Source organism: Pseudomonas sp. BMW13 (assembly GCF_013357275.1).
GTDB lineage: Bacteria > Pseudomonadota > Gammaproteobacteria > Pseudomonadales > Pseudomonadaceae > Aquipseudomonas > Aquipseudomonas khazarica.
The window spans coordinates 112319-225821 of sequence record NZ_SUKD01000004.1; the positions used below are offsets into that span (position 1 = coordinate 112319).

Annotated in this window: 101 protein-coding genes (2 of these 101 cut by a window edge); 57 read left to right on the forward strand and 44 right to left on the reverse strand. The window is 66.2% G+C overall.

What is annotated here, in order from left to right; genetic code table 11:
• The 11 genes from E4487_RS04255 to recJ all read left to right on the forward strand — a co-directional run.
• A protein-coding gene (locus E4487_RS04255) for a PspA/IM30 family protein (protein WP_037049412.1) crosses the window boundary here: on the forward strand, positions 1–277 show its 3' portion. 419 nt of this gene lie to the left of the window's left edge; 277 of the gene's 696 nt are visible here — the last part of the coding sequence; the start codon falls outside the window, past its left edge; it ends in the stop codon at positions 275–277.
• A 68-nt stretch (positions 278–345) separates the two neighbouring features.
• Positions 346–987: an OB-fold-containig protein gene (locus E4487_RS04260; RefSeq protein ID WP_134677060.1), complete on the forward strand. Its 642-nt coding sequence runs from the start codon at positions 346–348 to the stop codon at positions 985–987.
• A 90-nt stretch (positions 988–1077) separates the two neighbouring features.
• Positions 1078–3123 (forward strand): flotillin family protein, encoded by a 2046-nt coding sequence (locus E4487_RS04265; RefSeq protein ID WP_037049406.1) that lies wholly within the window; start codon positions 1078–1080, stop codon positions 3121–3123.
• 180 nt (positions 3124–3303) lie between these two features.
• On the forward strand, positions 3304–3543 hold the full coding sequence (locus E4487_RS04270) for a hypothetical protein (protein WP_037049404.1): 240 nt from the start codon (positions 3304–3306) through the stop codon (positions 3541–3543).
• A gap of 120 nt (positions 3544–3663) precedes the next feature.
• Entirely contained in the window at positions 3664–8901 is a 5238-nt protein-coding gene (locus E4487_RS04275) for a DNA repair ATPase (protein WP_175252775.1), read from the forward strand.
• Complete coding sequence (locus E4487_RS04280; protein WP_037049400.1) at positions 8898–9449, forward strand: rhomboid family intramembrane serine protease; 552 nt, start codon at positions 8898–8900, stop codon at positions 9447–9449. Before E4487_RS04275 ends, E4487_RS04280 begins: the two co-directional genes overlap by 4 nt.
• 177 nt (positions 9450–9626) lie before the next feature.
• Complete coding sequence (locus E4487_RS04285) at positions 9627–10316, forward strand: phospholipase D-like domain-containing protein (protein WP_037049398.1); 690 nt, start codon at positions 9627–9629, stop codon at positions 10314–10316.
• Complete coding sequence (locus E4487_RS04290; RefSeq protein WP_257229334.1) at positions 10316–13027, forward strand: DEAD/DEAH box helicase; 2712 nt, start codon at positions 10316–10318, stop codon at positions 13025–13027. Before E4487_RS04285 ends, E4487_RS04290 begins: the two co-directional genes overlap by 1 nt.
• A 96-nt stretch (positions 13028–13123) precedes the next feature.
• Positions 13124–14563, forward strand: coding sequence for a sucrose phosphorylase (gene gtfA / locus E4487_RS04295; protein ID WP_175252776.1), 1440 nt, complete (start codon positions 13124–13126; stop codon positions 14561–14563).
• Positions 14564–14627: 64 nt separating this feature from the next.
• Positions 14628–15167, forward strand: coding sequence for a YaeQ family protein (locus E4487_RS04300; protein ID WP_037049391.1), 540 nt, complete (start codon positions 14628–14630; stop codon positions 15165–15167).
• Between the two features lie 187 nt (positions 15168–15354).
• A complete protein-coding gene (gene recJ / locus E4487_RS04305; protein WP_175252777.1) occupies positions 15355–17064 on the forward strand; it encodes a single-stranded-DNA-specific exonuclease RecJ in 1710 nt (569 codons plus the stop codon).
• Between the two features lie 18 nt (positions 17065–17082).
• Here the strand turns inward: recJ and dapA are convergent, their stop codons facing one another.
• Positions 17083–17949, reverse strand: coding sequence for a 4-hydroxy-tetrahydrodipicolinate synthase (dapA, locus tag E4487_RS04310; RefSeq protein ID WP_175252778.1), 867 nt, complete (start codon positions 17947–17949; stop codon positions 17083–17085).
• A 381-nt stretch (positions 17950–18330) separates the two neighbouring features.
• Between dapA and E4487_RS04315 the strand changes: the two genes are divergently transcribed.
• Complete coding sequence (locus E4487_RS04315; protein ID WP_150606090.1) at positions 18331–19074, forward strand: tellurite resistance TerB family protein; 744 nt, start codon at positions 18331–18333, stop codon at positions 19072–19074.
• A gap of 13 nt (positions 19075–19087) precedes the next feature.
• Here E4487_RS04315 and E4487_RS04320 read toward each other — a convergent pair whose 3' ends face one another.
• Positions 19088–20863, reverse strand: coding sequence for a SulP family inorganic anion transporter (locus E4487_RS04320; protein ID WP_175252779.1), 1776 nt, complete (start codon positions 20861–20863; stop codon positions 19088–19090).
• A 206-nt stretch (positions 20864–21069) separates the two neighbouring features.
• Between E4487_RS04320 and E4487_RS04325 the strand changes: the two genes are divergently transcribed.
• Positions 21070–22722, forward strand: coding sequence for a GMC family oxidoreductase (locus E4487_RS04325; protein WP_373921502.1), 1653 nt, complete (start codon positions 21070–21072; stop codon positions 22720–22722).
• On the opposite strand, the gene E4487_RS04330 is transcribed toward E4487_RS04325, so the two are convergent.
• A complete protein-coding gene (locus E4487_RS04330; protein ID WP_150606086.1) occupies positions 22715–24358 on the reverse strand; it encodes a diguanylate cyclase domain-containing protein in 1644 nt (547 codons plus the stop codon). The two genes, E4487_RS04325 and E4487_RS04330, sit on opposite strands and share 8 nt — an antisense overlap.
• Positions 24359–24508: 150 nt before the next feature.
• Between E4487_RS04330 and prfB the strand changes: the two genes are divergently transcribed.
• From prfB to E4487_RS04375, 9 genes are all read left to right on the forward strand, one after another.
• Positions 24509–25604, forward strand: a protein-coding gene (prfB, locus tag E4487_RS04335) for a peptide chain release factor 2 (protein WP_134677070.1) whose coding sequence is annotated in 2 segments (ribosomal slippage) — positions 24509–24580 and positions 24582–25604 — 1095 coding nt in all. Because the reading frame shifts where the segments join, the coding sequence is not laid out codon by codon here.
• Positions 25605–25718: 114 nt separating this feature from the next.
• Complete coding sequence (lysS, locus tag E4487_RS04340; RefSeq protein ID WP_037049380.1) at positions 25719–27221, forward strand: lysine--tRNA ligase; 1503 nt, start codon at positions 25719–25721, stop codon at positions 27219–27221.
• A gap of 156 nt (positions 27222–27377) precedes the next feature.
• The gene (locus tag E4487_RS04345) at positions 27378–28091 is read left to right on the forward strand and encodes a TetR/AcrR family transcriptional regulator (RefSeq protein WP_037049378.1); all 714 of its coding nucleotides are present in this window, start codon (positions 27378–27380) and stop codon (positions 28089–28091) included.
• Positions 28092–28134: 43 nt separating this feature from the next.
• Positions 28135–28686: a hypothetical protein gene (locus E4487_RS04350; protein ID WP_037049376.1), complete on the forward strand. Its 552-nt coding sequence runs from the start codon at positions 28135–28137 to the stop codon at positions 28684–28686.
• A gap of 8 nt (positions 28687–28694) precedes the next feature.
• Positions 28695–29984, forward strand: a complete 1290-nt coding sequence (locus E4487_RS04355; RefSeq protein ID WP_150606082.1) for a flavohemoglobin expression-modulating QEGLA motif protein — start codon at positions 28695–28697, stop codon at positions 29982–29984.
• A gap of 42 nt (positions 29985–30026) precedes the next feature.
• Positions 30027–30686 (forward strand): Bax inhibitor-1 family protein, encoded by a 660-nt coding sequence (locus tag E4487_RS04360; RefSeq protein ID WP_047588423.1) that lies wholly within the window; start codon positions 30027–30029, stop codon positions 30684–30686.
• A gap of 70 nt (positions 30687–30756) precedes the next feature.
• Positions 30757–31503 carry a TIGR00266 family protein gene (locus tag E4487_RS04365; RefSeq protein WP_037049368.1) on the forward strand — a complete coding sequence of 249 codons (747 nt, stop codon included), beginning with the start codon at positions 30757–30759 and terminating at the stop codon, positions 31501–31503.
• A 19-nt stretch (positions 31504–31522) separates the two neighbouring features.
• Positions 31523–32386: an alpha/beta hydrolase gene (locus E4487_RS04370; protein WP_156049209.1), complete on the forward strand. Its 864-nt coding sequence runs from the start codon at positions 31523–31525 to the stop codon at positions 32384–32386.
• Complete coding sequence (locus tag E4487_RS04375; RefSeq protein WP_037049362.1) at positions 32383–32706, forward strand: hypothetical protein; 324 nt, start codon at positions 32383–32385, stop codon at positions 32704–32706. Before E4487_RS04370 ends, E4487_RS04375 begins: the two co-directional genes overlap by 4 nt.
• 82 nt (positions 32707–32788) lie before the next feature.
• Here E4487_RS04375 and E4487_RS04380 read toward each other — a convergent pair whose 3' ends face one another.
• The 3 genes from E4487_RS04380 to E4487_RS04390 form a co-directional block, all read right to left on the reverse strand.
• Positions 32789–33574: an OmpA family protein gene (locus tag E4487_RS04380; RefSeq protein ID WP_134677072.1), complete on the reverse strand. Its 786-nt coding sequence runs from the start codon at positions 33572–33574 to the stop codon at positions 32789–32791.
• A gap of 47 nt (positions 33575–33621) precedes the next feature.
• On the reverse strand, positions 33622–34035 hold the full coding sequence (locus tag E4487_RS04385; protein WP_134677073.1) for a DUF4398 domain-containing protein: 414 nt from the start codon (positions 34033–34035) through the stop codon (positions 33622–33624).
• A gap of 387 nt (positions 34036–34422) precedes the next feature.
• Positions 34423–34782: a hypothetical protein gene (locus tag E4487_RS04390; protein ID WP_037049353.1), complete on the reverse strand. Its 360-nt coding sequence runs from the start codon at positions 34780–34782 to the stop codon at positions 34423–34425.
• Positions 34783–34928: 146 nt separating this feature from the next.
• On the opposite strand from E4487_RS04390, the gene ppc reads away from it, so the two are divergent.
• The 7 genes from ppc (at position 34929) to E4487_RS04425 (ending at position 42280) form a co-directional block, all read left to right on the forward strand.
• Positions 34929–37565 (forward strand): phosphoenolpyruvate carboxylase, encoded by a 2637-nt coding sequence (ppc, locus tag E4487_RS04395; RefSeq protein ID WP_037049351.1) that lies wholly within the window; start codon positions 34929–34931, stop codon positions 37563–37565.
• A gap of 223 nt (positions 37566–37788) precedes the next feature.
• Positions 37789–38436 (forward strand): adenylate kinase, encoded by a 648-nt coding sequence (gene adk, locus E4487_RS04400; RefSeq protein WP_047588432.1) that lies wholly within the window; start codon positions 37789–37791, stop codon positions 38434–38436.
• Positions 38437–38622: 186 nt separating this feature from the next.
• Complete coding sequence (locus E4487_RS04405) at positions 38623–39396, forward strand: 5'-nucleotidase, lipoprotein e(P4) family (protein ID WP_175252780.1); 774 nt, start codon at positions 38623–38625, stop codon at positions 39394–39396.
• A 107-nt stretch (positions 39397–39503) separates the two neighbouring features.
• On the forward strand, positions 39504–40187 hold the full coding sequence (gene tsaB / locus E4487_RS04410; RefSeq protein WP_037049346.1) for a tRNA (adenosine(37)-N6)-threonylcarbamoyltransferase complex dimerization subunit type 1 TsaB: 684 nt from the start codon (positions 39504–39506) through the stop codon (positions 40185–40187).
• A 113-nt stretch (positions 40188–40300) separates the two neighbouring features.
• Positions 40301–40645 (forward strand): hypothetical protein, encoded by a 345-nt coding sequence (locus E4487_RS04415; RefSeq protein WP_037049343.1) that lies wholly within the window; start codon positions 40301–40303, stop codon positions 40643–40645.
• 51 nt (positions 40646–40696) lie between these two features.
• A complete protein-coding gene (locus tag E4487_RS04420; protein WP_175252781.1) occupies positions 40697–41566 on the forward strand; it encodes a DUF72 domain-containing protein in 870 nt (289 codons plus the stop codon).
• A gap of 12 nt (positions 41567–41578) precedes the next feature.
• The gene (locus E4487_RS04425; RefSeq protein WP_175252782.1) at positions 41579–42280 is read left to right on the forward strand and encodes an extensin family protein; all 702 of its coding nucleotides are present in this window, start codon (positions 41579–41581) and stop codon (positions 42278–42280) included.
• Between the two features lie 39 nt (positions 42281–42319).
• On the opposite strand, the gene E4487_RS04430 is transcribed toward E4487_RS04425, so the two are convergent.
• On the reverse strand, positions 42320–43087 hold the full coding sequence (locus tag E4487_RS04430; protein ID WP_257229335.1) for a hypothetical protein: 768 nt from the start codon (positions 43085–43087) through the stop codon (positions 42320–42322).
• A 106-nt stretch (positions 43088–43193) separates the two neighbouring features.
• Between E4487_RS04430 and E4487_RS04435 the strand changes: the two genes are divergently transcribed.
• Complete coding sequence (locus tag E4487_RS04435) at positions 43194–43973, forward strand: class I SAM-dependent methyltransferase (protein WP_175252783.1); 780 nt, start codon at positions 43194–43196, stop codon at positions 43971–43973.
• A 13-nt stretch (positions 43974–43986) separates the two neighbouring features.
• On the opposite strand, the gene E4487_RS04440 is transcribed toward E4487_RS04435, so the two are convergent.
• Positions 43987–44628, reverse strand: a complete 642-nt coding sequence (locus E4487_RS04440; RefSeq protein WP_175252784.1) for a TetR/AcrR family transcriptional regulator — start codon at positions 44626–44628, stop codon at positions 43987–43989.
• 224 nt (positions 44629–44852) lie between these two features.
• Here E4487_RS04440 and E4487_RS04445 point away from each other — a divergent pair, with 224 nt between their 5' ends.
• Positions 44853–45956, forward strand: a complete 1104-nt coding sequence (locus E4487_RS04445; protein ID WP_037049332.1) for an efflux RND transporter periplasmic adaptor subunit — start codon at positions 44853–44855, stop codon at positions 45954–45956.
• A 5-nt stretch (positions 45957–45961) separates the two neighbouring features.
• On the forward strand, positions 45962–49036 hold the full coding sequence (locus E4487_RS04450; protein WP_150606070.1) for an efflux RND transporter permease subunit: 3075 nt from the start codon (positions 45962–45964) through the stop codon (positions 49034–49036).
• Positions 49037–49139: 103 nt separating this feature from the next.
• Here the strand turns inward: E4487_RS04450 and bfr are convergent, their stop codons facing one another.
• The 3 genes from bfr to E4487_RS04465 form a co-directional block, all read right to left on the reverse strand.
• Positions 49140–49610: a bacterioferritin gene (bfr, locus tag E4487_RS04455; RefSeq protein WP_037049325.1), complete on the reverse strand. Its 471-nt coding sequence runs from the start codon at positions 49608–49610 to the stop codon at positions 49140–49142.
• A gap of 269 nt (positions 49611–49879) precedes the next feature.
• The gene (glpD, locus tag E4487_RS04460; RefSeq protein ID WP_175252785.1) at positions 49880–51409 is read right to left on the reverse strand and encodes a glycerol-3-phosphate dehydrogenase; all 1530 of its coding nucleotides are present in this window, start codon (positions 51407–51409) and stop codon (positions 49880–49882) included.
• Positions 51410–51573: 164 nt separating this feature from the next.
• Positions 51574–52332, reverse strand: coding sequence for a DeoR family transcriptional regulator (locus tag E4487_RS04465; protein WP_047588448.1), 759 nt, complete (start codon positions 52330–52332; stop codon positions 51574–51576).
• Between the two features lie 99 nt (positions 52333–52431).
• On the opposite strand from E4487_RS04465, the gene ybaK reads away from it, so the two are divergent.
• From ybaK to E4487_RS04480, 3 genes are all read left to right on the forward strand, one after another.
• The gene (gene ybaK / locus E4487_RS04470) at positions 52432–52902 is read left to right on the forward strand and encodes a Cys-tRNA(Pro) deacylase (protein ID WP_175252786.1); all 471 of its coding nucleotides are present in this window, start codon (positions 52432–52434) and stop codon (positions 52900–52902) included.
• A 65-nt stretch (positions 52903–52967) separates the two neighbouring features.
• Positions 52968–54455, forward strand: coding sequence for a glycerol kinase GlpK (gene glpK, locus E4487_RS04475; RefSeq protein ID WP_175252787.1), 1488 nt, complete (start codon positions 52968–52970; stop codon positions 54453–54455).
• Between the two features lie 169 nt (positions 54456–54624).
• A complete protein-coding gene (locus tag E4487_RS04480) occupies positions 54625–55431 on the forward strand; it encodes a PhzF family phenazine biosynthesis protein (protein ID WP_175252788.1) in 807 nt (268 codons plus the stop codon).
• Between the two features lies 1 nt (position 55432).
• Here E4487_RS04480 and E4487_RS04485 read toward each other — a convergent pair whose 3' ends face one another.
• Together E4487_RS04485 and argF are read right to left on the reverse strand one after the other, a co-directional pair.
• On the reverse strand, positions 55433–56539 hold the full coding sequence (locus E4487_RS04485) for an ABC transporter ATP-binding protein (RefSeq protein WP_037049312.1): 1107 nt from the start codon (positions 56537–56539) through the stop codon (positions 55433–55435).
• Complete coding sequence (gene argF, locus E4487_RS04490; protein ID WP_037049310.1) at positions 56536–57456, reverse strand: ornithine carbamoyltransferase; 921 nt, start codon at positions 57454–57456, stop codon at positions 56536–56538. Before argF ends, E4487_RS04485 begins: the two co-directional genes overlap by 4 nt.
• A 336-nt stretch (positions 57457–57792) precedes the next feature.
• On the opposite strand from argF, the gene E4487_RS04495 reads away from it, so the two are divergent.
• The 3 genes from E4487_RS04495 to grxD all read left to right on the forward strand — a co-directional run bounded on the left by E4487_RS04495 (position 57793) and on the right by grxD (position 60951).
• On the forward strand, positions 57793–58224 hold the full coding sequence (locus E4487_RS04495) for a hypothetical protein (protein ID WP_047588458.1): 432 nt from the start codon (positions 57793–57795) through the stop codon (positions 58222–58224).
• Positions 58225–58367: 143 nt separating this feature from the next.
• Complete coding sequence (locus E4487_RS04500) at positions 58368–60473, forward strand: molybdopterin oxidoreductase family protein (protein WP_175252789.1); 2106 nt, start codon at positions 58368–58370, stop codon at positions 60471–60473.
• Positions 60474–60624: 151 nt separating this feature from the next.
• Positions 60625–60951, forward strand: coding sequence for a Grx4 family monothiol glutaredoxin (gene grxD, locus E4487_RS04505; protein ID WP_037049304.1), 327 nt, complete (start codon positions 60625–60627; stop codon positions 60949–60951).
• A 71-nt stretch (positions 60952–61022) separates the two neighbouring features.
• On the opposite strand, the gene E4487_RS04510 is transcribed toward grxD, so the two are convergent.
• The 3 genes from E4487_RS04510 to E4487_RS04520 all read right to left on the reverse strand — a co-directional run bounded on the left by E4487_RS04510 (position 61023) and on the right by E4487_RS04520 (position 64200).
• Positions 61023–61361: a YdbL family protein gene (locus E4487_RS04510; RefSeq protein WP_037049301.1), complete on the reverse strand. Its 339-nt coding sequence runs from the start codon at positions 61359–61361 to the stop codon at positions 61023–61025.
• A gap of 81 nt (positions 61362–61442) precedes the next feature.
• Positions 61443–61634: a YnbE family lipoprotein gene (locus tag E4487_RS04515; protein WP_037049298.1), complete on the reverse strand. Its 192-nt coding sequence runs from the start codon at positions 61632–61634 to the stop codon at positions 61443–61445.
• Between the two features lie 4 nt (positions 61635–61638).
• Positions 61639–64200 (reverse strand): YdbH domain-containing protein, encoded by a 2562-nt coding sequence (locus tag E4487_RS04520; RefSeq protein ID WP_175252790.1) that lies wholly within the window; start codon positions 64198–64200, stop codon positions 61639–61641.
• 134 nt (positions 64201–64334) lie between these two features.
• Between E4487_RS04520 and E4487_RS04525 the strand changes: the two genes are divergently transcribed.
• Together E4487_RS04525 and E4487_RS04530 are read left to right on the forward strand one after the other, a co-directional pair.
• Positions 64335–64706, forward strand: coding sequence for an XRE family transcriptional regulator (locus E4487_RS04525; RefSeq protein ID WP_037049292.1), 372 nt, complete (start codon positions 64335–64337; stop codon positions 64704–64706).
• 73 nt (positions 64707–64779) lie between these two features.
• A complete protein-coding gene (locus E4487_RS04530) occupies positions 64780–65532 on the forward strand; it encodes an RES family NAD+ phosphorylase (protein ID WP_037049289.1) in 753 nt (250 codons plus the stop codon).
• 143 nt (positions 65533–65675) lie between these two features.
• On the opposite strand, the gene E4487_RS04535 is transcribed toward E4487_RS04530, so the two are convergent.
• Complete coding sequence (locus tag E4487_RS04535; RefSeq protein WP_152489372.1) at positions 65676–65972, reverse strand: hypothetical protein; 297 nt, start codon at positions 65970–65972, stop codon at positions 65676–65678.
• Here E4487_RS04535 and E4487_RS04540 point away from each other — a divergent pair.
• Positions 65971–66222 (forward strand): hypothetical protein, encoded by a 252-nt coding sequence (locus E4487_RS04540; RefSeq protein ID WP_037049286.1) that lies wholly within the window; start codon positions 65971–65973, stop codon positions 66220–66222. The two genes, E4487_RS04535 and E4487_RS04540, sit on opposite strands and share 2 nt — an antisense overlap.
• A 180-nt stretch (positions 66223–66402) precedes the next feature.
• Positions 66403–67764: a DNA recombination protein RmuC gene (rmuC, locus tag E4487_RS04545; RefSeq protein WP_167494366.1), complete on the forward strand. Its 1362-nt coding sequence runs from the start codon at positions 66403–66405 to the stop codon at positions 67762–67764.
• A gap of 57 nt (positions 67765–67821) precedes the next feature.
• On the opposite strand, the gene E4487_RS04550 is transcribed toward rmuC, so the two are convergent.
• Together E4487_RS04550 and E4487_RS04555 are read right to left on the reverse strand one after the other, a co-directional pair.
• The gene (locus E4487_RS04550; RefSeq protein ID WP_134677091.1) at positions 67822–68712 is read right to left on the reverse strand and encodes a metal-dependent hydrolase; all 891 of its coding nucleotides are present in this window, start codon (positions 68710–68712) and stop codon (positions 67822–67824) included.
• Positions 68709–69626 carry an alpha/beta fold hydrolase gene (locus E4487_RS04555; RefSeq protein ID WP_175252791.1) on the reverse strand — a complete coding sequence of 306 codons (918 nt, stop codon included), beginning with the start codon at positions 69624–69626 and terminating at the stop codon, positions 68709–68711. Before E4487_RS04555 ends, E4487_RS04550 begins: the two co-directional genes overlap by 4 nt.
• 293 nt (positions 69627–69919) lie before the next feature.
• On the opposite strand from E4487_RS04555, the gene E4487_RS04560 reads away from it, so the two are divergent.
• Complete coding sequence (locus tag E4487_RS04560; protein ID WP_134677093.1) at positions 69920–70732, forward strand: MerR family transcriptional regulator; 813 nt, start codon at positions 69920–69922, stop codon at positions 70730–70732.
• Positions 70733–70751: 19 nt separating this feature from the next.
• Here the strand turns inward: E4487_RS04560 and E4487_RS04565 are convergent, their stop codons facing one another.
• Positions 70752–74240 carry a PAS domain-containing hybrid sensor histidine kinase/response regulator gene (locus tag E4487_RS04565; protein WP_037049261.1) on the reverse strand — a complete coding sequence of 1163 codons (3489 nt, stop codon included), beginning with the start codon at positions 74238–74240 and terminating at the stop codon, positions 70752–70754.
• A 205-nt stretch (positions 74241–74445) separates the two neighbouring features.
• Here E4487_RS04565 and E4487_RS04570 point away from each other — a divergent pair, with 205 nt between their 5' ends.
• Both E4487_RS04570 and E4487_RS04575 read left to right on the forward strand, forming a co-directional pair.
• A complete protein-coding gene (locus E4487_RS04570) occupies positions 74446–75015 on the forward strand; it encodes a GNAT family N-acetyltransferase (protein ID WP_175252792.1) in 570 nt (189 codons plus the stop codon).
• A 6-nt stretch (positions 75016–75021) separates the two neighbouring features.
• Entirely contained in the window at positions 75022–75846 is an 825-nt protein-coding gene (locus E4487_RS04575; protein ID WP_150606047.1) for an AraC family transcriptional regulator, read from the forward strand.
• 109 nt (positions 75847–75955) lie between these two features.
• On the opposite strand, the gene E4487_RS04580 is transcribed toward E4487_RS04575, so the two are convergent.
• A complete protein-coding gene (locus E4487_RS04580) occupies positions 75956–77293 on the reverse strand; it encodes an imelysin family protein (RefSeq protein WP_037049254.1) in 1338 nt (445 codons plus the stop codon).
• Between the two features lie 190 nt (positions 77294–77483).
• Between E4487_RS04580 and E4487_RS04585 the strand changes: the two genes are divergently transcribed.
• Both E4487_RS04585 and E4487_RS04590 read left to right on the forward strand, forming a co-directional pair.
• Complete coding sequence (locus E4487_RS04585; RefSeq protein ID WP_037049251.1) at positions 77484–78056, forward strand: LemA family protein; 573 nt, start codon at positions 77484–77486, stop codon at positions 78054–78056.
• 10 nt (positions 78057–78066) lie between these two features.
• Positions 78067–78972: a GIDE domain-containing protein gene (locus E4487_RS04590; RefSeq protein WP_175252793.1), complete on the forward strand. Its 906-nt coding sequence runs from the start codon at positions 78067–78069 to the stop codon at positions 78970–78972.
• Between the two features lie 84 nt (positions 78973–79056).
• Here the strand turns inward: E4487_RS04590 and E4487_RS04595 are convergent, their stop codons facing one another.
• Positions 79057–81111: a bifunctional diguanylate cyclase/phosphodiesterase gene (locus E4487_RS04595; RefSeq protein ID WP_037049246.1), complete on the reverse strand. Its 2055-nt coding sequence runs from the start codon at positions 81109–81111 to the stop codon at positions 79057–79059.
• A 303-nt stretch (positions 81112–81414) separates the two neighbouring features.
• Here E4487_RS04595 and E4487_RS04600 point away from each other — a divergent pair, with 303 nt between their 5' ends.
• Genes E4487_RS04600 through E4487_RS04605 form a run of 3 tightly spaced genes read left to right on the forward strand, consistent with a single transcriptional unit; the run spans position 81415 to position 83357 of the window.
• The gene (locus tag E4487_RS04600; protein WP_175252794.1) at positions 81415–82710 is read left to right on the forward strand and encodes an ammonium transporter; all 1296 of its coding nucleotides are present in this window, start codon (positions 81415–81417) and stop codon (positions 82708–82710) included.
• 2 nt (positions 82711–82712) lie between these two features.
• The gene (locus E4487_RS24475) at positions 82713–82901 is read left to right on the forward strand and encodes a hypothetical protein (RefSeq protein ID WP_257229336.1); all 189 of its coding nucleotides are present in this window, start codon (positions 82713–82715) and stop codon (positions 82899–82901) included.
• Positions 82902–82919: 18 nt separating this feature from the next.
• Entirely contained in the window at positions 82920–83357 is a 438-nt protein-coding gene (locus E4487_RS04605; RefSeq protein WP_257229337.1) for a hypothetical protein, read from the forward strand.
• 66 nt (positions 83358–83423) lie between these two features.
• Here E4487_RS04605 and sodB read toward each other — a convergent pair whose 3' ends face one another.
• The 8 genes from sodB to E4487_RS04645 all read right to left on the reverse strand — a co-directional run bounded on the left by sodB (position 83424) and on the right by E4487_RS04645 (position 91873).
• A complete protein-coding gene (gene sodB / locus E4487_RS04610; RefSeq protein WP_037049239.1) occupies positions 83424–84005 on the reverse strand; it encodes a superoxide dismutase [Fe] in 582 nt (193 codons plus the stop codon).
• Between the two features lie 196 nt (positions 84006–84201).
• Positions 84202–85533, reverse strand: coding sequence for a DUF58 domain-containing protein (locus E4487_RS04615; RefSeq protein ID WP_175252795.1), 1332 nt, complete (start codon positions 85531–85533; stop codon positions 84202–84204).
• Positions 85530–86579, reverse strand: coding sequence for a MoxR family ATPase (locus E4487_RS04620; protein WP_037049236.1), 1050 nt, complete (start codon positions 86577–86579; stop codon positions 85530–85532). Before E4487_RS04620 ends, E4487_RS04615 begins: the two co-directional genes overlap by 4 nt.
• On the reverse strand, positions 86576–87763 hold the full coding sequence (locus tag E4487_RS04625; RefSeq protein ID WP_037049233.1) for a DUF4350 domain-containing protein: 1188 nt from the start codon (positions 87761–87763) through the stop codon (positions 86576–86578). Before E4487_RS04625 ends, E4487_RS04620 begins: the two co-directional genes overlap by 4 nt.
• Entirely contained in the window at positions 87760–89337 is a 1578-nt protein-coding gene (locus tag E4487_RS04630) for a DUF4129 domain-containing protein (protein WP_175252796.1), read from the reverse strand. Before E4487_RS04630 ends, E4487_RS04625 begins: the two co-directional genes overlap by 4 nt.
• Positions 89324–90304 (reverse strand): stage II sporulation protein M, encoded by a 981-nt coding sequence (locus E4487_RS04635; RefSeq protein WP_175252797.1) that lies wholly within the window; start codon positions 90302–90304, stop codon positions 89324–89326. The genes E4487_RS04630 and E4487_RS04635 overlap by 14 nt, the downstream gene beginning before the upstream one ends.
• Positions 90301–91026, reverse strand: a complete 726-nt coding sequence (locus tag E4487_RS04640; protein ID WP_175252798.1) for an RDD family protein — start codon at positions 91024–91026, stop codon at positions 90301–90303. The genes E4487_RS04635 and E4487_RS04640 overlap by 4 nt, the downstream gene beginning before the upstream one ends.
• 88 nt (positions 91027–91114) lie before the next feature.
• Positions 91115–91873, reverse strand: a complete 759-nt coding sequence (locus E4487_RS04645) for a hypothetical protein (protein ID WP_134677100.1) — start codon at positions 91871–91873, stop codon at positions 91115–91117.
• 182 nt (positions 91874–92055) lie between these two features.
• Here E4487_RS04645 and sbcB point away from each other — a divergent pair, with 182 nt between their 5' ends.
• Positions 92056–93483 (forward strand): exodeoxyribonuclease I, encoded by a 1428-nt coding sequence (gene sbcB / locus E4487_RS04650; RefSeq protein ID WP_175252799.1) that lies wholly within the window; start codon positions 92056–92058, stop codon positions 93481–93483.
• Between the two features lie 227 nt (positions 93484–93710).
• Here the strand turns inward: sbcB and mvaT are convergent, their stop codons facing one another.
• Positions 93711–94085 (reverse strand): histone-like nucleoid-structuring protein MvaT, encoded by a 375-nt coding sequence (mvaT, locus tag E4487_RS04655; protein WP_037049221.1) that lies wholly within the window; start codon positions 94083–94085, stop codon positions 93711–93713.
• Between the two features lie 301 nt (positions 94086–94386).
• On the opposite strand from mvaT, the gene purU reads away from it, so the two are divergent.
• Genes purU through E4487_RS04670 form a run of 3 tightly spaced genes read left to right on the forward strand, consistent with a single transcriptional unit; the run spans position 94387 to position 95887 of the window.
• The gene (purU, locus tag E4487_RS04660; RefSeq protein ID WP_134677102.1) at positions 94387–95238 is read left to right on the forward strand and encodes a formyltetrahydrofolate deformylase; all 852 of its coding nucleotides are present in this window, start codon (positions 94387–94389) and stop codon (positions 95236–95238) included.
• A gap of 45 nt (positions 95239–95283) precedes the next feature.
• Positions 95284–95730 carry a CBS domain-containing protein gene (locus tag E4487_RS04665; protein WP_037049210.1) on the forward strand — a complete coding sequence of 149 codons (447 nt, stop codon included), beginning with the start codon at positions 95284–95286 and terminating at the stop codon, positions 95728–95730.
• A complete protein-coding gene (locus E4487_RS04670) occupies positions 95711–95887 on the forward strand; it encodes a hypothetical protein (protein ID WP_167519182.1) in 177 nt (58 codons plus the stop codon). Before E4487_RS04665 ends, E4487_RS04670 begins: the two co-directional genes overlap by 20 nt.
• A gap of 43 nt (positions 95888–95930) precedes the next feature.
• Here E4487_RS04670 and E4487_RS04675 read toward each other — a convergent pair whose 3' ends face one another.
• A complete protein-coding gene (locus tag E4487_RS04675) occupies positions 95931–97808 on the reverse strand; it encodes a methyl-accepting chemotaxis protein (RefSeq protein WP_175252800.1) in 1878 nt (625 codons plus the stop codon).
• A 156-nt stretch (positions 97809–97964) separates the two neighbouring features.
• Here E4487_RS04675 and E4487_RS04680 point away from each other — a divergent pair, with 156 nt between their 5' ends.
• Positions 97965–99440, forward strand: coding sequence for a helicase HerA-like domain-containing protein (locus E4487_RS04680; RefSeq protein ID WP_150606035.1), 1476 nt, complete (start codon positions 97965–97967; stop codon positions 99438–99440).
• Positions 99441–99451: 11 nt separating this feature from the next.
• Here the strand turns inward: E4487_RS04680 and E4487_RS04685 are convergent, their stop codons facing one another.
• Positions 99452–99673, reverse strand: coding sequence for a hypothetical protein (locus tag E4487_RS04685; protein WP_037049204.1), 222 nt, complete (start codon positions 99671–99673; stop codon positions 99452–99454).
• A 240-nt stretch (positions 99674–99913) separates the two neighbouring features.
• A complete protein-coding gene (locus E4487_RS04690; protein WP_175252801.1) occupies positions 99914–100789 on the reverse strand; it encodes an aldose 1-epimerase in 876 nt (291 codons plus the stop codon).
• 100 nt (positions 100790–100889) lie between these two features.
• Here E4487_RS04690 and E4487_RS04695 point away from each other — a divergent pair, with 100 nt between their 5' ends.
• The gene (locus tag E4487_RS04695; protein WP_047585788.1) at positions 100890–101645 is read left to right on the forward strand and encodes a FadR/GntR family transcriptional regulator; all 756 of its coding nucleotides are present in this window, start codon (positions 100890–100892) and stop codon (positions 101643–101645) included.
• A gap of 36 nt (positions 101646–101681) precedes the next feature.
• Here E4487_RS04695 and E4487_RS04700 read toward each other — a convergent pair whose 3' ends face one another.
• From E4487_RS04700 to E4487_RS04725, 6 genes are all read right to left on the reverse strand, one after another.
• Positions 101682–102584 carry a DMT family transporter gene (locus tag E4487_RS04700; RefSeq protein ID WP_037049197.1) on the reverse strand — a complete coding sequence of 301 codons (903 nt, stop codon included), beginning with the start codon at positions 102582–102584 and terminating at the stop codon, positions 101682–101684.
• An 80-nt stretch (positions 102585–102664) separates the two neighbouring features.
• Positions 102665–103945 carry a TRAP transporter large permease gene (locus E4487_RS04705; protein WP_037049195.1) on the reverse strand — a complete coding sequence of 427 codons (1281 nt, stop codon included), beginning with the start codon at positions 103943–103945 and terminating at the stop codon, positions 102665–102667.
• Entirely contained in the window at positions 103945–104472 is a 528-nt protein-coding gene (locus E4487_RS04710) for a TRAP transporter small permease (protein WP_037049193.1), read from the reverse strand. Before E4487_RS04710 ends, E4487_RS04705 begins: the two co-directional genes overlap by 1 nt.
• Positions 104473–104528: 56 nt before the next feature.
• A complete protein-coding gene (locus E4487_RS04715) occupies positions 104529–105503 on the reverse strand; it encodes a TRAP transporter substrate-binding protein (protein ID WP_175252802.1) in 975 nt (324 codons plus the stop codon).
• 78 nt (positions 105504–105581) lie between these two features.
• Entirely contained in the window at positions 105582–106457 is an 876-nt protein-coding gene (locus tag E4487_RS04720) for an SMP-30/gluconolactonase/LRE family protein (protein WP_175252803.1), read from the reverse strand.
• A 51-nt stretch (positions 106458–106508) separates the two neighbouring features.
• A complete protein-coding gene (locus E4487_RS04725; protein WP_175252804.1) occupies positions 106509–107336 on the reverse strand; it encodes an NAD(P)-dependent oxidoreductase in 828 nt (275 codons plus the stop codon).
• Positions 107337–107692: 356 nt separating this feature from the next.
• Here E4487_RS04725 and E4487_RS04730 point away from each other — a divergent pair, with 356 nt between their 5' ends.
• Positions 107693–108718, forward strand: coding sequence for a LacI family DNA-binding transcriptional regulator (locus E4487_RS04730; RefSeq protein ID WP_175252805.1), 1026 nt, complete (start codon positions 107693–107695; stop codon positions 108716–108718).
• A gap of 35 nt (positions 108719–108753) precedes the next feature.
• Here E4487_RS04730 and E4487_RS04735 read toward each other — a convergent pair whose 3' ends face one another.
• From E4487_RS04735 to E4487_RS24790, 4 genes are all read right to left on the reverse strand, one after another.
• On the reverse strand, positions 108754–109857 hold the full coding sequence (locus E4487_RS04735; protein WP_175252806.1) for a DUF1513 domain-containing protein: 1104 nt from the start codon (positions 109855–109857) through the stop codon (positions 108754–108756).
• Between the two features lie 2 nt (positions 109858–109859).
• Positions 109860–110921: an imelysin family protein gene (locus E4487_RS04740; protein WP_037049179.1), complete on the reverse strand. Its 1062-nt coding sequence runs from the start codon at positions 110919–110921 to the stop codon at positions 109860–109862.
• 148 nt (positions 110922–111069) lie between these two features.
• Positions 111070–112482, reverse strand: a complete 1413-nt coding sequence (locus E4487_RS04745) for a di-heme oxidoredictase family protein (protein WP_175252807.1) — start codon at positions 112480–112482, stop codon at positions 111070–111072.
• Positions 112483–112662: 180 nt separating this feature from the next.
• Positions 112663–113503: the 3' portion of a methyl-accepting chemotaxis protein gene (locus E4487_RS24790; RefSeq protein WP_373921503.1), read on the reverse strand. It continues 44 nt past the right edge of the window; 841 of the gene's 885 nt are visible here — the last part of the coding sequence; its start codon lies off the right edge, out of view — the gene reads right to left on this strand; the stop codon is at positions 112663–112665.

The following is a 113503-nucleotide window of genomic DNA, read 5'->3' on the forward strand; positions in this document are numbered from 1 at the left end:
GGTCAAGGCCACCGAAAGCGTGCAGAAGGCGCAGATGGCTGTGGCCCAGCGCTACGGCGGTTCCCAGGCCAAGCTGCAGACGGCGGTCGAGTCGCTCGAGCGCATCAAGCAGAAGCAGGCCGAGCGTGGTGCGAAGATGGAAGCCTCGGCGGAACTCGCTGCCACCAGCGCACCGGACGACTCGCTGGAGGCCAAGCTGCGAGCTGCGGGCATCAAGGCCGACAGCGCCAGTGCCGACAGTGTGCTGGCGCGCCTGAAGGACAAGTCCAAGGCCTGATCGAGGCTGCATGAACCGGCAGGGGCGAGTGATCGTCCCTGTCGTATGGATTCAGGACAAGGAAAACCATGGAACTCTTCCTGCAGACCGCGCTGTCGTTTCCCACTGCCATCTACAGCTTCCTGCTGTGCGTGGCGGTCATCTATTGGCTGGTGGTCGCGGCCGGCCTGCTCGATATCGACCTGCTCGACATCGAGGCCGACTCGGTGATGGAGGGCGGCGCACAGACCGAAGGCCTGGCGGGGCTGCTGTACAAACTCAAGCTCGACGGCGTACCGGCCACGCTGGTGCTGACCCTGCTGTTCTTTTTCGCCTGGTTCGCCTGCTACTTCATCGAACTGTGGCTGCTGCGTCACCTGCCGCTGGGCATCCTGCGCTATCCGCTCGGCCTGGTGGTGATCGTCGCCTCCTTCCTCCTGGCTGCGCCGCTCTGCGCGGCCATCTGCCGGCCGCTGCGCCCGCTGTTCCAGAAAGTCGAGGCGATCAGCAGCAAGTCGGTGCTGGGTCAGGTGGCGGTGGTCCGCAGCGGCAAGGTCACCGAGCGCCACGGCGAGGCGGTGCTGGAAGACGGCGGCGCGGGGCTGATCCTGCGTGTGCGCGCCGACGAGGCACTGGGCTTCAAGCGCGGCGACCGCGTGGTGCTGCTGGAGTACCTGGCTGCCGAACATGCCTACCGGGTCATCACCGAAGAAGAGTTTCGAGGCGTATAGCGTCTGCCGACAATCCGTACGTCACACAGGGCTGGCAGGGTAGGGCATCGCCGAACCTGTCTGCACAATTAGCAAAGGAGTACAGCTGTAATGGAAAACCTCATTCCCTTCATCGTCGGGGCGGGGCTGGTCGTTCTCTTCGTGATCGCCCTGATCGCGCTGTTCAAGGCGTTCTACATCAAGGTTCCGCAGGGCACCGCGCTGATCGTCAACGACATGAGCTCGACGCCCAAGGTGCACTTCACCGGTTCCCTGGTGTACCCGGTGATCCACCTCAAGGAGTTCATGAAGATCTCCCTGATCACCCTGGAAGTGGACCGTCGTGCCAAGGACGGTCTGATCTGCCGTGACAACCTGCGTGCCGACATCACCGTGGCCTTCTACCTGCGCGTCAACGAGACCCAGGAAGACGTGCTCAAGGTGGCCAAGGCCATCGGTGTCGATCGTGCCTCCGATCGTGGCGCGGTCAACGAGCTGTTCAATGCCAAGTTCTCCGAGGCGCTGAAAACCGTCGGCAAGCAGTTCGACTTCGTCCAGCTGTTCGAGAACCGCCAGGATTTCCGCGACCGCATCGTCGAGGTGATCGGCAACGACCTCAACGGTTACGTGCTGGAAGACGTGGCCATCGACTACCTGGAGCAGACCTCCAAGGTGTCGCTGGACCCGAGCAACATCCTCGACGCCGAGGGTATCCGCAAGATCACCGAGCTGACCGCTGCGCAGAACGTCATCACCAACGAGCTCGAGCGCAACGAAGAACTGGCGATCAAGAAGAAGAACGTCGAAACCCGCGAAGCGACCCTGTCGCTCGAGCGTCAGCAGGCCGATGCCGAGGCGCGGCAGAAGCGCGAGATCGAAACCATCCGCGCCCGTGAGGAAGCCGAGACCCTCAAGGTCCGTGAAGAAGAGCGCCTGAAGGCCGAGCAGGCGCGCATCCAGACCCAGCAGGAGCTGGACATCCGCGCCGAGAACCATCAGCGCGAAGTGGAAGTGGCGCAGCAGAACCGCCAGCGTGCCGTGGTCATCGAGGTGGAGAAAGTCACCCGTGCCAAGGACCTGGAAGTGGTGGCCCGCGAGCGCGAAGTCGAGCTGCAGCGCATCGAGAAGGAAAAGGCGCTGGAAGAAGAGCGCAAGAACATCGCCGGTGTGATCCGCGAGCGCGTGGCGGTCGAGAAGACCGTGGCCCAGGAAGAAGAACGCATCAAGGAAGTGCGCGAAGTGTCCGAGGCCGAGCGCCTCAAGCAGGTCACCGTACTCAATGCCCAGGCCGAGGCCGAGCAGGAGCTGGTGCGTCAGGTCAAGCAGGCCGAAGCCGACGAGGCGCGTTCCAAGCACAAGGCGGTCGAGATCAACACCCTGGCCCAGGCCGAGCTGGAAGCGGCCTCCAAGAGCGCCGAGGCCAAGAAGAAGCTGGCCGAAGGGATCGAAGCCGAGCGTGCCGCGCCTGGCCTGGCCGATGCCAAGGTGCGCGAAGTCACCGCTGCGGCGAAAGAGAAGGAAGGCCTGGCCGAGGCTCGCGTGCAGGCTGAGCGCCTGATCGCCGATGCCAAGGGCGAGCAGGAAAAAGGTCTGGCCGAAGCCCGTGTGCTGGAAGCACAAGCCTCGGCGAAGGAGAAGGACGGTCTGGCCGAAGCCAAGGTGCTGGAGGAGAAACTCTCCGCCCAGGCACGCGGCGAGGAGCAACTGGGTCTGGCCAAGGCCAAGGCGACCAAGGAACAGGGTTCGGCCGAAGCCGCGATCCTGCTGGAGCGCCTCAGCGCCGAAGCCGAGGGTCTGGGCAAGAAGTTCGGTGCGCTGGATTCGCTCAGCGACGCGGCACGCGCTCACGAAGAGTTCCGCATGCAGCTGGAGAAGAGCTTCGAAGAGGCCATGGCCGCCATCGACGCCAACAAGGACATCGCCAAGGACCAGGCCGAAGTGCTGGCCGCTGCCATGGCCAAGGCGAAGATCGAGATCGTCGGCGGCGAGGGCGACTTCTTCAACTCCTTCGCCAAGTCGCTGTCGGTGGGCAAGGCCATCGAAGGCGTGGTCGGCAAGAGCCCGGTGGTGCAGGACGTGATTTCCCGCCTGCTGGCCGGCAAGGCCGCATCCGCCGCGCCGGTCGTCGCCCCGAGCGCTGGTTCGGAGCAGGCCTGATAGCAGGGTGGGCGACGCGCAGCATGTCCACCGCTTGCATCGCCAAAGGTGGACAGAAAGCGTTGTCCACCCTGCCGACCATCCATTCATTGCTAGGTCCGGTGGGAGGTGCTTGAGCGGCGATTTTCGCGGCTCCAGCCATCCCGCGGCCCTATCGTTCGACCAATCAGGGACTACGCAATGTCAGAATCAAGAGACTATCTGGAGATGACCTTTCGCTCGATCCAGTGCTTCAGTAACGACGGCCGCCTGGATGCGCAGGAGCTCAAGAGTCTGCTGGAGATCGCCGAGCGCGATGGCGTGATCGACGACAACGAAGTACGGGTGCTGCGCAAGATCATCGCCCAGGTACGCCCCGAGGAAATCGACGCGGCGCTGCGCGACAAGATCGCCATCGTCGAGCAGAAGATCGGCGCGTAACCCACCGGGTGGCTTGCCCACCCGCAGAGTGGCCCTCACCGGCGCACTACGCATTTCTCAGCAGCCTCAGCGCACTGCGCAGGTGAGGCTGCTCGATGCCGCATATCCAGGAAGAACACGATGTCGGACGTACAGACACAGGACGTATTGGACAAGGCCGTCGCCGAGGGCGGCGCCTACGAGGTGCTGCACAAGCGCCTGCAGGAGCAGGGGCAGCGCCTGCGCGGGTTGACCGAGGCGCTCAATGGCCAGCGCCTGGCCGAGTTCGGCAGCAGTGCGATGGAGGCCATCGGCCGGGTCCGCATCCGCACCGAGAACAACTGCATCGCCCGCGATATCGTCCAGGTCGGCGAGTGCCTGCTGTTCGGCTACAACGTGTTCCTCGGCCTGAAGAAGGAAACCACGATCTCCGACGTGTTCTCCCTCTACCGACTGGTGCAGGGCGCGGAAGGCTTCGATGCCGAGCCGGTGTCCCTGGAGGGTTCCTTCCTGGCGCAGGCCAGCTTCGTTGCCGACTTCAACGAGCTGTACACCTATTACAAGAACACCCGTCTGCTGCAACTGGCGATTCGCGATGGCAAGCTGCTGGCGAGCTTCCAGATCGGCGAACGGGTCAGCGACATCCGTGTGTTCCGCTGGTCGATCTCCACCGACGCCAAGGAAGTTCGCTACATCGATAACCGTGGCGAGCGCGATATCGCCCTGCCGGCGCCGTTCGATTTCGAATGGCAGAAGACGTCCCGCGAGATGGCGGTCACCGGCCGCCATCCGCACATGAACATCCTCGACACGGTGTTCGTCGAAACTGTCGGTGGCGACCTCACGATCAAGGTCGAGAACAACACCCAGGACGGCCTGGGCATCTACCGCGAAGCCGTGGTGGACAAGACCCAGTCGCTCGACGACGCGCAGATCGAATACGCCCGCCTGGGCAGCCTGATCCTGCTCAAGGTGCTGCCTTACCGCGAGGAGCAGTGGCGCTACCTGGTGTTCAACAGCCTGACCAACCAGGTCGAGCGCATCGACGCCATCGGCCTGGCCTGCGTACAGTTGCCGGAAGATCACGGCATCATCTTCCCCGGCGGCTACTACCTGCAGAGCGGCGAGTACAAGACCTTCGAACAGCCCATGGACGGCATGCGCTTCAAGCGCTCGGTCCGCTCGCCCAACGGCGAGGACGTGCAGTACATCTTCTACCACCCGGAGGAAGGTCGTTCGGCGCTGTTCACCTACAACATGATCAAGCGTCAGCTGCACAACCCGATCTTCGGCCACGGCTACGCGCGCCTGGAGGACGGGCGCATGGTGATCTTCTCCGCCGAGGGCAGCGAGCCGACCCGCATCCATCCGATGCAGATCTGGCAGACGCCGTTCGAGAGCGACGACTACGCGGCTCGCCAGCCGGCGCGCAGCGGTTTCTTCGGTCGTATCGGCAATGCCGAGCTGGTGCGCGGCGTGTCCGACCTGCTCAACCTGAGCCGCGAGATCGACAGCCGCGAAGTGTCGGTGGCGCGCTACACCCAGCTGTGCCAGAACACCCGTCGCCTGTTCGACGTCTACCACTGGCTGGGTGACGCCCAGTGCGCCGAGCTGGCGCCGCTGCTGCGCGAGGTGGCCGCCACCTCCGAGCTGGTGCTCGACGAGTTCGAGAAGGTCGAGAGCATTCGCCAGCAATCGGCCCGTGCCATGACCGAGGCCGAGACGCGACAGAAGAGCCTGCTCGCCGGCCTGCTGGTCGACAGCTGGGACGAGGTGCAGCATTTCGTCGAGGCGCTGAATGCCATCACCGCGCAGCGCGGCCAGCTGCTGACCATCCGTGACTACCGCTACATCGACGTGGCGCGCATCGACGCCATGGAAGCCGAGTTGCTCGAAGCGCAGGAGCGCGTGGCGGCGGCCACTTCGAACTTCCTCGCCAGCGACGCGGCCCTGCAACCCTATGTGCAGCGCCTGGGTGAACTCGATGGCCAGGCGCAGAAGGCCGAGAGCGTCACCCAGCTGAACGAGCCGCTGGTCGAGATGCAGGCCATGGCCGGCAACCTGGACATGCTGTCGAGCCTGATGGCGTCGCTGAAGATCGACGATGCCACCCAGCGCACCCGCATCGTCGAGTCGATTTCCGAGGTCTATGCCCACCTCAACCAGGCCAAGGCGCGCGCCGAACAGCGGCGCAAGGGGCTGGGCTCGGCCGAGACCGTGGCGCAGTTCGGCGCCCAGTTCAAACTGTTCAGCCAGGGCATCACCAACGCCCTGGCGCTGGCGCAGGACCCGGAGAAGTGCGACGAGCAGCTGTCCCGCCTGCTGGTGCAGCTGGAAGAGCTGGAAAGCCAGTTCGGCGATCACGAGGAATTCCTCAGCGACATCCTGGGCAAGCGCGAAGAACTGCTGGAAACCTTCGAGTCGCACAAGCAGAGCCTGCTCGACGACCGTCAGCGCCGTGCCCAGGGCGTGCTCGACGCCGCCCAGCGCATCCTCGACAGCCTGGGCCGGCGCACCGCGCGCCTGACCCAGATGGAGGAGCTCAACGCCTTCTTCGCTGCCGACCCGCTGATTCTCAAGCTGCGCGAGATGGCCGAGCGCCTGCGCGAGCTCAAGGACAGCGTCAAGGCCGATGACGTCGAGGCGCGCCTCAAGGGCGCCCGCGACCAGGCCGTGCGTGCCCTGCGCGACAAGAGCGAGCTGTTCGAAGAGGGCGGCAACGTTATCAAGCTCGGCCCGCGCCACCGTTTCAGCGTCAACACCCAGGAACTCGACCTGACCCTGATGCCGCGTGGCGATGGCCTGTACCTGCATCTGACCGGCACCGATTTTCTCGAGCCGCTGCGCGACGAGACGCTGGAAGGCCTGCGTGACTACTGGCAAGTGTCGCTGGAGTCCGAGTCGCCGTCGCTGTACCGCGCCGAATACCTCGCCGGGCTGGTGCTCGACGCCGCCGTGGCTGGCCGTGAAGGGCTCAGCCTGGACCTGCTCAAGACTCACCTGGCGCAGCCGCAGAGCCTGACCCGGGTGATCCGCGACTTCGCCGCCCCGCGCTACAAGGATGCCTACGAGAAGGGCATCCACGACCACGATGCGGCGCTGATCCTCAGCCAACTGCTGCCGCTGCGCGAAAGCGCCGGCCTGCTGCGCTTCGCGCCCACCGCGCGCGGGTTCGCCGCGCTGTTCTGGAACCGCTGGGGGGCGGACATCGAGGCCGAACTGTGGCCGGAGCGTGCACGCAGCAGCCTGCACTTGCGTCAGCTGTTCGGCAGCAGCGATGGTGTCCGCCGCCTGCAGGACGAAATCGATGCGGCGATGCAGCGCTTTCTCGCCCAGCATCCGCTGCCGGTCGATGCCGCGCAGCGTCAGCAGGCTGCGGCCTATCTGATCGAGGAACTGGCGGCCAAGCCCATCGAGTTCACCTTCAGCAAATACGCCCGCCAGCTGCTCGACACCCTGCAGCAGCGCATGCAGGCCAGCCACGTGTGGGACGACTACCGCGCTGCCCTCGACAACCTGCGCGGCCGCCCGCAGCAGCGCTGGTCGCTGGTGCAGACCTGGCTCGATGGCCTGTGCGCGCAGGACGAGGCCCTGCGCGAGCTGCTCGACTACGTGCCCGAGGCGATCGCCATCAGCCTGCTCGATGACGACTTCCCCCGGCGTTTCACCGAGGTCGACCTGCGCTTCAGCGTCAGCGGCCTGCTCGGTGACCATCCGCGTCTGCAGGATGCGACCCTGGTGCTGGCCATCGACGATTACTTCGCCCGCCTGCGGCAGCACCTGGAGCACTTCGTGCCGCAGCTGCAGCGCTACCAGACGCTGCGTCAGGAAGTCATCAACCGCGAGCGTGAGGCGCTGCGCCTGGCTGAGTTCAAGCCGCGGCCGCTGTCGTCGTTCGTGCGCAACAAGCTGATCAACGACGTCTACCTGGGCTTCATCGGCGACAACCTGGCCAAGCAGATGGGCACCGCCGGCGAGAACAAGCGGACCGACCTGATGGGCCTGCTGATGCTCATCTCGCCGCCGGGTTACGGCAAGACCACCTTGATGGAGTACGTGGCGCATCGCCTGGGGCTGATCTTCATGAAGGTCAACGGCCCGGCGCTGGGCCATGAGGTGCGCTCCATCGATCCGGCGCAGGCGCCGGATGCCACCTCGCGCCAGGAGCTGGAGAAGCTCAACCTGGCGCTGGAGATGGGCAACAACGTCATGCTCTACGTCGACGACATCCAGCACACCCACCCCGAGTTCCTGCAGAAGTTCATCTCGCTGTGCGACGGCACCCGGCGCATCGAGGGCGTGTGGAAGGGCAAGACCAAGACCTACGACATGCGCGGCAAGAAGTTCTGCGTGGTGATGAGCGGCAACCCCTACACCGAGTCCGGCGAAGTCTTCAAGATTCCGGACATGCTCGCCAACCGTGCCGACATCTACAACCTGGGCGACACCCTGGGCGGCATGCAGGAGGCCTTCGCGCTGTCCTACATCGAGAACAGCCTGACCTCCAACCCGGTGCTGGCGCCGCTGGCCACCCGCGACATGGCCGACGTCTACCGTTTCGTCGCCAAGGCCGAGGGCAAGCCGTTCTCTGCCAATGAACTGAGCCACACCTACAGCGCCGCCGAGATCAACGAGATTTCCTCGACTCTGCAACGCCTGATGCAGGTGCGCGACGTGGTCGGCCGGGTCAACCAGCAGTACATCGTCAGCGCCGCGCAGGCCGACCAGTACCGTACCGAACCGCCGTTCAAGCTGCAGGGCAGCTACCGCAACATGAACAAGATGGCGGAGAAGATCAGCTCGGTGATGAACGATGGCGAGCTGCTGCAGCTGATCGCCGACCACTACCAGGGCGAGTCGCAACTGCTCACCACCGGTGCCGAAGAGAACCTGCTCAAGCTCGCCGAGCTGCGTGGCAATCAGACGCCCGAGCAGGCCGAGCGCTGGGCGCAGATCAAACGCGACTTCATGCGCAACAAGGCCATGGGCGGCAGCGACAGCGATGTCGGTGGCCGCGTGGTGGCGCAGCTCAACGACCTGGTGGAAAGCGTGCGTGGCCTGGGCGCCGGCAAGCCGGCGGCCGAGGCGCCCAGCGTGCCCTGGGAGCAGCTGCTGGCGGGGTTGGACAACCTCGGCAAGCTGCGGCCACAGGTGGAAGTGGTTGCACCTGCGCAGCCGGGCACGCAAAAATTGCTCGAGAACCTGGCCGACAGCCTGGAAAACAGCTTCCTGCCGCTGATCAAGGCGATGGACAAGAAGATCGACATCGATTTGCGCACGCACAACCGCATGCTGGAAATATCCACCCAACTGCGCGACCTCGGCACGCTGCTCGGACACGAGCAGCGCAGCGACGCCGCGGATGACGAGGCGCCGTGAGGCGAGGCTGGCTGGTTGAGCTGCGTCCGCTGCTGCTGATCAGTGGTGCGATGCTGCTGCTGCAACTGGCCAACAGCGCCCTTGGCGGCGCCCTGAACGTCTGGGGCCTGGTGCCCCGGCATGTCGAGGCATTGCCGGGTATTCTCTTCGCGCCCTGGCTGCACGGCAGCTGGGCGCACCTGCTCAGCAACCTCAGCGGTTTGCTGGTGCTGGGCAGCCTGGTGCTGTTGCGCTCACGGCGCGACTTCCTGTTCTCTAGCGCCTTCATCATCATCGGCAGCGGCCTGCTGGTCTGGGTGTTCGGCCGTACCGGCCTGCACATCGGTGCCAGCGGCTGGCTGTTCGGCTTCTGGGGCCTGTTGCTGGCGCGCGCCTGGTTCGAGCGCAGCCTGCTCGACCTGCTGCTGGCGGTACTGGTGTTCTTTCTCTATGGCGGCTGGTTCTTCGGCTTGTTGCCGCGTGCCGGCGTTTCTTTCGAATATCACCTGGCGGGAGCGTTCTGCGGTGTGTGTTACGCCGCCCTGAGCCGCCGCCGAAAAGGTCATTGAAAACTACCTGCGTTGCCATCGCGGCGTTAAAAAACAGGCTCGGAATGCTCATTTACAGCTGTAAACTCCGCTTCCTCGCCGTTTTGACCAGCCGGAGGCTGTTACTAACGTAGCGCCTTGCGCTGGCTGCCTCGCCTACGTTTTCAACGGCTTTTCAATTATGAAAAAGGACTTTGCATGGACTTCAACCATCTCGATCAGCAACTGCGTGACAGCCTCGCCGACCTGCGTCTGAGCAACGAGGAGCGCGACGAACTGCGCCAGCTGGGCAGCGAGCTGAGCAGCGACCAGGTGCGCTTCATGCGCAACCGCGCCTTCGCCCTGGCCCGTGAGCTGATGCGCGAGCCGACCAATGTCGAGCCGGTGCTGAAGTGGCTGGAGCAGGTGATCAAGACCCTCGACAGCGTCGGCAGCGCTCCGCGCGTGGAGCATGCTACGGCGCACTTCAGTCCGGGCGAGAGCTGCCGGCGCAAGATCCGCGACCTCTGCCGCCAGGCGCGCAAGAGCGTGGAGATCTGCGTCTACACCATCTCCGACGATCAGCTCAGCGAAGAGGTGCTCGCCTGCCATGAGCGCGGCATCGCGGTGCGGGTGATCAGCGACAACGAAAAGCAGTTCGATGCCGGCAGCGACATCCAGCGCCTGCGTGACAAGGGCGTGCCGCTGCGCATCGATGCCGGTCCCTTCCACATGCACCACAAGTTCGCCCTGTTCGACGGTCGCCTGCTGCTCAACGGCAGTTTCAACTGGACCCGCAGCGCCAGTACCAGCAACGAGGAAAATCTGCTGGTGATCGACCATCCGCAACTGGTGGCGGCCTACAGCCGCGAGTTCGAGATGCTCTGGACGCGTTACGCAGACAACTGATGACTCAGCCTCACGCCCAACGGCTTCTCGGTTTCTACCGCAGCTGCTACCTGGCCGACAGCCGCGACCTGGACCTGGACAACGTTGCCCGGCTGCCCGGCAAGCGCTGGGCCTGGCTCGACGGGGACGAGGAACTGGCCAGCGGCGGTGTGCCGCTGCTGCCGCTGTCGGCCGAGCTGGGCCGGGAGCTGGCCGAGGCGCAGACGCTGTACCAGCGTGAGCTGCAACTGATCTACGGCGTGCTGCCGATCTGTGGTCGCCAGCAGCTGGACGGCGGCGCATCGCGGGCCATCTGCGGCCCCCTGATGTATTACGAGGCCAGCCTGCAGCCGACTGCCGATGGCCAGGCCCAGTTGCTGGTCATCGATCCGCAGCAGGTGCGTGGCAACTGGCGTCTGCTGCGCAGCCTGTTCGACGAAAGTGGCGCGGACAGCCTGGACGGCCTGCCGTTGCCCAGCGGGGTGCTGGACGCCTCGGCACTGGGTCAGTTGCTCGCCTGGGTGGCGCGCCATACGCAGGTGCGTGAGGTCAGCGAGGCGGCGGGCTTTCCCCGGCTGGTCGACGGCGAGGCGCTGGGCAAGGCCCAGCGCCGGCGCAGCCTGTCGCTGCAGGCGGGCGCCTTCGTCGCCCTGGTGCCGCGTGGCAGTGGCAGCCGTGGCATCGCCCATGAGCTGCAGTTGCTGCAGGAGGCGCAGCAGCTGTCGCCGGCCCTGTTGCAACTGCTCGGCGAGGCGTCGGACGCGCCGTTGTCCGTGGTCGCGAGCACGCCGCAGCGCCTGCCGGCCCAGCTCAGCCTGGCGCAATGCCGCGCGCTGGACAATGCCGCGCGCCATTGCCTGAGCCAGATATCCGGTCCGCCCGGCACCGGCAAGAGCTACAGCCTGGCGGCGCTGGCGCTGGATCGTTACCTGCAGGGCGAGAGCGTGCTGCTGGTCAGCCGCAGCGCCCAGGCCGTGCGGGTCATCGCGCAGAAGCTGCGTGAGGACTTCGGCCTGCGCGAGGGTATCCTGGAGGGCGATGGGCAGAGCCTGCGCCAGGCCTTGCGCGACCGCCTGCAGCGCATGCTGCAGGGCGAGATTTCCGATGTCAGCGACCAGCTCGAGGCGCGCCAGCGCAGTGAGCTGGAGGTGCTGACCCTGGCCGAGCGCCGCCTTTCCGGCGACTTCGTGGCCCGCTGCGAGCAGGCCGTGCGCTGGAGCCGTCTGCTGCTGCGCGCCGAGCGCGGCAGCCTGGCCTTCTGGCGCCGCTGGCTGCAGGTGCCCTGGGTACGCAGGCGGGTCGGCAGCAGCGTGCGTCCCTGGGCGTTGCTGGACGAGCTGCGTGAATGCCAGCGGCGTCGCCAGCAGCTCAGCCGCGAGCACCTCAACAGCCATCACAGCCTGGCGCTCAAGCGTCTGCTGATGACCGACCGCAGCCTGTTCGTGCGCTACAACCAGGCCATCCGTGCGCGCAATTCGCAGCGCCAGCTGGCGCTGTTCGAGGACATCGATCCGGCGCGCCTGCTGGCCGCGTTCCCGATCTGGGTGGTGACGCTGGACGAGCTGCACCGCCTGCTGCCGTTGCGCGCCGGGTTGTTCGACGTGATGGTGATGGACGAGGCGACCCAGTGCGACATCGCCTCGGCGCTACCGGCCTTCCAGCGCTGCAAGCGCGCGGTGGTGACCGGCGACGCACGCCAGTTGCGGCATATCTCCTTTCTCTCCCGCGTGCGCGAGGCGCAGCTGCTGCAGCGTGCCGGGCTGCAGGCCGACGAGCGCGAGGCCTGGAGCTACCGCGACAACAGCGTGCTGGACCTGGTCGGCCTGCAACTGGCCAGCCAGGACGCGGTGGTGTTCCTCGACGAGCACTTCCGCAGCCGCCCGGCGCTGATCCGTTTCAGCAACGAGCTGTTCTACGACCAGCGCCTGCGGGTGATGAAGGAACGTCCCGGTGGCGACACCTGCGACAGCCTGCAACTGCTGCGCGTCGAGGGCGCACGCGGTCGCAACGGGGTCAACGAGGCGGAGGTCGAGCGGGTGCTGGAGTTGCTGCGCGAGCACTTCGACACCTACCGGGACAGCCCGCTCAAGCCCAGCGTTGGCGTGCTGTCGCCGTTTCGCGACCAGGTCGAGCGTATCCGCGAGCGCATTGGCGAGAGCATGCCGCTGGAGCAGTTGCGCGCGTTTCGCCTGCTGGTGGACACGCCCTACGGCTTCCAGGGCGAGGAGCGCGACCTGATGATTCTCAGCTTCGCCATCGACGTCGAGTCCACCCAGGCGGCCCACTACCTGAACCGCGCCGACCTGTTCAACGTGGCCATCACCCGCGCCCGCGAGCGCCAGGTGCTGCTGTTCAGTGGTGACGAACGCCAGTTGCCGGCCACCCATCTGCTGCGCCGTTACCTGGAATTTCAGCAGCAACCGGCGGTCAGTTTGCAGGCAGGGGCCATCGATGTCGCCCGCCAGGATCTGTGCCAGGCGCTCGAAGTGCAGGGCGTCGGAGTGTGGAGCCACTACCCGCTGGCCGGGCAGGTGCTGGATCTGTTCTGCCGACGCGGTGACAGATGCCTGGCCATCGACCTGATCGGTTTCCCTGGCGAAGGCGAAGGCTTTCTCGAACTGGAGCGCTACCTGGTGCTGGCCCGCGCCGGTCTGGAAACCCTGCCGCTGAGCTACGGTCTCTGGCAGGAGGCGCCGGAGCAGGCCGTGCAGGCGGTGCTGGCGCGGCTCTGAGGCGCCGCTTCGCGGATGCGCCGTCGCGGCGTCGCTTGACGCGTGCGGCGATCGTGGCCTAGGCCTTTGGTAGACCAACACTGTGCCGGGGGGCTCATGACACTGCGCAATGCTGTTCAACTGATCACCTATCCCGACCGCCTGGGGCGCAACCTGGGCGAGCTCTACCAGTTGCTCGACCGGCACCTGGGCGATGCCCTGGGCGGTGTGCATATCCTGCCGCTGTATCCGTCCAATGCCGACGGTGGCTTCTCGCCGCTCACCCACATGGAGGTGGACCCGCGCTACGGCGACTGGGCGGATGTCGAACGCATCTCCGCGCGTTTCGACCTGTGCGTCGACCTGGTGATCAGCCATATCGCCGACGAGTCACCGGAGTTCCTCGATTTCGTCGCGCGCGGCCAGGACTCACCCTACGCGGAGCTGTTCGTGCAGGTCGACAGCCTGGGCGAGATCAGCCATGACGACCTGGCCAAGATCCATATCCGCAAGGAGAAGGAGCCGTTTCGCGACGTGCGGCTGGCCAACGGCGGGACCTGCCGGGTCTGGTGCACCTTCACCGAACGGCAGATCGACCTGAACTACGATTCGCCACAGACCTACCAGCTGATGGAGCAGTACATGGCCTTCCTCGCTGCGCGCGGGGTCAAGCTGTTCCGTCTGGACGCCTTCGGCTACACCACCAAGCGCATCGGCACCAGCTGCTTCCTGGTGGAGCCGAACGTCTATCGTATCCTCGAATGGTTTCGCGAAACCGGGGCCAAGTACGAGACCGAGATGCTCCCGGAGGTGCACGACCATATCAGCTACCAGTACGCCATCTCGCGCCGGCAGATGCGCCCCTATGCCTTCGCCTTGCCGCCGCTGGTGCTGCATGCCTTGCTCACGGGGAGCAGCCGCTACCTCAAACACTGGCTGCGCATGTGTCCACGCAACCAGATCACCGTGCTCGATACCCATGACGGCATCTGCATTCCCGATGTCGAGGGCATGTTGCCCGAGGCGCAGATCCAGTACCTGGTCGACGAGATCTCGACGCGCAGCGCCGACCCGATCCTGCGCCGCTCGGCGGTGAACGTGCACAGCGTGGGCGCCATCTATCAGCTGACCTGCACCTTCTACGAGGCGCTGATGCGCAACGACGAGGCCTACATTGCCGCACGGGCCATGCAGTTCTTCACCCCCGGCATCCCGCAGGTGTACTACGTCGGCCTGCTCGCCGGCTGCAACGATTTCGATCTGCTCGAGCGAACCGGCGAGGCCCGCGACGTCAACCGCCACTACTACAGCGTCGAAGAGGCCGAGCAGGCCTTGCAGCAACCGCTGGTGCAGCGCCTGCTGGCGTTGATGCGTTTCCGCTGCCGGCACCCGGCCTTCGAGGGGCGTTTCGAACAGAACTATTCGGCGGATGACCAACTGCTGCTGGCCTGGCGCCATGGCGAGCATTACTGCCGCCTGCACCTGGACCTGAGCAGCCTGCAGGCGAACATCGAGTACAGCGACGAGCAGCGGGGGATCTGCCACATGACCTGCTGAAGGTCGGCGGGGGCCATGCTTTCGCGGTAGACTTGCGCTCTTTCGACCAGCCAAGAAGCCCGCCATGGCCCTGCCATCGACCACCTACAAGATCGACCTGAACCTCACCGACATGGATCGCAGCGTCTACCAGACCCTGCGTTTCACCGTCGCCCGCCATCCTTCGGAGACCGAGGAGCGCCTGGCCGCGCGGTTGATCGCCTATGCGCTGTTCTACGACGAGCAACTGGCCTTCGGTCGTGGTCTGTCGGACGTCGACGAGCCGGCGCTGTGGGAGAAGAGCCTGGATGATCGCGTGCTGCACTGGATCGAAGTGGGGCAACCGGACAGCGAGCGCATCACCTGGTGCTCGCGGCGTACCGAGAAGTTCAGCCTGGTGGCCTACGGCAACCTGCGCGTGTGGCAGGGCAAGTGCCTCGACCCGGTGCGCAGCCTGAAGAACATCAACGTCGTGGCCCTGGGGCAGGAGGCGCTGGCCGAGCTGTCACTGGACCTGCCGCGCTCGCTCAGCTGGAGCGTGATGATCAGCGATGGCGAGCTGTTCGTCACCGACGAGCGCGGCCAGCACGAGATTCCGCTGGAGTGGTTGGCCGGCCAGCGCTGAGCTTTGCAGGGTGGACGACGCCCTTTTCGTCCAGCACAACGCGTGTGCGGGGTGGATGGATGCCGTGTCGCCCACCCTGCGCATCAGCCCGGCGAGTGTCGAGCCGTAGCCCGGATGCGATCCGGGGCCGCCCCTACCCAATGTCCGGACTGCATCCGGGCCACATCTGAAAAGCGACCTTTTGTTCATGCGTATCGAAGCCCGTCCCTTGCCTGCTCAGTTGCCCGACCTGGGCAACCTGCCGCCCTTGCTGACCCGCCTGTACGCCGCCCGTGGCGTGCAGTCCGCCGAGGAGCTGGACAAGGGCCTGGCGCGGCTGATTCCGTATCAGCAGCTCAAGGGCATGACGGCGGCGGTGGAGCTGCTGGTCGAGGCGCTCGAGCAGCGCCAGCGCATCCTCATCGTCGGTGACTTCGATGCCGACGGCGCCACCGCCAGCAGCGTCGGCGTGCTCGGCCTGCGTCTGCTCGGCGCGGCGCATGTCGACTACCTGGTGCCCAACCGTTTCGAATACGGCTACGGCCTGACCCCGGAGATCGTCGCCGTGGCGCTGCAGCGCCAGCCCGACCTGCTGCTGACCGTGGACAACGGCATTTCCAGCGTCGAAGGCGTGGCTGCGGCCAAGGAGGCCGGGCTCAAGGTGCTGGTGACCGACCACCACCTGCCGGGGCCCGAATTGCCGCAGGCCGACGCCATCGTCAACCCCAACCAGCCCGGCTGCGAGTTCCCGAGCAAGGCCATGGCCGGGGTCGGGGTGATGTTCTACGTGTTGCTGGCGCTGCGTGCACGCCTGCGTGAAAGCGGCTGGTTCGCCACTCGCCAGGAGCCGAACCTGGGCGAGCTGCTCGACCTGGTGGCGCTCGGCAGCGTGGCCGACGTGGTGCCGCTGGATGCCAACAACCGCATCCTGGTCCACCAGGGGCTGGCGCGTATCCGTGCCGGCCGTGCGCGGCCCGGGCTGCGGGCGATTCTCGAAGTGGCCGGGCGCGATCATCGGCGCATCACCTCCACCGACCTGGGGTTCATCCTCGGCCCGCGACTGAATGCGGCGGGGCGCCTGGACGACATGAGCCTGGGGATCGAGTGCCTGCTCAGCGACGACGAAGCGCTGGCCCGCGACATGGCGGTGCAGCTCGACCAGCTCAACCAGGACCGCAAGGCCATCGAGCAGGGCATGCAGCGCGAGGCGCTGGCCCAGCTCAAGGACCTGCCCGTGGCGGACATGCCGTTCGGCCTGTGCCTGTTCGAGCCGGACTGGCACCAGGGGGTGATCGGCATCCTCGCCTCGCGCCTGAAAGAGCGCTACCACCGTCCGGCCATCGCCTTCGCCGATGCTGGCGATGGCATGCTCAAGGGCTCGGCGCGCTCGGTGCCAGGGTTGCATATCCGCGACGCGCTGGACGCGGTGGCGGCGCGACATCCGGGGCTGATCAGCAAGTTCGGCGGACACGCCATGGCCGCCGGGCTGTCCCTGCGGCAAGAACATTTCGGTGCCTTCGCCGCGGCCTTCGATGCCGAGGTGCGCCGTCAGCTCAGCGAGGATGACCTCACCGGCAGGCTGCTTTCCGACGGCCAGCTCGACGCCACCGAGTTTCACCTCGAACTGGCCCGTGCACTGCGCAATGCCGGGCCCTGGGGCCAGCATTTCCCAGAGCCGCTGTTCCACGGCGTGTTCCAGATCGTGGGCCAGCGCATCGTCGGCGAACGTCACCTGAAGCTGGTGCTCAAGACCGAGTGCGGCAGCGTGCAGCTCGACGGCATCGCCTTCAACATCGACCGCGACATCTGGCCCAACCCCACGCTGCGCTGGGCCGAGGTGGCCTACAAGCTCGACCTCAACGAGTTTCGCGGCAACGAGAGCGTGCAGCTGATGGTGGCGCATATCGCCCCGCGCTGAGGCGGGGCAGCGCGCGAGCTAATTCGCCAGGCCTTCGAGTACCTGGCGCAGCTGTTCGCGGTTGGCCGGCGAGCAGGGCAGGATCGGTGCGCGCACCTCGTCGCTGCTCAGCCCCAGCAGGGCCAGGGCCGCTTTCAGCGCAGCCGGGTTGGCTTCGCAGAAGGCCGCCTGCATCCAGGGCAACAGGCGATAGTGCAACTGCCGGGCGCCGCGCAGATCACCCTGCATGACGCACGCGTGCATGCGCGCATAGAGGTCGGTGCGGACATGCGCCGAGGCCGAGATGGCGCCATGGCCGCCCAGGCACAGGGTGCTGAATATCTGCGTATCCTCACCGGCAAGCACCTGCACCTGTGCGTCCGCGATCAGGGCCATGGTGGTTTCCGCATCGCCTGCACAGTCCTTGATGGCGGCGATATTGGCGTGGCGCACGATGCGGCGCAGCGTGTCGCGTTCGATCCGCACGCCGGTCCGGTAGGGGATGTCGTAGAGCACCAGCGGGACGCTGGCGGCATCGGCCAGGGTGGTGAAGAAGTGCTCCAGCCCGGCCTGGGAGGGGCGAATGTAGTAAGGCGCCGGTACCAGCAGCCCGGCCAGCGGGCGGCGCTGGATATCCCGCTGTCGATCGAGCAGGGCAGTCAGCTGGTTGCCGGCCAGGCCCATGATCACCTGGTGCGGCGCGGCCTGGCGCAACACGGCGTCGAGCACGGCGAGCTGTTCGTCCTCGCTCAAGGCCGCGGCTTCGCCCGTGGTGCCGCACACCACCAGGCCGGCCGCGCCATCGGCGAGCAACCGCTGCACCAGCCGATCGAGGCTGGCGAAGTCGATCTCACCGTTGCGCAACGGGGTGGCCAGGGCGACCCAGATACCACTGAAACTGGACATGTGAAACTCTCCTTGCGACTGACCGTCTGGTCGCCGTCAGGGAGGGTACGGGAGAGGTGCTGGAGGGTATGAACCTGGCGCCTGGTGTCCTGTCAGCCCATCTGACGGGACAGCGCGCCCCGGTCAAATGAGCGACTGTTTCTTGGATTTCTTGGCAACGACGACGCACGCGCACTGGCAGGCACGGAAGCCTGGGAGCAGTGAGCTGTGGTCGAAGGTGGCGTACATGGGAGGCCCGTTGCATGAATCGTTCGCCGATGGTGCTTGGCCCGGCGCGCGGCTGTCAAGCGCGAGCGACGGTAATATCTGGAAGCATTCCGCAGGCTGCCCGGCCAGGGGACGAGGCCTACACTCGAGCGGATTTCCTCAGGAGGATGCTCAATGAATACCCGTGGCTTGCTCGATCAACTGCTCAAATCCGGTCAGGACCTGCTGCAACAGAAAGGGGCGGGCGGTGCGTCGTCGGGGCTGGGCGGCGCGCTCGGTGGGTTGCTCGGTGGTGGCGCAGGTTCCGGCAGCAAGGGCGGCAGCGATCTCGGCGCCATGCTCAAGGGCGCTGGCGGCGGTGCGGCGCTGGCCATGCTGCTGGGCAACAAGCGGGTGCGCAAGGTGGGCGGCAAGGTGGCGGTCTACGGTGGCCTGGCTGCGCTTGGCGTACTGGCCTACAAGGCTTACGGCAACTGGCAGGCGCAGCAGGCCCAGCAGGGTGGCGCGCAGCCGCTCGAGCCGCAGACGCTGGACCGTCTGCCGGCGCCGCAGGCCGAGCAGCACAGCCGGGCGATTCTCAAGGCGCTGGTGGCAGCGGCGAAGGCCGACGGCCATGTGGACGCCCGCGAGCGTCAGTTGATCGAGGAGGAACTCGGCAAGCTGGCGCAGGACGCCGAGCTGCAGGGCTGGCTGCACACCGAGCTGAACAAGCCGCTCGACCCCGCCGATGTCGCCCGCGCCGCGACCACGCCGGAAATGGCCGCCGAGATGTACCTGGCCAGCGTGCTGATGGTGGATGAGGAGCACTTCATGGAGCGTGCCTACCTCGAGGAGCTGGCGCGCCAGCTGCAGCTGGCGCCGGCGCTGAAGGCCGAGCTGGAGGCGCAGGTGCGTCAGGAGCTGTCCGGCGTCCGCTGATGCGGCGTGCGCATCAGTCCCTGTGCCAGGCGCGGCCCGGCACTGCGTTCTCGGCCTGCCAGTCGACGTCATGATCGGCCAGGTAGGCGTCGACTGCGGCGCCTACCGTCGGCTGGATACGCTGTTCGCGGTTTTCCCGCAGGAGCCCGAAGCGCCTGAATTTGTCCTTGACCGGCCCCTTGACCTCGGCGAAATGCAGTTCGATGCCGGCTTCGGCCAGCATCTGCTCCAGTTCGGCGAGCATGTCGGCGGAGGTGACGTCGATGCTGGTCACCGGCTCGGCGGCGATGACCAGGCGACGCACCGGCGTCGGCGAGCGGGTGATCGCCTGCAGCACGCACTGCTGGAACTGTTCGGCATTGGCGAAGAACAGCGGCGCATCCCAGCGCAACAGCAGCAGGCCGGGTATCAGGCGGGCTTCCGGGTGGCGCTGGATATCGTGAAAGCCCCGTACGCCGTCGACCTGGCCCAGCACCGCGTAGTGCGGACGCCAGCCATCCCAGAGAAACTCGATCACCGCCAGCAGCACGGCAATGCCGATGCCGGGGATGGCGCCGAAGGTGGCGACGCCGGCGAAGCAGGCCATCGACAGCCAGAACTCCCACTGTTGCACGCGATAGATGCGCATGAGGTCTCGCACCTCGAACAGGCCGATCACGGCAGCGATCACCACCGCCGCCAGGGCGCTGGTGGGCAGGTGCTGCATCAGGTTGGGGGCGGCGACCAGCAGCAGGGCGACCGCCAGGGCGCCGACCACGCCGGCCATCTGCGTCTGTGCCCCGGCGGCCTCGGCTACCGGTGTGCGTGACGAGCTGCTGCTGATCGGGAACCCCTGGAAGAAACCGCCGATCAGGTTGGCGGCCCCCAGGCCGACCATCTCCTGGTTGGGGTCGACATGGCGGCCACTGCGCGCGGCATAGGTGCGCGACAGCACGCTGGTGTCGGCGAAGGCGACCAGCGCCGCCGCCACACCGCCGAGCACGACGGCGGACAGATCGATGCCGCTGAGCCAGGGCAGGGTGAAGCCCGGCAGCCCCTGCGGCAGTTCGCCGAGGACGCTGGCGCCATGGCGGGCGAGGTCCAGCAGCTCCACCGCCAGGGTGGCGAGGGTGACGGCGATGAGGATGCCGGGCAGGCGCTTGAAGCGCCGCAGCAGCAGGATCAGCGCCAGCGTGCTGCCACCGATGGCCAGGCTGGCCCAGTTAAATTGCGCGTCCAGTACGCCGCCGACGATGGCCCAGATGTCCTGCACCGGTCCCTGGCTGTCGATGGAGAAGCCGAGCAGCTTGGGCGTCTGGCTGATCACCACGCTCAGGGCGATGCCGTTCATGTAGCCGTAGCGAATCGGCTTGGACAGCAACTCGGTGATGAAGCCCAGGCGCAGCAGGCCGGCGACGATGCAGGTCAGGCCGGCTACCACGGCCATCATGCTGGCCAGGGTGATCGCCCGCAGCGGGTCACCTCCCGACAGCGGCAGGACCACGGCGAGAATCACTGCGGTCAGGGCCGAGTCGGGGCCGAGCACCAGGATGCGGCTGGGGCCGAACAGGGCGTAGGCCAGCAGTGGCACGATGGTGGCGTACAGGCCGTAGATGCCGGCGACGCCCGAGGCTTCGGCATAGGCGATGCCCACCGGCACCAGCATGCTGGTCAGCACCAGGCCGGCGGCGATGTCCCTGGGCAGCCAGCTCAGGCGATAGTGGAGCAGCGTGTGCAGACCAGGGAGCCAGCGTCGCCAGCCGCGTTGCTGCACGATGACGGGAAGCGATTTGTAGTGAGGGGCGGGCATCGCGTGGCGCTCGGGAGACATCTGCCTAGTAAAGCGCAGAGTAGGGGCGCCTCACCAGCCTGGCGGCGTTGCACTGTCTTGCCGGTGTTTCCGCAGAGGTTCTGCAGGGATATTCACGCGCTGCATGTCAGACCAAAAGATCATACTGTTGCGACGCGATGCCCGTTAGGCTCGAGGTTTCGATCCGCCGCCTCGCGAGGATGCTCATGGCGCATTTGCCCCTGGAGAGTTACGACTACCTGATCGTCGGTGCCGGCCCGGCCGGTTGCCTGCTGGCCAATCGTCTGTCCGCAGACCCCTCCGTCAGCGTGTTGCTGATCGAGGCCGGCGGCCCGGACAACTACCCCTGGATCCACATCCCGGTCGGTTACCTCTACTGCATCGGCAATCCGCGTACCGACTGGTGCTACAGCACCGAGGCGGACCCCGGCCTGCACGGTCGTTCGCTGAAGTACCCGCGTGGGCGGGTGCTCGGCGGCAGCTCCTCGATCAACGGCATGATCTACATGCGCGGGCAGGCTGCCGACTATGACGGCTGGGCGGCGGCGGGCAACCCGGGTTGGGCCTGGCGCGACGTGCTGCCCCTGTTCAAGCGCTCGGAGAACCATTTTGCCGGAGCCAGCGAACTGCATGGCGCTGATGGCGAGTGGCGGGTCGAGCGCCAGCGCCTGTCCTGGGAGATTCTCGAGGCCTTCCGCCACGCGGCGGCGCAGCGCGGCATCGCCAGCATCGACGACTTCAATGGCGGCGACAACGAAGGGTGCGGTTACTTCCAGGTCAATCAGCGACACGGCGTGCGCTGGAACGCCTCGAAAGCCTTTCTGCGCGATATCGGCCAGCGCCCTAATCTGCAGGTGCTGACCGGTGCCGAGGCCGAGCGCCTGGAGCTGGAGCAGGGCCGCGCCAACGCCGTGCAGCTGCGCTGGCAGGGGCGGGCGCTGCGCATCGCCGCGCGCCGCGAAGTGCTTCTGTGCGCCGGCGCCATTGGCTCGCCGGCCTTGCTGCAGCGCTCGGGTATCGGCCCGCGACCGCTGCTGGAACGGCTGGGGATCGGCGTGCGCCACGAACTGCCAGGGGTGGGTGCGAACCTGCAGGATCACCTGCAACTGCGCCTGATCTACCGCATCGAGGGGGTGAAGACGCTGAACCGCATTGCCGCCACGCCCTGGGGCAAGCTGGGCATGGGGCTGGAGTACCTGCTCAAGCGCAGCGGGCCGCTGTCGATGGCGCCCAGCCAGCTCGGCGCCTTCGCCAAATCCGACCCCGGTCAGGCGCGCGCCAACCTGCAATATCACGTGCAGCCGTTGTCGCTGGAACGCTTTGGCGAGCCATTGCATGACTTCCCCGCGTTCACCGCGTCGGTCTGCAACCTGCGCCCGGAGAGCCGTGGCTGCGTCGAAATCCGCTCGGCGGATGCCAGTGTCGCGCCGGCGATCCGCCCCAACTACCTGAGTGACGAGCGCGATCTGCAGGTGGCCGCCGATGCGATTCGCCTGACCCGCGAGATTGCCGCGGCCCCGGCACTGGTCCCCTACCACCCGCAGGAATACAAGCCGGGGCCGGACTATCGCAGCGACGCGGACTTGCGGCAGGCGGCGGGGGAGATCGGCACCACCATCTTCCACCCCGTCGGCACCTGTGCGATGGGCCAGGGGCGCGACGCCGTGGTCGATGCGCGTCTGCGCGTGCACGGCATTGCCGGTCTGCGCGTGGTCGACGCGTCGATCATGCCGAGCATCACCTCCGGCAACACCTGCTCGCCGGTACTGATGATCGCCGAGAAGGCCGCGCAGATGATCGCCGAGGATGCGCAGCGCCCGGCGAGCGTCGTTGCGCCCCAGGCCGTCGCGCTCAGCTGAGGTCAGCCGCTGGCTGATGAAAGCGGGCGCAGTTGCGCCCCCCGTGCTTGGCCTGGTAGAGCGCCAGGTCGGCCAGTTGCAGGACGTTGCCCAGGTTGTCGTGATCCTGTGGCCAGATCGCGCCGCCGACACTGCAGCCGATGTTGACCTGTCCCGCCTCCAGCGTGATGGGCATGCCGAGCGCGGCGATGGTGCGTTCGGCCACCAGCTGAGCATGACGCTGGGCGTCCTGCTCGGGCACCAGCAGCACCATCACGAACTCGTCGCCACCCAGGCGCGCGACCATGTCGCCCTCGCGCAGGCAGTGGCGCAGGCGCTGTGCGACTTCGGCCAGCAGTTGGTCGCCAGCCGCGTGGCCATGGGTGTCGTTGATCGGTTTGAAACCGTCCAGGTCGAGGTACAGCAGGGCCAGGCAGCCCTGCAGCAGGCGGCTGCGCTGCTGTGCCAGGGGCAGGAATTTCTCCAGGGCGATGCGGTTGGGCAACCCGGTGAGCGCATCGTGGTGAGCCAGGCTTTCCATCACGCCGAGGGCCGTCTGCTGCTGGGTCAGGCTTTCCACCAGGTGGCGGATCGAATGGCTCAGCTGGCGTACTTCGCGGCTGCCCTGCAATTCGGGGATTTCCGTCGCCTCGCCGGCGCTGAGGCGATCCGCTGCGCTGGCGATGTCCTGCAGCGGGCGGGTGAAGTAGCCGCTGATCAGCCAGCCGAGAAAGGCGAAGATCAGCGCCAGTCCGCCACCGATGAACAGGATGTTGGTGCGCAGCTCATGGGCCGGGGCATAGGCCTGCTCCAGCGACTGGCGCGCGACCACCGTCCAGCCCAGGCCGGGGTAGTCCTGATAACCCTGGCTCAGGGTGAGGCCAGTCAGGTATTCCTTGCCATCGGGCCAGCGCTGAATCCTCCAGCGGCTCTGGCCAGGCTGCAGTTCGCCGAGAACGGGCAACTCCAGCTTCTGGCCGATCATGGCGCGCGGGCCGAGAAGGATGCTGTGATCCTGGCCGATCACGAAGAACTCGACCAGGTGGCGGTCCTGGCTCGGCGCCAGGATCGACCGGCGCACCTCATCGGCCCAGGCCCAGGACAGGTGGCTGGCCAGCACGCCGACCAGATTACCGTCGCTCCCGTGAATCGGCAGGCTGATATCGACGAATTTCATCGCCTCGCCCGTCGGGTTGGGCAGCAGGTTGGCGAGCAGCACCGCGTCATGCACATCGCCGATGAATAGGCCATTACGGCCCTGGAGGTAGACCGGCCGCTGGGCGATGCTGACACCCTCGAGCACGCCGTTGCTGGAGGCCAGGACCAGGCCTTGCGGATCGGTGAAGCCGATCCAGGACATGCTCGGCATTTCCTGCTGCAGGCTGTCCAGCAGGCGGCGTATCTCGCGCGAGTCGTTCGGCGCGAGCAGCGCCTGCTGGCTGCCAAGGAGGCGCAGTACGGAGGCCCGCGAGGCCATGTCGCGGTCGAGACGACCGACCATGGCGAACGACACCTCCGCCAGGTCGCCGCCGACGTTCTGGCGAATCTGCTGGCTGCTGTGCTGGCTGATCAACGACCCCAGCAGGGCGCAGAGCAGGCTGACCAGGACGGCGATGAACAGGGCGATATGGCTGCGCATGCTGTGTGATGGGAGCATGGGGTGGGGCTCGTCTGAAGTCGTCAGCTCAGTATATGCACCGTTGATCCAGAGAGTTGCGATTGACTGCCGATAGTGGGCTGCCAGCCTGGGCCGGCTCGGGTATAATCGCCTGCTTTTCCGTCCGATTTGCCGCGAGCGCCGACCACCATGGAAATCAATCCGATCCTCAACGCCATCAAGGACCTGTCCGAGCGAACCCAGTCGATTCGGGGGTATCTTTGACTACGATCACAAGCATGATCGCCTGGTCGAAGTAAACCGCGAGCTGGAAGACGCCAGCGTCTGGAACAAGCCCGAGTACGCGCAGAGCCTGGGCCGTGAGCGCGCCATGCTGGCGCAGATCGTCGAAACCATCGATGACCTCACCGGCAGCCTGGCCGATTCCAGGGACCTGCTGGAAATGGCCGCCGAAGAGAACGACGAAGGCGCGGTGAGCGATATCGCCGCCGAAGTCGAGCGCCTGCGCGAGATTCTCGAGAAGCTGGAATTCCGCCGCATGTTCAGCGGCGAGATGGACCCGAACAACTGCTACCTGGACATCCAGGCCGGCTCCGGCGGCACCGAGGCCCAGGACTGGGCCAACATCCTCCTGCGCATGTACCTGCGCTGGGCCGACAAGCGCGGCTTCAGTGCCGAGATCGTCGAGCTGTCCGAGGGTGAAGTCGCCGGTATCAAGGGCGCCACCGTGCACATCAAGGGCGAGTACGCCTTCGGCTGGCTGCGCACCGAGATCGGCGTGCACCGTCTGGTGCGCAAGAGCCCGTTCGACTCCGGCGCGCGCCGCCACACCTCGTTCTCGGCGGTGTTCGTCTCGCCGGAGATCGACGACAAGGTGGACATCGAGATCAACCCGTCCGACCTGCGCATCGACACCTACCGCTCCTCCGGGGCCGGTGGTCAGCACGTCAACACCACCGACTCGGCGGTGCGGATCACCCACGTGCCGACCAACACCGTGGTGGCCTGCCAGAACGAACGTTCGCAGCACGCCAACAAGGACACCGCCATGAAAATGCTGCGGGCCAAGTTGTACGAGCTGGAGATGCAGAAGCGCAACGCCGCTTCGCAGGCACTGGAAGACAGCAAGTCGGACATCGGCTGGGGGCACCAGATCCGCTCCTACGTGCTCGACGATTCGCGGATCAAGGACCTGCGTACCGGCGTCGAGCGTAGCGACTGCCAGAAGGTGCTCGATGGCGATCTCGACGGTTACCTCGAGGCCAGCCTCAAGCAGGGCCTTTAAGAGCAGGCGCAAGCTTCAAGCTGCAAGTCGGAGCGGGTGAACCTCTGCCGGAGGCATCCGTTTCAGCTTGGTAGCGATCTTTCAAGAATGATGATTTGACCGGGACGACCCGCAATGAGCGACCAACAACTCGACCAGAACGAACTGCAACAGGAAGAAAACAAGCTGATTGCCCAGCGCAAGGAAAAGCTTGCTGCCGTCCGTGAGCAGGGCATTGCCTTCCCCAACGACTTCCGCCGCGACAGCCTGTGCGCCGAGCTGCAGAAACAGTACGAGGGCAAGAGCAAGGAAGAGTTGGAGGCCGCTGCCATCCCGGTGAAGATCGCCGGGCGCATCATGCTCAACCGTGGCGCCTTCATGGTGCTGCAGGACACCTCCGGTCGCCTGCAGGTCTACGTCGACCGCAAGGGCCTGCCGGCCGAAACCCTGGAAGCGATCAAGAGCTGGGACCTGGGCGACATCATCGCCGCCGAAGGCACCCTGGCGCGCTCCGGCAAGGGTGACCTGTACGTGCACATGACCGACGTGCGCCTGCTGACCAAGTCGCTGCGCCCGCTGCCGGACAAGCACCACGGCCTGACCGACACCGAGCAGCGCTACCGCCAGCGCTACGTCGACCTGATCGTCAACGAGGAAACCCGCCACACCTTCCGCGTGCGTTCGCAGGTGATCGCGCACATCCGTCGCTTCCTCAACGAGCGCGGCTTCCTCGAAGTCGAAACCCCGATGCTGCAGACCATTCCCGGTGGCGCCGCGGCCAAGCCGTTCGAGACCCATCACAACGCGCTGGACATGGCCATGTTCCTGCGTATCGCCCCGGAGCTGTACCTCAAGCGCCTTGTTGTTGGCGGCTTCGAGAAAGTGTTCGAGATCAACCGCAACTTCCGTAACGAGGGCGTGTCGACCCGGCACAACCCCGAGTTCACCATGCTCGAGTTCTACCAGGCCTACGCCGACTACCGCGACAACATGGACCTCACCGAGGAACTGTTCCGCGAGCTGGCCCTGGCCGTGCTGGGCAGCACCGACGTGCCGTACGGCGACAAGGTGTTCCACTTCGGCGAGCCGTTCGTGCGCCTGTCGGTGTACGACTCGATCCTCAAGTACAACCCGGACCTCACCGAGGCCGACCTCAATGACGTCGACAAGGCCCGTGCCATCGCCAAGAAGGCCGGCGCCAAGGTGCTCGGCCACGAAGGCCTGGGCAAGCTGCAGGTGATGATTTTCGAGGAACTGGTGGAGAGCAAGCTGGAGCAGCCGCACTTCATCACCGAGTACCCGTTCGAGGTCTCGCCGCTGGCCCGTCGCAACGATGACAACCCCAGCGTCACCGACCGTTTCGAGCTGTTCATCGGTGGCCGCGAGATCGCCAACGCCTACTCCGAGCTCAACGACGCCGAAGACCAGGCCGAACGCTTCCTCGCTCAGGTGGCCGAGAAGGACGCCGGCGACGACGAGGCCATGCACTACGATGCCGACTTCGTTCGCGCACTGGAATACGGCATGCCGCCGACCGCCGGTGAGGGCATCGGCATCGACCGCCTGGTGATGCTGCTGACCAACTCGCCGTCGATTCGCGACGTCATCCTGTTCCCGCACATGCGCCCGCAGGCCTGATGTTCCAGCAAGAAGCCGCCCAAGGGCGGCTTCTTGCTATCTGTTTTCTGCCCGCGGTTCGTTGACGGTGCGACAGGCAGGCGCATCCGGCCTTTTGGTTGATCGGCGAACCCAGTACTCTGCCCCTTATAATCAGAACGTAGAGGTCTTCCCGCCGTGAGTCCTGTGCCTGCGTCCCCGAATGCCAGTCAGGCGGCCAGCGCCGTCGTCGAGAGTGTCCAGTATCAAGGGCGCAAGGCCAGCCGCCAGGGCAGCGAGCAGCGGCGCCAGGCGATTCTCGACGCGGCCATGCGCATCATCGTGCGTGACGGCGTGCGCTCGGTGCGTCATCGCGCGGTGGCGGCCGAGGCTCAGGTGCCGCTGTCCGCGACGACCTACTACTTCAAGGACATCGATGACCTGATCACCGATACCTTCGCCCAGTTCGTCGAGCGCAGCGCCGCGCAGATGGCGGCATTCTGGGCCGGTACCCAGGGCGTGCTGCAGGAGCTGGTCGGGCGTCTCGACGGCAGCGAGCGGGCGCGCCGGCAACTGGCCGACGAGATCGCCGAGCTGGCGGTGCAGTACGTCCAGCGCCAGCTGCGTGATCGGCGTGACCACCTGATCGCCGAGCAGGCGTTCCAGCAGGAAGCCTTGCTCAACCCGCGTCTGAGCGACCTGGTGCGGGCGCATCGGCAGATTCTCCAGCAGGGCGTCACCCACTTCTTCGAGGTGCTCGGTTCGCGCCAGCCGGAGCAGGATGCCGTGCTGTTGACGGCCACCATCATGCGGATGGAGTATCAGGGCTTGCTGGACGGTGTCGAGCATCTGGACAGCCAAGGAATGCTGGCCATCCTTAAGCGCTACATGAACCTGGTTCTGGGGTTGTAAGTCCTCGATCTCGCGGTCGAGGGTTTTTCACAAGGAGAGCGAAATGAAAGCCTGGCGCGCACTGGTCGCCCTGTCCTTCCTGCTGTTGAGTGGCTGCCTGGTCACCTTCAAGGACCCGATTCCGGCCAACGAGGCGGCACCCATGCCGCTGCTGGGCGAATGGAGCCGCGAGGACGAGTGGGGCGATCAGCTGTTCCTGGAGATCACCCGGGCCGGCTCCAACCTGTACGAGGCGCGCATCTACGAAGGCAGCCCGGACAACCTCGACAGCCTCGAGGAGTTCGGCTTCACCGTCGCCCACCACGGCCGCCGCTGGTACCTTTCGGCCGGTTTGCCGAAGAGCCTGGGCGCCAACTTCGCCATCGCCGGCTTCGAGCTGACCAGGGACAACGAGCTGGTGGTGTATAACCTCGACACCGACCGTATTCTTCAGGACATGGACAAGGGCCTGCTGGAAGGCCAGATGGTCTCCATGCCCGAAGCCGATGGTGCCTTGATCACCAGCCCGCTGGACCGGGTGTTCGCTTACCTCGACGATCCGGCCAATGCCGATCTGTTCGTCGAGATCGCGCGCTATCAGCGGGTTGCCGAGTAGGGAGTGCAATGAACAGCCAGCAGAAACTGGACGACTATCAACTCGGTATCCGCGCCCTGAGCGACCGCATCGTCGAGGCGCAGACACCGATCCGCGTGCTCGACGCGGTGAAGTGGGACGACGGCATCCGCGACGGTTTCCTCAAGGCCAAGGGCAAGCAGCCGCCGGCCATCGATCGCGGCTATTACCTGGGCCGTCCGCTGGGCTTCGATGCCGCCGCCAAGCGCCTGGAGTTCCAGAACATCGAGCGTGACATCACCCGCCAGCTGGGTCAGTTCAGCCCGGTGGGGCAGATCATGCGGCGCATGTGTCGCGAGTACCGCATGGTCATCCGCATGCTCGAGGCGCGTGGCACCGAGGACTTCGGCCTGATCAGCCAGGAGCTCTACGGTTCGGCCTCCGATGCCTTCCACGCCGGCGATCCGACGCTGGCCGACCTCGGCCTGATGCTCTCCGACTACCTCAACAACATCGACGCCCGTGGCGACCTGGAAGACGAAGCCAAGACGCTGGGCGCCGGGGATGCGGTGAACATGCTGCAGCAGCGCCTGGCCGAGGTGTTCGGTGACGACACCGTGCGGGTGCTGGAGTCCGACGGGATTCTCGCCGACGCCGCCGCCGGCGCCGACTACATCAAGATCCGCAGCGATGCGCGCTTCAACGAGCGTGACGTCAAGGCGCTGGAGGTGCACGAAGGGCTGGTGCACGTAGGTACCACCCTCAACGGCCTGAACCAGCCGATCTGCACCTTCCTGGCCAAGGGGCCGCCCTCGTCGACGGTGACGCAGGAAGGCCTGGCGATTCTCATGGAGGTGATCGCCTTCGCCTCCTACCCGACCCGCCTGCGCAAGCTGACCAACCGCACCCGCGCCATCCACATGGCCGAGGAGGGCGCGGATTTCCTCCAGGTCTTCGAATTCTTCCGCGAGCAGGGCTACGGCCTGGAAGGCAGCTACAGCAACGCCAGCCGGGTGTTTCGTGGCTCCCTGCCGAGCGGCCTGCCGTTCACCAAGGACCTGTCCTACCTGAAGGGCTTCATCCTCATCTACAACTACATCCAGTTGGCGGTGCGCAAGGGCAAGCTGGAGCAGATCCCGCTGTTGTTCTGCGGCAAGACCACCCTGGAAGACATGCGCACCCTGCGCAAGCTGGTCGACGAGGGACTGGTGCTGCCGCCCAAGTACCTGCCGCAGCAGTTCCAGGACATGAATGCACTGTCGGCCTGGATGTGCTTCTCCAACTTCCTCAACCACCTGAGCATGGACCGCATCGAAGCGGACTACGCCAACATCCTCTAGGCGCCGGACGGGCGCCGCATTTCTCTGTACAGGGAGTACAACATGGAACATTCGGTTTTCGAGCGGCAAGTGCAGCTCACGGATCGCACCATCAGTCCTGCGGTCTACAACCTGGTTATCGGCTTGACCCTGCTCTGGGGCTTCGCGGTCAACTGGTGGATGGTGGACGCGATCAGCGTCGAGTGGATACGCAGCATCAATATCTGGGTCTTCTTCGGCGGATATTTCGCGTCCTGCATGCTGGGCGTCTACCTGTTCTCCAGCTCCAGCAATCCCCTGGTGAGTTTCGTCGGCTACAACCTGGTCGTGGTGCCGTTCGGCCTGATCATCAACCTGGTCGTCAGCCGTTACGACGCGAACCTCGTTCAGCAGGCGATCCGTCTGACGGCCCTGGTCACCGTGGGCATGATGGCCCTGGGTACCTTGTTTCCCGCATTCTTCCAGCGCATTGCCTCAGCGCTGACGATCGCGCTGCTGCTGGTGATCGTCGTGGAACTGGTGGAGGTCCTGGTGTTCGGTATCCGTCATGGCATCCTCGACTGGATCGTGGTGCTGATCTTCTGCGGCTACATCGGCTACGACTGGGGCCGCGCCAATCAGATTCCCAAGACGCTGGACAACGCGATAGACAGTGCAGCCGCGCTGTACATGGACATCATCAACCTGTTCCTGCGCATTCTGCGAATCCTGGGACGCAAATGAAGGGTGCCGTGCCTGGCGGTTGTCCTGCGTCCGTCACCCGCCTTGATATGAACGATCCAGAGGTCCAGTAATGCCCAGCCATCAACTCGACTACGAAATCCTCGGCAGTTCCGCACAGTCGGTGGAGATCATCCTCGATCCGGGGGAAACGGTGATCGCCGAGGCGGGGGCGATGAACTACATGACCGAGGGCGTGCGCTTCGACACCCGCATGGGCGACGGCTCGTCCAGCGGCCTGCTGGGCAAGCTGTGGAGCGCCGGCAAGCGCATGCTCACCGGCGAGTCGCTGTTCATGACCCACTTCAGCAATGCCGGCAAGGGGCAGGCACGGGTCGCCTTCGCCGCCCCTTACCCCGGTACCGTGGTGCCGATCGAGCTGGCGCGGATCGGCGGCACGTTGATCTGCCAGAAGGACGCCTTTCTCTGCGCCGCCCATGGCACCCGCGTAGGCATCAGCTTTGCCAAGCGTATCGGCGCGGGCTTCTTCGGCGGCGAGGGCTTCATCCTGCAGAAACTCGAAGGCGACGGCCTGGCCTTCGTGCATGCGGGTGGCACGGTGATCCGCAAGGAGCTGAACAACGAAACCCTGCGTCTCGACACCGGCTGCCTGGTGGCCTTCAGCGACGGTATCGACTACGACATCGGTCTGGCCGGCGGCCTCAAGAGCATGCTGTTCGGTGGCGAGGGCATCCTCCTGACCACCCTCAAGGGCACGGGCAGCGTGTGGATCCAGAGCCTGCCGTTCTCGCGTCTGGCCGAGCGCGTCTACACGGCGACCGTGCAAGCCCGTGAGGAGGTTCGCGCGGGTGGCAAGTAGACTCGGGCGCTGGGCCCTGCTGCTGGTCAGCCTGTGGCTGGCCGGTTGCAGCGGGTTGCTGTTCTATCCCGAGCCGGGATTGCCGATCACGCCCGAGCGCGCCGGCCTGGCGTATCGCGACATCGAACTGCAGGCCGCCGATGGCACCCGCCTGCACGCCTGGTGGTTGCCGGCCAAGGCAGGTACGCCAGTCAAGGGCACGGTGCTGCATCTGCATGGCAACGGCGGCAACCTGGCCTGGCACCTGGGCGGCGTGCACTGGCTGCCGGAGCAGGGCTATCAGGTACTGATGCTGGATTACCGTGGCTACGGGCTTTCCGCAGGCAAGCCCAGCCTGCCTGCGGTGTACCAGGATATCGACGCGGCGTTCGCCTGGCTCGAGCAGGCGCCAGAAGTCCGGGGTCAGCCCCTGTTCGTGCTGGGGCAGAGCCTCGGCGGGGCGTTGGCCGTGCACTATCTGACTGAGCACCCCGAGCGCCGGGCAGCCGTGCGGGCCATGGCCCTCGATGGCGTGCCGGCGAGCTATCGTGATGTCGCGCGCCATGCGCTGAGCACGTCCTGGCTGACCTGGCCACTGCAGGTGCCGCTGTCGTGGCTGGTGCCGGATGCCGACAGCGCCATTCATGGCATCGACAAGCTCGAGGGTTTGCCGCTGCTGATCTACCACAGTGTTGACGACACGATCGTGCCGCTTTCCAATGGCCGGCGTTTGTATCAAGCTGCGCGCCCGCCACGTGCTTTCCAGGCGACCCGCGGCGCGCACGTGCAAACCTTTGCCGAACCGGCCTGGCGCGCGTCGTTGCTGGCGTTCTTCGAGACGCCTCTGGCCACGCTCGAACGCCTGGAAACGGCTACCGAATCCGCAACAGAGAGTCCGCAATGACCGAACGCAACCCCATCCCGCTGATCATCACCGCCATCGGCAGCATCGTCGGCACCGTCGCCGTGCTCTGGTACTACGGCTACGTGCATTTCGCCAAACCCGAAGATGCCCTGTTGCTGTCCGACTTCACCATGCTCAAGACCATCCCCGGCGAGGACTACAAGGTGTCGCTGAAGCCGGCCAACCAGGTCGCGCAGTGCATCGACGGGGTGCTGGTGCTGTTCGATCTGGAGCAGAAGGGCCTGACTGGCGTGCTGGTGGACAACAAGAAGCAGGCCGTACGCTGCATGGGCGAGGAAACGCCCGCGCTGCAGCAGTAAGGGCTGGCAGAGCCCTGCGACAAGCGAACCCCGGAAAACAAGAAACCCGCCAACAGGCGGGTTTCTTCATGGCGCTCGGCGATCAGGCGTCGCTGGAGGAGCGGGGCGCGACCGGCTGGTTGTCGTTGGAGATGGTCACCTCCACACGGCGGTTCTGCGCACGGCCGGAGTCGCTGCCGTTGTCCGCGACGGGGTACTCCTTGCCGTAGCCCTGGGCGACGATGCGCGACGGTGCGACACCGGCGCGGATCAGCGCGCGACGGACCGACTCGGCGCGTCGTTCCGACAGGCCCTGGTTGTAGCTGGCGGAGCCGACGCTGTCGGTATAGCCCTCGACGATCACCTGGCGTTCCGGGTTCTTCTGAAGGAAGCGTGCCAGCTCGGTGACGTTGGGCAGGGCACTGCTCTTCAGCTCGGCCTTGTTGAAGTCGAACAGGACGTCACCGAAGGTCACCAGGGTGCCGCGTTCGGTCTGCTTGGCATCGAGGCTGTCCTGCAGCTTGCGAATCTGCGCGTCGCGAGCGTCCAGCAACGCCTGGGCGCGGCGTGCCGATGCGTTCTTCAGTTCGGCTTCGGCGCTGCGCAGGACGATGGTCTGCTTGGCCACCTCGACGCGCTGATTGGTCAGGTAGGCCAGCTGGTCGACCTTCTTCTCGTCTTCCTTCTCCATGTAGGCCTTGTCGGCCTTGTTCAGCCATTCCTGGGCTTCCTTGGTTTCCAGCGCCGCGACCTTGTTGGCCTGCGGGTCGCTCTGCAGCGAGGAGAAATTGCTGCGGGCCGACTCGAGGTTGGCGTTGGGCTGGTGCGAGCAGGCGGCGAGGCCGACGCTCATGGCCAGGAGGGCGGGGATCATCACGTGTTTACGCATGGCGATTCATCCTTATATCTGTCAGCGAATGGGCGAGGTGCGGGCGCTCACTGAGCGTTGCGCATGCCTTCCTCGCGTAGTTCCTGAACACCCTGGCGGGCATCCTGCACGGCACGTTCAGCCTTGGCGGCCTGGGCCTTGCGCTCGGCGAGGCGAGCGTCCCATTCGGCCTGCTCGGCCAGGCGACGGGCTTTCTCGTACTCTTCCTCGTGCATGGCGAATTCGGCTTGCTTGAGCTTGTCCTGCGCGGCTTTCATCTCCACCGGGGCGAACTCGGTACCGCCGGCGCTGATCGCCGAGTTCACGGCGGACTCCGTGACGGCGTACTGCTCACTGGGCGGGTTGCCGGCGCAACCAGCGAGCACGAGGCTGCTGCCCAGGACCAGGGCAGCCAGTTTGATTCCGCGCAGGCTGGTGTTTGGACGCTTCTCGGTATGGGTCTTCATGGCGGCTAACTCCATTTGAAACACTCCTATGAATGACGATATCCGTGACAAGTGGCGCATCGAGGAGCCGTCCCGCGGGAGGCTGGCGTGCCTCGATGACCTGAAATTGGGACCCGCGTGTTTTTTGAATGGTTCAGAAAAAATGACAGTTTGCTCACGATTCGCCTGATGCGGGGGCGTCATTTGGCCAGCTTTCAGCAGCGGTTTCGGGCGCCGGGGCGGTGCGCTGCAATCCCCGTCAGTACTGCGCGGAGGCCGTTTCTACTGGGTTTCTGAGGAAGGCTGTGCTGGCTTGACGTGGAACCGTGGATTTTTTTTGCGCGGTGTCAGTTGAGGCGGCGTAATAGAAAAACGCCTCGAGGGATGCGAGATGACCGGCGAAGTGAGCGATATATCGAACGCTCAGGTGCCGTGGCGGGCCTGCGGGTTCTGCTCGTCCATCTCCGTGATCTCACGCAGGTACTTGCGCGACAGCGCCAGGAAGCGCGGTGTCGGGCCGACGTCCTCGTAGAGCGGATCGCCCTGTTCGTCCAGGGCCACGACCTTGCTGCCGCGCACGTAGGGCAGGCTGGCTTCCAGTTCCTCCAGGGCCGCGCCGATCAGCTCGCCAAGCAGTTCTTCGCTGTGGTGCTTGGGGTACATCTCGGTGAGCGCGGCCAGGCGGGCGGCCGCTTCGACATCCAGGTGAATCTGGTAGCGGGTCGTCGTCAGGCGGCCCTGGGCATTCTGTTCCCAATGTTCTGCCAGCTCTCGGATTCTCATGCTGTCACTCCTCGCGAACGGGGCAGGCGACCCCTGTGTACAAGCCTAGACCCAGCGCTGTCGCGCGCCCTGCTGCGCGTCGCACCCTTGTAAGAAGTTGGCGCGCTGGGCACTCTGTTGACATCGGTCAGGAGAAGGAGTGCGACATGGCAGAAATCGATGCGCGTCTGCGTGAGGAAGTGCACCTGCTTGGCGAGCTGCTGGGCAAGACCATCAGCACCCAGCTGGGCGACGAGTTCCTCGACAAGATCGAACGCATTCGCAAGGGCGCCAAGGCCGGTCGTCGCGGGACCGCCACCGACACCGAACAGCTGGCCAGCACCCTCGGTCAGCTCGGCGACGATGAGCTGCTGCCGGTGGCGCGCGCCTTCAACCAGTTCCTCAACCTGGCCAATATCGCCGAGCAGCAGCACCGCGTGCGCCGGCGTCGCGCCGACGAGCCCGAACCCTTCGAGTTGCGCGTGCTCGACGAGCTGCTCGAACGCCTGCTCGCCAGCGGGCAGGGCGCGGAGGAGCTGGCGCGCCAGCTCGGCCGCCTGGACATCGAACTGGTGCTCACCGCCCACCCCACCGAGGTGGCGCGGCGCACCCTGATCCAGAAGTATGACGCCATCGCCGCGCAGCTGACGGCGCTGGATCACAGCGACCTGCTGCCGGCGGAGCGCCAGGCTATCGTCGAGCGCCTGCAGCGGCTGATCGCCGAGGCCTGGCATACCGAGGAGATTCGCCGCAGCCGCCCCAGCCCGGTGGATGAAGCCAAGTGGGGCTTCGCCGTGATCGAGCATTCGCTGTGGCAGGCGGTACCGCAGTTTCTGCGGCGCGCCGACAACAGCCTGCGCGCCGCTACCGGCCTGCGCCTGCCGCTGGAGGCCGCGCCGGTTCGCTTCGCGTCCTGGATGGGCGGTGACCGCGACGGCAACCCCAATGTCACCGCGCGGGTGACGCGCGAGGTGCTGCTGCTGGCGCGCTGGATGGCCGCTGACCTTTACCTGCGCGATATCGACCAGCTGGCCGCCGAGTTGTCCATGCAGCAGGCCAGCGCCGAGCTGCGTGCTCAGGTCGGCGACAGCGCCGAGCCGTATCGTGCGTTGCTCAAGCAGTTGCGCGAGCGCCTGCGCGAGACACGCCGCTGGGCGCAGCAGGCGCTCGACGCCGACATCGCGCCGAGCAACGCAGTGCTGCGCGACAATCATGATCTGCTGGCGCCGCTGCAGCTGTGCTACCAGTCGCTGCATGCCTGCGGCATGGGCGTGATCGCCGACGGGCCGTTGCTCGATTGCCTGCGCCGGGCGGCGACCTTCGGCCTGTTCCTGGTGCGCCTGGACGTGCGCCAGGATGCCGCGCGCCACGCTGCGGCGCTATCGGAGATCACCGACTACCTGGGGCTGGGCAAGTACGCCGAATGGGACGAGGAGGCGCGCCTGGCGTTCCTCCAGCGCGAGCTGGAAAACCGCCGGCCGTTGCTGCCCGTCGACTATCGCCCGGCGGCGGACACCGCCGAGGTGCTCGCCACCTGCCGTGAGGTGGCGGCCGCACCGGCGGCATCGCTGGGCTCCTACGTGATCTCCATGGCCGGTGCGGCGTCCGATGTCCTCGCCGTGCAGTTGCTGCTCAAGGAGGCCGGGTTGCGCCGGCCGATGCGTGTGGTGCCACTTTTCGAAACCCTGGCCGACCTCGACCACGCCGGCCCGGCGATCGACCGCCTGCTGGGCCTGCCTGGCTACCGGGCGCGCCTGCACGGGCCGCAGGAGGTGATGATCGGCTATTCCGACTCGGCCAAGGATGCCGGTACTACCGCGGCGGCCTGGGCGCAGTACCGCGCCCAGGAAGAACTGGTGCGCCTGTGCCAGGCGCATCAGGTCGAGTTGCTGCTGTTCCATGGTCGCGGTGGCACCGTGGGCCGTGGCGGTGGCCCTGCGCATGCGGCGATCCTGTCGCAACCGCCGGGCTCGGTGGCCGGGCGCTTCCGCACCACCGAACAGGGCGAGATGATTCGCTTCAAGTTCGGCCTGCCGGACATCGCCGAGCAGAACCTCAACCTCTACCTGGCGGCAGTGCTGGAAGCCACGCTGCTGCCACCACCGGCGCCCGAGCCCAGCTGGCGGGCGATGATGGACCGTCTCGCCAGTGCCGGTGTGCAGGCTTACCGTGGCGTGGTGCGCGAGCACCCGCAGTTCGTCGAGTACTTCCGCCAGGCCACGCCGGAGCAGGAGCTGGGCCGGTTGCCGCTGGGCAGCCGGCCGGCCAAGCGGCGCGCAGGCGGCGTGGAGAGCCTGCGGGCGATTCCGTGGATCTTCGCCTGGACCCAGACGCGCCTGATGCTGCCGGCCTGGCTGGGCTGGGAGCAGGCGCTGGGGCAGGCCCTGGCGGGGGGCGATGGCGAGCTGCTCAAGCACATGCGCGAGCACTGGCCGTTCTTCCGCACGCGCATCGACATGCTGGAGATGGTCCTGAGCAAGGCCGACGCCAGCATCGCGGCACTGTACGACGAGCGGCTGGTCGAGCCGGCCTTGCAGCCGCTGGGTGGGCAATTACGCGACCTATTGTCGCAGGCCTGCTCCGCCGTGCTGGAACTGACCGGCCAGTCTCGCCTGCTCGCGCACAGTCCCGAGACGCTGGAGTCGATCAGCGTGCGCAATACCTATCTCGATCCGCTGCACCTGTTGCAGGCCGAGTTGCTGGCCCGCTGCCGGCTCCGCGAGCAGGCGCCGGAGAGCCCTCTCGAGCAGGCGTTGCTGGTTAGCGTGGCGGGTATCGCGGCGGGTCTGCGCAACACCGGCTGAGGCCGTCGCAGGGGCATGAGGCGCGTATCGCGCCGCCCCTGCCGGCTGTTGGCACTGCATCGGGCGGAGGGTTTTTATCCGACTTTAGGCGGCTTGTGCGCCTGGGGAGTGCTGTGTATCTTGAGCAGCCTTTTGGCCGCTACAGCTGCCGCACACCATTCAAGAGATTGGCCCCACGAGGCGAGTCCGACCGATTACTAGATAAATCTTGAGGAGCACATCGATGCGCGTGATTCTGCTGGGGGCGCCCGGTGCCGGCAAAGGTACCCAGGCTCGCTACATCACCGAGAAGTTCGGTATTCCGCAAATCTCCACTGGCGACATGCTGCGTGCTGCGGTCAAGGCCGGCACCGAGCTCGGCCTGAAGGCCAAGAGCGTGATGGACGCCGGCGGTCTGGTCTCCGATGACCTGATCATCAACCTGGTCAAGGAGCGCATCGCTCAGGCCGATTGCGCCAACGGCTTCCTGTTCGACGGCTTCCCGCGCACCATTCCGCAGGCCGAAGCCCTGCGTGATGCCGGCGTGGCGCTGGACCACGTGGTGGAAATCGCCGTGGACGACGAGGAAATCGTCAAGCGTCTGTCCGGTCGTCGCGTACACCCGGCTTCCGGCCGCGTCTACCACACCGAATACAACCCGCCGAAAGAGGCCGGCAAGGACGACCTCACCGGTGAGGAGCTGGTGCAGCGCGAAGACGACAAGGAAGAGACCGTGCGTCATCGCCTGTCCGTCTACCATTCGCAGACCAAGCCGCTGGTGGACTTCTACCAGAACCTCTCTGCCGAGACCGGCACGCCGAAGTACACCCACATTCCGGGGGTCGGCAGCGTCGAGCAGATCACCGCGAAGACCCTGGCCGCGCTGGACTGAGTCCACCCCGCCAGTCGTCCTCCTGCCAAGGCCCCGAAAGGGGCCTTGGTCGTTTCTGCAACATGGTATGTTCGGGTCGCTCTCAAGCATGGCCCGCACTACAGGGCCGACTAGTATCGACCGTGCAGCCTCGGGCGCGCGCCTGGGGCGTGTCGACAGGTGAACCAATAAGGAAGAGGGTATTCAATGACCGATAAACGTATCTGGCTGGGCCTTGCCGCATCGCTGCTGGCCGCTCCGCTGGCATTCGCCGATTCCGCAGCACCGAGCAAGACCGACTGTTCCGTTGCCGAGTTCCGCATGGGCCTGCGCTTCCAGCAGCAGTCGGCGGAAATCCAGGCGCTGCAGTTGCAGGCCTACAACATCGCCACGGAGAAACTCGACAAGGCCGTGGCTGCGGCAAAAGACCCCGCCAAGCTGGCCATCGTCACCGACCTCGATGAAACGGTGATCGACAACAGCGCGCTGCTGGCGCGGGACCTGGCCAACTGTCATCAATACGACGCCTGGGACACCTGGCTGCCCTGGGAGCGTGACGGCACACCGGCGCTGATCCCCGGCGCGAAGAAATTCCTCGAACACGCCGACAAGCTCGGGGTGACCATTCGCTACGTGTCCGACCGCTCCGACGAGCAGAAGAAGTACACCCTGGCCACCCTGAGCAAACTGGGGTTGCCGCAGGTCTCGGCGGACAGCGTGCTGCTGCTGGGCCCGCCCAAGGTCGAGCGCCGCGCCATCGTCAGCGCCGATCACCAGATCGTGCTGCTGCTCGGCGATACCCTGCATGACTTCGATGCCCGTTTCCGCAAGACCCCGCTCGATGCGCAACGCAAGACCGTCGCCGAAGAGGCGGGCAAGTGGGGCTCCGAGTGGATCGTCTTCCCCAACGCCGGTTACGGCACCTGGTCCAAGGCGCCGCTCCAGGGCTGGGACGCCGAGACAGTCATCGAGCCCTGGTAAGGCTCCCGTCGGTCGCCCGGCGCAGGCCGGGCACCGTCATGAAACTGGAAAAAAAATCCTCGAGCCGGTCTAATGCCGGCTCTTTTTTCTTCAGCCGTCCGAACCCAATGACCACTCTCCTGGCCCTGGATACCGCCACCGAAGCCTGCTCCGTCGCGCTGCTGCACGACGGTCGCGTGCTCAGCCACTACGAAGTCGCTCCGCGCCTGCATGCCCAGCGCCTGCTGCCGATGATCCAGCAACTGCTGGGAGACGCCGGCATCAGCGCCGCGGCACTGGATGCCATTGCCTTCGGTCGTGGCCCCGGCGCCTTCACCGGCGTGCGTATCGCCATCGGCGTGGTGCAGGGGCTGGCCTTCGCGCTCGAGCGCCCGGTGGTGCCGGTGTCCAACCTGGCCGTACTGGCTCAGCGCGCCCTGCGTGAGCGTGGGGTGACACAGGTCGCGGCGGCCATCGATGCGCGGATGGACGAGGTGTACTGGGGCTGCTACCAGGCGCAGGAGGGCGAGATGCGCCTGCTTGGCCAGGAAGCCGTGCTGCCGCCGGAGCAGGCCGAGGCGCCGCGTGGCAGCGCTGGCGAGTGGTTTGGCGCCGGCACTGGCTGGGGCACCTTCGCCGCGCGCATCGCGCTGCAACCGAGTGGCATGGATGGCAGCCTGCTGCCGCATGCCGAGGATCTGCTCGCGCTGGCCCGCTTTGCCTGGAGTCGTGGCGAGGCGCTGCCTGCCGACCAGGCGCAGCCGGTGTACCTGCGTGACCAGGTCGCCACACCCAAGGCGCCGCCGGCGTGACAGCCGGTCGGATGCGCGGCGTCGACGGGCGGATGGTATTTGCCAAGGTCGATACACGCCGCTACATTGCCAACACAATGCCTTGTTCAGCCGAGCCTACCGAGCAGTCCTAGATGCGGATCGACGGTTACCTACCTTCCTACTCGCCAGATCGCGGCCCCCGTTCGGGGACTGCGGTCACGCCCTATCGCGAGGCGCAGCGGGAAGTCGAGGCTCAGCGCGAGCAGCCGGCCGCTCCGGCCAGCAGCCAGGGGCTGGAGCAGACCCCACAGATTCGCCGGGTCCAGGCCAGCAGCAGTAACGGCGACAGCCTGCCCGCGCGCTCCCAGGACCTGGGCTATCAACAACCTGCGCTGAGTGGTCGTGCCGCTCAGGCGCTGGCCAGCTACAGCACCACCGCCGCCTACGCGAGCGAGTCCGATGCGCAGGAAGTACTCGGTCTCGACCTCTACGCGTAACTCCGTTTCACCGCGTTTTCCGCGCCTCTGCCAGGTGGCTTGCATCGACCGATGACTGCTGCGCTTCCTTACTACCTCGGTTGCCCGTCCTGGAGCGAAGCGGCCTGGCGCGCCACGCTCTACCCTGACGACACGCGGCCGGCCGAGTTTCTCGCGCGCTATGTCCAGGTGTTCAATGCGGTGGAGGGCAATACCACCTTCTATGCCCGGCCCAGTGAGCAGACGGTGGCGCGCTGGGCGCAGCAGATGCCGGAGCATTTCCGCTTCTGTGCCAAGCTGCCGCGTGAGATCAGCCACAGCGACGACCTCTGCCAGCAGCTGGATGAGGTGGTGCAGTTTCGCCAGTTGCTGGCGCCGCTCGGCGCACGGGTGCAGCCCTACTGGTTGCAGTTGCCGGCCAGCTTCGCTCCTTCGCGACTGGCGGAGCTGGCCTCGTTCATCGAGCACTGGGGTGACCTGCCGCTGGCGATCGAGGTGCGTCACCCGGAGTTCTTCGCCAAGGGCGATGCCGAACGGCTGCTCAATCGCCTGCTGCACGAGCGTGGCATCGAGCGCGTCTGCCTGGATTCGCGTGCGCTGTTCAGCTGTGAGTCGCAGGCGCCTGCGGTGTTGCACGCCCAGGCCAAGAAGCCGCGCCTGCCCACTCGACCCACGGCCTTCAGCCAGAGCCCGCAACTGCGTTTCATCGGCCACCCCGAGCTGCTGGCCAATGATCCTTTCATGCTTCCCTGGCTGGACAAGGTCGCCGGCTGGATCGAACAGGGGCTGCGCCCCTACGTGTTCGCGCATACGTCGGACAACCGCCTGGCCCCCGAACTGGCCCGGCGTTTCCACCAGCAGTTGATGCAGCGCCTGCCCGGGTTGCCCGAACTGCCGGTGTTGCAGGTGGAGCCGGAGCTGGAACAGCTCGGCCTGCTCTGACGGAGAATGTCGATGCTGATACGCAAGGTCGGCTGGCTGTTGCTCGTGTCCGTGCTGCTGGGCGCGGCGCTGCTGCTTGCCCTGTGGCGCGGCTGGCTGGATGTCGCGCCGCGTTTCAACCCCTGGGCACCGCTGGATGTGCGGGACGCGCCGAACCTGCTGACCGGTTTCAAGGTCTGGCGTCTGAGCGAGGATCGCGCGCTGTGCGATCTGGCCCTGGCGACCGCCGACTTGCGTTTCGCCCGCCTGCCTGACAGCACGCCGCAACCCGGTTGTCCGCTACGCAATGCCGTACGCGTCCAGGGCGGCCGCGTCGGCCTGAGCAGCAGCTTCATGGCCACCTGTCCGCTGGCGGTGAGCTTCGCGCTGTTCGAGCGCCATGGTCTGCAGCCAGCGGCGCAACGCGTGTTCGGCCAGCCGGTAAGCCGTGTCGAGCATGTCGGCAGCTTCGCCTGTCGCAGCATCGCCGGCAGCCAGCGGCCGAGCCAGCATTCCTATGCCAATGCCCTGGACCTGGTCGGTTTTCGTCTTCGCGATGGCCGGCGCATCAGCGTGCTGCACGACTGGTCGGGGGAGGGCGACAACGCGCGTTTCCTGCGCCTGGTACAGGACGCCGCCTGCGAGCGCTTCAACATCACCCTGGGGCCGGACTACAACGCGGCGCACCGTGACCACTTCCACCTGGACATGGGCATGTGGCGGATGTGCCGCTAGGGCGTCGCGTCTGGCTGTTGCAGGGCAGGGTTTACACAGCTAGCGCTTGGCCAGCAGCAGGTCGGCCGCCTGCCCGTTGCGTCCGTCGCTGAACTCGAACCGTCCCAGCTGGGCGATCTGGTCGTAGGCACCCAGGGCGATGCTGACGTCGCGCGCCTGCAGGTCGATGGCGCTGACGCCCGCTTCGTCGAGTGTCTGCAGGTGCTGGCGGCCCTGGGCGTCGAAGCGCAGCAGGCGCAACTGGTCGAACACGGCATCGGCCGCGTCGATGCGGCCATCACCGTTATCGTCGAAGCGCGCCAGCTCGGCGAAGCCGTTGGCGGCGCCATGCTGGTCGCCGAACAGTTCGCGGCCGTCGTCGATGCGGCCATTGCCGTTGCGATCCAGCGCCAGCAGCGCATCGTCGCCGCTGGGCATGCTGACCGAGTCCGTGCGGCCATCGGCATCCAGGTCGAAGCGTGTCGGGCCGAGCAGGCCACTGGTGGAGAAGCCGTTGCCGGCCAGGTCCAGCACCAGGGGGTCGACCTGCTGAGGCGTCTGCTCGAGCGTGACGTCGAGTTCCAGCGAGCGCTGGTCGACCACCGCCTGGCTGACGGAGGCGGCGCTGGCGGATACCGCCGGCGGCTCGCCGGTGTCGTTCAGCTCGCGGGCGATCTCGCCGGGCTTCTGTTTGTTCTCGATGCCCAGGGTACGGCGCAGAATCTGGTAATCGAGGGATTCGCGCGCCGCCTTGTCCAGGTCATCGTCGTGCGGGCGTGGGCTCGCCGGACTGCTGAGCGGGCGTGGAGCGGATAGAGCGTCGAACATGATCACACTCGATGCGGCTGTCGGCGGCCGGGTCTGGCAGAATGCCGCTTCTTCGCTATCGGCCTGCGGGTCGATGACTTGAGTGATTTCTGAGCAGACAGAACCAATGACCGACGAGCGGCACAACGCCAGTATCCACATGCAAGCCTTGCATCCCCAGTACGCCGAAGCGGCCGCCCGGTGGGCCGCGCGTCTTGGCCTGACGCAGCAGGGGGACACCGAGTTCGCCTTGCAGCTCGGCGATGACGGGCTGCAACTGGTCGAGCTGGGCGACAAGGCGCCCGGGCCGGTGCGGGTGGACTTCGTCGAGGGGGCAGCAGCGCATCGGCGCCAGTTCGGGGGTGGCAGCGGGCAGATGATCGCCAAGGCGGTGGGCGTGCAGTCGGGAATTCGCCCGCGAATCCTCGATGCAACCGCTGGCCTGGGGCGCGACGCTTTCGTGCTGGCCAGCCTGGGCTGCGAGATGACGCTGATCGAGCGTCAGCCGCTGGTCGCCGCGTTGCTGGAAGACGGTCTGCAGCGCGCCGCGCTGAATCTGGATGTCGCCCCTATCGCCGCGCGGATGCGCCTGCTCAACGGTAATGCCATCGAGCTGATGCAGCACTGGCAGGGCGAGGCCCCGCAGGTGATCTACCTCGATCCGATGTTCCCGCATCGCGACAAGAGCGCGCTGGTGAAGAAGGAGATGCGGCTGTTCCGCCCCTTCGTCGGCGACGACCTGGACGCACCGGCGTTGCTGCAGGCAGCGCTGGCGCTGGCCAGTCACCGGGTGGTGGTCAAGCGACCGCGCAAGGCGCCGGCGATCGAGGGCAGCAAGCCCGGCTACGTGCTCGAGGGCAAGTCCAGCCGCTACGACATCTATCCGAAGAAGAAGCTGGAAGCCTGAGCCCCGGGCCTGTCTAGCGGTCGGCGCGATAGGCGCGCAGGAACAGCTGAACCGAGTCCTGCACGTGGTGCTCTGCCGCTGCCCCCTGCAGCGGGTCGCCACAGCCGATCAGCAGACGGAAGTGCGCGCCGCCCTTGAGCAGGCTGAAGAAGTGGTCGGCGGCCCGGTGCGGGTCGTCCAGCTGCAGCAGGCCGCGCTCGGCGGCCTTGCGCAGCAGCAGCTCCATCTCCTCCTGGACCCGCTGCGGTCCGGCCTCGTAAAACATCCGCGACAGCTTCGAGCCCTGGCTGGCCAGGCTGACCATCATGCGGTGCATCTCCACGGACTCGCTGCTGTTGATCAGGGCCAGGAAGCCACGGGCGATGCCCAGCAACTGGCTTTCCAGCGGCACGTCATCCGGGAGTTCGAACAGCAGCTCGGGCAACTGCTCCTCGCACTTGGCCTTGATCGCGGCGGAGAACAGCGTCTCCTTGTCGGTGAAGTGGCTGTACACCGTGAGCTTGGACACGCCGGCCTCGGCGGCGATCGCGTCCATGCTGCTGCCATCGTAGCCGTTGCGCAGGAACAGGTTCTTCGCCGCGTCGAGAATGGCGCGGCGTTTGGCGGGGTCCTTGGGTCGACCGGGACCGGAAGGTTGTAACAACTTGTCAGGCATTGGCTGATTTTAATACTGGACTGGCGAGTTTGCTATTTTTACTATACCCGGCAGTACAAATATTCCAAAGGACTCTTCCTGGCGCGTCGACGAGGCGATCAGGGCGGGGCGAGGGCAGATGAAGCCGCGGCGCTGAACGCGCCTCCAGTCTGCCACCGCGTCGCACTGGCGCTGCTGGCCACTCCAGGGGGCAGCCCTCAAACCTTCTCCGAAAGGTCTTGCACATGTCCCGCCACGTCGTTCCTCTCGTTTCGTCTCTGGGTCTGGTCTTGCTGTTGTCTGCCTGTGGCAATGGTCAGCAGGTCGAACAGCCCATTCGTCCTGCCATGGTCGTTCAGCCGCAGCCAGCGACGGCCCTGGTCGACAGCTACCCGGGCGAGGTGCGGGCGCGCTACGAACCGGAACTGGCCTTCCGCATCGCCGGCAAGGTGGCCAAGCGCATGGTCGACGTCGGCGACCGGGTGAAGAAGGACCAGCCCCTGGCCGAGCTCGACCCGCAGGACGTCCGCCTGCAGCTGGAGGCCACGCGCGCCCAGGTGGCGGCGGCCGAGGCCAACCTGCAGACCGTGCGTGCCGAGCGCGAGCGCTACAAGGCGTTGCTCGAGCGCAACCTGGTCAGCCGTTCGCAGTTCGACAACGTCGAGAACCAGTACCGCGCCGGTGCCGCGCGGCTGAATCAGGTCAAGGCCGAATATGACGTGGCCCGCAACCAGACCGATTACGCCGTGCTGCGCGCCTCGCAGGACGGCGTGATCGCGCGTCGCTCGGTCGAGGTCGGGCAGGTGGTCGCAGCCGGCCAGACGGTCTTCACCCTGGCTGCCGACGGTGAACGCGAGGTGTCGATCAGCCTGCCGGAACAGAGCTTCGGCCGTTTCGCGATCGGCCAGGCGGTGGAAGTGGAGCTGTGGTCGCAGCCCGATCAGCGTTTCCCGGGGCGTATCCGTGAGATGGCGCCGGCCGCCGATCCGCAGTCGCGGACCTTCGCCGCGCGCGTCGCCTTCGTCGAGGGCAAGGTGCCGGCCGAGCTGGGCCAGAGTGCGCGGGTGTTCATCGCCAGCAATGGCGTGGTGCCGCTGTCGGTGCCGCTGTCGGCGCTCAGTGCCGAGCAGGACCAGCCCTTCGTCTGGGTCGTCGATCCCAAGGAACACAAGCTGCAGCGTCGCCCGGTACGGATCGGCGCCTACGGCGACGAGCGTGTGCCGGTGCTGGAGGGGCTGAACGCTTCCGATTGGATCGTGGCCGCCGGTGTTCAGGTCCTGCGCGAGGGGCTCAGGGTGCGCCCGGTGGACCGTGACAATCGCAACGTCGAACTGGCCGCCAAGGAGTAAGCCGCATGAGCTTCAACCTGTCGGCCTGGGCGCTGCGTCATCGTCAGATCGTCCTCTACATCATGTTGCTGTTCGCCATCGTCGGGGCGATTTCCTACACCAAGCTGGGGCAGAGCGAGGACCCGCCGTTCACCTTCAAGGCCATGGTGATCCGCACCATCTGGCCGGGTGCCACGGCGGAAGAGGTTTCCCGTCAGGTCACCGAACGCATCGAAAAGAAGCTGATGGAGACCGGCGAGTACGAGCGCATCACCAGCTTCTCCCGCCCGGGGGAGTCCCAGGTCACCTTCATGGCGCGTGACTCCATGCACAGCGCGGAGATTCCGGACCTCTGGTACCAGGTGCGCAAGAAGGTCAGCGATATCCGCCACACGCTGCCACCAGGCATCCAGGGGCCGTTCTTCAACGATGAGTTCGGCACCACCTTCGGCAATATCTACGCCCTGACCGGCAGCGGGTTCGACTACGCCGTGCTCAAGGACTATGCCGACCGCATCCAGCTGCAACTGCAGCGGGTCAAGGATGTCGGCAAGGTCGAGCTGGTCGGCCTGCAGGACGAGAAGATCTGGATCGAGCTGTCCAACACCAAGCTGGCGACGCTGGGCCTGCCGCTGTCCGCCGTGCAGCAGGCCCTCGAGGCGCAGAACGCGGTGACGGCCGCCGGTTTCTTCGAAACCGCCAGCGAGCGCATCCAGCTGCGCGTGACCGGGCGCTTCGAGTCGGTGCAGGAGATCCGCGACTTCCCCATTCGCGTCGCTGACCGTACCTTCCGCATCTCCGATGTGGCCGAGGTCAAGCGCGGTTTCAACGACCCACCCGCACCGCGCATGCGTTTCATGGGCGAGGACGCCATCGGCATCGCCGTGTCGATGAAGGACGGCGGCGACATCCTGGTCCTCGGCAAGGCGCTGGAAACCGAGTTCGCCCGCCTGCAGCAGACCCTGCCGCTGGGCATGGAGCTGAGCAAGGTGTCGGACCAGCCGGCGGCGGTGAAGACCGGCGTGGGCGAGTTCGTCAAGGTGCTGGTGGAGGCGCTGGTGATCGTGCTGGCGGTCAGCTTCTTCTCGCTGGGCCTGCGCACCGGTCTGGTGGTGGCGCTGGTGATTCCGCTGGTGCTGGCGATGACCTTCGCCGCCATGTACTACCTGGGCATCGGCCTGCACAAGATTTCCCTGGGGGCGCTGGTGCTGGGCCTCGGCCTGCTGGTGGACGACGCGATCATCGCCGTGGAGATGATGGCGATCAAGATGGAGCAGGGCTTCGACCGGCTCAAGGCGGCCAGTTTCGCCTGGACCAGCACGGCGTTCCCGATGCTGACCGGCACCCTGATCACCGCTGCCGGCTTCCTGCCCATCGCCACTGCTCAGTCCGGTACCGGCGAGTACACCCGCTCGATCTTCCAGGTGGTGGCCATCTCGCTGATCGCCTCGTGGATCGCCGCCGTGATGTTCGTGCCCTACCTGGGCGACAAGCTGCTGCCCGACCTGGCCAAGCTGCACGCGGCGAAGCATGGCGGCAGCGCTGCCGGCCACGATCCCTACGCGACGCCGTTCTATCGTCGCGTACGGGCCACGGTGCAGTGGTGCGTGCGTCACCGCATCACGGTGATCATGCTGACCATCGCCCTGTTCGTCGGCTCGGTGGTGATATTCCGCTTCGTGCCGCAGCAGTTCTTCCCGGCGTCCGGTCGCCTGGAGCTGATGGTCGACATCAAGCTGGAGGAGGGGGCGTCTCTCAGCGCCACCGAGGCCGAGGTGCACCGCCTGGAGAAACTGCTCAAGGAACAGACCGGCATCGACAACTACGTCGCCTATGTCGGCACCGGTTCCCCGCGTTTCTACCTGCCGCTGGACCAGCAGTTGCCGGCCGCCAGTTTTGCCCAGTTCGTGGTGCTGGCATCGAGCATCGAGGAGCGCGAACGCCTGCGCACTTGGCTGATCCAGGTGATGAACGACGAGTTCCCGACCCTGCGCAGCCGGGTCAGCCGCCTGGAGAACGGCCCGCCGGTCGGCTATCCGATCCAGTTCCGCGTCAGTGGCGAGCACATCGACGAGGTGCGTGCCCTGGCCCGTCAGGTCGCGGACAAGGTGCGCGAGAACCCGCATGTGGTCAACGTGCACCTGGATTGGGAGGAACCGAGCAAGGTGGTGATCCTCAACATCGACCAGGACCGCGCTCGGGCGCTGGGGGTCAACACCGCCGAGCTGTCGCGTTTCCTGCAGGGCTCGCTGTCGGGTACCAGCGTCAGCCAGTACCGCGAGGACAATGAGCTGATCGAGATTCTCCAGCGTGGCACGCCGCAGGAGCGCAAGGCCCTGAGCCTGCTGCCGAGCCTGGCGGTTCCCACCGACAGTGGCCGCAGCGTGGCCCTGTCGCAGGTCGCCACCCTGGAGTACGGCTTCGAGGAAGGCATCATCTGGCACCGCAACCGCCTGCCCAATGTCACCGTGCGCGCCGACATCTATGGCAAGCAGCAACCGGCGACCCTGACCCAGCAGATTCTGCCGACCCTGGAGCCGATCCGCGCCGAGCTGCCCGACGGCTACCTGCTGGAGGTCGGCGGCACGGTGGAGGATTCGCAGCGTGGGCAGAAGTCGGTGAACGCCGGCGTGCCGCTGTTCATCGTGGTGGTGCTGACCCTGCTGATGCTGCAGCTGAAGAGCTTCTCGCGCTCGGCGATGGTGTTCCTCACCGCGCCGCTGGGGCTGATCGGGGTGACCCTGTTCCTGCTGATCTTCCAGCAGCCGTTCGGCTTCGTCGCCATGCTCGGCACCATTGCCCTGGCCGGGATGATCATGCGCAACTCGGTGATTCTGGTGGATCAGATCGAGCAGGACGTCGAGCATGGCCTGGATCGCTGGCACGCCATCATCGAGGCGACGGTGAGGCGCTTCCGCCCCATCGTGCTGACGGCCCTGGCGGCGGTGCTGGCGATGATCCCGCTGTCGCGCAGCGTGTTCTTCGGGCCGATGGCCGTGGCCATCATGGGCGGGCTGGTGGTGGCCACCGCGCTGACCCTGCTGTTCCTGCCGGCACTCTACGCGGCCTGGTTCCGGGTCAAGGAAAGCGAAGCGCGCTGACCTTAGGGCGGCGCTGCCGCGCCCCTGCGAGGCCGCTCCAGCACGGGCGAGCGGCCACAAAAAACGGGAGCCTTGGCTCCCGTTTCTGTCTTGCCGGTGAGGCTTATTCGTCCATCTGCGATTGCAGGTAGTTCTGCAGGCCGACGGCGTCGATCAGGCTGAGCTGGGTTTCCAGCCAGTCGATGTGATCTTCCTCGGAGCAGAGAATCTCTTCCAGCAGTTCACGGCTGGCGTAGTCGCCGATGCTCTCGCAGTAGGCGATGGCGGCCTTGAGGTCACCGTGCGCCTTGTGCTCGATCTTCAGGTCGCATTCGAGCATTTCCTTGGTGTTCTCACCGATCAGGATCTTGCCCAGGTCCTGCAGGTTGGGAATGCCCTCGAGGAACAGGATGCGCTTGATCAGCTTGTCGGCGTGCTTCATCTCGTCGATGGATTCGTGATACTCGTGCTCGCCGAGCTTCTTCAAGCCCCAGTCCTCGTACATGCGGGCATGCAGGAAGTACTGGTTGATGGCGACCAGTTCGTTACCGAGAATCTTGTTCAGGTGTTGAATGACCTTCTTGTCGCCTTTCATGTTCGCTCCTGCTGTTTCAATGACCGTGACAGCCTCGAATTTTCTGCCGCGTTTCCATGTCTGTCAAACCTAAGTTCTTGAAACATAAGTAAAAATAAAACTGAATACGAATGTTTTCATTCCGCATCATGGCGCCAAGTTATTGAATTAACGCAATAAAAAAGTTGCGCCAAGTTGTCGCGTTGTTCGTACACCGGGTAACGAGCGCAAGATATTTTTTCTCGCCCAATAAAAAGCCCCGCAGAGCGGGGCATGAGGCACGCAGAATCTCAGGCGGCGTTGGCCGAATGCGGGTCGTGGCTGTGCAGGTAATCCTGCAGGCGGGTCTGTTGCGCCGGGGTCATGAACAGGCCGAGTTTGCTGCGGCGCCAGAGAATGTCGGCACTGCTGCGTGCCCACTCTTCGCGGCGCAGGTAATCCACTTCGCGGGTGTAGAGCCCGGCGCCGAGGTGGTCACCGAGATCGGTCAGGTTGTGCACGCCGTCGAGCAGGCGCCAGGTGCGGCTGCCGTAGCTGCAGGCCCAGCGTCGCGCCAGGCTGGTGGGGAGCCAGCCATAGCGGGCGCACAGCGCGTCGACCAGGGCCTCGAGGTTGTCCATGTCTTCACCGCCCGGCAGTGGCGCGTTCGCGGTCCAGGCGCTGCCGAGGTTGGCGAAGAAGGGGGCCAGTTGCTGCATGGCGGACTCCGCCAGCTTGCGATAGGTGGTCAGCTTGCCGCCGAACACCGAGAGCAGCGGCGCCTCGCCTGGCGCGCCGGACAACGACAGGGTGTAGTCGCGGGTGATCGCCGACGGCTCGTCGGATTCGTCATCGCACAGCGGGCGCACGCCCGCGAAGCTGTGCAGCACGTCGCTGCGGCTCAGCGGCTGCTTGAAGTGATCGTTGACCACCTTGAGCAGGTAATCGGTTTCCTCGGCGCTGATCGCGACCTGGGCGGGGTCGCCCTGGTATTCGCGGTCGGTGGTGCCGATCAGGGTGAAACGCTCCAGGTAGGGGATGGCGAAGACGATGCGGCGGTCTTCGTTCTGCAGGATGTAGGCCTGCTCGCCGTCATAGAGCCTTGGCACGACGATATGGCTGCCCTGGATCAGGCGGATGCCATAGGGCGACTGTTGCTTGAGGTCCTCGCGGATGAAGCGTGCGACCCAGGGGCCGGCGGCGTTGACCAGGCCACGGGCGCGAATCGAGAACAGGCTGCCATCGGCCCGTTCCAGGTGGATGTGCCACAGCCCCTTGCTGCGCCGGGCGCTGACGCAGCGGGTGCGCGGATGAACGTGCGCGCCGTTCTCCCGTGCGGCCATGGCGTTGAGCACCACCAGGCGGGCATCGTCCACCCAGCAGTCGGAGTATTCGAAACCGCGGGTGATTGCCTGTTTGAGCGGGCTGCCGGCGCCGAAGCGCAGGCCACGCGACGCCGGCAGGCGCTCGCGCTTGCCCAGGTGGTCATAGAGGAACAGGCCGGCGCGGATCATCCAGGCCGGGCGCAGGTGCGGGCGATGCGGCAGGACGAAGCGCATCGGCTTGACGATGTGCGGGGCCTTGGCCAGCAGCACTTCGCGCTCGGCCAGGGCTTCGCGCACCAGGCGAAATTCGTAGTGCTCCAGGTAGCGCAGGCCGCCGTGGATGAGCTTGCTGCTGGCCGAGGAGGTGTGGCTGGCCAGGTCGTCCTTTTCGCAAAGGAACACGGACAGGCCTCGACCGGCGGCATCGGCGGCGATGCCTACACCATTGATACCACCGCCAACGATGGCGAGGTCATAGACTTCCGCTACGGGGCTGGCGAACTGGTCGTGGGGCATCTGGCACGCTCGGCTACTGGATTCGAATGTGTGAATGTTCACTTTCGAAAATATGCTAGACGAAGATGTGCAGTTCCGCTACCCCGGCGCGCGATCACGCGCCGAGTGGTCATGCAGGATCCACCAGGTGGCCGGGCGGGCAGGTCAATGCCAGGGCGTGGCCATCAGACCAGGTCGAGCTGGACCTTGTGGCTGTGCAGCAGGCGGGTGATGGCAGCCGAGGGCGCGCTGTCGGTGAAGACGCGGTCGACCAGGGCGATCGAGCCCAGGCGCACCACTGCGTTGCGCCCGAACTTGCTGGAGTCGACGGCGAGCAGGACCTGCCGTGCGTTGTCGATGATGGCCTGGGAGACGCGGACTTCCTGGTAGTCGAAGTCGAGCAGGCTGCCGTCGTCGTCGATGCCGCTGATGCCGACGATGGCGTAGTCGACCTTGAACTGCTGGATGAAATCCACCGCCGCCTGGCCGACGATGCCGCCGTCGCTGCGTACCGTGCCGCCGGTCACCAGCACCTCGAAGTCGGCCTTGGCACTGAGCAGGGTGGCGACATGCAGGTTGTTGGTGATGACTTTCAGGCCCTTGTGGTTCTGCAGTTCACGGGCGATGGCTTCGGTGGTGGTGCCGATGTTGATGAACAGCGAGGCGTGGTCCGGGATCTGTGCGGCCACGGCTTCGGCGATGCGTTGCTTCTCGTCGCGCATCTGCCCGGCGCGCATGCCGTAGGCGGTGTTCTGGATGCTCGAGGACTCGCAGGCCGCGCCGCCATGCGTGCGACGCAACAGGCCATGCTCGGCCAGCTGGTTGATGTCGCGGCGAATGGTCTGCGGAGTGACGGCGAACGCCTGGGCCAGTTCGTCGATGCTGACGTAGCCGCGTTCGCGGGCGAGGTTGAGGATGTCGTGCTGGCGGGGAGCGAGATTCATGAGCGCTTCCTTTGAGGGTCACTCATTATAGGCTGTAGCTATGGGGGTTTTGGGCCTGTTAATGTAGGGCATCTTCACATTGCGTTTTCACATTCGAACATGACTCCAGCAATCGACCTGTTGAAAAAAGCCAAGGCCGAGCACCAGGTGCACAGCTATCAGCATGATCCCAAGGCGCCGTCCTACGGCCTGGAGGCGGCAGAGAAGCTTGGCCTGGCCCCTGCGCTGGTGTTCAAGACGCTGCTCGCCGCCACCGAGAAGGGCGAGTTGCTGGTCGCCGTGGTGCCAGTGGCTGGCAGCCTGGATCTCAAGGCACTGGCCGCGGCGGCGGGGGCGAAGAAGGCCGACATGGCCGACCCGGCTGCCGCGCAGCGCGCCACGGGCTACCTGGTGGGCGGGATCAGCCCGCTGGGACAGAAGAAGCGCCTGCGCACCTTCATCGACGAGTCGGCCCGGCAGCATGCCAGCGTTCACGTCAGCGCCGGTCGGCGCGGGCTGGAGCTGGAGCTATCGGCTGATACCCTGGCACAGCACACGCAAGGGCAGTTCGCGGCCATCGGCAAGGCTTGAGCGCGCCGGACGCCCCCGCTGTGGTCAACAGCGACACCATTCACGATAACAACAAGGAATCTTGCATGCCCCAGTACCTGCTAGCCATCGACCAGGGTACCACCAGCTCTCGCGCCATCATCTTCAGTGCCGAGGGGTTGCCGGTTGCGCGTGCCCAGCAGGAGTTCAGGCAGTACTTTCCGCAGGACGGCTGGGTCGAGCATGACGGCGAGGAAATCTGGTCGTCCACCCTCGAGGTCTGCCGCAAGGCCATCGCCGACAGTGGTCTGGACAGTGCGGAGATCGCCGCCATCGGCATCACCAACCAGCGCGAGACCACGCTGGTGTGGGACGCCGAGACCGGCAAGCCGATCCATCCGGCCATCGTCTGGCAGGACCGGCGCACCGCCGACTACTGTGCGGGGCTGAAGGGCGAGGGGCATGAGGCGATGGTCGCGGCCAAGACCGGCCTGTTGATCGATCCGTATTTCTCGGCCACCAAGTTGCGCTGGATTCTGCACAACGTGCCCGGCGCCCGTGAGCGCGCACAGCGTGGCGAACTGCGCTTCGGCACCGTCGACAGCTACCTGCTGTGGCACCTGACTGGCGGCAAGGTGCACCGTACCGACGCCAGCAACGCCTCGCGCACGCTGATGTTCAACATTCACCAGCAGTGCTGGGACGAGGAACTGCTCGCGCTGTTCGATATCCCCGCCAGCCTGCTGCCGGAAGTGCTCGACTGCGCCGCCGACTTTGGCCACACCGACAGCCAGCTGCTCGGTGCCAGCATTCCGGTACTGGGCATGGCCGGCGACCAGCAGGCGGCGTTGATCGGCCAGGCCTGCTTCGAGCCCGGTATGGTCAAGAGCACCTATGGCACCGGCTGCTTCATGATCCAGAACACCGGCGAGCAGCCGGTCAGCTCGAAGAATCGCCTGCTCACCACGGTGGGCTACCGCCTCGATGGCAAGGTGACCTACGCGGTGGAGGGCAGCATCTTCGTCGCGGGGGCCGCCGTGCAGTGGCTGCGCGATGGCATCAAGCTGATCAGCCATGCGCGCGACAGCGAGGCCCTCGCCGAGGCCACCGGCGATGCCTGCGGCGTCTATCTGGTGCCGGCGTTCACCGGCCTGGGCGCGCCTTACTGGGACCCGAAGGCGCGTGGCGCCATCTTCGGCCTGACCCGCGATACCGGGATCAAGGAGATCGTCACCGCCGGCCTGCAGTCGGTGTGCTATCAGACCTGCGACCTGCTCGAAGCCATGCGCCAGGACGGTGCGGCGGCGCCCAGTGCGCTGCGCGTCGACGGGGGCATGGTGGAGAACAACTGGGTCATGCAGTTCCTCGCAGACATCCTCGGGGTCAGCGTCGAGCGTCCCGAAGTGACCGAGACCACGGCGCTGGGGGTGGCCTACCTGGCCGGCCTGAAACTGGGCATCTACAGCGACCTGCAGGCCATCGCCAGTCACTGGCACCGTCAGCAGCGCTTCGAGCCGCGCATGAGCGAGGAGCAGCGCGCACGACTCTATGCCGGCTGGCTGGATGCGGTGAAGCGGGTGCGCAGCGAGGGCTGAACGTCGAGCCAGATTGGTAGGGGCGGCTTCAGCCGCCACTCACTCAGGCTTCGCGGCTGAAGCCGCTCCTGCCGGCAGGCAATGAGCATCTGGAAAACGCCAACTGTACCTGTCGCGCGGTGTGGCATGCAGGCATGCTGGCCGCTCCCGTTCGGTCAGGAAGATCCTCATGCCCCTCGCGTTTCATCAGGTCGACGCCTTTACCGACCAACCCTTCGCCGGCAATCCGGCCATGGTCTATCGCCTCGATGCCTGGCTCGACGACGGCCTGATGCAGCGCATCGCCGCCGAGCACAACCTGGCGGAAACCGCCTTCATGGTGAGGCAGGGGAGTGCCTGGCACATCCGCTGGTTCACGCCCGCCAGCGAGGTGCCGCTCTGTGGCCACGCCACGCTGGCCGCCGCCAAGGTGCTGTTCGATATCTACCAGGATCCCGCCGAGGTGCTGCACTTCACCTGCCTGTCCGGCGACCTGCAGGTGGCGAGGCGGGGCGAGCGCCTGGAGCTGGACTTCCCGGTGCGTCGTGCCGAGCCCGTCATGCCGCTGCTGCGCGACGAGGCTGCGCGGGCCCTGGGGCTCGAGGTGGAGCAGGTGCTGGCCTTGTTCAACACCGACGGCAGTGTGCAGGAGCTGATGGTGGTGCTGGCCGCGGAGGCCGATGTGCGTGCGCTGCAGCCGGATCTGCGGGCCCTGGCCACACTGCCGGGGCTTGGCGTGCTGGTCACCGCCGGTGGGCAGCAGCATGATTTCGTCTCGCGCTACTTCGCACCGAGCATCGGTATCGACGAGGACCCGGTGACCGGTTCGACGCACTGCATCCTCATGCCCTACTGGGTCGAACGCCTGGGGCGCTCGACCCTGAACGCCTTCCAGTGTTCGGCGCGGGGCGGAGAGCTGCTCTGTCGCCTGGACGGCGAGCGGGTGAAGATCGCCGGCCACGCCCGCCACATCGCCAGCGGTCAGCTGCTGCTCTGACTCAGTCGCTGCTGACCCGGCGCACGCCCGGTGAGTCGCTCAGCTGCAACTGCGCCGCGACACTGCCCAGAGCGGGGAAGGCCACCAGGTGGTCGGCGGCGATGCGGATACCCACCTCGTCGCCCTGCTGGTGATCGGCGTGGCTGGGGAATATCGACTCCAGCTGGCTGCCGGTCGGCAGTTGCAGGCGATACAGGGTGGCGGCGCCGAGGAAGGTCTTGCCGACGATACGCGCCTTCAGCTCGCTGCCCTCGTCCGGCACGATGTCGTCGGGGCGCAGCAGCACATCCACCGCGCTGCCCTTGGCCCAGGTATAGGCACGGTTGCCACGGATCAGGCCCAGTTCGGTCTGCACCGCCTCGGGGCTGAGCAACTGGCCACGGATGAAGTAACCCTGACCGATGAAGCTGGCCACGAAGGGGGTCAGCGGCTCGTGGTAGAGGTTGAAGGGCGTATCCCACTGTTCCAGGCGGCCATCCTTGAACACGCCGACGTGGTCGCTGACGGCGAAGGCTTCCTCCTGGTCGTGGGTCACCAGAATCGCGCTGGTACCACGGGCCTTGAGAATCTCGCGGACCTCATGGCTGAGGCGCCGGCGCAGTTCACCGTCGAGGTTGGAGAAGGGTTCGTCGAGCAGCAGCAGCTGCGGCTCCGGCGCCAGGGCGCGGGCCAGGGCGACGCGTTGCTGCTGGCCGCCGGACAGCTCGTGCGGGTAGCGCCTGGCCAGGTGGCCGAGCTTGACCAGCTCCAGCAGCTCGTGCGTCACGCGCTCGGCGTCGGGTTGCTTGCGGATGCCGAAGGCGATGTTCTCCGCGACGCTCAGGTGCGGGAACAAGGCGTAGTCCTGGAACACCATGCCGATGCGGCGTTTTTCCGGTGCCAGGGTAAAGCCGGCGCGCGAGATCACGGTGCCGGCCAGCTCGATCTCACCTTCGAGCACCGGTTCGAATCCGGCGATGGCGCGCAGGGTGGTGGTCTTGCCGCAGCCGGAGGGGCCGAGCAGGCAGCCGATGTCACCGGCATTGAGGTGCAGGTCGAGGTCCTGCACCACCTTGTGGGCGTGGTAGCCGCAGTTCAGCCCGCGCAGCTGCAGCAGTGGCTGGCTCATGCGTGGTGATAGGCCGGTTCGACCAGCATTTCCAGCAGCGCCTTCTGCGCATGCAGGCGGTTCTCGGCCTGGTCCCAGGCGACCGAGCGCTTGTCGTCGAGCATGTCGATGCTGATTTCCTCGCCGCGGTGCGCCGGCAGGCAGTGCATGAACAGCACGTTGTCGGCCGCGCCGTCGAGCAGGGCAGGGGTGACCTGGAAGGGGCGGAACAGCGCCATGCGCTGCTCGGCCTCGTCTTCCTGGCCCATCGAGGCCCACACGTCGGTGCTGACCAGGTGAGCGCCGGCCACGGCTTCACGCGGGTCACGCACGACCTGCACGCGGTCGCCGGCCAGGGCGAGGAAGCGGGCGTCCGGTTCGTAGCCTTGCGGGCAGGCGACCCGCAACTGGAAGTCGAACTGGATCGCCGCCTCGATATAGGAGTTGCACATGTTGTTGCCGTCGCCGATCCAGGCCACCGTCTTGCCGGCGATGCTGCCGCGATGTTCGAGGTAGGTCTGCATGTCGGCGAGCAACTGGCAGGGGTGCAGGTCATCGGACAGGCCGTTGATCACCGGCACCTTCGACTTGGCGGCGAATTCGATCAGGTTGCTGTGGGCGAAGGTGCGGATCATCACCGCGTCGAGCATGCTCGACATGACGATGGCGGCATCGCCGATCGGCTCGCCACGGCCCAGCTGGGTGTCGCGCGGGGAGAGGAAGATGGCCTGGCCGCCGAGCTGGATCATGCCGGCTTCGAACGAGAGGCGGGTACGGGTCGAAGCCTTCTCGAAGATCATGCCCAGTACGCGATTCTTCAGCGGCTCGAAGAGTACGCCGCGATTGCGCAGGTCCTTCAGCTCGATGCCTCGGCGGACCAGCCCCACCAGTTCGTCCGGTGTGTAATCCATCATCGAGATAAAGTGTCTGACGCTCATCGTTAACTACCTTTTCACTACAGTTCGCAAGCCCGCTGCCGGTACTGATTCCGGCAAAAACAGCAGTGCTTGCGGCAGGAGGCCGCAGGGTGCGACGAAACAGGGGGAAGGCGCGATCTTATAAGGAAATGACGAGCAGGCGCAAATTACGCCCGGGTAACTGACAAATTCATGTTTTGTAAGCCTTTTCCCAAAGCTACGTGCGAGATGTCACAAAACTGACATCGGCGCTTGCGCCGCTCTAGATCGGGGCCATAGGATGCCGCCGCCTTTCCAAGGCAATGCATTGCCCCCGTAACTGGGGTACCCATGGAAAATTGTGCAAAGGAGTTTTGCATGAAACACGTAGCCTACGCCGCAGCCTTCTCCGCTCTCGCCCTGCTGACTGGCTGTGCCAGCCAGAACGTTAGCCAACCGACTCTGCCACTGGGTGGTGGTGTCGAGACTAACCTGAAGGCAGACGTCAAGGTCGGCGAGTCCATCTCGGGTCAATCTTCGGTGAACATCCTGTTCGGTGTTCTGAAGCTGGGTGGTGACACTCAGTTCGCCGACGGCGTGACCTACGGTGGTGGCGAAGGTGGTTTCGCACTGGGTCTGGACCCGGTCGCTTCCGCCAAGTCCGCAGCTGCTTACAAGGCAGTCAAGGCCTCGGGTGCTGACGTGATCGTCGCCCCGCGTTACGAAGTGAACGTTCAGGATTACTTCGTATTCAAGACCGTTAACGTCAGCGTTACCGGTAAGAAAGGCACCGTTACCTCCATCCGTTAATCGGATCGGTACGCGCCTGAATCGGCAGGCTTGATGCCTGCCGATTCATGAGACGAACGCTGCTGGCGTCGTCCTCCCTCCCGGCCCATAGTTCCCTCCTGCGACCTGACCGGTCGTCTCGGATCAGAACAAGAGGCCAGGCCATGACCAAGTCCCTCCATTACCGTGCATGCCACCTGTGCGAAGCCATCTGTGGTCTCGCCATCGAAACCGAAACCCAGCCTGACGGCAGCACGCAGATTCGCTCGATCAAGGGCGACGCCCAGGACAGCTTCAGCCGTGGCCATATCTGCCCCAAGGCCGTGGCGCTGCAGGACATCCAGAACGACCCCGACCGCATTCGTCAGCCCATGCGCCGTATCGGCGAGCAGTGGCAGGCCATTGCCTGGGACGAAGCGTTCGAGCTGGTGGCCGAACGCCTGAGCGCGATCCAGGCTGCCCACGGGCAGAATGCCGTGGCCGTGTACCAGGGCAATCCCAGCGTGCACAACTACGGGTTGATGACGCACAGCAATTACTTCCTCGGTCTGCTGAAGACCCGCAACCGCTTCTCCGCCACCTCGGTCGACCAGTTGCCGCATCACCTGACCAGCCACCTGATGTACGGCCATGGTCTGCTGATCCCGATTCCCGATATCGATCACACCGACTTCATGCTGATCCTCGGCGGCAACCCGCTGGCGTCCAACGGCAGCATCATGACCGTGCCGGATGTGGAGAAGCGCCTCAAGGCCATCCAGGCGCGTGGCGGCAAGCTGGTGGTGGTCGACCCACGGCGCAGTGAAACCGCGGCGATTGCCGACCAGCACCTGTTCGTGCGTCCGGGCAGTGACGCGGCGCTGCTGTTGGCACTGCTCAACACCCTGTTCGAGGAGGGCCTGACCCGCACCAGCCACCTGGCGGTCGAGGGGCTGGAGCAGGTGCGTGCCGCCATTGCCGGTTTCGATGCCGAGCGCATGAGCGCCCGCTGCGGTGTGCCGGCGCCGACCATTCGCCAGCTGGCGCGGGACTTCGCCGCGGCCGACACGGCGGTGTGCTACGGCCGCATGGGCGTGTCCACCCAGGCATTCGGCACCCTGTGTCAGTGGCTGGTGCAACTGATCAATCTGGTTACCGGCAATCTCGATCGCAGCGGTGGCGTACTCTGCACCACGCCTGCGGTGGACCTGGTGGCGAGCACCTCGGGCGGCCATTTCGACCGCTGGCAGAGTCGGGTGTCCGGGCTGCCGGAGTACGGCGGCGAGCTGCCGGTCTCGGCGCTGGCCGAGGAGATGCTCACTCCGGGCGAAGGCCAGGTGCGTGCGCTGGTGACCGTGGCCGGCAACCCGGTGTTGTCCACGCCCAATGGCCGGCAGCTGGAGCAGGCGCTGGAAGGCCTGGACTTCATGCTCGCGGTGGATTTCTACATCAACGAGACCACCCGTTTCGCCGACCTCATCCTGCCACCCACGGCGCCGCTGGAGCACGATCACTACGACACCACCTTCAACGTCTTCGCCGTGCGCAACGTCACGCGCTTCAACGAGGCGATCCTGGCCAAGCCGGAAGGCGCGCTGCACGACTGGGAAATCTTCGTTGGCCTGGCCAAGGCGTTCGCGGCGCGCAACGGCCTGGAACTGAAGCCGAGCATGGCGCCGGAGCAGATGATCGACATGGGCCTGCGCTTCGGCCCCTACGGTGATCGCAGCGAGCGCAAGCTCAGCCTGGCGGCGCTGCGTGACCAGCCGCACGGTGTCGACCTGGGGCCGCTGCAGCCGAACCTGGCGGCGCGCCTGAAGACCCCGAACAAGACAGTGCAGGCCGCACCCGCGCAACTGCTGGCGGATCTGACGCGCTTCGCCGAGCAGGCGCAACCGGCTGACCAGCTGCTGTTGATCGGCCGGCGCCATGTGCGCAGCAACAATTCCTGGATGCACAACTACCACCGCCTGGTGAAGGGCAAGCCGCGTCACCAGCTGCTGATGAACCCGCAGGACCTGGCCAGTCGTGGCCTGGCCGACGGTCAGCGGGTGCAGGTGCGCTCACGCGTCGGCAGCATCGAAGTGGAGGTGGCGGCCAGCGACGAGGTCATGGCCGGCGTGGTCAGCCTGCCGCATGGCTGGGGGCATGCCCGCCCCGGTGTGCAGATGGACATTGCCCGTGCCCAGCCCGGGGCCAGTGCCAACGACCTGACCGACGAGCGCCAGCTCGATGCGCTGTCAGGCAATGCCGTGCTCAATGGCGTGCCGGTGGAGGTGGTGGCCGCGTAGCGTGGATGCGACGCGGGGCCGTACCGAATGCGCCGCCGAATGGCCTGCTGGCCAGGCGGCGATGGCAAGGCCGAGCATTGTGCTCGGCTTTTCGCTACAATCGCGCCACCGTGGCGACCGTCGGGTCGCGAAGTCTATGCTGAGGTGCCCCATGGATATCATCGAAACCATCAAAGAGCAGATCGCCAACAACACCGTTCTGCTGTACATGAAAGGCTCGCCCAACGCCCCGCAGTGTGGCTTCTCCGCCCGTGCTGCCCAGGTCGTGATGGGCTGCGGCGAGAAGTTCGCCTACGTCGACATCCTGCAGAATCCGGAAATCCGCGCGAACCTGCCGAAGTACGCCAACTGGCCGACTTTCCCGCAGCTGTGGGTCGGTGGCGAGCTGGTCGGCGGCAGCGACATCCTCACCGAGATGTTCGAGAAGGGCGAGCTGCAGACCCTGATCAAGGATGCCGTGGGCAAAGCCGACGCCTGATCGCTGCTCCGGCAGACAAAAAAGAACCCGCCTCGGCGGGTTCTTTGCTTTTCGGCGTGCGGCAGGCGCCTCTACTTCTTCACCCACTGCCCGCCAAGCTGGATGAACTGGCCTGCGGGCGTGCGGTCGATGGCCTTCTTGCCGGCGATCGCTTCCACGTCGCTCAGGCTGATGCCGTTGTCCTGTGCCACCTTCTGGTATTCGGCGCGGCGCGCCTGGTTGATCAGGCGGGCGATCTCGTCGGCCTGGCCGCCGGGTTGGACCACGCCCAGGTAGCCGTTGGGTTGCTCGCCCAGCTGGCCGCTGGCCTTGGCGTCACCCAGGGCGCTCATCGCCTGGTTCAGGGTCAGGGCATAGGCCGGCAGGCTCAGGGTCAACGCCAGCAGCAGGGTCGAAAGGTATCGGATCATCATGTTTCTCCTTGAGGAAACGCTGCGCTATCGGGTTTCCGTCAGCGGCTATCCCGGTGTCTCGGGTACGCGTGGGCAGCCTCAGAACAGGCCGCTGTCTTCGTTGAAGACGTTGTCCAGTGCCTTGTCCACCTTGATATAGATTTCGTGCTCGACCTTGACGTTCAGGTTGATGTTGATCGGCTCGTTGGGCATGGCCAGCTGCACCGTCGGCGTGCAGGCCTGGCACAACAGCCCCAGGCTAAGGACTGCGAGGAGGCGGTATAGGGGCATGGCGCTACTCCTTGGGCTCTTGAGGGACACGCTGGCGCATCCATCGTTGAATTCGTTGCTGGATGATGTCGTTGACCTTGTCGGTCAGCTGCAAGCTGGCCAGCAGGCTGGGAACGTCTTCCTGCAGGTTGATGTTGAAATTGATCGGCCGGTCCTGCTCGATGGCCGGGTTCTGCCCGTGCAGACGCAGACCCAGCTGCAGTGTGCCGGAGGTCGTGTAGTCGACGCTACCGTCGAGCAGATCGTAGTGGAAGTCTTCCAGCGCGTCGGTGACCAGCTTCATGCCCGGGTTGGCCTGGCCCATGGCGCGGATGCGCGGCGAGTGAAAGCGTAGCTGCCCGCCCGGTGCGCGCGCCTCGATCCTGCCTTGCTCCACGCTGATGCCCTGGCCAATGCGCAGCGGCAGGCTGCCGTCGATCAGGCCGTTGCCCTCCAGGCCCTCCGCCGGGTACACGCGAAACAGCGCCTGCAGGTCCAGGCCTTCGAGGCGCAGCGGCAGCAGCTGGCTTGGCTTGTCCAGCGCCCAGCTCGCCGGCGCCAGGCTCAGGCTGCCGCCAAGAATGCCCAGTTCGGCGCGGCGATGTTCCAGGGTGCCGGCCAGCGGCTGGCGGAGGCTGGCCTGGTAGCTGGCTTGCAGGTGCAGCGGGCCGAGAGGGATGCCAGGGTCGATCTGTTCGGCGCTGAGGTTGGCCAGCTCCAGCGTCAGGCGGTCGCCGTTCACGCGCAGCTGCGCCTGTGCATCGACGCCGCCGAGCGTGCTGCGGTCATAGATGCCGGCCAGGTTGCGGCCGTTCAGATTGGCCAGCAGCACCAGCGCTTTGCCCTTGGCCAGGCGCAGTGTGGCGTCGCCCTGGATACGACCGTTGTCGAGCGTCAGCAGGCCCGGCCAGTTGGCCAGGGTCTGGGCCAGCGGATTGCCGGCGCGCAGGAAGAGTTCATCGAGTCTGGCCGCGAGGCTCAGTTCATCGGCCTGGTTGCGCAGGTTCAGCGCCATGCTCAGGCCCGAGTCCGCCAGCAGCGCACCGTCGAGCGCCTGGCTCACCTCGCTGGCGTCGAGGCGGCCTTGCCACTGCCAACCCTGCGCCTGCAGTGGCGGGTATTGCAGGCGTCGTGCGCGTAGCGCCAATGGCCCGGACAGGCGCGTGGAGCCTGGCGTGCCACTCAGGTCGATGCCGTCGAGCGTGGCCTGGACGTGCTGCAGGTCGAGTTCGTCCACGCGCAGGCGCTGGACAGTCAGGCCTGTGTTCCTGCCGAGGCTGAACTGCCATTGCTGCGCTGTGGAATGGCCGCTCAGGTTCAGCTGCAGGTGCAGGTCATCGAGGCGGCTGCCGGCCAGCGTCAGGCGCTTGCTGCGCGCATCGAGCTGCAGCTGGCCGACGTCGAGCGCCCAGTCCTCTGCGGCCTGGCGCAGGCCGAGCGTGGCGTCGGCCTGCAGTTCGAGGGGCCCCTGGGCGGCGAGCGTCAGACGCAGGGCCAGCTCATCGTCCGTGGCGCTGTCCATGGGCGTTATCCCCAGCTGCAGCTGCTCGGGGCGCAGGCCGGCCGGGACGTTCTGCAGCCAGGCCGCGTCGCGGCTGTCCAGCTGCAGCTCGCCGTGCGCCTGATACGCCTGCCAGCGGCCGCCGGTATTGCGCAGGTCGAGCGCCAGCGCACCGCTGATCGGGCCCACGCTGGGGATCGGCCAGGGCTGCGGCAGGCGCGCATCGATTCGCAGCCAGCCGGGGGCTGTCAGCAGTGCGTCGAGCTGCCGGGCCTCGTCAGGCAACTGCAGTTGCCATTGCGCGCTGACGCCGGCCTGCTGTGGCGTGCTCGGCAGCTGCGGGCTGGCGGCTGGCAGCCACTCGCTGAGCCAGGTGCTGACCCAGGCCAGGTCGGGCAGGGGTGCGACCTCCAGGTCGCCGCTCCAGCGCATGGCGGTATCGGCCTGGGGTCTGAGGTCGCTGCGCAGATCCAGTTGCGGCTGATCGTCCAGGCGCATGCTCATCTGCAGCTGGCGGCTGCTGTTCGGCGTGCTGCCCAGCCCCTGCAACTGTGCCTGCAGCGTGGCACTGTGGCCTGCCCGCAGCAGCTGCAGTTGCAGTTGCAGCGCATCGTCCAGCTGTTGCAGGGTGAGATGCCCGTTCAGGGTGCAGCGACCGCTTGCACAGGGCAGCTGCGCCGTCATCTCGCGCACGCTGATCTGGCGCGGTAGCCAGGGCAGGGCGGCGAGCAGATCGCGCAGGGGACGGGCGGGGTCGTCCGTGTCCGGGCTGTCCTGCTGCGCCTGTGGCGCCTGCCAGTCGGCCCGCAGCCCCTGCACCAGCAGGCGGTAGCGCGGCGCCTCGCTGGCCAGCCAGTCGAGCTGCACCTGATCGGCCTGCAGCTGGAGTTCGCTGTCCTGGCGCCGGGTCAGGCTGACGTCGCTGAAGCGTACCCCGCGCCAGGACAGGCTCAGGCGCTGCCAGTCCAGCTCGACATGCTGCTCCGCGAGCAGTTGCTGCACGCGGTAGCCGGCGTAGCAGGCCAGTAGCGACAGCAGCGCCAGTATCGCTGCGCAGGTGCTCGCCCAGAAACGCCGGCGGCTCATGAGTTCTCCTTGCTCGATGCACTGGCGCCGACGTTAACCGATGCTCCCCTGGGTGCCAAGCCGCTTTCCGTGCTATGGTGTGTTCATGGCTTTTCATATGTATTTTGTTGAAAACAAGCTGAAGGGAGGATGTGATGAGTGCATTGATTCGCAGCCAGCCTGATGCCGATGCGGTGCTGGCCAAGGCGTTGCTCAATACCCGTGAGCAGCTGGGCCTGACCCAGCAGGAGCTGGCCGATATCGTCGGTGTGCACCGCAGCGCCATCAGTCGCTGGGGGGAGCAGGGCGGCTTGCGTCCGCAGAGCAAGACCGGTGAGCTGGCGTTGTTGCTGATCCGCGCCTACCGGGCGTTGTTCGCCCTGTTTGGCGGCAACCTGCAGGACATGCGGCACTTCCTGCGTACCGAGAACCGTCATCTGGCTGGCGTGCCACTGCAGCAGATGGGGCAGGTACAGGGCCTGGTGCGTGTCGTCGAGTACCTGGACGCCATTCGCGGCAAGGTCTGAGCCGCCACTCGCAGCCTGCTGCGCGCCGACCGTGCCGCGTCGAGTACAGGCTCTACTCTCGGGAGTGATCGCCATGGACATCTGGCAACAATGCGCGGGCGAACGGCAGGTTCGCCCGCTACGCGGCAAGCTGCTGCGCATGGTGGAAAGCCAGGCGCAGGTGGCCACCTCGCAACTGGTGGACAACCTGGCGGAGCAGGCGCTGCTCGAAGACCTGCTGGAGAACAGCAAGCCGCCGCTGCCCGAGGCTGCCGAGCCGCTGCACTATCTGCTCAAGACGCCGTTCCGTTATCCACCGCTGCGCTGGGGCTCGCGCTTCGGCACGGTGCACGAGCCGAGTCTGTTCTACGCCGCGCAGCATCTGCAGACGGCGATGGCCGAGGCGGCGTACTACCGTTTCGTGCTGTGGAACGGCATGCTCAGCCCGCCGCCCAGTGGGCGCATCCTCTCCGAGCACTCGACCTTCGAGGCGCGTTATCGCGTCGAGCGCGGTATCCAGTTGCAGTTGCCGCCCTTCGATGCGCATGCCGCGCTGCTCGCGCATCCCAGCGATTACAGCGTCGCCCAGCGGCTGGGCGCGGCGATGCGCGCGGCGGATATCCAGGCGTTCGAGTACCGCTCGGCGCGTTGCCCCGCAGGTGGCAGCAATGTCGCGCTCTATGTGCCGCAGGCGTTCGCCGAGAAACGGCCACGCAACCTCACGGCCTGGTTGTGCGAAACCACGGGTGATTACGTGGCGTTCAAGCCCGCTCAGGTTCCCGGACAGCCGCGACTGTTTCGCTGGGAGCAGTTTCTGGTGCAAGGGCAGTTGCCACACCCCGCATGAATGCTGCCGCAGCGCTGGCGATGCCCCGAAACAGAGCGCTGCGCGGATATGTCGCACGGAGTTGTGCACAATGCTGAGGCAGCCTGTCATCTCACTGTCAGAACCGCCGCTAAACGTTTGATTTTTCGTGGTTGATTTTTAAGTCAATGAAAAATATGCATTTTTTTCATTGGTGAAAAAATCGTCAGTTTGACCGGAGCGCCCATGGCATCGGGCCTGACGGCGCTTTCGCCCAAGTTGTGCACGGAGTTATCCACAGGTTCTGTGGATTGTGTGGCGGGGCTGGCGGAGTCGCCCGAAACAATCGCCTGGCGGGACTTTACCTTGGCAAAAAAAGGAGTAGAGTGGCGCGCCCCGGCAGTTACCCCTGTTTTTCTTATGCCTCGCGCTTTACCGTCGTCATCCTCCGCAGCCCGTCCAAGCTCTTCTCGTCTGCCCATGCGCGTCGCGCTGTGGCTGCTCGACAATCCGCGTCTGGGCAAGACGCCCAGCGTCAAGCGCATCGCCGGCAACCTGCTCAAGCAGCCTGCACGCAAAGGCTGCGTGCAGGCGCAGAGTCGCCTGGGTCAGCTGCTCTGCCGCGACTGCGGCAACACCCGTGACCGCCGCATCGGCTACGAGCTGCTGCGCCAGGCCGCCCGCGCGGGTGATCGCGGTGCCCAGCAGGAACTGCAGCGTCTGTCGCGCTGACCGCGTACTGGCCCCGTGTGAATCGTCCGCTGGGTATACTGCTCGGCGGTCAAACATGGAGCGTCTATGCCAATCGATCCCCTCTCTCTTGCCATCGGTGCCGTCGCGGCGCTGGTGCCGCTCCTGGCCGGCATCTGGTCACTGCAACGCCGGCTGGCCCGCGAACAGAGCGAACAGGCGCTGTTGCAGGAGCGCCTGGAACACGCACAACTCGGCCAGGCCGGTGTGCTCGCGCAGCTCGATGCCTGCCGCGCCGAGCTGGCCGAGGTCAGTGAGATCAAGGTCGATCAGCAGACCGAACTGGCTGGCCTGCGTCGCGAGAACGAGTTGCTGCAGCAGGAGCGGCAGATCTCGCGCGAGGCGGCACAATCCTGGAACCAGCAACGTGAGCGCAACGAAGCCGAACTGCGCCGGCTGACCGCCGAGTGCGCGGCGCTGGCCGCCGAGCTGCAGGAGAATCGCGACAACCAGCAACAGCGTCTCGATGACCTGCAGGGTGCACGCAACGAGCTGCGCGCCCAGTTCGCCGAGCTGGCCACGGCGATCTTCGACGAGCGCGAGCAGCGCTTTGCCGAGACCAGCCAGCAACGCCTCGGGCAGTTGCTCGATCCGCTCAAGGAGCGCATCCAGGCGTTCGAGAAGCGTGTCGACGAGAGCTATCAGCAGGAGGCGCGCGAGCGCTTCTCCCTGGGCAAGGAACTGGAGCGCCTGCAGCAGCTCAACCAGCGCCTGGGCGACGAGGCGACCAACCTGACGCGAGCGCTGAAAGGGCAGAAGACCCAGGGCAACTGGGGCGAGCTGGTGCTCGAACGTGTGCTGGAGCATGCCGGCCTGGAGAAGGGCCGCGAGTACCAGACCCAGGTCAGCCTCAAGGGCGCCGGTGGCGAGCGTTTCCAGCCCGATGTGCTGATTCGTCTGCCGGGCGACAGGCAGGTGGTGGTCGATGCCAAGGTCAGCCTCAGCGCCTACCAGCACTATGTCGCAGCCGCTGACGAGGCGGTACGCCAGCAGGCGCTCAAGCAGCATCTCGTCTCCTTGCGCAGTCACCTGAAGGGCCTTTCCGGCAAGGACTACCAGCGTCTCGAAGGCCTGCACAGCCTGGACTTCGTCCTGCTCTTCGTACCGATCGAGGCGGCCTTCGCGGCCGCCTTGCAGGCCGAGCCGGACCTGTTCCAGGAGGCGTTCGAGCAACAGGTGGTGATCGTCAGCCCGACCACCTTGCTGGCCACCCTGCGGGTCATCGACAGCCTCTGGCGCCAGGAGCGCCAGGGCCAGAACGCCCGCGAGATCGCCGAGCGCGCCGGCCAGCTATACGACAAGTTCGTGGCCTTCGTCGCCGACCTGGACGAGATGGGCAGTCGCCTGCAGCAGCTGGACAAGGCCTACGCCAGCGCCCGCAACAAGCTGGTCGAAGGGCGTGGCAATCTGGTTGGCCGGGTGGAGAACCTCAAGCTGCTGGGCGCACGCGCCAGCAAGAGCCTGCCGGGCGAACTGCTCGAGCGTTCCGCCGATCTGCCGGCGCTGGATGAGCTGGGCGAGTGAGCGGCGTTCGGCGCTGATCCAGGCCGCCGCGCCGTTGCACTCGCACTGCCCAGGCGTTCACGCGGCGCCTTTCTCCGCAGCTGCGCGCAGGGCCGCCGGCGAGCTGGCCAGATAGTCCAGCGCGGCCTGCAGGTCGCCCTCGATGCGCGGGTGAAAGCGCGGATCGAAGTAGCGCAGCACGGAACGTCCGACGCTGGCGGTGCTCGGCAGCAGGCCGCGCTTGCCCAGGTCATGCCACATGCGCAGGAACCCCGGGCGATAACGCGTGGCCGGGTCCTGGCGCATCATCACCTTCATCGCATCGCTGAACAGGTAGAGCAGCGCCGGAGAGGCGATCAGCATGAACAGCCAGCGCATCGCCAGGCTGCCGCCCAGGTGGACGTGCAGGTCGTGGGCGACGCAGCGGTGTTCCACTTCCTCGGCGCCGTGCCAGCGCAACAGGTCGAGCATCACCGGGTCGGCGTGATCGAGCCCACGGCTGTTGACCACCCAATCTCCCAGCACGCAGGTGAAGTGTTCCACCGCCGCGATCAGGCCGACGCGCTGGCGTAACCACCAGGTTTGCAGACGCCGGCTCAGGCGATTTTCTCCCAGGGGGTAGTCGCACAGCAGCTTGTCGAACAGCCAGTCGACCTTGCGTGTGAAGGGGCGCGGATCGATGCCGTGGCGGCGCAGGTAAGGGGTCAGCGCGCTGCCGTGGGCCCGGGCGTGCTGTGCCTCCTGCAGCACGAACCCGCGCACGTCCTCGCGCAGCCCGGGGTCGCTGACCTGCGGCAGGGCCTTGTTGTACACCTTGCAGAACCAGAACTCGCCGGCCGGCAGCAACAGGTGCAGGCCGTTCATGATGTGCGAGGCCTCCGGCTCGTTCGGCACCCAGTGCAGAGGCGTGTCGCTGAAATCGAAGCGCACCTTGCGCTGTTGCAGGGCGGGTTGCTTGCCTGGATTCATGGTTGCGCTCGTTCCAGTTCGTTGACGTAATCGCGCAGCCAGCCGGCCAGCCTGGCCGGTTTGGCCAGCAGCTGCCAGTGGCCGGCGCGCACTTCGCGGCGGGTCAGCAACGGCGCCCAGTGCTGCAGGTCGTCGAACAGCTGCGGGCGCACGAAGCGGTCGTTCAGCGGCACGATCAGCTGCAGGGGCACACGGGTACTGCGCGTACGCGGATGCAGCAGGCTGCGGATGAAGTTGGCGCGATACAGCTGCACGCCGCGCATGCCGTCGGCGCGTTGCGTGCTGCTGGGGGGTAGCTCGCTGACGCCCTCCAGGCGGCTCAGCAACCAGGGCCAGGCGCGATCCAGACCCAGGCGCCAGCACAGCTCCGGCAGCAGCGGGGTGTGGAAGAAGGCGATGTACCAGGAGCTGAGCAACTGACCCAGCGCCTGCAGCAGCGCCCTGGGGCGGCGCAGGCTCAGGCGTTCGCGCAGCCAGTGGCCGACATGGTCGAGGCACGGTCCGGAGAGGCTGGTGTAGGACGCCAGCAGCGGCTGGATGCGTGGTTCGGTCACCGCTTCCCAGCTCTGGATCGAGCCCCAGTCGTGGGCGACCAGGTGCACCCGGCGACCTGCGCTGGTGGTGTGGATGACCGCTTCGAGGTCGCGCGCCAGCTGTGGCAGGCGGTAGTCCTGCACGCGTCGCGGCACCTGCGACGTGCCGCAGCCACGCACGTCGTAGGCGACGATGCGGTAGTCGTTGGCCAGCTCGCGGATCAGCGGCAGCCAGACCTCGTGATTATCCGGATAGCCATGCACCAGCAGCAGGGTCGGGGCATCGGCCTTGTCCCAGATGTAACTGCGCAGGCGCAGGCCGTCGCTGTGAACGTCCAGTTGCTGCGGCGGCAGGTCGTGGCGTTGCAGGGGCGCGTTCATCGGCTAGGACCGACGAGCAGGATGAGCGGGAACATGGCAGGCTCCGGGCAATGACGATTACATTGTTTGATGTAATTGTCATTGTTGAGCGCCAGGTGGCCTTTGCCTAGTCGTTGCGCCAGCGTTCGAGCGCAAGCGTTACGGCGTTACCGGCGCGTGTCGAAGCGCTCTGCAACGGGGGACAGCGCCAGCAACGGCGGTTTTCGGCCGGGGCAATGGTGAGCAAGTCCAGCCCTTGGTTGGGGCGCCGGCAACGGTTGGCGACGGCCTCGGCGCCAGACTATGATCGGCGCATGACTGAGGTTTCCCTGTTCTTTCAGCGCCTGCTCGGCAGCGCCGCACCGGCGTCGGCGGCGGCCGTCGCCGAATACACGGTCGACGAGCTGGCCCAGGCCGCGCAGACCACCGTGCGCAACGTGCGCGCCTATCAGGATCGCGGGCTGCTGTCGCCGCCGGAGCGGCGTGGGCGTGTCGGCATCTACAGTGGCGAGCACCTGGCGCGGCTGCGCCTGATCGGCCAGTTGCTGGAGCGCGGCTACAGCATCGCCAGCATTCGCGAGCTGTTCGACGCCTGGTCCCAGGGGCGCGATCTGGCTCACGTGCTGGGGCTCGAGCAGGCCATCCGTGGCCCGGGGGAACCGGAGCAGCCGGGGCGCCTGGAGTTCGCCGAGTTGCAGGCGATCTTCGCTGACGATCTGGATGACGCGCTGATCGAGCGGGCACAGGCCATGGGCCTGCTGCAGTTCGCCGGCGATCACCTCAGCGTGCCTAGCCCGCGGTTGTTCTCGGCCGGGGTGCAGCTGTATCGCGCCGGCATTCCCCTGCCGGCGCTGCTCGATGAGCTGGAGTCGATCCGGCGGCATGTCGAGCAGGTCTCCACCGGCATCGTGCAGATGATCGCCGGTCATCTGGTCAACCCGCTGTTGCAGACCTCGCTGCCGCATGCCGATCAGCTCGAGGGCCTCAGCGCCCAGCTGCTGCAGCTGCGTCCGCTCGTCGAGCAGGTGGTCGAGGCCGAGCTGGCGCGTGGTCTGCCGGTGGCCGCCAACCGTGAGCTCAGCGAGCGCGTGCATCAGCTGCTGCAGGGCTTCCTGCAGCGCAGCTAGTCGTCCGCCACCTGTCCGATCAGCCGCGCAGGACCAGATGGCGGCTGAGCAGGGCGCGCAGGGCGGCGGGCTTGACCGGCTTGGGCAGGTAGTCGAGGCCCGCGGCATGCACGGCGGCGACCAGCTCGGGGCGGCCGTCGGCACTGATCACCACGCCGGGCACCGGTTCGCCCAGGCGGGTGCGCAGCCAGGCCATCAGCTCGGTGCCGGTCTCTCCCTCGTCCAGGTGGTAGTCGACCAGGGCCAGCTGCGGATGCACCTCCTCGCTGAGCAGGTGCTCGCACTCCAGGCGGTTGCGCGCCGTCCACACCTGGCAGCCCCAGCGCGACAGCAGGCTGTACATGCCGGTGAGGATGCTGTCCTCGTTGTCGATGCAGATCACCTGGATGCCCTGCAGCGGCTGGCCGTCCGTCGCGGACAGGGCGGGGGCCTGGGGCTTCGCTGCGGGCTTTCTGGCCAGTGGCACGCTGACGCTGAACACGCTGCCCTTGCCCGGCCAGGAGCGCACCTCGAGGCGGTGGGACAGTACCCGGCAGAGCCCGTCGGCAATCGCCAGGCCCAGGCCCAGGCCTTTCTCGGCGCGCGTCTGGTGGCTGTCCAGGCGCTTGAATTCCTCGAAGATCACCTTGCGCTTGTCCTCGGGAATCCCCGCGCCCCGGTCCCAGACCTCCAGGCGCAGCTGCCCGCCCTCGCGGCGCACGCCGAGCACGACACGGCCCTTGGCGTAGCGGAAGGCGTTGGTGAGGAAGTTCTGCAGCACCCGGCGCAGCAGCTTGATGTCGCTGTCGACCCATTCGCGACTGCCGTGCACGCGCAGGTCGATGCCCTGTTCCACGGCCAGCACGCCGAACTCGGCGGCGAGGGTATCGAACAGGTTGGAGAGGGCGAACGGATGGCGATCCGGGGCGATGCGGCCGTTCTCCAGGCGCGAGATGTCCAGCAGGTCGGTGATCAGGTCCTCGGCCGAGCGCAGCGAGCTGTCCAGGTGCCTGACCAGCTCCTGCGCTTCGCCGGGCAGAGCTTCGTCCTGGTGGGCCAGCGCCGCGGAGAACAGGCGCGCGGCATTCAGCGGCTGCATCAGGTCATGGCTGACCGCCGCGAGGAAGCGCGTCTTCGACTGGTTGGCGGCCTCGGCGTGCGCCTTGGCCTCGGTCAGCGCCTGGTTCAGTTTCGACAGCTCGTGGGTACGTTCGGCGACACGCCGCTCCAGGCTCTCGTTGGCATCCTTGAGGGCGCGCTCGGCTTCGCGGAATTCGGTGATGTCGGTGAAGCTCATGACGAAGCCGCCGCCGGGCATGGGGTTGCCGATCAGCTCGATCACCCGGCCGTTGGGGAACACCCGTTCGTAGCTGTGCGCGGTGCCCTGGCGCATCCAGTACAGGCGCTTGGCCACGTTCTCCTCGACATCGCCGCCGCCGAGCATGCCGCGCTGGGCGTTGAAGCGGATGATCTCGGCAATCGGTCGGCCGACGTAGATCAGCCCTTCGGGGTACTCGAACAGCTCCAGGTAGCGATGGTTCCAGGCCACCAGGCGCAGGTTCTGGTCGACCACGCTGATGCCCTGGGTGATGTTCTCGATCGCCCCTTGCAGCAGGGCGCGGTTGAACTGCAGCACCTCGCTGGCCTCGTCGACGATGCGCACCACATCCTCGACCTGCATTTCCCGGCCTTCGATCGCGGCCCTGACCACGGCGCGGGTCGAGGAGGCCCCCAGGACCCCGGCGAGCAGGCGCTCGGTATGCGCGATCCATTCGCTGTTGGCCGGCTGGTTGGGGTCGAAGTCCTTGCCTTTGCCCTGGCGCAGGGCGAAGCGGGTGAAGCTCTGCCGCGCCCGTTCCTCGCCGACGAAGCGGCTGGACAGCATCAGCAGGTCCGCTACCTGCACGGCCAGCAGGCTGCGCCCGCTCGGCTTGGTGCCCAGGTCATGGCCGATGAAACGACCGGCTTGCCAGTGCTCGGAAACGCGCGTGCGGGAGAACCAGGAGACCCAGGCGAACAGCAGCATGTTGCCGGCCAGCGACAGCACCACGCCACGGGTCAGCGGGTCGACGTGCAGGCCGATGGGGGCGTACAGCAGAGTGGTCAGCCCGGGGAAACCGTGCAGCGACCAGCCCATGCCACGGGCGGCCAACGGCAGCACCAGGGTGTAGAACCACAGCAGCGCGCCGACGATCAGGCCGGCGAAGACGCCGCGACGGTTGGCCTGTTTCCACACCAGGGCGCCGAACATGGCCGGCGCGAGCTGGCCGATGGCGGCGAAGGACACCTGGCCGATGGTGGCCAGGCTGGTGCCTTCACCGAGCAGGCGATAGCAGACGTAGGCCAGCAGCAGGATCAGCACGATGCTGACCCGGCGGGCAGTGAGCATCCAGTGGCGGAAGGCCTCGAACGGGCGCTCGGTGCTCTGCCGGCGCAGCAGCCAGGGCAGCAGCATGTCGTTGGAGATCATGGTCGACAGCGCCACCGAGGCGACGATCACCATGCCGGTGGCGGCCGAGGCCCCACCAATGAAGGCCAGCACCGCCAGGCCCGGATGCGCTTCGGCCAGGGGCAGGCTGATGACGAAGGAGTCGGGGGTGACGCCGGCCGGCAGCAGCATCTGCCCGGCCAGGGCGATGGGCACGACGAACAGCACGGCCAGCACCAGGTAGGCCGGAAACACCCAGCGTGCCAGGCGCAGGTCCTTGGGCTCGATGTTCTCGACCACGGTGACATGGAACTGCCGTGGCAGGCAGACGATGGCGATCATCGCCATGCCGGTCTGTACCAGCATGGCCGGCCAGTTCACCGCCTCGTTCCAGAAGCTGTCCAGCTCGGGGGTGCTGTGGGCCTGGGCGAGCAGGTCGTTGAAGCCGTTGTACAGGCCGAAGGTGACGAAGGCGCCCACGGCGAGGAAGGCCAGCAGCTTGACCAGCGACTCGAAGGCGATCGCCAGCACCATGCCCCGGTGGTGTTCGGTGACGTCGAGGTTGCGCGTGCCGAACAGGATGGTGAACAGGGCCAGTACCAGGGACACGATCAGGGCGGTGTCCTGCGCGCTGGTGCCGGTGTCCAGCGCATGCTCGCCGATCAGCAGGTTGACCCCGAGCACGATGCCCTTGAGCTGCAGGGCGATGTAGGGCAGCACGCCGACCAGGCAGATCAGCGCCACGACGATGGCCAGCGACTGCGACTTGCCGTAGCGCGCGGCGATGAAGTCGGCGATGGAGGTGATGTTCTCCTGCTTGCTGATCATCACCATCTTCTGCAGCACCCAGGGCATGCTCAGCATGAGGATGATCGGCCCGAGGTAGATGGGCAGGAACGACCACAGCTGCTCGGCGGCCTGGCCCACGGCGCCGAAGAAGGTCCAGCTGGTGCAGTACACGGCCAGCGACAGCGAGTAGACCCAGGCGCGAATCTTCGGCGGCATGGGCGTGCTGCGGCGGTCTCCATAGAAGGCGATGGAGAACAGGATGGCCATGTAGAGGAGGGCGACCGCGGCGATCAGCCCGGGGGACAGCGACATGCAGGCTCCGGAACGCAGGGTGGAATGAGGTGAGCCTGGCACCCGAGGCGAGGCTGATGATGATCAGTGTTGCACAAAGCGGCAGTTCGTCGGCTGCGACCAAGGTCGCAGGCTGCCCGGCGCACTTTGCGACAGGACTTGATTGTGCCGCAGGCACTGGCCTGATAGCGTGCCGGGTTTGCGACTCTGTCCGAGGAAGGACCCTATGTTCAAGCCGCAACTGGTGACGTTGCAACGGGGCGCCCTGCGCCTGGAACCGCTGTCCGATGCCGACATCCCGGCGCTGGTGGCACTGGCCGAAAGCAATCGCGACGAACTGCTGTACATGAGCGGCACTCAGCGCCTGGACTGGTACCGCAGTGCGCTGGCCGATCTGCGTGAGCAGCGCGCGTTGCCGTTCATCGTGCGTCTCGGTGACGAACTGGTCGGCACCACGCGCTTCGCCGAATTCATGAACACCCTGCCGGCCTGCGAGATCGGCTGGACCTGGCTCGACCGCAGCCAGCACGGCACCGGCCTGAACGGCACGATCAAGTACCTGATGCTCAGGCATGCCTTCGACAACTGGGGCATGGTGCGCGTGCAGTTGAAGACCGCCGGCAGCAACCTGCGCTCGCAACGCGCCATCGAGAAGCTCGGCGCCGTGCGTGAAGGGCTGCTGCGCAACCACCGCCGGCTGGCCGATGGCCGCCTCGACGATACCGTTCTCTACAGCATGACCGACCTGGAGTGGCCGGCCGTGCGGGATGCCCTGGAGGCACGCTTCGGCGCCTGAGCCCTGATGGAGAGTCGCGAGCAGACCCGTTTCTGGCAGGCCTCGGCGCTGTGTGGCGTCGAGCTGCTGCAGGCGCGCTATCTCCAGCAACGCTTCGCCCCGCACGTGCACGAGGGGTTCGTCTTCACCGTGATCGAGCACGGCGCCCAGCGTTTCCGCCACCGTGGCAGCGATCACCTGGCGCCGCAGGGCAGCATGGTGCTGATCAACCCGGACGAGGTGCACACCGGCTCCAAGGCGCACGACGACGGTTGGCGCTACCGCGGCTTCTATCCCGACAACGCCCAGGTGCTGGGGGCGTTGCAGGAACTCGGGCTGGCCAGGTCCGGCATGCCCTCGTTCGCCGTCAGCGTGCTGGATGACCCGCGTCTGCACACGGCCTTCCTGCAGCTGCATCGCCTGCTGGAGGACGGCGCCGAGGCGCTGCAGCAGCAACTGGCCTGGCGCGAGGCGATTCTGCTGCTGTTCCAGCACCACGGGCGGGTCGGCGAGGCGGCCGCGCCGGGGCGCGAACCCTGGGCGGTATCCTGCGCCAAGCAGATGCTCGCCGAGCAGTTGCTCGAGCCGCCATCGCTGGAAGAGCTCGCCGCCGCGGTCAATCTGTCCCCCTTCCACTTCGCCCGGGTGTTCCGCCGCGCGACGGGCTTGCCCCCCCATGCCTGGCTCAAGCAGCGGCGTCTCGAACAGGCGCGGGCGCTGCTCAGGAGCGGTTGCTCCGCGATCGGCGTGGCCACGCAGCTGGGCTTCGCCGACCAGAGCCATCTTTCGCGGCAGTTCAAGCAGGTCTATGGCGTCAGCCCCGGCGAGTACCGCAAGGCCTGTCTGAGCTGATCCCTGCTCAGGCCAGGTCGGGCTCGCAGAGCCGTTGTGTTCCCGGCATCCAGGCATAAAAAAACCGGCGCCCCTCACGGGTACGCCGGTTCTTCACGGGCAGGGTCGATCAGAATTCGTGATCGGCGGTGTCCGGGTTCAGGTCGCTGATGCCCAGCTTGCCGGCTGCCTGCTCGATGGCACCGGTCTGCTTGACCAGGGCGGCGATGGCGTCGCGTACCAGTTGCTGGCCTTCGGCGTTGTCGGCGGCGATCAGCTGATCGAAGTGCACGTTGTTCTTCTCGGCGCTGTCGACCAGGGCCTGCAGCTTGGCTTCGGTGTCCTGCAGGTCGGCCTTGAGCGTGGTGTCGGCCTGGGCGTCGGCCTTGGCCACCAGGTCGGCCAGGCTCGGGCCGGTCAGGGTGCTGCCGTCGACCTTCTTGTACTCGCCCAGGTAGACGTTGCGAATGCCCTTGCCGTTGTAGAAGTGCGAGTTGTGCGTGTTGTCGCTGAAGCAGTCGTGCTCGTCTTCGGTGGAGTTGGCTTCCAGCGCGACCTTCATGCGCTCGCCGGCCAGTTCGCCCAGCGACAGGCTGCCCATGCCGAACAGCATCTTGCGCAGGCCGTTCTCGCCCGAGTCGGCGACCAGCTCGCTGCGGTAGTTGCCTTCGACGCCGTCCTTCCACTGCTCGACCATGTCATTCAGGTCGCTGACCAGCAGATCGGTCGCGGCCTTGAGGAAGGCACGGCGACGCTCGTTGTGGCCACCGGTGGCACCATCGCCAACCAGGTAGTCGGTGTACGGACGCTCGCCGGCACCCGGGTTGGTGCCGTTCAGGTCCTGGCCCCAGAGCAGGAATTCGATGGCGTGGTAACCGGTGGCGACGTTGGCCTCGGAACCGCCCAGCTCGTTCAGGCTGGCCAGCAGCTCACCGTTGATCTCGGTGACGTCGAGCTTGTCTTCGCCGACCTGGATCTCGGTGTTGGCGATGATGTTGGCTTGCGCGCCCGGGTTGCCCAGTGCGTGCTGGTAGTCGTCGGCCACGTAGTCGATCAGGCCTTCGTCCAGCGGCCAGGCGTTGAGCTGACCTTCCCACTCGTCCACCACCGGGTTGCCGAAGCGGAACACTTCGCTCTGCATGTAAGGCACACGGGCCGCCAGCCAGGCTTCACGCGCGGCTTTCAGGTTGGCTTCGCTGGGCTCGGCGAGCAGGGCGTCGACCGCGCTCTGCAGCGCCTTGCCGGTGCTGGCGGCGTCGCTGAAGACCGCGAAGGCCAGGTCGGCGTAATGATTGACCACCGCCTTCGCAGCAGCCTCGTCGACCTTCGCGGCAGGCGCAGGGGCCGCGCTCTCGGTGGCGGCGGCAGGTGCGGCGGCCTGCGGAGCGGGGGCTTTGTCTTCGCCGCAGCCAGCGAGGGAAATGGCGATGGCCAGCAGGCTGGCGGAGGCCAGGGGCATACGAATCATGGCGGGGTCCTTTGCGTTAACGAAATGGGCCTGATACTCGGTGGTACCTGAAAAACTGCGACATAATGCAAATGTTTCGCATTATGTGTAAAGGCCATTATGCGTCGCTGTGCAGGATATCGCTGTCGAGAGCCGCGGCTGCCGCTAGAATGCCAGCACCTGATTCGCAGTTCTGCATGGAGAAAACTGCATGAGCCTGACCACCGTGATCGTGATCGTTGTCCTCGTCCTGCTGGGTGCCTACGCGGTGTCGTTGTACAACGGCCTGGTGCGCCTCAAGCATGGCGTCAGCAAGGCCTGGTCGAACATCGACGTGCTGCTCAAGCAGCGTCATGACGAGCTGCCCAAGCTGGTCGAGACCTGCAAGCAGTACATGCAGTACGAAAGCGCCACGCTGGAGCGCGTCATCGCTGCGCGCAGTGCCGTGGCCAGCGCGCGCGAGCAGCACGATGTCAGCGCCCTGGGCAAGGCCGAGAGCGGCTTGCGCGCCGGCCTCGGCCAGTTGTTCGCCCTGGCCGAGAACTACCCCGAGCTCAAGGCCAACGACAGCTTCCAGCACCTGCAGCAGCGCATCAGCGGCCTGGAGAACGGTATCGCCGACCGCCGCGAGCTGTACAACGAAGCGGTCAACCTCAACAACGTGCGCATCGAGCAGTTCCCGGACGTGATCGTCGCGCGCATGTTCAACTTCCGCGAAGCCGAGCTGCTGGTGTTCAGCGATGCCGAGAAGGCCGACGTCGACATGAAATCGCTGTTCGGTTGAGCATCCGCCGGTGATGCAGGGTGATCCTTTCGGTTTCTTCCTAACGCTGGCTTTCGCCCTCGGTGCTTTTCTGGGTGGGGCCTGGTGGTGCCTGCGGCGCTGGTCGCAGGCGCGTCATCTGCTCGATACGCCGACCTCGAAGATTCGTTCGGCGGCGCAGGGCTACGTCGAACTCTACGGTGTGCTCGAGGCGCTGCCGGACATGCAGCTGAGCGGGCCGCTGACCGGCAAACCGTGCCTGTGGTGGCGCTTTCGTATCGAGGAATACCGCTCCAGTGGCAGCAAGCGCAGCTGGCGGGTCGTCGAGAGCGGAGCCAGCGATGCCTGGCTGCGCCTGGTCGATGGCACCGGCGAGTGCCTGATCGACCCGCGGGGTGCGGAGATCCGCGCGGCGGTGCGCGAGGTCTGGGAGGGTAACCTGCGCCATCCGCTGGGGCCGGCCAAGACCGGCCTGCTCGGCTTCCTCAGCAGCGGCCAGCGCTACCGCTACAGCGAGGAGCGCTTCCACGTCGGCCAGCCGCTGTACGCCATCGGCGACTTCAGCACGCATGGCGCCGCGCAGCAGGGCTTCGACATGCAGTCGGCGCAGGGCGAGGTGATCCGCGAGTGGAAGGGCGACTACGTCGGCCTGCTGCGGCGTTTCGACAGCGACGGCAATGGCCAGCTCGATGAGCATGAGTGGAACCGCGTGCGCCTGGCCGCGCAGCTGGAGGCCGAGGACCGCCATCGACTCAAGGCGGCGGAGCCGGCGCAGAACCAGATGGCCAAGCCCGGAGAGCGCCAGCCCTTCATCCTTTCCAACAGCGGCGAGGACGAGCTGGCCCGTGGTTTTTACTGGCAGGCAGCGGCTGGCGCCGTGCTGTGCCTGGTCGGCGCGTTGGCGACGGCCTGGCTGTTCGGCGTGCAGAGCTGGTAGCGCCTGGCATACCGACTGGCGCACATGCAAACGCCGCGTCCCTGCAGAGGGGCGCGGCGTTTTCGTTTGCGGGTCTGTATGCGCTCAGAGCGTGGCAGCGGAGCTCAGGCGTCTGGCCTGCTTGAGGAAGAGGGTCAGGTCGCGTGCCGGCAGTGGCTTGCTGTACAGGTAGCCCTGACCTTCGTGGCAACCCTGGGCGATGATGTAGGCCTCCTGCTCGGCGGTTTCCACGCCCTCGGCGATGACCTGCATGCCCAGGCTCTTGCCGAGCTGGATGATGGCGCGAACGATGGTGGCGTCATCCTCGTCTTCCAGCAGGTCCTGCACGAAGCTCTTGTCGATCTTGATCTTGTCCAGCGGCAGGCTCTTCAGGTAGCTCAGCGAGGAGTAGCCGGTACCGAAGTCGTCGATGGCGATCAGCGCGCCGGAGCGGCGCAGGCTGAGCAGGTGCTGGGCGGCGGTGCTGATGTCTTCCATCAGGCCGGTCTCGGTCACCTCCAGCTCCAGGCTCTTCGGCGGCAGGCGATAGACCTGCATCAGGTTGTTCACCACCCGGGGCAGCTCGGCGTGGTGCAACTGCACCGTGGACAGGTTGACCGCCATGCGCAGGTCGCTGAAACCCTGGTCGTGCCATTCACGCAGCTGGCGGCAGGTCTGATCGAGGATCCACTCGCCGATGGGGATGATGGTGCCGTTCTGCTCCGCCAGCGGGATGAACAGGTCGGGCGGGACGAACCCGTGCTGCGGATGCTGCCAGCGCAGCAGGGCCTCGACGCCGACGACGCGATGGTCGCGGTAGTCCACCTGCGGCTGGTAGACCAGGTGCAGCTGGTTCTGCGCCAGTGCGTCGCGCAGGTCCTTCTCCAGCTCGCGACGGCGACGCATCTCGCTGTCCACGCTGGCGATGTAGAACTGGTAGCGGTTGCGCGAGCGGCTCTTGGCCAGGGTCATGGTCTGTTCGGCTTTCTGCAGCAGCTTCTCGGTGCTGTCGCCGTCTTCGGGGAACAGGGTGATGCCGATGGTGGCGCGCAGGCGCACTTCGTGCTGGTCGAGCAGGAAGGGCAGCTCCAGGTCGTCGAGCACGCTCTGCGCCAGCTCGGCGGCCTCGTAGGGTTGCTCGATGTCGGCCTGAACCAGGGCGAACTGGTCACCGCCCAGGCGCGCCAGTGCGCCGAGGCGCCCGCTGTGGCTGCGCAGGCGGTCGGAGAGGGCGAGCAGCAGCTGGTCGCCGCTCTGGTAGCTGAATTGCTCGTTGATGCCCTTGAAATCGTCCAGGCCGACGCAGAGCACGGCGACGCGGCGTTGCAGACGGCCGGCGTCTTCGAGGATCTGGTCGAGTTGCTGCTGCAGTTGCTGGCGATTGGGCAGGCCGGTGAGGAAGTCGTACTGGGCCATGCGCAACAGGCTGTTCTCGGCCTCGCGGCGCAGGTGGGTATTGCGCTCGATGGAGGCCAGCAACTGGTTGGCGGTATTGATCCACAGCCCCAGTTCGTTCTGCTCGTTGCCCTTGAGCATGGGCAGCTTGTGTTCGCTGGGGCGGTCGGGGTTGATGTTGGTCAGGTGCTCGATGATCTTCGACAGCGGCTTGGTCAGCAGCCAGTGATAGACCAGATAGAGCACCAGGCCCATGGCCATGGCCCGCAACACGCCGGAGACGAAGATGATCACCGAGTTGGTGACGAAGCTCTCGCCATAGGCGGCGGTGTCGAGGGTGATGTTGAGGTCGCCGTAGTACTCGCTGTAGGGACCGCGCCCCACCAGCTTGGTGGAGAACTGCTGTTCCTGGCCGAGGATCGGGTCGGTCAGCCAGCGTGTCGGTATCTGCGCCAGATCCCGGCTGCGCTCGGCGAGCATGGGTTCGTTGGGATGGCCGATGGCGGCGTAGCGCACCGACTCGTGCTGGAACAGCCCCTCGATGACCTGCATGCCCATTTCCCGGTCCAGGCTGTACACCGCCTGGGTCGAGGGGTCCCGAAACATGCCGAGGATGCGCTGGGCGTCGTTGGATACTGCCTGGCGCGTCTTGTAGGCATCGAACACGATCTGCGCGCAGCTCAATACCACCCCGACCACCAGTGCCGAAAGCAGCACTACGCGGAGCAACTTGAGCGACAAGCTGTTTTTCAATTCCAGCTTCAAAGGCAATTCCTTATGTCGATGCTTACAGCGTCAGTCAGACGAGAGTATTGGCAATCTCGTTCTAGCCGTCAAAGGGCCATCATGCCTGGTGGCACTTTTTATTCCATAAGGAACGGTCCTGGTGCGAATCGATGCCATCGGCATGATTCCCTGCTTTATGTCGGTGCGATTCTGCCGGACTTGAGGCCCTTGGTCGCCTTGGCCGTTCGTCGGCCCTGTGCCGGCTGAGGCGCGACATCCCTTGGCACTGGATGCTGGCACAAGAGTTGCGAAGTCCGGGCATCGATCGGAAGGGGGGTCGTGATGAAAACACTCGTGCTGTTGCTCGTCGCCGTCGGCTTCGCCCCTCAGGCCCATGCCGCCTCGGAGGAGGCTGCCAATACGGCCTGGCTGGTGCTGGCCAGCGTGCTGGTGTTCTTCATGCAGGCGGGCTTCGCGTTGCTGGAGAGCGGCATGTCGCGGGCCAAGAACGCGGTCAACGTGATGATGAAGAACTACATGGACTGTTGCGTCGGCGGCATCGTGTTCTGGCTGCTGGGCTTCGGCCTGATGTTCGGCGCCAACCTCAGCGGCTGGTTCGGCATGAGTCACTTCGCGCTGAACCAGGCCGAACCCTGGGATTACACCTTCCTGCTGTTCCAGATGATGTTCGCCGCGACCGCTGCCACCATCGCCAGCGGTGCGATGGCCGAGCGTACGCGCTATGGCGCCTACCTGGTCGGTGCGTTGCTGATCAGTGGCGTCATCTACCCGATATTCGGCAGCTGGGTATGGGGCGGGATGTACGGTGGCCAGGGCTGGCTGGCCAAGCTGGGTTTCGTCGACTTCGCCGGGTCCACCGTGGTGCACAGCATTGGCGCCTGGTGCGCGCTGGCCGGAATCCTGGTGCTCGGGCCGCGCCTGGGGCGTTTCGCCGCCGATGGCACGCCGCGCATGATTCCCGGGCATAACCTCGGCCTGGTGGCGCTGGGCGGCTTCATTCTCTGGGTGGGCTGGTTCGGCTTCAATGCCGGCAGCAACCTGGCGGTCAGCAGCAGCCTGGGGCTGATCGCCCTGAACACCCATCTCGCCGCCGCCGCCGGGGCGCTCGGTGCGTTGCTGGCACAACGCAGCACCGCCAGCCCGATACTGCTGACCACGACGGTCAACGGCTCCATCGGGGGGCTGGTCGGCATCACCGCAGGTTGTGCCAGCATGGCTCCGGGGTTCGCGCTGCTCAGTGGCCTGGTCGCCGGCTTCGTGGTGGTCTACGGCATGCGCCTGCTCGACCGCCTGCAACTCGACGATGTGGTCGGCGCGGTGCCGGTGCACGGCTTTGCCGGTATCTGGGGCACGCTGGCCGCCGGGTTGTTCTACCAGGGCGACCTGTTCAACTGGGCGCGGGTCGGCGTGCAGGCACTGGGGGGCGTGGCGGCCTTTCTCTGGGCGTTTCCGCTGTCCCTGCTGGTCTACCTGCTGTTGGCCAAGACCATCGGCCTGCGTGTCTCCACGCAGCACGAACAACGTGGGCTGGATTTCGCCGAGCATGCCGAGGTCGGCTACCCGGAATTCAACCAGACGCAGACCTTCGATAGCGAGCAGTGGTCGAGGAGGGGCTGAGGATGAGACTGAGTCTGCGGCGTCGGGCGATCTACACCGGGCTGGTCGGGCACTTCTCGGAGGAGGAGGTGTGGCCGTTGCTGGCGCTCTGGGAAAACAAGTACGCGGAGCAGCCACCTTTCGCCCTGAACGAGTTCCTCGCCGAGGTGGTGCTGCGCACCGAGCGCAAGCTGGAGCGCGCCCGCCTGTAACGGGAGCTGGTGGGGGCGTTGACTGGTCCGCCTTCGCAGTTGCTGCCGGACCCGGAGGAGCAGCTGGCCGCATGGCGCCAGGGGCGCAACGAGGCGGTGAGGCGGGTGGCGACACCCGATGCGGCGGCGCAGGCGACCTTCCTGGCCCTGGGCCAGGCCTTGCTGGAGCAGCTCGATGCGGCGCAGCAGGCGGCCTTGCGCGGGTTCGCCGCCGGCAACCTGGCTGGCATGGAAGTGGGGCCGGAACTGACCACGCAGCTGCGCACCTGGTTCGAGCAGGGCAGTGCCGATGGCATCGCCGCACTGGGCCTGGAGCAACTGCGCAAGCTGCTCAATCTGCTCTATATCGGCTTGTGCGAGTTTCTCGGGCCGGTGCGCGCCGACCGTGTGCTGAGCCAGGCGGTCAGTCGCGTGGAGGAGCGCGGGGCGGCGTTCTCGCCGAGGCGCCTGCTGTGAATGCAGGCAGCAGATACGAAAAACCCGGCCATCGAGGCCGGGTTCTTCGGATTACGGGGCTTGAACTCAGGCCGCGTAGTTCTGGGCGACGAAGTCCCAGTTGACCAGGTTCCAGAACGCCTCGACGTACTTCGGACGCAGGTTGCGGTAGTCGATGTAGTAGGCGTGTTCCCAGACGTCGCAGGTCAGCAGCGGGGTGTCGCCGCTGGTCAGCGGACAGCCGGCGCCGATGGTGCTGGCCAGGGCCAGGGAGCCGTCGGCCTTCTTCACCAGCCAGCCCCAGCCGGAGCCGAAGGTGCCGATGGAGACCTTGCTGAACTCTTCCTTGAACTTGTCGAAGGAACCGAAGGCGGCGTTGATGGCATCAGCCAGGGCGCCGGTCGGCTGACCACCGCCGTTCGGCGACAGGCAGTTCCAGTAGAAGGTGTGGTTCCAGATCTGCGCGGCGTTGTTGAAGATGCCGCCCGAGGAGGTCTTGACGATTTCTTCCAGGCTCTTGCCTTCGAACTCGGTGCCCGGCACCAGGTTGTTCAGGTTTACCACGTAGGTGTTGTGGTGCTTGCCGTGGTGGAATTCCAGGGTCTCGGCGGAAATGTGCGGCTCGAGAGCATTCTTTTCGTAAGGCAGCGGCGGCAATTCAAAAGCCATGGTCTATCTCCTACTCAGGTCGTGTGCGGTATGCGCAAGGCCGATCACGGGCGGCCCGTAAGCGGCGTGGAGTCTGTACTCCTTGCGCCGCAGACTCGCGATGATAGCACCCGGTCTCGGCCATAACCACGCAACATCTGTGTGGGAAAGCCGATGCCAGGGCCTTTGCGTCAGCGCGTTGGACCGTCCCGGGCGACTAAAGTGCGCCGGCTTTCTTCCAGGCCAGGTAGCTACTGACCAGCTCCGGCCCCAGTTCTCCCGGACGGGCGTCGAGCACCGGCACGTCGTGCGCGGCGAGGCGCTCGTGCAGGTCGGCGCGGGCGTTGAGGTAGTCCAGCGTGCCGCAGTAGGCGATGGCCTGGTCGAGCTGCTCCACCGGCGTCTGGCGCAGGCGGTCCAGTGCTTCCTCGCGCAGGCTGGCGATCAGCACCCGGTGCTGGCGCGACAGGCGACGCACGGCGGCGAGCAGTTCGTGGTCGTCTTCGTCGCGCAGGTTGGTCACCACCACCACCAGCGAGCGACGACGCTGGCGGGCCAGCAGCAGGTCGGCCGCCGCGCTGAAGTCGGCCGGCAACTGGCTGGTTTCCAGGTCGTAGACGGCGTTGAGCAGCACGTTCAGCTGCGCCGGTCCCTTGACCGGGGCCAGGTAGCGCGGCTGCTGACTGGCGAAGGTCGCCAGGCCCACGGCGTCACCCTGGCGCAGGGCCACGTAGCTCAGCAGCAGGCAGGCATTGAGGGCGTGGTCGAAGTGCGACAGCTCGTCGTCCTGGCTGCGCATGCGGCGGCCGCAGTCGAGCAGGAAGACGATCTGCTGATCACGTTCGTCCTGATACTCGCGGGCGATGGGGGTGCGCTTGCGTGCGGTGGCCTTCCAGTCGATCTGGCGCAGGGTGTCGCCGTCGCGAAACTCGCGCAGCTGATGGAACTCCAGGCCCAGGCCGCGACGGGGACGCTGGCGCACGCCGAGCTGGCTGAGCCAGTCGTCCACTGCCTTGAGTTGCGCGCCGTAGAGGCGGGCGAAGTCGGGGTAGACGCGGCTTTCACCCTCGAGCTGCAGCACGCGCCTGGCCTGCCACAGGCGCAGCGGGCTGGGCAGCAGCAGCTCGCAGCGGGCGAAGTGAAAGTGACCGCGTACCAGCGGCTTGAGACGGTAGCTGACGCGCGTCTGCTGGCCGGGATGCAGGCTGATGCGCTGCGGCAGGTGCTCGAATGCCATGCCCTCGGGGACGTGATCGAACACCTCGATCTCCAGCGCCTGGGTGAAGTCGTGGTGAGCGGTCAGCTGCACCTCGCTCCAGCGGCCGAGCGGCAGGTTGCCCGGCAGTTCGCGCTGCAGTCGCGGCGAGGGGCGCTGACGCAGCCAGAAGCCGTCGATGATCGCGATCGCCGACAGCGCCAGCGCCAGGCCCCAGGCCATGGGGAGCAGGCTCTGCGCGAGGTCGACGCCGAGCAGGGGCAAGGCGCCGAGGAGCACCGCGGCGGCGAACAGGCCGGCGAGTAGCCCGAGGAGCAGGCGCGAGGGTTTCATAGGCGAGGAGCCGGCACCTGATCGAGCAGTTGTTGCAGCACCTGGTCCACCGACAGCCCCTCGATGTCCAGCTCCGGGGCCAGGCGCACGCGATGGCGCAGCACGGCCAGCGCACAGCCCTTGATGTCATCGGGCAGGACGAAGTCGCCGCCACGCAGCAGGGCACGGGCGCGGGCGCCGCGTACCAGGGCGATGGAGGCGCGTGGCCCGGCGCCCATGGCCAGGCCAGGCCAGCTGCGGGTGGCCCGCGCCAGGCGCACGGCGTAGTCGAGTACCTGATCGTCGAGCGGCAGGTCGCTGGCGATCTTCTGCAGGGCCTGCACGTCCTTGGCCTGCAGCAGCGTACGCAGCGGGCTGACCTCGAGCATGTCGGCCTTGGCCGAGCGGGTCACCTGGCGCACCATGTTCAGTTCTTCGTCCTGCTCCGGATAGTCCATGCGCAGCTTGAGCATGAAGCGGTCGAGCTCGGCTTCCGGCAGCGGGTAGGTGCCTTCCTGCTCGATCGGGTTCATGGTCGCCAGCACCATGAACGGCAGCTGCACGGGCAGGGCGCGCCCTTCGAGGGTCACCTGGCGCTCCTGCATCACTTCGAGCAGCGCGGCCTGGGTCTTGGCCGGTGCCCGGTTGATCTCGTCGGCGAGCAGCAGGTTGGTGAACACCGGGCCCTTGCGCAGCTTGAACTGCTCGCTCTGCATGTCATACACGGCGTGGCCGGTGACATCACTGGGCATCAGGTCCGGGGTGAACTGGATGCGCGCGAACTCGCCACCGAAGCAGCGGGCCAGGGCCCGCACCAGCAGGGTCTTGCCCAGGCCGGGGACGCCTTCGACCAGCACGTGACCGCCCGCGATCAGCGCTGTGAGCACGTCGTCGATCACCGCGCTCTGGCCGATCACCGCCTTGCGCAATTCGGCGCGCAGGGCCTGGGCCAGCTGGCTGGCACGCTGGCGCTGCTGCACCTGCGGGTTGCCTGGGGCGGCGGCCGGCGCGGCGGGAGCGGCGGCCTGCGGCGGAAGGTTGTCGGTATCGGGCGTCTGTTCACTCATAGGGCATTCCTGAGGGTTTGCAGGTGGGCGACCTGGCGGGTGAAGTCGCTGGCGGAAAGGCGTTGTGGTGGCAGCGGGCGCATGGCCTGGCTGATTTCCCTGGCGGGCAGCCGGGTCAGGCGACCGAGCACCTGCCACTGTTCGGCGACGGCGAGTTTCTCGAAGCCGGGGTAGCGACGTCGGGCTCGGCGATTGATGTCCTGTTGCAGGTGCTTGAGCAGGCTCTGCTGGCCGCCGTGGCGCAGGAGGAAGTCGGCGCTGCCGCGCAGGTGCTCTTCGAGCTGGCGCCGCGCACGGCTGGCAGGTGCCTGCAGCGGCCCGTGGCGCATGCCCACGTGCCAGAGCCCGGCTGCGATCAGCAGGGCGAGCAGGACCAGGGCCAGGGGGAAGTGGCGCAGCAGGAGCCTGGCCAGGCCATCGCTGTCGGCGTGGTAGACCAGGGTCACCGCGCTGTCCTGGCTGAGGTACCAGAGCAGCCAGGCGTGGTCGTATTCGTCGATGTTGCGGTTCTGCCAGATCCACGGATCACTGAGCACGGTGATCAGGCCGTCGCCGTGATACAGCTGCAGCAGGTGCGTGGCCGCGTCGCTGTTGGCCCAGGCGTGGGCGCGGTTCTGTGCGTCGTACAGGTGGTAGTCGGTGTCGAAGGCGATGTAGGCCGGCGCCTCTTCGTTCTCCAGGTAGAGCTTGGTCAGCTCGGGATAGGCATCGCTGTCGTCGTGTTCCTCGTCCGCATCGGCGGCTTCTTCCTCTTCCTCGTCCAGCTCGTCGCTCATGTATTGCTGGATGCCGAGCAGGTCGAGCAGCAGGTCGCCGCTCTTGCCTTCCTCTTCGTCCCACAGGCGTTCGGCGATGAACAGCAGGTGACCGCCGTTGGCCGTCCACTGCAGCAGATGCTCGACCTGGCGTGGCGTCATGTCGTTGCGGTCGGTCAGCAGCATCAGGGTCTGGCCTTCGCTGGGCAGTCCGTTGAGCACGTCCAGGCCGTCGGCGCGCACGACCGCGATGCCCCGTCGGCGCAGGAAGTGTTCGGCCGCGAGGTAGGGGCTGCTGGCCACTTCCGGCGCTGGCCCGTGCTCGACCACTTCCTCGTAGGATTCCAGCTTGCCCAGCAGGTAGATGGCCAGCAGGCCGACCACCAGCAGCAGGCTCGCTCCGAGGGCGAAACCGACACGCCGGCTCATACGGACTGCTCCGTGCCGAACAGGTCGCGCCAGCCCTGGCAGAGGTTCGGCCGCAGCGCCTCGGCAGGCGTGCGATGGCCGTAGGCCAGCGCCTGCCAGTGCAGGGTCAGCAGGCGGCTGTAGGCTTCCAGTTCCTGCTGCTGGAGCGCGACGACCAGTTGCAGCACTTCGCCTTCGGTATGCGACTGCTTCAAGGGCAGGCGGTGTTGATGCAGCAGGCGGCTGAGCAGGGCGCGATAGAGCAGGCCGAGGGCGGCACGTGGCTGCTCGGCCCAGAGGCGTTCGGCCTCGCTAGCGACATCGTCGGGCAGGCTCTCCGGGGCCAGTTCCAGGCCGAACAGCTGCCTCGGCACCTCCACCTTGCGGCGGCTGGGCAGGCCCAGGCGTTCACCGAAGGCCTGCAGCCATTCGCGGTAGCGCCACAGGATGTAGGCCAGCAGGCCCGCCAGGGCAGCCCACAGCAGCACTTCGAATACCTGCGCGACGATATCCAGGCTCTTCCACCATTCGCTCAGCTTGAACAGGTTCTCGATCATCTGCAGCAGGGCTTTCGCGTCTTCCGGGTCGGCCTCCTCGGCGGACTTCTCCTCACCCAGGCGCCAGCGGGTGACGGTCTCGCGATGCTGGAACGGCGGTTCGTCGAGCAGCGCTTCGATGTCGTCGCGAGCCGCCTGGCTGGTCAGCGGCTGGTGCAGCAGGCGTGGCGCGTCGGGGCCCTGGGCATCGACCGTTTCGCTGGCGGCGGGCGGCGTGTCGGCCCAGGCGTTGCCCGGCAGTTGCGTCAGCAGCAGCGCGCAACCCAGCAGCACGGCATAGGCGCTGCCGGTCAGGCGCTGGCGCAGGCGGCGGAAGGTCAGTTCGATGTCCCAGGCTTCCAATGCCGTGCGGCGATTGAGGTAGAGGGTGAAACCACAGGCCACGTACACCGGCTCCCAGACGATCAGCAGCAGGACATAGAGCAGGTTGGAGAGGTGTTCGAGCCACAGCCACTCACCGCTGCTGGCGGCGATGACGCTTTCCCAGCTCCAGTTCAGCTCCACCTGCTGCGGCAGCATCATGTAGAACAGCACGATCAGCCCCATCCACAGGGCAAGCTCCAGGTGCATGCCGACCAGGGTCAGCCAGGTGGCCGCGGCGCTGTCGCGCTGGCCAAGAACCACCAGACGCTGGCCGCGCGCCTTGCCGGACAGCCCTTCGAGTTGCAGCACCGGCAGGTCGAAGCTGCGCGTCGGGCTCAGCCGGCGCCAGGTCAGGCTGGCCAGCAGTTGCGGGCGCAGCAGTCCGGGCAGGGCGCGCAGGGCCTGTTTCAGCGAGGGGGTATTGCCGAACAGAGCGTGCGAGAGGATGTACAGCGGCAGGCGCTCATAGGCGGGCTTGAGCCACCAGAACAGAAATACCGCCCAGCCCGGGTACTGCCACAGCACGGCGCAGAGCAGGGCGAACAGGGGCAGGGTGACCAGCGCCCAACTGGCCATCAGCAGGCCGGCGTGGCGGCGCGCGAGCAGCACGCCGAGGTCCATGGCCTCCCAGGCGCTGCGCGGGCGAATGGCGACGCTGGCTTCAGTCAGGCGCATGCTGTCTCCGTCCGCCCAGCAGCAGGTAACTCAGCACCAGCAGCCACAGGCCGCTGCCGACGGCGTACTTGATGTCGGGGCTGGCGAAGGTGGTGGACGACCAGAAGGCCTCGATGAAGGCGGCCACCAGGAGAAACAGGATCACCCCGCAGACCAGCTGTATCGCCTTGCCGGCCGCCAGGCGAAGTGCCTCGCCACGGGGCAGGCGCCCGGGGGCCAGCAGGGCCCAGCCGAGCTTGAGGCCGGCGGCTCCGGCCAGGGCGATGGCGGTCAGCTCGAACGCGCCATGACCGATGACGAACGACCAGAACGGCTCGCCGTAGCCGATACGGGTCAGGTGGCCGGCCACGCCGCCGATCATCAGGCCGTTGAAGAGCAGGAAGAACAGGCTGCCCAGGCCAAGCAGCAGGCCGCTGGCGAAGGTCTGAAAGGCGATGCCGATGTTGTTCATGATGTAGAAGCCGAACATCATCCAGTCGTCGCCGGAGCCACGCTCGCTGAAGCGGCCGAGGCGACGTGCATCGGGGTCGTACATGTGTTCCATGTTGCTGACCTGGTCGGGGCTGACCAGGCTGTAGATCAGCTCCGGGTAGAGGTAGGTCAGCAGCCCCATCAGCCCCAGGCTGCCGAAGAACAGCAGGCTGGCCACGCACACGCTGCGCCATTCGCTGCGTACCAGGCGCGGAAAGCCGCCGAACAGGAAGCGGATGATCTGCGCGCCCAGGTGGCTGCGGTGGCGATAGAACTGCTGGTGGCCGCGCATGGCCAGTTGCTGCAACTGATCGATCAGGTGGCTGCTGTAGCCACGCGCCTGGGCCAGGGCCAGGTGCTGGCAGAGCTGCCGGTAGTCGGCGGCGAAGCGGGTGCAGGCCTGAGCCTCGGCCTTGCCACGCTCGAGCGCGTCGAGCTGGTCGGCGAAAGCCTCCCAGTCGCTCTGGTGGCGGTTCTCGAACAGGCTCTGTTTCATGGCGCGCTCCCCAGCAAGCCACGGGCGATGCCATTCAACTGCGGCTCCGCCTGCTCGGCGGGCACCTGCAACGGTTCGGCCAGCAGCGTCGCGAGTTCGGCCCGGCGTGCCGCGGACAACTGCTCGCCACGCTCGGCAAAGCCGAGCAGTGCACGTTGCTCGTTGAGCGTCAGCGGGAACGGTGCCGGCAGCGGCTCCACATCGGGCAGCTGCGGCTTGTTCAGCGGCGCGTCACGGTAGACCACCAGGGTGCCGGCGGCGATGTCGCCGAGACGCTTGAAGGCCGGGTGATTCAGGCAGCTGAGAATGCCCAGGGTGTAGCCGAACGGCAGCAGGTCGACGAAGCGCAGCAGGTTGCGGGTCAGCGAGGCGGCCCAGCCGATCGGCGTGCCGTCATCGTGTACCACGCGCAGACCGAACATCTGCTTGCCGGGCGAGCGGCCCTGGTTGAGCACCTCGAACAGCACCATGTACCACCAGGTGACCAGGAACAGCAGGATGGTGCCCAGGCCCATGCCGAACTGGCCGAGCAGCCCCAGCACGATGAAGGTCACGCCCAGGATCAGGCCGCGGATGGCCAGGTCGATGGCGAATGCCAGGGCGCGAGGCACCAGCCCGGCCGGACGCAGATGCAGATCGATGCCTTCCGGCGTTTCGACCTGATAGCGGGTGTCCAGGGGAGGCTGGTCAGTCGGAAGGCTTGCGCTTGAGCGTAAGGGCATCGGCGGAGGGTATCAGGGAAAGCCCGATGCTAGCGAGCAGCGGGCCACGAACGCAACCGGACCCGCATGGCGGGTCCGGGGCATCGATTTACTGCGCGGCAGGCAGCACGCCGAAAATGGTGCGGTACAGCACGCCCATGGCGACCACCATCAGCGGGATGCTCCAGATCAGGCCGATGCCCAGCGGGATGGCGCTGACCATGACGATCAGGCCGAGCACGATGAACAGGCCGAAGACCTTGAACCAGTGCTGCGTGATGGCCTTGCGCGAGGTTTCCAGCGCTTGCCACGGGGACAGGCCACGCTCGACCACCAGCGGGATCGCCAGCAGGTAGGCTACCGCCAGGTAGATGCCCGGGATCAGCAGCAGGAACATGCCGAGGTAGATCATCAGCATCATCACCACGGCGGTGATGATCAGCGGCACGGTACGGCCGAAGTGGCTGAAGATTTCGTTGAAGCTCAGCGGCTGGTCGGCGGCGCGGCGGATGCCGACCATGTTGATTCCGGCCATGAACGGATAGGCCAGCGCCGAGGCCAGCAGCGAGATGAGGATTTCGCCGACGATCATCACCAGCATGTTCTCGCTCAGGGCGGTGAAGATGCCGACCACGCCACCGAGGATGAAGGTCGCTGCCAGCAGGACCACGTAGAACACCACGAAGCCGCCGATGATGATGCCCTTGGTGCCTTTGACCCGGTTCCAGGATTCGCTCAGCAGGTCGCCGATGCTGAAGTCGTAACCGCGCGCCAGCGCCTCTTCGATGCTTGGCGTACCACCCTGGGTGGATGGCTGCAGGTCACTGGCCGGAGCGGCATAGGGATTGGGGGTGGTTGCTTCACTCATGTCAGCATCCTTGTCGTTGAGTGGGAAGGGGGCGGTAATCCTAGTGGCAAGGGCGCGCGCCTTACAAGAGGTAGGCGCACGCGGATGCGATGGCTGTGCGCTGGTTCATGCTTCGCCCGGCTCGGTGCGCCCGGACGCGAATGGTAGACTCCCGGCACATTTGCCTCGGAGGGAAGCCGCCCATGACTGCCAGCATCTTCTGGTACGACTACGAAACCACCGGGATCAATCCGCGTTGCGACCGCCCGTTGCAGGTGGCGGGCATTCGTACCGATGAAGCACTCAACGAGATCGGCGAACCGCTGAACATCTACTGTCGGCCCAGCGATGACATCCTGCCGCATCCGGCGGCCTGCCTGGTCACCGGCATCGATCCGCAACGCCTGCAGCAGCTGGGGCTCGACGAAGGCGAGTTCATGACGCGGGTGCATGCCGCGCTCGCGGCGCCGGGCACCTGTGGCGCCGGCTACAACAGCCTGCGCTTCGACGACGAGGTGACGCGCTACAGCCTCTACCGCAACTTCTTCGACCCCTATGCGCGGGAGTGGCAGAGTGGCAACAGCCGCTGGGACCTGATCGATCTGGTGCGCACCGCCTATGCGCTGCGCCCCGAGGGGATCGAGTGGCCGGAGGAGGCCGGGCGCGTATCGCTCAAGCTGGAGAGGCTGACCCAGGCCAACGGCATCGACCATGGCCAGGCCCACGACGCGCTCTCCGACGTGCGCGCGACCATCGGCCTGGCGCGCCTGCTGCGCGAGCGCCAGCCACGGCTGTATGACTTCCTGTACCAGTTGCGCAGCAAGCAGCGGGTGCTGGATCAGGTGCGCCTGTTGCAGCCGCTGGTGCATGTCTCCGGGCGTTTTTCCGCCGCGCGTCACTACCTGGCGCCGGTGCTGCCGCTGGCCTGGCACCCGCGCAACCGCAACGCGCTGATCGTCTGCGACCTGCAGGCCGACCCTGCACCCTTGCTCGAGCTGGACGCCGATACGCTGCGCGAGCGCCTGTACACGCGCCGTGAGGACCTGGCAGAGGGTGAGGCGCCGGTGCCCTTGAAGTTGTTGCACATCAACCGCTGTCCGGTGGTGGCGCCGCTGTCGGTACTGCGTGAGTCGGACCGGCAGCGGCTGCAGCTGGACTGGCCCGCCTGCGAGCGTAACGTGCAGACATTGAAGGACACACAGGCGTCCTGGCAGGCGAAACTTGCCGATGTCTATCGCGAAGAAGCCTTTGCCGGCAGTTCCGATCCTGAACAACAGCTGTACGATGGCTTCATTGGCGACCGTGATCGTCGTTTGTGCGAACAGGTGCGTAATGCATCGCCCGAGGCACTGGCCAGCGATAAATGGCCATTCGACGATATACGCCTGCCGGAACTGCTGTTTCGTTATCGCGCGCGCAACTTCCCCGGCAGCCTGAGTTCCGCCGAACAGCAGCGTTGGCTGGAGTTCTGCAGGCAGCGTCTGAACGATCCACAATTCGGTGCCCCCAATACCCTGGCGCAGTTTCACGCCGCGCTCGAACAGCTGAGTCAAGATTGCAATGCGCAGCAACTGCAACTTCTGCAGCAGTGGCATGCTCATGCGCAGGCGGTGCAGGCGCGCCTGGCGTGAGGCCATGCAAGTGCCTGGGAGCTGTTGAAGCGGGGCGCCAGTTGTCGGCTGGCAGCGGGGCGGTTTATTGCGCGGAGGTATACGCGGTGGCTGTGCCGGCGCTCATGTTGCGGGAACTTTTCGCCGGTCGGCGATAATTGCCTGAAGCTGTTTGCCCGGTCAGTTTCTACAAACGGACGGCAATAAAAAACGCCAGCATGGCTGGCGTTTTGCGCTGGGGGAAAGCATCAACCCAGCAGGGTGGCCCAACCTTCCACGACGTCAGCGCCCCACTTGGCTTTCCACTCTTTCAGGGTCTTGTGGTTGCCGCCTTTGGTTTCGATCACTTCGCCGCTGTGCGGGTTCTTGTACTGCTTGACCTTGCGCGCACGCTTGGTGGCTACAGGTTTGGCCGCACGCGTGCTCTTGCCAACTTTGGCTTCCGGGTCGAGCAGGGCAATGATGTCGCGCAGCGACTTCTGGTATTCGCCCATCAGGGTGCGCAGCTTGCCTTCGAACTCCAGCTCTTTCTTCAGCTTGTCGTCTTGCGACATGTTCTTCAGGCGTTCTTGCAGCTCTTTGATGTTTTCTTCGATGTTGCGGTATTCGTTGATCAGCGACATGGGCATTACCTTGGCGTGAATTATCTGTAAGGGTCAACAGTGAGTGAATAATAGGCGTGCACTTATAGCAAGTAAACAGCGGGGGGTGAAATAACCGAGTTGTGCTGAAACTTCCCGTGTCGTCGCGCTTAGTTCAGTTTGCCTATTTCCGGAGTTTTCCAAGTTTCCCGCTTGGCAGTGCGCCGATTCTTGCGCGCTTGCAGCGCCTGTATTCAATGCGCCGTCAGCCGCGCTGCTACTGCAGTTTTTCAGGCTTGCCGTTAGAATGGCCGCCTTTTGCGCCGTCCTTGGGGTTTTAGTTATGCGTACCTTCAGATTGATCATTTCCTGCCCTGACCGCGTCGGCATCGTTGCCAAAGTCAGTAATTTCCTCGCGACCTACAACGGCTGGATTACCGAAGCGAGCCATCACTCCGATACGCAGAGTGGCTGGTTCTTCATGCGCCACGAGATTCGTGCCGACTCCCTGCCGTTCGACCTGGAGGGTTTCAAGCAGGCCTTCGCGCCCATCGCACGCGAGTTCTCCATGGAGTGGCGTGTCACCGATTCGGCGCAGAAGAAGCGCGTGGTGCTGATGGCCAGCCGCGAATCGCATTGCCTGGCCGACCTGCTGCACCGTTGGCACAGCAACGAGCTGGATTGCGACATCCCCTGCGTGATCGCCAACCATGACGACCTGCGTAGCATGGTCGAGTGGCACGGCATTCCCTATTTCCATGTGCCGGTCGATGCCAGGGACAAGGCGCCGGCCTTCGCCGAGGTTGAGCGTCTGGTCAAGGAGCATCAGGCCGACGTCATCGTCCTGGCGCGCTACATGCAGATCCTGCCGCCGGCACTGTGCACCGAGTACGCGCAGCGCGTGATCAACATCCACCACAGCTTCCTGCCGTCCTTCGTCGGCGCCAAACCCTACCACCAGGCCTCGCTGCGTGGCGTGAAGCTGATCGGCGCGACGTCCCACTACGTGACCGAAGAACTGGATGCCGGGCCGATCATCGAGCAGGACGTCGTGCGCGTCAGCCACCGCGACGATATCGAGGAAATGGTGCGTCTGGGCAAGGACGTGGAGAAGATGGTGCTGTCGCGTGGGCTACGCTATCACTTGGAAGACCGAGTGCTGGTTCACGACAACAAGACGGTGGTTTTCGACTGATCTTGGCGCATGGGCCGGCCCGGTGCATGTCAGAGGAGAACGGCCATGCTCAAGTCCATCAAGGTTCGTGACTATATGACTCGGCGGCTGGTGACCTTCAGGTCGGATACCGATCTGTTCACCGCCATCAACCGGCTGCTGGAGCACCGTATTTCCGGGGCGCCGGTGGTCGATTCGCAAGGGCACCTGATCGGGCTGTTGTCGGAGAGCGACTGCCTGCGTGGCATCCTCTCCGGCGCCTATTACGAAGCCATCGGCGGCACCGTCAGCTCGTACATGACCACCCAGGTCGAGACGGTGACCCCCGAGGCGGACATCATCGAGTTGTCGGAGCGTTTCCTGCGCGGGCGGCGTCGGCGCATGCCGGTGATCGAGGACGGTCGCCTGGTCGGACAGATCAGCCGGCACGACGTGCTCAGGGCGGTCAAGGAATTCGCCCAGCATGAACGCGGTGCCGGCGAGGGGAGTGGCAATGAGCGATCCGTTGGATAAGGCCACGTCCAAGGCGCCGCCGACGCTCGGTGAAGGCTGCGTGCGGCGCTACGACCCGGATGCACTCGGCGACGAGGATGGCACCGATTTCCCCGACGCTGCGGAGCTCTGGCGGCAGCTGCAGGAGCAGCAGGAACGAACCTCCGGGCAGGAATGAAGAAAGGGCGCCACGGCGCCCTTTCTCATGAGCCAGATGTGCCTCAGATGCGGAAGCTGTCGACCAGGTGCTTGAGGCGCACAGCCTGCTGCTCCAGGTCGCCGCAGGCACGCAGGGTGGCCTGGAGGTTCTCCACGCCCTCCTGGTTGAGGGTGTTGATTTCGATGATGTCCATGTTCAGCGACTCGATCACCGAGGTCTGTTCCTCCGTGGCGGTGGCCACCGACTGGTTCATGCCATCGATCTCGCCGATGCGCGCGGTGACCGTGCCCAGCCGTTCGCCGGCCTGGTTGGCGATTTCCACGCTGTCTTCGCTGTAGCGCTGGCTCTCGGTCATGGTGGTGACCGATTCGCGTGAGCCGACCTGCAGCTCTTCGATCATCTTCTCGATTTCCTGCGCCGACTCCTGGGTGCGGTGCGCCAGGTTGCGCACCTCGTCCGCCACCACCGCGAAGCCGCGACCGGCCTCGCCTGCGCGAGCGGCCTCGATCGCCGCGTTGAGGGCGAGCAGGTTGGTCTGCTGGGAAATGCTCTTGATCACCTCAAGAATCTGGCCGATGTCCACGGTCTTGCTGTTGAGCATCTCGATCTTGGCGCAGGCGTCGCTGATCTTGTCCGACAGCTCGCTCATCGAGCGGATCGCCTGTTGCACCACCTTGCCGCCGTCCTCGGCCTGGTGACGGGCATCGGACGCCTGGTTGGAGGCGTCCGCGGCGTTGCGCGCGATCTCCTGGGCGGCGGCGCCGAGCTGGTTGATCGCCGCCGCGACGCTGTTGGTGCGGCTGGCCTGTTCATCGGAGTTGGCCATCGACGAGTTGGAGGCATTGACCACCAGCTTGGCCACTTCGTTGACCTGCACGGTGGCCGACGACACCTCGCGGATCGACGAGTGGATACGTTCGACGAAGCGGTTAAAGGAGCTGGCCAGGGCACCGAATTCATCACCGGATTCGATGTCGAGGCGCTTGGTCAGGTCACCCTCGCCCTGGGCGATGTCCTCCATGGCCTTGCCCATGGTGATCAGCGGTCGCATCAGCACGCGAATGAGCAGGCCCAGCAGGCCGATGATCAGCACCACGGCGATGATCGTGACGATGATCGCCGAGGCACGGAACTCGGTGAGCATCGAGTAGGCCTTGGCCTTGTCCACGGACAGGCCGATGTGCCAGCTGACCGAGGGCAGCCCCTTGACCGGCGTGAAGGTCAGGATGCGCTCGCTGCCGTCCAGCGTGGCTTCGCTGAAGGCGTTGCTGATCACGGGGGTGTTCTGTGGATAGACGTCCTTGAGGTTCTTCATCACCAGGCTCTTGTCCGGGTGCACGAGAATCTCGCCGTCGGAGCTGACCAGGAAGGCATAGCCGATGCCGTCGAAGTCCAGCGCGTTGATGATGTCGACCAGGGTCTGCAGGCTCAGGTCGCCGCCCACCACGCCTGCCGACTGCGCTGGCGTGGCGATGGTGATGATCAGCTCGCTGGTCGCGGCGTCGACGTAGGGCTCGGTCAGGGTGGTGCCGCCAGCGGCCTTGGCGTCCTTGTACCAGGGGCGCACGCGAGGGTCGTAGTCGGCGGGCATTTCCTCGTCGGGGCGCATGGTGAACTCGCCGTTCTCGGTGCCGAGGTAGGTGAAGGCGAAGGACGAGGTCAGGGCCTTCTGCTCCAGCAGCTTGGTCACGCGCTCCGGCGAGCTGTCGTTGCTGATCGACTGCGCGGCACTTTCCACCAGCAGGATGCGCCCGGACAGCCAGTTCTGGATGTTGCTGGCCGTGACGTCGCCCATTTCATGCAGGTAGTTTTCCAGGTCGTCGCGAATGGCGTTGCGCTGCAGGTAGTCGTTGTAGAGGGTGAACAGGGAAAAGGCGACGATCACCACCAACGACGCGGCGAGCAGGATCTTGTGGCTGAACTGCAGGTTTTTAGTCATATCGTCTTGCTTCCGGAGGCCTCTGGAACCAGTCTTGTATTCCACCGCGGCACAATGCGCTGCGCCGCGTAGCTGCCGTGGCACGAGCGCGCCGCTGTTGCTTTCAAGCCTGTATCGTCATAGTTGCAGTAAAGCTTTAACCCAGGGGATGGCAAGATGCCTTTGAATTCGCAGTTCGTATTGGGGGCGGGTAGCGACGGTCAGGCCGTCGGCCAGCCGTTGCGTCTGGCCAACCGTCACGGCCTGATCGCCGGGGCGACCGGTACCGGCAAGACCGTGACCTTGCAACGCCTGATCGAGACCTTCAGTGATGCCGGCGTGGCGGTGTTCGCCGCGGACGTCAAGGGTGACCTCTGCGGTCTCGGCGCCGCTGGCACGCCGCAGGGCAAGGTCGCCGAACGCATCGCCAGCATGCCGTGGCTGAATCACCAGCCGCAGGCGTACCCCGTGACCCTGTGGGATGTGCATGGTCGCAGCGGTCACCCGTTGCGCACCACGCTCAGCGAGATGGGCCCGCTGTTGCTGAGCGCCCTGCTGGAGCTGACCGACAGTCAGCAGGCCGCCCTGTATGCGGCGTTCAAGGTGGCGGATCGCGAAGGCCTGCTGCTGCTCGACATGAAGGACCTGAAGGCGCTGCTCGGCCATCTCAAGGACAACCCGGCGGTGCTCGGCGAGGATGCCGCGCTGTTCACCAGCACCTCGGCGCAGGCGCTGTTGCGCCGCCTGGCGGGCCTGGAGCAGCAGGGCGCCGAAGCCCTGTTCGGCGAGCCGGCCCTGCAACTGGAGGATCTCCTGCATCCGGATCGTGACGGCCGTGGCCGCATCCATCTGCTCGATGCCAGTCGCCTGGTGCACGAGGCGCCGAAGGTCTACGCGACCTTCCTGCTCTGGCTGCTGGCCGAGCTGTTCGAGCAGTTGCCGGAACGGGGCGACGCCGACAAGCCGGTACTGGCGCTGTTCTTCGACGAAGCGCATCTGCTCTTCGAGGGCACGCCGAAGGCGCTGCAGGAGCGTCTGGAGCAGGTGGTGCGACTGATCCGTTCGAAAGGCGTCGGGGTGTATTTCGTCACCCAGTCGCCCAGCGACCTGCCCGATGACGTGCTGGCCCAGCTCGGCCTGCGTATCCAGCATGGCCTGCGGGCGTTCACCACCAAGGAACAGAAGGCGCTGCGCGCGGTTGCCGACGGCTTTCGCCCCAATCCGGCGTTCGACAGCCTGAGCGTGCTCACCGAACTGGGGATCGGCGAGGCGCTGGTCGGCACGCTGGAGGACAAGGGCACGCCGGCCATGGTGCAGCGCGTGGCCATCGCGCCGCCGCAGTCACGCATCGGGCCGCTGAGCGAGGCCGAGCGCGCGGCGCTGGTGCGCCAGTCGCCGTTGGCAGGGCGCTACGACAAGCCCATCGACCGCGAGTCGGCCTACGAGCTGCTGACCGCCCGTGCCGAAGCGCGCCAGGAGGCGCCGGCCAAGACCGCGCAGAAGCCGCAGAAGGCCGAGCCCGGGCTGGGCGACATGGCCGGCGAGCTGATTGGCAGTGCGATGAAGAGCGCGCTGCGCCAGGCCGCCAACCAGATTGGCCGGCAGCTGGTGCGTGGACTCATGGGGTCGCTGCTCGGCAGCAAGAAGCGCTGAGCGGAAGGGCGCTAGCCGGCGGCTTCGTCGGCGGCGTCCTGCTTGTCCTGGCGTTCCTTCTCGATCTTCTCGATTTCTTTGTCGAAGGCCTGGTCGAGCAGGCTGGGTTTCTTGCGCCAGGGTTTGCGGTCGGGGTCCGGTTGAGCAGCGTAGGTGATGACCTCACCGCCGTATACATCCTTGTAACGCTGCGCCTGGCGCTCTAGTTCTGCGCGCAGTTCGTCTTTCGTCACGGGGTTTACCTGTAGGTTCCTGATCGATCCAGATGACGCGCGCAATATCAGGTCGATCAGTTTCGGCCTGGCGTGCATGGAAAGTTCGCGTCGACTGGCGGGGGAGCGTGCAATGCGGCATGACATGCCGGCATCGTTCTCCTGTCTCGGTTGTTACGAGTATCTGTAACTATTCGTCGAGAAAAGTTGCGTGGTGCAACGGAGGCGTATTATCGCCGACGTCCGATGAATGTCCAGTGATCAGTTGGCCAGCGCCTGGTAGTGCAGGGTGACAGTCAACCGGCAAGTTTGCCCGGGTTGCAGCAAGTGCAGCCCCGGACGCCCCGGCAGATGGTGGGCGTTGACCGGGTGGCTGACCGGCTCGAAACAGAAGAAGGGCTGGTCCTGCGGGCAGAACAATAGAAATACTTCCGCGCCCTGTGCTTCGCAGAGAAGTTGGTAGTCGCCATCGTGCTGAATGATTCGCGCATGACCGGGCCACCCGCTGAAGGCATGGTCGACAACTTGCGCCGGTAATGCAGCGGGGGCGTCGAAGTTCCAGACTTCGGGCAACTCGATCCAGCGACTGGACAACTTGTTTTCATCACTTAACCAGACACCGCTGGCTTGCACCTGCAACTGTGTGTGGGCGTTGCGTGGCAGGTAGGGATGCAGGCCGAGGCCATACCAGGTGGGCTGGCTCCCCGCATGAGTGGCTTGCAGGCTCAGCTGCAGGCGCCCCGCATCGAGCCGCACCTGCAGATCCGCGTGGTAGGGGAAGGGGTGCTGGCTGTGCAGCTGCAGCCGGGCGCTGTCCGATGTCACGTTGACCACCTGCCAGGGCTGCTGCCAGGCACTGCCGTGTATGGGCAGTGCCTCATGCTCGGTATTGGCCACGAGCGCCTGCCAGCCAGCCGGGGTGTCGAAGCCGCCGCCGCCGATGCGGTTGGACCATGGTAGCAACGGGTAGCAGGCCAGGCGTCTGGGATTGCCGGCGGCCAGCGCGAGGTCGTCGCTGTGGCGCAGCAGCGGGCGGCCATCGCTGCGCCGACTCCAGTTGACCAGGCTGGCGCCCAGCTCCGGGGCCAGGGTCAACTGGGTGAGATCGTCGCCTAACGTCAGCAAGGTCGTCGCCATGTGCCGCCCCTGAGCCTGGATTTGTCGGGAATTCATAGTGTCATCGTACAACCGCTGGGCTATCATTGCCGCACAGTATCAAGTCGAGAGCTCATCCATCATGGAAATGCACAACGCTCAACCTCGTGCTCGTCGCAAGCACCGCAGCCTGGCCCAGGAGCTGGTGGCGGAGCTGTCGCAGCGCATTCGTGACGGCCAGATCAAGCGTGGTGAGAAGTTGCCCACCGAGTCGGCCATCATGGAAGAACAGGGTGTCAGCCGTACCGTGGTACGCGAGGCCCTGTCGCGTCTGCAGGCCGCCGGGCTGGTGGAGACGCGCCACGGGATCGGCACCTTCGTGCTCGATACCCCCAGCGCCAGTGGTTTTCGTATCGACCCGGCGACCATCGTCACGCTGCGTGACGTGCTGGCCATTCTCGAGCTGCGCATCAGCCTCGAAGTGGAGTCCGCCGGGATGGCGGCGCAGCGGCGCAGCGATGCCCAGCTGAAAGCCATTCGCGAGGCGTTGGATGCCATCAACGAGAGCGTGGCGCATGCCAGTGACGCGGTCTCCTCGGATTTCCAGTTCCACCTGAGCATCGCCGAGGCCACGGGCAACCGTTACTTCACCGATATCCTCAGCCACCTGGGGACCAGCATCATCCCGCGTACCCGGGTCAATTCCGCCAGCCTGGCGCGTGACGATCAGACCCACTACATGGCGCGCCTGGAGCGTGAGCACGAGCAGATCTTCGAGGCCATCGCCCGCCAGGATGCCGAGGCCGCGCGGGCGGCGATGCGCCTGCACCTGACCAACAGCCGTGAGCGCCTGCGGCAGGCGCACGAGGCGGCCGAGGCCGAAGCGCTGCACGGCTGATTCGGTGGCGGTGCGCGTGCTGTCCATGCGCGTCGCCTAGCGGCGGTAGGCCAGGGCGATGATGCCGCCGACCACGATCAGACCGCCGAGCACCTGCAGGGCGCCGAGCAGCTGGCCGAGGATTAGCCAGCCGAACAGCATGCCGGCGACCGGCTCCATGTTCATCACCGGTGCATTACGCGCGATATCCAGGCGCGGCATGAGGATGAACAGCAGCGAGAACGCCGTTCCGTAGAGCGTCACCAGCACGCCCAGGGCGATCCAGCCGGCGAGTGCGTTGGGCAGGCCCACGCCACCGGGCAGGGCGCCGCTGGCGCCGACCATGGCCGAGAGGCTGAACACCACCGCCATGGTCAGCATGCTGCGGACCCGGCCGGGCATGGCCGAGAGGCGGTGCTCGGTGACCCACAGTGCCACGGCGAAGACGCCGGCGGCGGTCAGGCTGAACAGCACACCCTCGACCCAGCGCTCGTCGATGGCCCCCTGGCTGGCCAGGCGCGCTGGTACATCCAGCACCAGCATCAGGCCGATCAGGATCACGCCCATGATCACCGCGGCCCGGCGGGTTGGTGCCGGGCCGCCGAGTATCCAGGTCAGCAGGGCGAGCAGGATCGGCGACAGGTTGACCACCAGCAGGGCCAGGCCGACCGGAATGCGCGCCACCGCCGAATAGATGCAGAAGCTCTGCACCGCGATCAGCGTGCCCAGCAGCAGTTGCCAGCCCCAGGTCTCGCGCTTCAGGCGCAGCGAGTCGCGCTGCCAGAGCACCAGCGCACTGAGCACCAGCAGGGTCACCCCGGAGCGGCAGAGGATCGCCAGCAGCAGGCCGGCTTCATGGTCGAAGGCGATGCGTGCGGCGATGTGGTTGCCGGCGAACGAGCAGGCCAGCGTCGCGAGAATCAGGGCGGCGATGTGCCGGGGGAAGAGGGCGGCAGACATGGCGGAGCGAAATGTCCTCATACAGCAAGGAGCCGCCCGGAAGGCGGCTCGGGATGGATCGACGACCTGCAGCCGATGACTTACAGCACCACGCTGGGCAGCCAGAGGGAGATGGCAGGGATGTAGGTCACGGCCATCAGTACCGCGAACAGCGCGATGTAGAACGGCAGCAGAGCCTTCACGGTGTTCTCGATGCTGACCTTGCCGATGGCGGCACCGACGAAGAGTACCGCACCTACCGGTGGTGTGATCAGACCGATGCCCAGATTGACCAGCATGATCATGCCGAAGTGCACCGGGTCGACGCCGAACGAGGTGACCACGGGCAGCAGGATCGGGGTGAGGATCAGGATCAGCGGGGCCATGTCCATCAGGGTGCCGAGCACCAGCAGCATGAAGTTCACGCACATCAGGATCACGTAGCGGTTGTCCGACAGGGTCAGGAACGCGGTGGTGATCTTCGACGGAATCTGCATCAGCGTCATGATGTAGCCGAAGCTGGCGGCGAAGGCGATGAGGATCATCACGATCGACAGGGTGCGCACCGTGCGGTGCAGCATCTTCGGCAGCTCGCTCCACTTGTAGTCGCGGTAGATGAACATGGTCACGAAGAAGGCCCAGACCACCGCCACGGCTGCCGACTCGGTGGCGGTGAACACGCCGCTGAGGATGCCGCCGAGGATGATCACCATGGTCATCAGGCCCCACAGCGCTTCCACGCAGATCTGCAGCGCCTGGCGCAGCGGGATCACTTCGCCCTTGGGGTAGTTGCGCTTTCTGGCGAACAGCAGGCAGAGCGTGGCCATGGTGGCGCTGAGCAGCAGGCCGGGGCCGATGCCGGCGACGAACAGCGCGGCGATCGACACCGTGCCACCGGCGGCCAGCGAGTAGATCACCGAGTTGTGGCTGGGCGGGGTCAGCAGCGCCTGCACCGAACCGGAGACGGTGACGGCGGTGGAGAACTCGCGCGGATAGCCTTTCTTCTCCATTTCCGGGATCAGCACCGAGCCGACCGAGGCGGTATCGGCCAGCGACGAGCCGGAGATGGCGCCGAAGAAGGTCGAGGCGGTGATGTTGACCAGCGACAGGCCGCCGCGGACGAAGCCCACCAGAACCCCGGCGAACGCCACCAGGCGCCGCGCCATGCCGCCTTCGGCCATGATCGCGCCGGCCAGGACGAAGAAGGGGATGGCCAGCAGGGAGAATTTGTTCACGCCGCCGGCGATCTGGATCATCACGGCGTGCAGCGGAATCTCGATCCACCAGGCGCCGATCAGGGTCGCCAGGCCAAGGGCGTAGGCGACCGGGACGCGCAGCAGGATCAGGGCGATGAAGCTGCCCAGCAGGATGGCGGCATCCATTACACGGACTCCTTGGAATCTTCGCAGTTCTCGTAATCGACGACGCGGCGCTTGTGCTGATCGCCGTAGAGCAGTTGTTCGATGACGAACAGCAGGGTGACGAAGCCGCCCAGCGGAATCGGCGCGTAGCTGATGCCGACGCGCATCCAGGTCAGCGTGCTGAGGTACTGATTCCAGGTGGCGACGCACAGCTTGTAGCCCCAGATCAGCATGAACAGGCTGATGGCACCCATGGCCAGGCGCACGAACAGGGTGAGAAAGGGTTGCGCCATGTCCGGCAGGCGATCGCTCAGCACCTGTACCGCCATGTGTGCGCCGGCACGGTAGCTGGCGGCGGCGCCGATGAAGGTGAACAGCACCATCAGCAGGATGGCCACAGGCTCGGGCCAGCCGAGGCCCTGGCCGAGTGCGTAGCGGCTGAACACGCCCCAGGGGATGATCAGGGCCATGATCACGATCGCCAGCCCGGCGGTCGCGATACAGGCACGGTAGATGGCGTCGTTGACGCCCAGAACCAGGTTTTTCATGAGACTTCACCGGTGACGCGACGTGGCCGGGGCGCACGCCGCGTGCTGCGCGTGGATTACTGAACGGCTTCGATGCGCTTGATCAGGTCGGCGAACTGCGCGCCGTACTTCTCACGGACCGGGGCGGTGGCGTCGTAGAACGGCTTGGTGTCGACCTCGATGTACTCGACGCCCTCGGCCTTGAGCTTCTCGTCGCTGGCCTTTTCCTTGGCGACCCACAGCTCGCGCTCTTCCAGCTGCGCTTCCTTGGCCAGCTTCTTGACCAGCGCCTGCTGCTCCGGCGTCAGCTTGTTCCAGGTGGTCTTGGACATCAGCAGCGGCTCGGGGAGGATCAGGTGGTGGGTCTGGGTGTAGTACTTGGCCGCGCGGAAGTGGTTGTGTTCGAGCAGGGTCGGCGAGTTGTTCTCGGCACCGTCGATCACGCCGCTCTGCAGGGCGCTGAAGATTTCCCCGGTGTCCATGGCGATGCCGTTGGCGCCCATGGCGTTGAGGGTGTCGATGAACAGCGGGTTGCCGATCACGCGGATCTTCATGCCCTTGAGGTCTTCCAGCTTGCGCACCGGCTTCTTGGTGTAGAGGCTGCGGCTGCCGGCTTCCATCCACGCCAGGCCGACCATGTTGAAGTCGGAGTTGGTGATGGCATCGAGGATTTCCTGGCCAATCTCGCCGTCGATCACCTTGCGCATGTGCGCGATGTCGCGGAACACGAAGGGCATGTTGAAGACGTTGGTGGCGGGGACGACCGGGCCGACCGAGCCGAGGCTGACGCGGGTCAGCTGCACGGCGCCGATCTGGGTCTGCTCGATCACTTCCTTCTCCGAACCGAGTACGCCGCCAGCGAACATGCGCGACTTGATCTCGCCAGCGGTCGCTACATCCAGCTTCTTGCCGAGGTTGTCCATGGCCACCACGGTCGGGTAGCCGGCCGGGTGGATTTCAGCGATCTTCAGGGTCATCTCGGCCTGGGCGAAGGTGGACAGGCCGAGAGCCAGAGGAAGTGTGGCGAGTAGCAACTTGCGTTTGAGGTTCATGCGGAAAGCTCCGTCTTGTTGTTGTTGGTGAACAGCAGCGCGAGACCGGTGCCACGAGGTGGCCCGGGGTGAATCGGATCAGGGGCGCAAGGCCGGTTCGGCCATGCCGCGCACGCCAGGGCTCAGGGCGAACACACCGCCGGCCAGCGGCTGCTCGGAAACGTCGCCGGCGGGGCGGATCGAGGTGACGAACAGGGTGTCCAGGTGCGGCCCGCCGAAGGCGCACATGGCGGGTTTCTGCACCGGAACCGCGAGCGAGCGGTCCAGGCGGCCGTCGGGGGTGAAGCGATGGACCAGCCCGGCGTCGTTGCCGCAGATCCAGTAGCAACCGTCGACGTCCACCGCCGCGCCGTCCGGGCGGCCGGGGTGGCGCGTCATGTCGATGAACAGGCGGCGGTTGTGTGGTGTGCCGCTGTCCGTGTCGTAGTCGAAGGTCCAGACCGCCTGCACCGTCGGGTGCGAGTCGGACAGGTACATGATCCGGCCATCGGGGCTGAAGGCCAGGCCATTGGGCACGATGAGGTCGTCGAGCCGCTGCTGCAGCTGGCCGTCGTAGCGATACAGCGCGCCGACGCGGGCACCGGCGGCCATGTCCAGCAGCATCGTGCCGGCCCAGAAACGTCCCTGGCGGTCGCAGCGACCGTCGTTGAAGCGCATCTGCGGGCGAGGGTGTTCGACGCGTGCCAGGCACTCGCTGCGGATGCCGCCATCGTCCTGCGGGCGCAGGTGGAAGAGGCCGCTCTGCATGCCGGCGAGCCAGCCACCGGACGGGTGCATGGCCAGGCAGGCGAGCATTTCATCGGCCTGCCAGCTCTGCGTCTGGCCATCGGCCACGGACCAGCGATGCAGCCGGCCTGCGGGAATGTCGACCCAGTACAGTGCCTGTTCCGCGGCGTTCCATACCGGGCTTTCTCCGGTCGCGTTGCGTGCGTCGACAATCAGTTCTGCTGACATGGCCGTGGTGTGCTCTGGTTGTTGTCGGGGCAGGAGCGGGGCGTGCGGGCGTCAGTCGTCGCCGAACGGGCCGGCGGCCACGAAGGCGCCGCCCTGGTAGATGCGCGCGGGGTCGTCGGCGGCTGGCAGCGGTTGCGCCTCGACCTTGTCGCGGAACACTTCGGAGCTGTCCCTGGCCTGGAAGCCGAGGTGGGCGGCGAGGTGGTTGTCCCACCAAACGTCGCGATTGTCCGACATGCCGTAGACCACGGTATGGCCGACGTTGGCCGTGTACAGGCAGCGTTCGATCAGCTGGGTGAGGTCGTCATAGCTCAGCCAGGTGCTCATCATGCGGCGATTGGCCGGCTCGGGAAACGACGAGCCGATGCGGATGCTGACGGTCTCGATGCCGTAGCGGTCGAAGTAGAAGCTGGCCATGTCCTCGCCATAGGACTTGGAGAGGCCGTAGTAGCCGTCCGGGCGCCGCGCCGAGCGGGCGTCGAGCCGTTCGTCCTGCTGGTAGAAACCGATGACGTGGTTGGAGCTGGCGAACACCACGCGCTTCACGCCATGGCGGCGCGCCGCTTCGTAGATGTGGAACACGCCGCAGATGTTGGCGCCGAGAATTTCCTCGAAGGGGCGTTCGACCGAGACACCGCCGAAATGCAGGATGGCATCCACGCCTTCGACCAGGCGCTGGACCTCGGCCTTGTCGGCCAGGTCGCAGTGCACCACTTCTTCGTGCGGGCCGGCGGCGGGGGCCATCTCGCCGATGTCGGACAGGCGCAGGATGTTGGCGTAGGGGCGCAGGCGTTCACGCAGTACCTTGCCCAGTCCGCCAGCGGCGCCGGTCAGGAGAATGCGGTCGAAGGGGCGTAGCTCTCGGGACGTGCTGCTCATGCTGTGGCCTGGACTCTTGTTGTTGTTTTGGTGTCATACGTTGTCGTATGACATGGATCGATTATCAGCAGCACCCGATGCGCTGTCAACGTGATAATCGAGGCTTTTCCTCAGGCTTTGCTCTGCGCACGGGTATGCCTCTATAGTCGGCCTGGAACGGATGAAGCCGCATGCCATCTGCATTGCTGCCGTTTTCTCTGCACTCCAGGCGATGGCGCGAGGCCTGTTCCAGGTGCCGCACGGTGGTGTGGCGAATATCGGCCAGCGCTGGCCGTTCGACTAAAGTTGTATGATGACTGCGGCTCGGGGGAATGACGCGAGCCGGGGTGTGAAACCGTGCATGATGGAGCCGTGAGATGAGCCGGAAACCTGCCGGGATACGCAGCAGCACAGCGCCCACGCTGATCGACGTGGCCAGGGTCGCAGGGGTATCGCCGATCACCGTGTCGCGCGCCCTGGGGCGGCCGGAGGTGGTTACCGATGCCACGCGCAAGCGGGTGCTGGAGGCGGTGCGAGCTACCGGCTACGTGCCCAACCTGGCGGCGGGCTCGCTGGCCTCCAGTCGCAGCCGGCTGGTGGCGATCTTCCTGCCGACCATCGCCAACTCGATCTTCGCCGACACCGTGCAGGCACTGACCGACCACCTGGCGGCGGTGGGCTACCAGACCCTGCTGGGGCTGACCGGCTACCGCCCGGAGCAGGAGGAGGCGCTGCTCGAGGCGGTGCTGGGGCGGCGCCCCGACGGCATCGTCCTGACCGGCACCGAGCACACCCAGGCCAGCCGTGAGCGCCTGGCGCGGGTCGGCATTCCGCTGGTCGAGGCATGGGACCTGTGCGAGCGGCCGCTGGACATGCTGGTCGGCTTCTCTCACGAGGCGGTTGGCCAGGCAGTGGCGACCTACCTGCTCGGCAAGGGCTACCGGCGTGTGTCGGTGGTGGGCATCGACGACCCGCGCGGCCTGCGCCGTTATCGCAGCCTGGTGGCGGCCCTGGAGGGACGCCTGGAGGCACCCGTCAGCGCGCAGTTGTTGCCGGCGCCGGCGACCCTGGCGGTCGGTCGCGAAGGCCTGGCGCGACTGCTGCAGGCCGGCGCGGCCGGGGAGGTGGTGGTGTGCAGTTCCGATACCCTGGCGCAGGGGGTGATGGCCGAGGCGGCCAGCCGTGGCTTGCGCGTGCCCGAGGACCTGGCGGTGATGGGCTTTGGTGACCTGTCCAGTGCGGCGCACACCCATCCGCCCCTGTCCACGGTACGGGTGGACGGGGCGCGCATCGGCCGTGCCATCGCCGAGGCCCTGCTGGCGCGCATTGCCGAGCCGGCCAGCGGACGCCAGCCGCTGCGCCTGGACGTGGGCTTCGAACTCATCGAACGCAGCAGCGCCTGAGCCTGCTGCGCATTGCCGACCGTTTGCTGCAGCGCCTAGCCCAGACGCAGGTGGTTGTCCCAGAGCCCGGCCGGCAGGTCCAGGGCCTTGGCCACGATGCGCTCGCCGCGGCAGTCGTACAGGCGGCAGCGGCCCTGGCCCGAGGTCACGACGAAACCGTCGGCGACGGCGCCCACCCCGGCACAGTCCGGCAGCGGCACGTCCAGGCGCACCTCGGCGCTGTCCAGGTCCCAGACGAAGAAGCGATTGCCGCGCGGTGCGGTCATCGCCAGCAGGCGCAGGTCGTCATGGATCGCCAGGCTGGCGGTGTACTGGCTCATCATCGCCCGTTGCGCCTCGCCCAGCGGGAACGCCTGGAAGGCCTGGCCGGGACGCTTGATGGCGAGCAGGGGCACGGCGTCATGCAGGTCGCCCATGTACTGCTGGCCGCTGACCACGGTGCCGTCGCGGGCCACGGCGAGGTGACGGACGCTGTTCTGCTGGTCGGCCAGTTTCTCCTGGCTGACCAGGCTGCCATCGCGGCGCATCAGCACCAGGCTGGAGTCCATGGCGTCGAGGTTCATCTCCACGCGGCTTTCCGCCTCGGTGCGGATGCCGCCGTTGGCGACCACCAGGGTCTCGCCGTCGGGCATCCACAGCAGCTGGTGAGGGCCCACGCCGTGGGTGCTGTGTTCGCCGCTGCGTTCGAGGTGTTCGCCGTTCAGGCGATAGATGCCCAGCACGCCGCGCCCTGGCTCTGTGGTGTCGTTCTCGGTGGCGTAGAGCCAGTCGCCGTCCTGGTGAAACACCGCGTGGCCGTTGTAGTGGCGGCCTTCGGCAGCGACCAGGGTCTGCAGCAGACGACCGTCGCGGGTGTCGATCAGGTAGCTCTCGGTGCTCGGCCGGCGGCCGACGAACAGCGCCAGCGGCAGGCTCGGGTGCGGCACCACGTCGTGGCAGCGCTCGGTCACGGCGGTGGCGAAGGCCTGCTGCCCATCGAGGTGATAGCCCACGGCATAGTGCTTGCCGTCGGCATCGTCGCGGGCCGACAGCAGCAGAGGCTGGCCGGACGGGCCGAACAGGGTCCAGCTGCCGAAGGCGCCGGCGGCGGCCAGGCTCGCCGCCACGGCGCCCAGGCCGAGGAAGGTTCTGCGCTGCATGCTCAGTCTCCGTCGTGGGCGTTGAAGCCGATCTGCACGCCCAGGGCCTTGGCCAGGTCGCTTTCCTGCAGGCGATGCAGGCGGTTGAGGCTGTCGTACAGCTCGTTCAGGCTGGCGCGGCCGGCCTCGTCGGCGAGCAGTTCGCCCAGCGGGCGCTCCAGCGCGGCGAGGCGCTGACGGGTCTCCTGGTAGGCCGCGTCGATACGTTGGGCCAGCTCGGCCTGGTCATCGCCGAGCAGCGCCTGAATGCCGTCGCGATTGCCGCCATGCCACAGCAGTTCGGCGCTGGCCAGCGCCGCGCCGAGGTTGGCCAGGCTGGCGGTGCTGCGCCAGGCCTCGGCCTGGTACGGCTGGGGGATGCCCTTGGTCTGGCGGCCGAGCGGGGCGCCGAGCTTCTTCTTCAGGCCATCGATGCCGCTGATCTGCACGCGCAGCAGTTCGGCGATGGCCTCGTTGGCGTCGGCGTAGCGGTCGTTGGGGAAGGTCTTCAGCTGCTCGGCCATGCCCGACTTGCCCTGCCACTCGCCGACGATGTTGCCGGCCAGCTCCTGCTGGTGCACGCCGATCGCCTGCAGCAGCGCGCAGTAGCGGGTTTTCTGCTCGGGCTGGGACAGGTCCAGCTCGGGGTCGAAGAGGATGTACTCGTAGGCGGTCAGGCCCTGGACCACCACGCTGGCGTTCGCCAGGTCGTCCGGAGTCAGCTGCGGCTTGTTCTTCAGCAGGGCTTCGACCTGCCGCTGCACCAGGTTCTTCTTGTCCGGCCAGAACTGGATCTGCCAGGCGCGGTTGCCTTCGGCCAGCGGGCCGATCAGCAGCGGCTGCAGGCCGGCCCAGGCGCTCTGCGCGCCGAGAAAGGCCTGGCGGGCGGCCGTCAGGTCGGCGCTGCCGGCGCAGAACGCGGCGGAGCTGGTGGCCAGCTGGCGATCGGCTTCCTGCCAGCTGGTGTAGGCCGGCAGCAGTACGCCGTCGGCCAGCGCGGCGCTGACCTTGGCTTTGGGGTCCTGCTGGCCGCAGCCGACCAGGGCCAGGCCGAGCAGGGAGGCGATCAGGGTTTTGGGCAACATCGCAGGCTCCTTAGAGGGTGTTCACACGATCGACGAGCGAAGACGGGACGAAGCGGTTCGAGGATGCGCAGTTTACTGCGCCGAACACGCATACCGGGGGCAATTTCAAGGCCGTGTGGTCGAATGCAGGCATGTTGGCGGCGCTCTCCTAGAGGGAGTTGAGGAAGGCGAGCAGCGCGGCCCGCTCATCGCTGTCGAACTGCAGCACGCGCTGCCGGGCCGCCTCGGCCTCGCCGCCATGCCAGAGAATCGCCTCCAGCAGGTTGCGCGCGCGTCCATCATGCAGGAACTGGGTATGGCCGTTGACCGCCTCGGTCAGGCCGATGCCCCACAGCGGCGGGGTACGCCACTCGCGACCGCTGGCGAGAAATTCCTCGCGGCCATCGGCCAGGCCTTCGCCCATGTCGTGCAGCAGCAGGTCGGTATAGGGGCGGATCACCTGGTTGGCCAGCTCCGGCTCGGCGGCTGCGGCCGAGGTGGTGAAGCTCGGGGTATGGCATTTCTGGCAGCCGGCCTGGTGGAACAGGCTCTTGCCCTTGAGCACCTCGGGGGCATCGACATCGCGCCGCGCCGGCACGCCGAGGTTGCGGCTGTAGAACAGGACGCTGGCGAGGATGGTGTCGCTGACCTCCGGCTCACCGCCGTGCGCTGCGGCGAGGCAGTCGGCTTGCGCGGCGGTGCAGTTGTCGTGGGGGATCAGCGAACTGGTCAGGCCCATGTCGTTGGCGAAGGCATCCGCGTTCTGCTGGTTGAGGCTGGGCTGGCCGGCCTTCCAGCCGAAACGGCCCAGTGCGCTGCGCTGCTGCTGGCGATCCCAGACGCGGTTGGCGCGTCCGGAGATGCCATCGCCATCGGCGTCGTCCGGGTCGGCGGCGGCGAGGATGTCGGCTTCGGCGATGGCTTCGAGCAGGCCAAGGCCGATCATCGGCGGGGCGATGCGCACCGAGAACAGGGTATCCGGGTGCATGGCGCCGTAGCCCAGCTGGCTGATTTCCAGGCGCGGCTTGCGCAGTTCCACCTCGGTGCCGTCGGCGAAACTCACCGGCACGCTGCTGTAGCTGACGCGCACCTTGCCCTCGGGGGCCACCCCGGGGTTGGCCATGTCCTGCAGCTGGGTGCCATAGGTCGGCTCGGCGACCACACCCTGTTGCAGCAGACGCTCGGCATCCTCCGGGCGCGCCGGCAGGGACAGGCGCACCAGCATCGACGCGGCGCTCAGCGCATCCGCCGCCGGGGGATGGCCACGGCCGTCCTTGATGTGGCAGTTCTGGCAGGCGTTGGTGTTGAACAGCGGGCCCAGGCCGTCACGCGCGGTGGTGGTGGCGGGGGCCGTGACCCAGGGGTTGCGGAAGAAGCTGTTGCCTACCGAGAAGTCCAGGCGCCGGCTCGGCGCCAGGTTCGCCGATGGCAGGGAGAAGGCGTTGTGGTCGAACTTGCGCACGGTGGCCGCACCGGCGGACAGCGCTTCACCGGGCTCCGCTGCGGTGAAGTTCGCTTGCTGTTCGCAAGCGATCAGGGGCAGGACCAGAAGAGGCAGCAAACAGCGCTGGAGCGGCGACATCGGGAGAGCTATCCGGGCGGGCAGGGGAACGGGGCGCCAAGATTAGCAGGCTAACGGAATTTAAATAAGATCAATTAGCGTTATCTGCCGGGGCAAAAGGTCGCGCGTCAGCGGCATGTGCCCGTCGCGGCGCGAGTGGCGCGCAAATGGGCAGGACGCCAACGCCGTGCCCACGCGGGCTCAGCTGACCCGGAAGCGATTGATCTGTTGTTGCAGGTCGCTGCCCAGGCGCGCCAGGTCGACGCTGGCGGTGGAGGTCTCCTCGGTCGCGGCAGCCGATTGCTCGGCGATGTCGCGGATATTGGCGATGCTCCGGTTGATCTCCTCGGCGACCGAACTCTGCTCCTCGGAGGCCGTGGCGATCTGCTGGTTCATCTGCTGGATGCGCGACACCGCTTCGTCGATCCGCGTCAGGGCGGTACCGGCGTGGCGCGCCGCCTCCACGGTCTCGCCAGCCATGCTGCGGCTCTGCGCCATGACGCTCACTGCGCTCTCGGCGCCGTTCTGCAGCGCGGCGACCAGCTGTTCGATCTGCTGGGTGGACTCCTGCGTGCGGCGCGCCAGGGCGCGCACCTCGTCGGCGACCACGGCGAAGCCACGGCCCGCTTCGCCAGCGCGCGCGGCCTCGATGGCGGCGTTGAGTGCCAGCAGGTTGGTCTGCTCGGCGATGCTCTTGATCACGTCCAGCACCGTGCCGATGTTGGCGCTGTCGCCCTTGAGCCGGCCGATGGCCTCGGCGGAGGCTTCCACGGTGCTGGCCAGCTGTTCGATGCGGGTAATGGCCTGCTGCACCACCTTGTCGCCCTCGCGGGTCTGGTCTTCCGCGTCGCTGGCCGAGCTGGCGGCGTTCTCGGCGTTGTGCGCGACATCCTGCACGGTGGCCGCCATCTGGTTCATGGCGGTGGCGACCTGGTCGGTCTCCATGCGCTGCTGGGTGACGCCGGCGCTGGTCTGCTCGGTCACCGCCGAAAGCTCTTCCGCCGCCGTGGCGAGCTGGGTGATGCCCGCGCCGAGCTGGCCG

Coding starts and splice junctions, on each gene's coding strand:
- E4487_RS04260 (WP_134677060.1), top strand. CDS start 346: ATGGAACTCTTCCTGCAGACCGCGCTGTCGTTTCCCACTGCCATCTAC.
- E4487_RS04265 (WP_037049406.1), top strand. CDS start 1,078: ATGGAAAACCTCATTCCCTTCATCGTCGGGGCGGGGCTGGTCGTTCTC.
- E4487_RS04270 (WP_037049404.1), top strand. CDS start 3,304: ATGTCAGAATCAAGAGACTATCTGGAGATGACCTTTCGCTCGATCCAG.
- E4487_RS04275 (WP_175252775.1), top strand. CDS start 3,664: ATGTCGGACGTACAGACACAGGACGTATTGGACAAGGCCGTCGCCGAG.
- E4487_RS04285 (WP_037049398.1), top strand. CDS start 9,627: ATGGACTTCAACCATCTCGATCAGCAACTGCGTGACAGCCTCGCCGAC.
- E4487_RS04290 (WP_257229334.1), top strand. CDS start 10,316: ATGACTCAGCCTCACGCCCAACGGCTTCTCGGTTTCTACCGCAGCTGC.
- gtfA (WP_175252776.1), top strand. CDS start 13,124: ATGACACTGCGCAATGCTGTTCAACTGATCACCTATCCCGACCGCCTG.
- E4487_RS04300 (WP_037049391.1), top strand. CDS start 14,628: ATGGCCCTGCCATCGACCACCTACAAGATCGACCTGAACCTCACCGAC.
- recJ (WP_175252777.1), top strand. CDS start 15,355: ATGCGTATCGAAGCCCGTCCCTTGCCTGCTCAGTTGCCCGACCTGGGC.
- dapA (WP_175252778.1), bottom strand. CDS start 17,949: ATGTCCAGTTTCAGTGGTATCTGGGTCGCCCTGGCCACCCCGTTGCGC.
- E4487_RS04315 (WP_150606090.1), top strand. CDS start 18,331: ATGAATACCCGTGGCTTGCTCGATCAACTGCTCAAATCCGGTCAGGAC.
- E4487_RS04320 (WP_175252779.1), bottom strand. CDS start 20,863: ATGCCCGCCCCTCACTACAAATCGCTTCCCGTCATCGTGCAGCAACGC.
- E4487_RS04325 (WP_373921502.1), top strand. CDS start 21,070: ATGGCGCATTTGCCCCTGGAGAGTTACGACTACCTGATCGTCGGTGCC.
- E4487_RS04330 (WP_150606086.1), bottom strand. CDS start 24,358: ATGCTCCCATCACACAGCATGCGCAGCCATATCGCCCTGTTCATCGCC.
- lysS (WP_037049380.1), top strand. CDS start 25,719: ATGAGCGACCAACAACTCGACCAGAACGAACTGCAACAGGAAGAAAAC.
- E4487_RS04350 (WP_037049376.1), top strand. CDS start 28,135: ATGAAAGCCTGGCGCGCACTGGTCGCCCTGTCCTTCCTGCTGTTGAGT.
- E4487_RS04355 (WP_150606082.1), top strand. CDS start 28,695: ATGAACAGCCAGCAGAAACTGGACGACTATCAACTCGGTATCCGCGCC.
- E4487_RS04360 (WP_047588423.1), top strand. CDS start 30,027: ATGGAACATTCGGTTTTCGAGCGGCAAGTGCAGCTCACGGATCGCACC.
- E4487_RS04365 (WP_037049368.1), top strand. CDS start 30,757: ATGCCCAGCCATCAACTCGACTACGAAATCCTCGGCAGTTCCGCACAG.
- E4487_RS04375 (WP_037049362.1), top strand. CDS start 32,383: ATGACCGAACGCAACCCCATCCCGCTGATCATCACCGCCATCGGCAGC.
- E4487_RS04380 (WP_134677072.1), bottom strand. CDS start 33,574: ATGCGTAAACACGTGATGATCCCCGCCCTCCTGGCCATGAGCGTCGGC.
- E4487_RS04385 (WP_134677073.1), bottom strand. CDS start 34,035: ATGGAGTTAGCCGCCATGAAGACCCATACCGAGAAGCGTCCAAACACC.
- E4487_RS04390 (WP_037049353.1), bottom strand. CDS start 34,782: ATGAGAATCCGAGAGCTGGCAGAACATTGGGAACAGAATGCCCAGGGC.
- ppc (WP_037049351.1), top strand. CDS start 34,929: ATGGCAGAAATCGATGCGCGTCTGCGTGAGGAAGTGCACCTGCTTGGC.
- adk (WP_047588432.1), top strand. CDS start 37,789: ATGCGCGTGATTCTGCTGGGGGCGCCCGGTGCCGGCAAAGGTACCCAG.
- E4487_RS04405 (WP_175252780.1), top strand. CDS start 38,623: ATGACCGATAAACGTATCTGGCTGGGCCTTGCCGCATCGCTGCTGGCC.
- tsaB (WP_037049346.1), top strand. CDS start 39,504: ATGACCACTCTCCTGGCCCTGGATACCGCCACCGAAGCCTGCTCCGTC.
- E4487_RS04415 (WP_037049343.1), top strand. CDS start 40,301: ATGCGGATCGACGGTTACCTACCTTCCTACTCGCCAGATCGCGGCCCC.
- E4487_RS04420 (WP_175252781.1), top strand. CDS start 40,697: ATGACTGCTGCGCTTCCTTACTACCTCGGTTGCCCGTCCTGGAGCGAA.
- E4487_RS04425 (WP_175252782.1), top strand. CDS start 41,579: ATGCTGATACGCAAGGTCGGCTGGCTGTTGCTCGTGTCCGTGCTGCTG.
- E4487_RS04430 (WP_257229335.1), bottom strand. CDS start 43,087: ATGTTCGACGCTCTATCCGCTCCACGCCCGCTCAGCAGTCCGGCGAGC.
- E4487_RS04435 (WP_175252783.1), top strand. CDS start 43,194: ATGACCGACGAGCGGCACAACGCCAGTATCCACATGCAAGCCTTGCAT.
- E4487_RS04440 (WP_175252784.1), bottom strand. CDS start 44,628: ATGCCTGACAAGTTGTTACAACCTTCCGGTCCCGGTCGACCCAAGGAC.
- E4487_RS04445 (WP_037049332.1), top strand. CDS start 44,853: ATGTCCCGCCACGTCGTTCCTCTCGTTTCGTCTCTGGGTCTGGTCTTG.
- E4487_RS04450 (WP_150606070.1), top strand. CDS start 45,962: ATGAGCTTCAACCTGTCGGCCTGGGCGCTGCGTCATCGTCAGATCGTC.
- bfr (WP_037049325.1), bottom strand. CDS start 49,610: ATGAAAGGCGACAAGAAGGTCATTCAACACCTGAACAAGATTCTCGGT.
- glpD (WP_175252785.1), bottom strand. CDS start 51,409: ATGCCCCACGACCAGTTCGCCAGCCCCGTAGCGGAAGTCTATGACCTC.
- E4487_RS04465 (WP_047588448.1), bottom strand. CDS start 52,332: ATGAATCTCGCTCCCCGCCAGCACGACATCCTCAACCTCGCCCGCGAA.
- ybaK (WP_175252786.1), top strand. CDS start 52,432: ATGACTCCAGCAATCGACCTGTTGAAAAAAGCCAAGGCCGAGCACCAG.
- glpK (WP_175252787.1), top strand. CDS start 52,968: ATGCCCCAGTACCTGCTAGCCATCGACCAGGGTACCACCAGCTCTCGC.
- E4487_RS04480 (WP_175252788.1), top strand. CDS start 54,625: ATGCCCCTCGCGTTTCATCAGGTCGACGCCTTTACCGACCAACCCTTC.
- E4487_RS04485 (WP_037049312.1), bottom strand. CDS start 56,539: ATGAGCCAGCCACTGCTGCAGCTGCGCGGGCTGAACTGCGGCTACCAC.
- argF (WP_037049310.1), bottom strand. CDS start 57,456: ATGAGCGTCAGACACTTTATCTCGATGATGGATTACACACCGGACGAA.
- E4487_RS04495 (WP_047588458.1), top strand. CDS start 57,793: ATGAAACACGTAGCCTACGCCGCAGCCTTCTCCGCTCTCGCCCTGCTG.
- E4487_RS04500 (WP_175252789.1), top strand. CDS start 58,368: ATGACCAAGTCCCTCCATTACCGTGCATGCCACCTGTGCGAAGCCATC.
- grxD (WP_037049304.1), top strand. CDS start 60,625: ATGGATATCATCGAAACCATCAAAGAGCAGATCGCCAACAACACCGTT.
- E4487_RS04510 (WP_037049301.1), bottom strand. CDS start 61,361: ATGATCCGATACCTTTCGACCCTGCTGCTGGCGTTGACCCTGAGCCTG.
- E4487_RS04515 (WP_037049298.1), bottom strand. CDS start 61,634: ATGCCCCTATACCGCCTCCTCGCAGTCCTTAGCCTGGGGCTGTTGTGC.
- E4487_RS04520 (WP_175252790.1), bottom strand. CDS start 64,200: ATGAGCCGCCGGCGTTTCTGGGCGAGCACCTGCGCAGCGATACTGGCG.
- E4487_RS04525 (WP_037049292.1), top strand. CDS start 64,335: ATGAGTGCATTGATTCGCAGCCAGCCTGATGCCGATGCGGTGCTGGCC.
- E4487_RS04530 (WP_037049289.1), top strand. CDS start 64,780: ATGGACATCTGGCAACAATGCGCGGGCGAACGGCAGGTTCGCCCGCTA.
- E4487_RS04540 (WP_037049286.1), top strand. CDS start 65,971: ATGCGCGTCGCGCTGTGGCTGCTCGACAATCCGCGTCTGGGCAAGACG.
- E4487_RS04535 (WP_152489372.1), bottom strand. CDS start 65,972: ATGGGCAGACGAGAAGAGCTTGGACGGGCTGCGGAGGATGACGACGGT.
- E4487_RS04550 (WP_134677091.1), bottom strand. CDS start 68,712: ATGAATCCAGGCAAGCAACCCGCCCTGCAACAGCGCAAGGTGCGCTTC.
- E4487_RS04555 (WP_175252791.1), bottom strand. CDS start 69,626: ATGAACGCGCCCCTGCAACGCCACGACCTGCCGCCGCAGCAACTGGAC.
- E4487_RS04560 (WP_134677093.1), top strand. CDS start 69,920: ATGACTGAGGTTTCCCTGTTCTTTCAGCGCCTGCTCGGCAGCGCCGCA.
- E4487_RS04565 (WP_037049261.1), bottom strand. CDS start 74,240: ATGTCGCTGTCCCCCGGGCTGATCGCCGCGGTCGCCCTCCTCTACATG.
- E4487_RS04570 (WP_175252792.1), top strand. CDS start 74,446: ATGTTCAAGCCGCAACTGGTGACGTTGCAACGGGGCGCCCTGCGCCTG.
- E4487_RS04575 (WP_150606047.1), top strand. CDS start 75,022: ATGGAGAGTCGCGAGCAGACCCGTTTCTGGCAGGCCTCGGCGCTGTGT.
- E4487_RS04580 (WP_037049254.1), bottom strand. CDS start 77,293: ATGATTCGTATGCCCCTGGCCTCCGCCAGCCTGCTGGCCATCGCCATT.
- E4487_RS04585 (WP_037049251.1), top strand. CDS start 77,484: ATGAGCCTGACCACCGTGATCGTGATCGTTGTCCTCGTCCTGCTGGGT.
- E4487_RS04600 (WP_175252794.1), top strand. CDS start 81,415: ATGAAAACACTCGTGCTGTTGCTCGTCGCCGTCGGCTTCGCCCCTCAG.
- E4487_RS24475 (WP_257229336.1), top strand. CDS start 82,713: ATGAGACTGAGTCTGCGGCGTCGGGCGATCTACACCGGGCTGGTCGGG.
- sodB (WP_037049239.1), bottom strand. CDS start 84,005: ATGGCTTTTGAATTGCCGCCGCTGCCTTACGAAAAGAATGCTCTCGAG.
- E4487_RS04615 (WP_175252795.1), bottom strand. CDS start 85,533: ATGAAACCCTCGCGCCTGCTCCTCGGGCTACTCGCCGGCCTGTTCGCC.
- E4487_RS04620 (WP_037049236.1), bottom strand. CDS start 86,579: ATGAGTGAACAGACGCCCGATACCGACAACCTTCCGCCGCAGGCCGCC.
- E4487_RS04625 (WP_037049233.1), bottom strand. CDS start 87,763: ATGAGCCGGCGTGTCGGTTTCGCCCTCGGAGCGAGCCTGCTGCTGGTG.
- E4487_RS04630 (WP_175252796.1), bottom strand. CDS start 89,337: ATGCGCCTGACTGAAGCCAGCGTCGCCATTCGCCCGCGCAGCGCCTGG.
- E4487_RS04635 (WP_175252797.1), bottom strand. CDS start 90,304: ATGAAACAGAGCCTGTTCGAGAACCGCCACCAGAGCGACTGGGAGGCT.
- E4487_RS04640 (WP_175252798.1), bottom strand. CDS start 91,026: ATGCCCTTACGCTCAAGCGCAAGCCTTCCGACTGACCAGCCTCCCCTG.
- E4487_RS04645 (WP_134677100.1), bottom strand. CDS start 91,873: ATGAGTGAAGCAACCACCCCCAATCCCTATGCCGCTCCGGCCAGTGAC.
- sbcB (WP_175252799.1), top strand. CDS start 92,056: ATGACTGCCAGCATCTTCTGGTACGACTACGAAACCACCGGGATCAAT.
- mvaT (WP_037049221.1), bottom strand. CDS start 94,085: ATGTCGCTGATCAACGAATACCGCAACATCGAAGAAAACATCAAAGAG.
- purU (WP_134677102.1), top strand. CDS start 94,387: ATGCGTACCTTCAGATTGATCATTTCCTGCCCTGACCGCGTCGGCATC.
- E4487_RS04665 (WP_037049210.1), top strand. CDS start 95,284: ATGCTCAAGTCCATCAAGGTTCGTGACTATATGACTCGGCGGCTGGTG.
- E4487_RS04670 (WP_167519182.1), top strand. CDS start 95,711: ATGAGCGATCCGTTGGATAAGGCCACGTCCAAGGCGCCGCCGACGCTC.
- E4487_RS04675 (WP_175252800.1), bottom strand. CDS start 97,808: ATGACTAAAAACCTGCAGTTCAGCCACAAGATCCTGCTCGCCGCGTCG.
- E4487_RS04680 (WP_150606035.1), top strand. CDS start 97,965: ATGCCTTTGAATTCGCAGTTCGTATTGGGGGCGGGTAGCGACGGTCAG.
- E4487_RS04690 (WP_175252801.1), bottom strand. CDS start 100,789: ATGGCGACGACCTTGCTGACGTTAGGCGACGATCTCACCCAGTTGACC.
- E4487_RS04695 (WP_047585788.1), top strand. CDS start 100,890: ATGGAAATGCACAACGCTCAACCTCGTGCTCGTCGCAAGCACCGCAGC.
- E4487_RS04700 (WP_037049197.1), bottom strand. CDS start 102,584: ATGTCTGCCGCCCTCTTCCCCCGGCACATCGCCGCCCTGATTCTCGCG.
- E4487_RS04705 (WP_037049195.1), bottom strand. CDS start 103,945: ATGGATGCCGCCATCCTGCTGGGCAGCTTCATCGCCCTGATCCTGCTG.
- E4487_RS04710 (WP_037049193.1), bottom strand. CDS start 104,472: ATGAAAAACCTGGTTCTGGGCGTCAACGACGCCATCTACCGTGCCTGT.
- E4487_RS04715 (WP_175252802.1), bottom strand. CDS start 105,503: ATGAACCTCAAACGCAAGTTGCTACTCGCCACACTTCCTCTGGCTCTC.
- E4487_RS04720 (WP_175252803.1), bottom strand. CDS start 106,457: ATGTCAGCAGAACTGATTGTCGACGCACGCAACGCGACCGGAGAAAGC.
- E4487_RS04725 (WP_175252804.1), bottom strand. CDS start 107,336: ATGAGCAGCACGTCCCGAGAGCTACGCCCCTTCGACCGCATTCTCCTG.
- E4487_RS04730 (WP_175252805.1), top strand. CDS start 107,693: ATGAGCCGGAAACCTGCCGGGATACGCAGCAGCACAGCGCCCACGCTG.
- E4487_RS04735 (WP_175252806.1), bottom strand. CDS start 109,857: ATGCAGCGCAGAACCTTCCTCGGCCTGGGCGCCGTGGCGGCGAGCCTG.
- E4487_RS04740 (WP_037049179.1), bottom strand. CDS start 110,921: ATGTTGCCCAAAACCCTGATCGCCTCCCTGCTCGGCCTGGCCCTGGTC.
- E4487_RS04745 (WP_175252807.1), bottom strand. CDS start 112,482: ATGTCGCCGCTCCAGCGCTGTTTGCTGCCTCTTCTGGTCCTGCCCCTG.